Raw genomic sequence first — 115,343 nt, forward strand, 5'->3', positions numbered from 1 at the left:
GACGGGCGGCGATCTCCCCGGCCTGCTTCATCAGCCCGCAGGCGGCGGCCACGTTTTCCAGCCGGTCTCCCGGCAGCGCCGCGCTCGCCGCCACCACCGCCGACAGCGCGCAGCCGGTGCCCACCACCCGGGTCATCAGCGGATTACCCCCCGCCACGCTGAGCACCCGCTCGCCGTCAGTGACGTAGTCCACCTCGCCAGTGACCGCCACCACGGTAGCCAGCCGACGAGCCAGCGCCTGGGCTGCCGGCAGCGCCGCGGCGGCCGTATCGGTGGTATCCACCCCGCGCCCGCCGGCGCTCATCCCGGCCAGCGCCAGAATTTCAGAGGCATTGCCGCGAATGGCCGCCGGCTGCAGGGCCAGCAGCTCATGACAAAAGTCCGTGCGCACGGTCAGTGCGCCGACCGCCACCGGATCCAGCGTCCAGGGCTTCCCGGCCTGATGGGCGTGCTCTACCGCGGCGCGCATGGCCACGGCGCGATCTTCGGTCAGGGTACCGACGTTAATTAACAGCGCATCGGCGATGGCGGCAAACTGCGCCGCTTCGCGGGGATCGATCACCATCGCCGGCGAGGCGCCGACGGCCAGCAGAACATTGGCGGTAAAGGTCTGCACCACGTCATTGGTCATGCAGTGGACTAGGGGGGAATGGGCGCGCAGCAGGTGGCGCAGGTGCGCGACAGGCGCGGGATTCAGCAGCTCAGGCATGGTTTGCTCCCGCCAGACGAGGGAGAAGCAATGACCCTGCGGTCTCTGACTTCCCTACGCTGGCATTATCCAGATCAGGTGGTACGGGTATTTCTCAGCCTTCAACGAAGAAGGGCACCCCGAGTCATAAAAGCGGTACAACATTTCCAGTCAGCAGGGTACGAAATGTGGCGGTGTAACACAAGCCAACCTGATTTCTTTTCCCGTTTATGTAAGTACTACAAAAGGAGTAAAACACGCATTTTTTGTAAGCAAAACTGGATGAATGTTAATGCATGGTTATATTTAGAAAATCTGTAACAAACAGTCACCTGCATTAGATCGGTAAAACCGAACGAACCATGCAATTAATGAGGATTCCAATGAAATTGACCCCGATAGTGAAAGGGTTAGCGTTAGCGGGTTTATTAAATAGTCTCGCTTTCGCCGCCTGGGCGGATACGTCAGCCAAAGAGGCGACCGAAGCGACCAAAAAAGCGAACGATGCCCTCTACAATCAACTTCCCTTCTCCGATAACACCGATTTCACCAATGCGCATAAAGGCTTTATTGCCGCCCTGCCGCCGGAAGTCATTAAAGGCGAACAAGGCAATGTTATCTGGGATCCGGGCCAGTATGCCTTCATCAAAGAAGGGGAAAAAGCGCCGGAGACAGTGAACCCGAGCCTGTGGCGCCAGTCGCAGTTGATTAACATCAGCGGCCTGTTTGAAGTGACGGACGGGGTCTACCAGATCCGCAACCTCGATCTCTCAAATATGACGATTATTGAGGGTAAAGAGGGGATCACCGTCGTTGACCCGCTGGTCTCGGCAGAAACCGCCAAAGTGGGCATGGACCTGTACTACAAAAACCGCGGTAAAAAACCGGTCGTCGCGGTGATCTACACCCACAGCCACGTTGACCACTACGGCGGCGTGCGCGGGGTGGTTGATGAAGCGGATGTGAAATCCGGCAAAGTGAAAATCTACGCGCCAGCCGGCTTTATGGAAGCCGCAGTGGCGGAAAACATCATGGCCGGGAACGTCATGAGCCGCCGCGCCAGCTATATGTACGGCAACCTGCTGAAACCAGACGCCAAAGGCCAGGTGGGCGCCGGTCTGGGTACCACCACCTCTGCGGGTACCGTCACCCTGATTGCGCCAACCAACATTATTGACAAGGACGGTCAGAAAGAAGTTATCGACGGCCTGACCTACGACTTTATGCTGGCGCCGGGCTCCGAAGCGCCGTCAGAAATGCTGTGGTATATCGAAGAGAAGAAACTGATCGAATCCGCAGAAGACGTCACCCATACCCTGCATAACACCTACTCGCTGCGCGGGGCGAAGATCCGTGAACCGCTACCGTGGTCGAAATATATCAACCAGGCGATCGTCCGCTGGGGCGATAAGGCTGAGATCATTATGGCTCAGCACCACTGGCCGACCTGGGGCAACGAGAACGTGGTTAACCTGCTGAAGAGCCAGCGTGATCTGTATCGTTACATCAACGACCAGACCCTGCGGATGGCTAACGAAGGCCTGACCCGCGATGAAATCGCCGCTAACTTTAAGCTGCCGGACAGTCTGGCCAACACCTGGGCTAACCGCGGCTACTACGGCTCGGTCAGCCACGATGTGAAAGCGACCTACGTGCTGTATCTCGGCTGGTACGACGGCAACCCGGCCACCCTCGACGAACTGCCGCCGGAAGAAGCGGCGAAGAAATTCGTCGATTATATGGGCGGCGCGGATGCGATCCTGAAGAAAGCGAAAGAAGATTACGACCAAGGTAACTACCGCTGGGTCGCCCAGGTGGTCAGCAAAATTGTCTTCGCCGACCCCAACAACCAGCAGGCGCGTAATCTGGAAGCCGATGCCCTGGAGCAGTTAGGCTATCAGGCGGAGTCCGGCCCGTGGCGTAACTTCTACCTCACCGGCGCCCAGGAGCTGCGTAACGGCGTGGTGAAAGGCCCGACCCCGAACACCGCCAGCCCGGACACCGTCCGCGCCATGACCCCGGAAATGTTCTTTGATTACCTGGCGGTCCATATCAATGGCGAAAAAGCGGGCAATGCGAAGTCGGTGTTCAATATCGATCTGGGCAATGACGGCGGCAAATATAAGCTGGAACTGGAAAACGGCGTGCTGAACCACACCGCGAATGCGGAAGCGAAAGAGGCGGATGCCACCCTGACGCTGGATCGCGCCACCCTGAATAAAATCATTCTCAAAGAAGAGACCCTGAAGCAGGCGGAAGAGAAAGGGGAAGTTAAAATCAGCGGTAACGGGGCTAAACTCGATGAAATGCTGGGCTATATGGATAAGTTTGACTTCTGGTTTAACATCGTGACGCCGTAATGATCTGCTGACGGCCATCCTGAGTAACAAGGCGGCGATCCCGCCTTGTTACCCTTCTCAGCGTCGTTCAATAGTCCACGGGCAGCGGGCGATCGATAGAGATAAGCTTGCCCCGTTTCATGGTGATGTATCCCCCCGCCTTTAAGTCCGCCAGCACGCGAAACACATGGGTGCGCGAAAGATTGGTACGTCTGATGATAAATAACGCCAGTCCCTCATTTTCACCCTCATGGGTGTGCTGTCGATAAAGATAGCGATATAGCATCGGGCGAATCGTCTGATAGCTGGTCACCTGACGGCGTTCATTGTGCAGGTCGATGGTAAAGATACTCATGAACACCAGCACTTTCGCCAGCGCCTCAACGCGCTGCGGATGATTTTCAATAAACAGACGATCGAAGGCCGCGTAAGTGATTTTTCGCAGCGTCACCGGGCCACTGCCTGTATATTCAAATTTCGCCAGCGGGCAATACCGCTCCATCAGGCCAATCGGCATATACTCAATGGAATTACCGATACTCAAGCCATCATCCGGCATTAATATTGATAACGAACCCTCGGTACAAAAATAAATATAACCCGACTCCGGGCGCCATTTTTTATTAGCCGGGAGAATAATCTCTTCACCTTCCGTAACGATATCGGCAAAAAAGTCGGCTATGGCTAACGTTTTATAATAACTATGTATTTCCTGGAAATTCATCCTCTGCCCTCGCCTGCGCCGTTAGCAACAGTATAGCAGCCCTCGTCCGGCGAAGACGAGCGGATCCTTAAGCAACACCCTGTCAGTCCCATATGGGACTATTCAGCACAATATTTGTCTTTAGAATAAACCGCATGCCATTCATTTTTAAAAACGGAAAATATTTTTTTATTTCCGCGGAATAAATTACCTGAGAGGTAGTCATGAAATTAAATCAGATAGCCAAAAATCTGGCGCTGGCCGGTCTGTTATCCTCTGTATCGGTCACCGCCTTCGCCGCCGCGCCACAACAGGATGCCACACCGGCCACGCGTGAGGCGAATCAGGCGCTATACAACAAACTGCCGTTTGCGGATAAAACCGACTTTAACAACGCCCATCAGGGCTTTATCGCCCCCCTGCCGCCAGCGATGCTCAAAGGCGCACAGGGAAATATTATCTGGGATCCCGCCAAATATGATTTCGTCAAAGAAGGCGAAAAGGCGCCGGACACTGTTAATCCCAGCCTGTGGCGACAGTCACAATTACTCAATATCGGCGGCTTGTTCAAAGTTACCGATGGCGTTTACCAGATCCGTAATCTCGATCTTTCCAATATGACCATTATCGAAGGCAAAACCGGGATTACAGTCATCGACCCCTTGCTGAGTGCCGAACCGGCCAAAGAGGCTCTGGCGCTCTATTTTGCCCACCGGCCGAAGAAACCGGTGGTGGCGGTGCTGTTTACCCACAGCCATGTGGACCACTACGGCGGTATCCGTGGCGTAGTCGATGAAGCTGACGTGAAAGCCGGTAAAGTGAAGATTTACGCCCCTGCCGGCTTTATGGAGGAAGCGGTTTCCGAGAACATCATGGCCGGTACTGCGATGAGCCGCCGCGCCAGCTATATGTATGGCAACCTGCTGAAGCCGGACGCTAAGGGACAGGTCGGCGCTGGCCTCGGCACCACCACCTCCGCGGGTACCGTCACGCTGATCCCGCCGACCCATTACATTACCCATACCGGTCAGCAGGAGGTGATCGACGGCCTGACCTATGACTTTATGATGGCGCCGGGCTCGGAAGCGCCGTCTGAAATGCTGTGGTATGTCAAAGAGAAGAAAATGATCGAGGCGGCAGAGGATGTGACCCATACCCTGCACAATACTTATTCGCTGCGCGGCGCCAAAATCCGCGATCCGCTGGCGTGGTCGAAATACATCAACGCCGCCATCGACCGCTGGGGCAACGAAGCGGAAGTGATTATCGCTCAGCACCACTGGCCGACCTGGGGGAACGACAATATCGTTAAACTGATGAAAGGTCAGCGCGATATGTATCGCTATATCAACGATCAGACCCTGCGTATGGCGAACTTAGGCATGACCCGCGATGAGATCGCCGCCAACTTCAAGCTGCCGGATTCGCTGGAGAAACAGTGGTCCAGCCGCGGCTACTACGGTTCCGTCAGCCACGATGTAAAAGCGACCTACGTCTTCTACCTCGGCTGGTTCGATGGCAACCCGGCCACCCTCGACGAACTGCCGCCAGAGCAGGCGGCGAAGAAGTTCGTGGAATATATGGGCGGCGCCGATGCCATCATGCAGAAAGCCAAAGCCGACTACCAGCAGGGGAACTACCGCTGGGTGGCCCAGGTGACCAGCAAAATCGTCTTCGCCGATCCGCACAATCAGCAGGCGCGTGATCTGGAAGCCGATGCCCTGGAGCAGCTCGGATATCAGGCGGAAGCCGGGACCTGGCGCAACTTCTACCTCACCGGCGCTCAGGAGCTACGTAACGGCGTGCAGAAACTGCCGACGCCGAACACCGCCAGCCCGGATACCGTGCGGGCGATGACGCCAGAAATGTTCTTCGATTACCTTGGGGTGCATATCAACGGCGAAAAAGCCGGGGCGGCTAAAGCGGTCTTTAACATCGACCTGGGTAAAGACGGCGGCAAGTACAAACTGGAGCTGGAAAACGGTGTGCTTAACCATACCGCCAACGCGGTGGCGGACAACGCCGACGCCAGCATCACACTCAGTCGCGATACTCTGAACAAGATAATCCTCAAGCAGGAAACGCTGAAGCAGGCTGAAGCTCAGGGCGAGGTCAAGATTAGCGGCAATGGCGCTAAGCTCGACGAAATGCTGAGCTACATGGACACGTTTGCCTTCTGGTTCAATATCGTCACACCATAAGCGTTTAACGCGGACATCCCCCGTCGCCGGTCAGGCCGCGGGGGATTTTTTGATCCCCCCGCCACGACAATCAATGCGCGGAACAGGCATCAGCGCGACGCAATTCTCCCTGCAGCAGGGAAAAACAGGCTTCGATAAGCGGCGGCAGCGCCTGCGGGCCGCGCATCAGGGCCACCGTACGGGTCAACGCCGGCTGCTGCAGGTGGGCGATCTTGAGCGCCGGGTCCTGCAAATGGGTAGTGTACAGCGCCGGCAGAATGGCCACCGCTAAGCGCGAGCGCACCAGTCCATACAGGGTTTCGATATAGTCCACCTGATAGCGGGTGGTCAGCGTCAGGCGATGGCTCTCCACTAATGCCGCCACCAGCCGCTGAATATTACCTTTCGAGAACACGGCAATGTCCCGCCCCACCAGCTGTTTCCACGGCAAGTGCGCCTGCGCGGCCAGCGGATCGTCGCGGTGCAGCACCGCCACGAAGGGATCTTCGCGTAGCGCATAGACCAGCAGTTCACCAGGCACAGAACTGTCGATCGCCCCGATGCCGAAATCAATCTCGCCGCGCTGCAGCGCCTGGATAAGCGCATCGTTGGTCTGATCGTGAAATTCAATGCGCAGACGCGGAAAGGCCTGGGCCAGGGTCTGCGGCAGCAGCGGAAACAGCAGCGAACTGACCGACGGCACCAGACCGATGCGCACTGTCCCGTCGCCGCCCGCCTCGACGATCTGCTGCATATCGAAAAAGGCCGCCTGCGCCACGCTGAGGATCCGCTGGGCGTGGGGTAAAATCGCCGCCCCCAGTTCAGTCAGGGTGACCGCCGAAGCGGTACGGTTGACCAGCTTGCCGCCGAGCACCGTTTCAATCTGCCGCAGCGCGCTGCTCAACGCCGGCTGGCTAATCGCCAGCCGACTGGCGGTATCGGTAAAATGGCGCAGCTGGGCCAGAGTGACGAAATACTGAAGCTGTTTAAGAGAGAGCGCGGGCAGCCGCCGCCAGGGTTCGTTCATTATCGGGTTCGCTACGGTGGTCCTGCACAATAACCCGAGCTTATCGGGTGATAAATTTATTCATCTGGGCAAACGTTTGCTGTGCCCATAGAGTATCCGCATTATCCTTGTGCCGGAGTGGTTATGTCCAGCAATGCTCAAGTCCGTCGTCGCGCCGTGCAGGCCGCGCGCGGCGAATCCCCGTTTGATCTGCTGCTGGTCGATGCGCAGATCGTCGATATGGCCACGGGCGAAATTCGCCCCGCTGACGTCGGTATCGTCGGCGAAATGATCGCCAGCGTCCACCCGCGCGGCAGCCGCGCCGACGCCCATGAAGTGCGTTCCCTTGCCGGTGGCTACCTGTCCCCCGGCCTGATGGACACCCACGTACACCTCGAAAGCTCGCACCTGCCGCCGGAGCGCTACGCGGAAATCGTCCTCACCCAGGGCACCACCGCGGTGTTCTGGGATCCGCATGAGCTGGCCAACGTCCTCGGCGTCGATGGCGTGCGCTACGCGGTTGACGCCAGCCGCCATCTGCCGCTGCAGGTGATGGTCGCCGCGCCGTCCAGCGTCCCCTCCACGCCAGGCCTCGAAATGTCCGGCGCCGATTTCGCCGGCGCGGAGATGGAGACCATGCTCGGCTGGCCGGAAGTGCGCGGTGTTGCGGAAGTGATGGATATGCACGGCGTGCTGCACGGTAGCGAACGGATGCAGGAGATTGTCCAGGCCGGTCTCAACAGCGGCAAACTGATTGAAGGCCACGCCCGCGGCCTGAGCGGCGCTGACCTGCAGGCCTACCTCGCCGCCGGCGTCACCTCCGATCATGAACTGACCTCAGCGGACGACGCGCTGGAAAAACTGCGCGCCGGTCTGACGATCGAGATCCGCGGTTCGCACCCCTATCTGCTGCCGGATATCGTCGCGGCGTTAACAACGCTGCCGCACCTCTCCTCGCAAATCACCGTCTGCACCGATGACGTACCGCCGGATATGCTGCTGGAGAAAGGCGGGATCATCGCCCTGCTTAACCTGCTGATCGAGCACGGTTTACCGGCGGTCGATGCGCTGCGATTCGCCACCCTCAACGCCGCTATTCGCCTGCAGCGCCACGATCTCGGGCTGATTGCCGCCGGGCGGCGCGCGGATCTGGTGGTGTTTGATTCCCTGGAGAAACTGGTGGCCCGTGAAGTCTACGTAGGGGGGGAACGGCTGGCCCATGCTGGCCGCCTGCTGAAGCCGATCGCCCCCGCGCCGGGCGTGACGCCGCCGCGCGATACTTTGCAGATCGCCCCCCTCCGCGCCGATGACTTTATTCTGCGCGTCCAGGACATTCGTCACGGCGTCGCCCGCCTGCGTCATATCCGCGGCGCGCGCTTCACCCAGTGGGGCGAAGTGGAGGTGCAGGTTCGTGACGGGAAAGTCCAGCTGCCCGCCGGCTTCAGTCTGATCTGGGTTAAGCACCGCCACGGTCGCCACCAGGCGACACCGCAAATCGCCCTGCTCGAAGGCTGGGGTGAGCTGCGCGGCGCCATCGCCACCAGCTACTCCCACGACTCGCACAATCTGGTGGTGCTCGGGCGCGACGCTGATGATATGGCGCTGGCGGCCAACCAGCTTATCGCCTCCGGCGGCGGGATGGCGCTGGCGCAACAGGGCGAGATCCTTGCCCATGTGGCGATGCCGATTGCCGGCATGCTGTCGGATCTCCCGGCCGCCGAGCTGGCGCGTCAGTTCCGCGAGCTGCGCGATCTGAGCAGCCAAGTCGCCGACTGGGAACCGCCGTACCGGGTGTTCAAGGCCATTGAAGGAACCTGCCTTGCCTGTAACACCGGGCCGCATTTAACCGATTTGGGTCTGACCGACGGCGGCAGCCGTCAGATAGTCGACCCGTTGATAGCCTGCCGGGAGACCCCGGAGCCAACCGATCACAACAATAATCCTCAGGGAGCCTGAGCATGGCCGATAACACACTTCACTCATCCGACCGCGCTAACTGGCTGGAGCGCCGCTTTGCGCTGCGCTCGCGCGGCGGTACGCTACGCACCGAATGCCTGGCCGGGATCACCGGTTTTCTCGCCGCCGCCTATTTACTGGTGGTCATCCCGGGGCTGCTGGCGATCGGCGGGATGGACAAAGGCGCCGCCACCACCGGCACCATTCTGGTCTTCGTCGTCGGCTCTCTGCTGATGGCGTTTTATGCCAACCTGCCGTTTATCGTCGGCCCGGGGATTGGCGGCTCGGTGCTGGTGGGAGTGACGCTGGCCGGTAGCGAAGGGATTGGCTGGCAGACTGGCCTCGGGATTGCCTGCTGGTCGGGGATCCTCTTCTTTCTGCTGACCCGCTTTGGCCTGCGCGAAGTGGTCACCCGCTCGGTGCCGCAGTCGATCAAGCTGGGGCTCACCGCCTCCATCGGCCTGTTTGTCGCCGTGCTCGGCTTTCGCAATGCCGGGCTGTTGCTGGCCAATGCTAAAACCAACGCGCTGATGCTCGGCGACTTTCTCGCCCCCGGCGCGCTGGTGGCGCTGTGCGGCCTGTTCCTGGCGATAGCCCTGCAGGCGCGTAAGGTTCCGGGCGCGATTTTGTGGGCCATTCTGTGCGCCACGCTGGTGGGCATCCCCTTCGGCGTCACCCATCTGCCGACAAGTTTTATCGACGTTCCCCATTCGCTAACCCCGGTGCTGGGGCAGGTTGACCTGCTGGGGGCGTTAAACATCGCCTTCCTGCCGTTCCTGTTCGTCTTTTTCGCCTCTGAGTTTTTCTCCACCATGGGGACGACGCTGGCGGTGGGCGGCGAGGCGGGTCTGCTGGATGAAGAAGGCAACATGCCGCAGATTAATCGCCCGTTTATGGTCGATTCGATTGCCGCCGCGCTCGGCCCGTGGGTGGGCATTCCGGCGGCGACGGCGCTGATTGAGTCTTCGGCGGCAGCGGAAGCCGGCGGCAAAACCGGCCTCACCGCGCTGTCGGCGGCGGTAATGTTCCTGCTGATGCTGCTGTTCACGCCGGTGGCGTTGATGATCCCGAAAGAAGCCACCGCCCCGGCGCTGATCCTGATTGGCCTGAACATGTTCAGCGGCCTGCGCAAAGTGGATCTTGGCAACTTCACCGACGGGCTGCCGGTGCTGATGATGGTGATGATTACGCTTATCGCCAACAGCTTTGGCACCGGGATTGCCGGCGGGCTGCTGTTTTACATTGTGATCAAGGCCATCGCCGGTAAGTGGCGGGAAATCCCGATTGGCCTGTGGGTGCTGGCTGTCCCGCTGGTGTATTACTTCGCGACCTTAGTCAGGCATTAAGCCCTTCACAATGTGATTTCACCTCTTCATATAACAAACGCACCGCGGCAGAGAGCTGTTTGCGGTGCGGACAAATCAGATTCAACGGCACCACATCCCCCTGATAACGCGGCAGCAGGCGCCGCAGGCGCCCCGCCCGCAGATCGTCGCTGACGTCGAGCATCGATTTATAGGCAATGCCCTCCCCGGCCACCGCCAGCCGACGGATCACCTCGGCGTCATCGCTCATCACCGTGCCGGAGACCTTCTGCTGCTGAACCACGCCGTCGAGGCTCAGCGACCAGCGGTCGAACGGACGGCCGCGCAAAATGTAGATCAACGCATTGTGCTGGCTGAGCTCCTCGAGGGTCTGCGGCTCGCCGTGGCGGGCGATCCACTCAGGCGAGGCCACCAGCACCCGACGATTTTCCGGCGCCACCGGCAGCGAGATAAACGAGGCATCGTCGTTATTACCATAGCGAAACGCGACGTCCACCGGATCTTTAAACACGTCGGTTAGCTGGTCGGAAAAGAGCAACCGCAGACGCAGCGCCAGGTGGCGTTGGCGGAAATCACGGAACAGGGTCAGGAGCAGGTTACGCCCGAGGTCCGACGGCACGGCAATCTGCAACATGCCGCGAACTTCATCGTCCGGGGTCTGGATCTTCTGCAGACCGGCCTCGAGGGTATCGAGCATCTGGGTGGCGTAGGGCAGCCAGGTCTCCCCCTCCGGCGTCAGGCGCAGGCTGCGGGTCGAACGGGCAAACAGGCGAATATTGAGGATCGTCTCCAGACGCTTAATCGCCGCGCTGACCTGCGCCGGCTGCTGTCCGGCCTCGCGCGCCGCGTCGCTAAAACTGCCCAGTGCCGCGGCGCGGACAAATAAGGTCAGATCTTCCAGCCTGAACATGCCGATTCTCCCCTGCTTCAGATTGCTCCCAAAATACGCATCACCGTCGCTGCAACGCAAGCGGCGCAAGACTTGTGCCGTGTTTTGCTTACACTTTTTAAAAATCCAGTGCTTGCCATTTCAGCAACGCATCAGGAATGATACGAGGCTGCTAATTTGAGTCCAGGTAATATTGAGGAAATTATGCGTAAAACAAAAATGATGCTTCTGGGCGTACTTCTTGCCACCGCTGGCGCCAGCTGGACGGCTACTGCCGCGGGGATCGATCAGTATGCGCTGAAAGAGTTCACTGCCGATTTCACCCAGTTTCACATCGGCGACACCGTTCCGGCGATGTACCTCACCCCGGAATACAACATCAAACAGTGGCAGCAGCGTAACCTGCCTGCACCGGACGCCGGCAGCCACTGGACCTACATGGGCGGTAACTACGTGCTGATCACCGATACCGAAGGCAAAATTCTCAAAGTGTACGATGGCGAGATCTTCTATCATCGCTGATCCGCGCAACCTCCACGTCCGCCCCGGCGAGCCAGCGGACTCTCCGGCGCTGCGCAAGATCTTCCTGCGGGCGCGCAGTTTATCGTGGACCTGGCTTCCCGCCGCGGCGTGGCGGCTGGAGGATTTCGATGCCGCCACCGCGGATGAACAACTGTGGGTCGCGGAATGCGACGGCCAGCCGGTGGGCTTTGCCGCCGTATGGACCGCCGATAATTTCCTTCACCATCTGTTTGTCGACCCCGACTGGCAGGGCAAACATATCGGCAGCGCGCTGCTGGCGCAGGTCGAACGGAGCTTTACCGTCAGCGGAACGCTGAAATGCCTGATGGAAAATAAAAACGCCCTGCGCTTCTACCAGCGTCATGGCTGGACCATCGAAGCACAGGGCGCGTCGCCCGAGGGCAGATACTGGCTGATGCGCTCGCCGCGGCCTTAAACGGCGCGGAAGGCAATCTCACCCGGGATCACTTCTCCCTGCCAGTACATCTGGGCCGCCACCCGGCCCGCCAGCTGGCGGTAGATGTCGGTAAATTCGCTGTCCGGACGCGCCACCACCGTCGGCGTGCCGTTATCCAGATCTTCCCGCAGCGTAATATGCAGCGGCAGCTGACCCAGCAGCTGGGTGTGGTATTTCTCGGCCAGTTTTTGCGCGCCGCCGGTGCCGAAGATAGGCTCGTGGTGCCCGCAGTTGCTGCAGATATGCATGCTCATGTTTTCCACGATCCCCAGCACCGGCACTTCCACTTTCTCGAACATCACGATGCCTTTTTTGGCGTCGATCAGCGCGATGTCCTGCGGCGTGGTGACCACCACCGCACCGGTCACCGGAATGTTCTGCGCCAGGGTCAGCTGGATGTCGCCGGTGCCCGGCGGCATATCCAGCACCAGGTAGTCGAGATCCGGCCACAGGGTCTCCTGCAGCATCTGCATCAGCGCCTTGCTGGCCATCGGACCACGCCAGACCATGGCGTTGTCGTCGGTCACCAGGTAGCCGATAGAGTTGGTGGCCAGGCCATACTTGATGATCGGCGCCATATGGGTGCCGTCCGGCGAGGTCGGGCGACTGTCTTCGGCGCCCAGCATGGTCGGAATCGACGGACCGTAGATATCGGCATCCAGAATGCCCACCTTCGCCCCTTCCGCCGCCAGGGCCAGCGCCAGGTTTACGGCAGTAGAAGATTTACCGACGCCGCCTTTGCCGGAGCTGATGGCGATAATGTTCTTCACGCCGTTGACTCCGGGCTGGTTTTTCACGCGCTTGAGGGTCGCGATGCTGTGGGTCAGCTTCCAGTCGATGGCCTTCGCGCCGGTGATGCGCAGCAGCTCGGCGCTGCACTGCTCTTTCAGCACTTCGAAGGCGCTGCTCCAGACGAACGGCATCTGCAGCTCAATATGAACGGTATCGTCCAGCCAGGCGACATGGTGCAGCGCCTTGAGGGCGGTGAGATTATGCTTCAGGGTTGGGTGCTGGAAATTGGCCAGCGTCCCGGCGACCATCGCACGTAGGCGCTCAGGGGATTTGGCCTGGGATTGCGAATTCATCCCGACTCCTTTGTTGTTTTGAGATGCTTTCAGTAATCACAGAGTTTATCACAGCTAACGATTATCCATATATGGGCAGCCATTTATGGCGCACCCACAGCCCTTTTGGTAATATCGGAAGCCCTTTTTACAACAGAAGATGTAATGCTCACTATGACTCAAGTCGCGAAGAAAATTCTGGTAACGTGCGCCCTGCCGTACGCCAACGGCTCCATCCACCTCGGCCACATGCTGGAGCACATCCAGGCTGATGTCTGGGTCCGTTACCAGCGAATGCGCGGCCACGAGGTCAACTTCATCTGCGCCGACGACGCCCACGGCACGCCGATCATGCTCAAAGCGCAGCAGCTCGGTATCACTCCGGAGCAGATGATTGGCGAAATGAGTCAGGAGCATCAGACCGATTTCGCCGGCTTCGACATCAGCTATGATAACTATCACTCGACGCACAGCGACGAGAACCGCGAGCTGTCGGAGCTTATCTACACCCGTCTGAAAGAGAACGGTTTTATTAAAAACCGCACCATCTCTCAGCTCTACGATCCGGAAAAAGGCATGTTCCTGCCGGACCGTTTTGTGAAAGGCACCTGTCCGAAGTGCAAATCTCCGGACCAGTATGGCGATAACTGCGAAGTGTGCGGCGCGACCTACAGCCCCACCGAACTTATCGACCCGAAATCGGTGGTCTCCGGCGCTACGCCGGTGATGCGTGACTCCGAGCACTTCTTCTTCGACCTGCCGTCGTTCAGCGAAATGCTGCAGGCGTGGACCCGCAGCGGCGCGCTGCAGGAGCAGGTAGCGAACAAAATGCAGGAGTGGTTCGAATCCGGCCTGCAGCAGTGGGACATCTCCCGCGATGCGCCGTACTTCGGCTTCGAAATTCCCAACGCGCCGGGCAAATATTTCTACGTCTGGCTGGACGCGCCGATCGGCTACATGGGCTCCTTCAAGAACCTGTGCGACAAGCGTGGCGACACCACCAGCTTCGACGAATACTGGAAGAAAGACTCCACGGCCGAGCTGTATCACTTTATCGGCAAGGACATTGTCTACTTCCACAGCCTGTTCTGGCCGGCGATGCTGGAAGGCAGCAACTTCCGTAAACCGACCAACCTGTTCGTGCACGGCTACGTGACGGTTAACGGCGCGAAGATGTCCAAGTCGCGCGGGACCTTTATTAAGGCCAGCACCTGGCTGAACCATTTCGATGCCGACAGCCTGCGCTACTACTACACCGCCAAGCTCTCTTCGCGCATCGATGACATCGACCTGAACCTGGAAGACTTTATCCAGCGCGTTAACGCCGACATCGTCAACAAGGTGGTTAACCTCGCCTCGCGCAACGCCGGCTTTATCAGCAAGCGTTTCGACGGCGTGCTGGCCGCTGAGCTGGCCGACCCGGCGCTGTACAAAACCTTCACCGACGCGGCAGAAAGCATCGGCGAAGCATGGGACAGCCGCGAGTTCGGTAAGGCCATCCGCGAAATCATGGCCCTCGCCGACGTGGCTAACCGCTACGTCGACGAGCAGGCGCCGTGGGTGGTGGCGAAACAGGAAGGCCGCGACGCCGACCTGCAGGCCATCTGCACCATGGGCCTGAACATGTTCCGCGTGCTGATGACCTGGCTGAAGCCGGTGCTGCCGCAGCTGGCCGCACGTGCGGAGGCATTCCTCAACAGCGAACTGAGCTGGGATGCCATTCAGCAGCCGCTGCTGGCGCATAAGGTGAATCCGTTCAAGGCGCTGTACAACCGCATCGAGATGAAACAGGTGGAAGCCCTGGTGGAAGCCTCTAAAGAAGAGGTGAAAGCCACTGCGGCGCCGGTCAGCGGCCCGCTGGCGGACGATCCGATTCAGGAGACCATCAGCTTTGACGATTTCGCCAAAGTCGATCTGCGCGTGGCGCTGATTGAAAACGCGGAATTCGTCGAGGGCTCCGACAAGCTGCTGCGCCTGACGCTGGATCTCGGCGGCGAGAAACGTAACGTCTTCTCCGGCATCCGTTCCGCTTACCCGGATCCGCAGCCGCTGATTGGTCGCCTGACGGTGATGGTCGCCAACCTGGCGCCGCGCAAAATGCGCTTCGGCATCTCCGAGGGCATGGTGATGGCCGCCGGCCCTGGCGGGAAGGATATCTTCCTGTTAAGCCCTGACGACGGCGCGAAGCCGGGTCAGCAGGTGAAATAACAAAAAAGCCGGAGAGTATCTCCGGCTTTTTTTTGCCCGGCGGCGCTACGTTTGCACGGGCCTACGGGTTTTGTAGGCCGGGTAAGACGAAGCCACCACCCGGCTAAATATCACGCCTTCGGGTGATGCACCCGGTGGGTCAACCCGCGCAGGAAGTTGCGCATAAACTGATCCCCGCACTCGCGGTAGTTTTTATGCTCCGGGGCGCGCATCATGGCGGTGATTTCCGGCACCGACACGCGATATTTCTGCTCGCTCATGATCGCCTGGATATCGTCCGTTTTCAGCGAGAAGGCGATCCGCAGCTTTTTCAGCACCGTGTTGTTATTCACCCGACGCTCCAGCGCCAGCTCCGGCGCCGAATCATCTTTGCCGCGCTTGTCATAGATAAGGCCGTTGAGGAAACCCGACAGGATAATATCCGGGCAGCGGACAAAGCCCTCTTCATCCTCTTTCGTCATCCAGGTATCGAAGTTGGCGGCGGTGGATTCCATATCGCAAAGCGCAAGAATACGCACCATATCGTTATTATTGGCTTTCAGGGTGTAGCGCAGGCTACGAAGAATATCATTACTGAGCATGAGTGCCTTTTACTGTCGATGTTGCAATGGGGCGCAGTGTAGCAGTTTTACAGGCCAATCGCTTCTTTCAGGCTTTTTAAATAGCGCCGGCTCACCGGCACCGTTTGCCCGGCGCGCATCAGCAGCTCCGCCTGGCCGTTCTCTTCCAGGCGAATCTCCTTCAGGTGCGCCATATTCACCAGATACTGGCGATGGCAGCGCAGCAGCGGCGTGCGGCTCTCGAGGGTGCGCAAGGTCAGCTCGGTAAAGCCCTCTTTTCCTTCGCGATCGGTCACGTAGATGCCGCTCATCCGGCTGCTGACGAAGGCCACATCCTCCATCTGCAGCAGCCAGATACGGCTGTGGCCGGTACAGGGAATGTATTTCAGCGTCTGCCGGGCATCATCCAGCAGCGACACGTCCTGCAGGCTGCGCTCCTGACGCAGGCGAGCCAGGGTTTTCTCCAGCCGCGCGGCCTCAATCGGCTTGAGCAGATAGTCAAAAGCGTGCTCCTCAAAGGCTTTCACCGCGTATTCATCAAAGGCGGTGAGAAACACGATATAGGGACGATGCTCGGGGTCGAGCATCCCGACCATCTCCAGGCCGCTGATGCGCGGCATCTGGATGTCGAGAAACAGCACGTCAGGGCGCAGCTTATGAACTGCGCCAATCGCCTCCACCGCGTTGCCGCACTCGCCGACGATCTCGATATCGCGCTGAGTCTCCAGCAAAATGCGCAGATTTTCCCGCGCCAGCGGCTCATCATCGACGATCAATACTCTCAGCATGCATTCTCCTCCAGGGGCAAACGTAGGGTGACACGGGTAAAGCGTTCCGGTTCACAGGTGACGCTGATGCCGCAGTCGGCACCAAAACGCGCCCGCAGACGCCTGTCCACCAGATTCATCCCCAGCCCGCTGGCCTGGGGGTTGGCCCGGTACAGTCCGGCGTTATCTTCGATATCCAGCTGCAGCCAGCGATCGTCCTGGCTGGCGCGAATGGTAATTTCGCCGACGCCAAGATGTTGCGATGTGCCATGCTTAATGGCGTTCTCCACGATCGGCTGCAGGGTGAAAGCGGGCAGCTGGTGATGCGCCAGCCCCTCGGGCACCGCCATCTGGATCTGCAGGTTAGCCTGGAAGCGAGCCTTCTCAATCTGCAGATAGGCGTTAACATGCTCGATCTCATCGGCAAGCGTGACAATTTCCGTCGGCCGTTTCAGGTTCTTGCGAAAGAAGGTCGACAGATACTGCACCAGCTGGCCGGCCTGATCGCTGTCGCGGCGGATCACCGCCTTCAGCGTGTTAAGCGCGTTAAACAGGAAGTGCGGGTTGACCTGAGCGTGCAGGAGCTTGATTTCAGATTGCGTCAGCAGCGCCTTCTGCCGCTCGTACTGCCCGGCGAGGATCTGCGCCGACAGCAGCTGGGCAATCCCCTCCCCGAGGGTGCGGTTGATCGAACTGAACAGGCGATTTTTCGCCTCATACAGTTTAATGGTGCCTATCACCCGCTGGTTCTCACCGCGCAGGGGGATCACCAGCGTCGACCCCAGCTTACAGTGCGGATGAATCGAGCAGCGGTAAGGCACCTCGTTGCCGTCGGCGTAGACCACCTCCCCGGTCTCAATCGCCCGTTGCGTATACGAGGAGGAGATAGGCTTGCCCGGCAGATGGTGATCGTCGCCGATGCCGGTAAACGCCAGCAGCTTGTCGCGATCGGTGATCGCCACCGCGCCGATATCCAGCTCCTGGATCAGCACCTGGGCCACCTTCATACTGTTCTCTTCGTTGAATCCCTGACGCAGTATCCCCTCGGTCGACGCCGCCACCTTCAGCGCCGTGGCGGAAAAGGCGGAGGTGTATTTCTCGAACATCGCCCGTTTATCCAGCAGAATGCGCATAAACAGCGCCGCACCGACGGTATTGGTGACCATCATCGGCGCGGCAATGCTCTGCACCAGATGCAGGGCGTCCTGGAACGGGCGGGCAATCAGCAGAATGATCATCATCTGCACCAGCTCGGCCACGAAGGTGATCGCCCCGGCGGTCAGCGGACTAAAGACTTTGTCCGGCCGGCCGCGTTTGACCAGCACGCTGTGCACCAGACCGCCCAGCAGCCCCTCGACGATGGTGGAGACCATGCAGCTTAAGGCGGTCATTCCCCCCAGCGAGTAGCGGTGCAGGCCGCCGGTCAGCCCCACCAGCCCGCCGACCACCGGGCCGCCGAGCAGACCGCCCATCACGGCGCCGATGGCGCGGGTGTTGGCGATGGAGTCTTCGATATGCAGACCGAAATAGGTCCCCATAATGCAGAAAATGGAGAAGGTGACGTAGCACAGCAGCTTGTGCGGCAGGCGAACGGTGACTTGCATCAGAGGGATAAACAGTCGGGTTTTGCTCATCAACCACGCGATGACCAAAAATACGCACATCTGCTGAAGCAGCAGCAACACCAGATCAAACTCGTACATACCCGCAAACCACACATTCCTGAAAGCGCGTACCATACCCTGACTGGCGAAAACTTTCTTTGAAGCCCTGCATAAAAATGAAAAATGACGGACAGGATCACACTTTTTTCCGGCGCGTTGCTCTGTAAACGCGGCAAAAACCCCGGCGCGGCGCGCTAAACCGCAATTAATGTTTCATTAACACCTGTGCTTCACCGTATAATCCCCCTGTTAACATCAGGAGCCTATTATGAAGCCAGCGAAAATCGCGGTCGTCACCCTCTTCTTACTTATGGCCATCGGCGGGATCAGCGGCGTGATGCTGGCCGGCTATTCCTTTATTGTGCGTGGCGGTGTCGGCTGATCCAGCGGGTCAGACGCTCAAACGCGCGGTCGACGATAATCGCCGCCAGCGCCACCAGCAGCGCCCCCTGCACAATATAGGCGGTATTAAAGCCGCTCAGACCGATGATGATCGGCGTCCCGAGCGTACTGGCCCCCACCGTCGAGGCAATGGTCGCGGTACCAATATTGACGATGACCGAGGTGCGGATCCCCGCCAGTATCACCGGGGCCGCCAGCGGTAGCTCCACCTTATACAGACGCTGCCAGCCGGTCATTCCCATCCCTTCGGCCACCCCTGACACCCCCGACGGTATCGACCCCAGCCCGGCCAGCGTTCCCTGCAGCACCGGCAGTATGCCATACAGCGCGAGGGCGATGAGCGCGGGCAGCCAGCCAAATCCCAGCACCGGCACCGCCATCGCCAGCACCGCCACCGGCGGAAAGGTCTGCCCGATAGCGGCGATCGTCTCCACCAGCGGGCGAAACGCGCTGCCGGCGGGACGGGTGACCGCCACCCCGGCCCCCAGCCCCACTGCGGTTGCCGCGAGACTGGACGCCACCACCAGCCAGCCGTGATCGAGGGTTAGCGCCCAGAAGCTCTCCTGCAGATAGACCGGCCGCGGCAGTTCCGGGAACAGCCGACTGAACAGCGGCGCGCTGTAGGGCAGCCCTACCAGCAGGCCGATAAACAGCGCGATAAGCCACCACAGCGGCTCACGAAGCGCCTTCATGGCTCATCTCCTGGCGCAGCAGATCGGCAAAATGCAGCGTTCCGCAGGGCCTGCCGTCGGCATCGACCACCGGCAGCGCCTCGCAGCGCCGGGCGACAAACTGCGACAGCGCTTCCCGCAGGGTCATGGTGACGGTCAGCCCCTCACCCGCCAGCCGTTCGCCGGGACGCAAATAGTCCCCCACCTCGCGCAGCGACAGCAGGCGAACGCCCAGCTCGCTGCGGCCAAAAAAGGTCTGCACAAAACTATTTTTTGGCCGCAGGAGCATCTCCAGCGGCGCCCCCTGCTGGACCACCTCGCCCCCGTCCATCAGCACCAGGTGGTCCGCCAGACGCAGCGCTTCGTCAATATCATGGGTCACCAGCACAATCGTCCGGCCCAGCAGGCGGTGGATGCGCAGCATCTCCTGCTGCAGCGCCTCGCGGGTCACCGGGTCGAGGGCGCCGAAGGGCTCATCCATCAACAGCACCTCCGGATCCGCCGCCAGCGCCCGCGCCACCCCCACCCGCTGCTGCTGGCCGCCGGAAAGCTGATGCGGGTAACGGTCGCGCAGCGTCGCCTCCAGCCCTAACAACGCCATCAGCTCGTCGACCCGGTCGGCGATCCTCGCTCGCGGCCATTTTTGCAGCTGCGGCACAGTGGCGATATTCTGCGCCACCGTCCAGTGCGGAAACAGGCCGATGGACTGGATGGCATAGCCCATCCGCCGCCGCAGAGTCAGGACCGGCTGCTGGCGGATGTCCTCGCCGGCAAAACGAATAGTGCCCCGGTCCGGCTCCAGCAGGCGGTTGATCATTTTCAGCGTCGTCGACTTGCCCGAGCCGGAGGTCCCCACCAGCACCGAGAAAGCGCCTTCGCGCAGCTGCAGGGTCAGATCCTTCACCGCCGGATGGCCGGCAAACACTTTACTGACCCCTTCAAACTCAATCATTGGCCTCTCCTTTTAGCCAGGCGCCCCACAGGGCGAACAGGGCATCCACCACCACCGCCAGGGCAATGGTCGGCACCACACCCAGCAACACCAGATCCAGCGCACTGCTTAGCAGCCCCTGAAACACCAGCGCGCCAAAGCCGCCGGCGCCGATCAGCGCGGCCACCACCGCCATGCCGACGGTTTGCACGCTGACCACCCGCAGACTGCGCAACAGTACCGGCATCGCCAGGGGAAGCTGCACCTGACGAAAGCGCTGCCCGGCGCTCATGCCCATCGCCGTCGCGCTCTCCAGAGCATCCTCCGGCACCTGCTGCAGGCCGGTCACCACCCCGCGCACCAGCGGCAGCAGCGCGTACAGCGTCAGGGCGATCAGGGCTGGCGCCACGCCGGTCCCGGAGACGCCCAGCTCGCCCAGCGCCGGGAAATAGCGCGCCAGGCCGGCAAGTGGCGCAATCAGCAGGCCGAAAAGCGCCACCGACGGGATAGTCTGGATCACATTGAGCACAGTGAAGGCCGGCGCCTGCCAGCGCGGACGTCGCCACAGCCATACCCCCAGCGGCAGGCCAATGAGCAGGCCCGGCAGCAGGGTGCCGAACAGCAGAAGCAGATGCTGGCGCAGGGCGTCGTCAAACACTTCCTGGCGGTTGGCATATTCCTTCAGCAAAGAGAGCTGATCGAGACCCCCGACGGCGAGCAGGATGATGGGCAACAGCCAGACCTGCGCATTGAGCAGCCAGCGCCACAGCGGCCGGACGGTAAGATGACGGATGGCCTCGCTGGCCAGCAGCAGACAAAGCGCCAGCGACAGCCACAGACCGCTGCCGGGCGAGGTGCGCGCCAGCGGCGAGCCATGTCGGGAGAGTTCAAGTGCCGCCTGTCCGCTGCCCCAGATAAGCAGCGGGAAGAGCAGTTCGGCCAGCAGCAGGTGAATAAGCGGCACGACCCTGCCTGGCAGCCAGCAAAGCAGCATCCCGGCAAGGGCTGCCGCCAGCTGAACGCCGGCGAGCCAGGGCATCACCAGCCACAGCCCACGCCCTTCGCCGGAGAGTAAGCGATTCGGCGCGTAAGTGATAAACGGCAGCGCCAGCGTAACCAGCAACAGACCTGTCAGCAGCAGGCCGACGCGGTGAGTACAGCGAATGGTCACCGGTGGCTTACTTCAGCAGGCCTTTCTGCTGCAGATAATCTGCCGCCACGCGCTTCGCATCCTGGCCTTCCACCGCAATACGGGCGTTCAGCTGCTGCAAGGTTTTTTCATCGAGGCTGGCAAAGACCGGCTTCAGCCAGTCGGCGATCTGCGGGTAGGCCTTGAGCACGGCCTCGCGCACCACCGGCGTCGGGGCATAAATCGGCTGCACGCCCTGCGGGTCGCTCAGCGTCTGCAACCCCAGCGCCGCGACCGGGCCGTCAGTGCCGTAGGCCATCGCCGCGTTAACGCCCGAGGTCTGCTGCGCTGCCGCTTTGATGGTCACCGCCGTATCCCCCCCGGCCAGCGACAACAGCTGGTTCTGGTTGAGGTTGAAGCCATACGCTTTTTCAAACGCCGGCAGCGCGTCCGGGCGCTCAATAAACTCCGCCGAGGCCGCCAGCTTAAATTCGCCGCCCTGCTGCAGATAGCGGCTGAGGTCGGCCAGCGAGGTCAGGTGATTTTTCTCCGCCAGGTCCTGGCGCACCGCGATGGTCCAGGTGTTGTTCGCTGGCGCCGGGGTGAGCCATACCAGCTGATGTTTCTCCTGGTCAAGACGCTTCACCTTCTCATAGCCCTGTTGGGCATTCTTCCACGCCGGGTCGTTTTCATCTTTAAAGAAGAAAGCGCCATTGCCGGTATATTCCGGGTAGATATCCAGCTCGCCGGCGACAATCGCCCCGCGCACCACCGGCGTGGTGCCGAGCTGGATTTTATTAATCGTTTTTACGCCGTGGCTTTCCAGCACCTGCTGGATCATATTGCCCAGCAGCGCCCCTTCGGTATCAATTTTCGAGCCGACCTTCACCGGCTCCGCCGCCTGCAGCGGCACACTTATCAGGGCGGCCAGCGCCAGCGCGCCGGACCATTTCATTGCCATCTTCATCCCGCTTCCCTCAGTTCTTTTGCGCTTCGCTTACAGAAGCTTAAGAGAAAAGCGTAGTCCATTTGCTGGCGATACGAAAAAGAAAAGGCCGATTAATCGGCCTTTAACGTGTCACGTTGAGCTTAAGGGCTATTCCTTACAACAGTTCAAACTCGCTCTGCTTCACGCGGGCGGAGTCCACGCCGATAAAGACATTGAATTTGCCCGGCTCAGCAACGTATTTCATCTGCTGGTTCCAGAACTTCAGCGCGTCGACGTCAATCGGGAAGCTGACGGTTTGCGTTTCGCCCGGCTTGAGGTTGACCTTTTTAAAGCCGCGCAGCATTTTCACCGGCCGGCTCATGGAGGCAGTGACGTCCTGCAGATACAGCTGAATGACCGTTGCCCCTTCGCGTTTGCCGGTGTTGGTCACCTGCACGCTGGCGGTCACGCTGCCGTCGTGCGGCAGGGTGGCTGACGACATGGTGACATCGGAGACGCTAAAGGTGGTGTAGCTGAGGCCGTAACCAAACGGATACAGCGGGCCGTTGGCTTCATCGAAGTAACGCGAGGTGTACTTGTTCGGCTTCTCCGGATTATACGGCCGGCCGGTATTCAGGTGGCTGTAGTAGGTTGGGATCTGCCCCACCGAGCGCGGGAAAGACATCGGCAGTTTGCCCGACGGATTGTAATCGCCAAACAGCACATCGGCGATGGCGTGGCCGCCTTCGGTGCCGGCAAACCAGGTCTCCAGCAGCGCATCGGCTTGCTGATTCTCTTTCACCAGCGCCAGCGGACGCCCGTTCATCAGCACCAGCACCAGCGGTTTGCCGGTGGCTTTGAGGGCGGCAATCAGATTGCGCTGGCTCTGCGGCAGAGTGATGTCGGTGCGGCTGGAGGCCTCATGCGCCATGCCCTGCGCTTCGCCCACCACGGCAACCACCACGTCGGATTGCTTCGCCGCCGCGACGGCTTCGTCGATCATTTCCTGCGGCGAGCGCGGGTCAACCTGCACCGCTTTCTCATACAGGTTAAGGAAATCGACAATGCCTTTATCGTCAGTGACGTTCGCCCCTTTGGCGTAAATCACTTTACCGTTATCACCCAGCGCTTCTTTGATGCCGGTCAGGACGGTCACCGACTGGTCGGCCACCCCGGCCGCGGACCAGCTGCCCATCATGTCGCGTTTGCTGTCCGCCAGCGTGCCAATCACCGCGATGGTGCCGGATTTTTTCAGCGGCAGCGTATCGAGACGGTTTTTCAGCAGTACCAGGCTTTCACGGGCCACTTCCCGCGCCTCTTTGCGATGCAGGCGGCTTTCCGCGTTGGTGTCCTGCGGGTCAGAATCTTTTGGTCCCAGGTGGCTGTACGGATCGTTGAACAGCCCCATGTCATATTTCACGTTGAGCACATGACGGGTGGCGTCATCCAGCTCGGCCATGGTCACCTTGCCTGACTTCACCAGCTCCGGCAGGTACTTGCTGTAATACTCGTCACTCATGCTCATGTTGATGCCGGACTTGAGCGCCACGCGCACCGCGTCTTCCGGGTCGGAGGCCACGCCGTGCTTAATCAACTCTTTGATGGCGCCGTGGTCGGAAACCGTGATGCCTTTAAAGCCCCACTGGTCGCGCAGGACGTCTTTCAGCAGCCAGGAATCGGCAGTCGCCGGGGTGCCGTTCAGCGAGTTCAGGGCCACCATCACCGCGCCGCTGCCGGCATCAAGCCCAGCTTTATACGGCGGCATATAGTCGTTGAACAGGCGCTGCGGACTCATGTCGACCGTGTTGTACTCTTTCCCGCCCTCCACCGCGCCGTAGGCGGCGAAGTGCTTGACGCTGGTCATCACTGAATAGCGGTCCGCCGGACTCTTGCCCTGCATCGACTCCACCATCGCCTGGCCCATCATCGTGGTCAGATACGTGTCTTCCCCGAACCCTTCGGAAGCGCGTCCCCAGCGCGGGTCGCGGGAGACGTCGACCATCGGCGCCCAGGTCATGTTCAGGCCGTCATCGGCGGCTTCATAAGCTGACACGCGGCCCACGGTCTTCACCGCGTCAAGGTTAAACGATGAGGCCAGGCCGAGGCTTATCGGGAACACGGTGCGCTGGCCGTGCAGCACATCGTAGGCAAAGAACAATGGGATCTTCAGGCGGCTAAGCTGCATCACCTGATCCTGCATCGTGCGGATATCCGGACGGGTGACGGTGTTAAAAATCGCCCCCACCTGACCGTCTTTGATCATTTCACGGATCGCTTCTTTCGGGTTATCCGGGCCGACGCTTATCAGACGCAGCTGGCCGATTTTCTCGTCCACCGTCATTTTTTTCAGCAGGTCGGTGACAAAGGCATCCCGCGCCTGCGGGGTCAGAGGGTGGTTACCAAACAGTTCATCCGCCAGCGCGGGTTGCAGCGCCAGACTCACGGCGACGCCTACAGTGCAGAGCCATTTCATTGTTATCTCGCTTTTTCTCAGACGGGGACTCGGTAAAACATAATAAAAACCGCAGTTTGCCATATATATAAACAACGCGCCCGCAGAATGCTAAGGTTCTTCTCTGATTTTTGCGAAACATTCATGCATCAAATTGTCATACAAAGCGCTATGCTTATCCTCGATATTTCGCGCACCACCACAAGGAGTGGAACATGTCATCTGCACCCACTAATACCCATAAAACGTTTCTGGCGGATCTGGCGCGCCTGGTTGGCCCTTCGCATCTGCTGACCGACCCGGCAAAAACCCAACGCTACCGCAAAGGCTTCCGCTCCGGTCAGGGCGAGGCGCTGGCGGTTGTCTTTCCCGGCACCCTGCTGGAACTCTGGCGCGTGCTCAACGCCTGCGTAGACGCCGATAAAATTATTCTGATGCAGGCGGCCAACACCGGCCTGACCGAAGGTTCGACCCCCAACGGCAATGATTACGATCGCGAGATCGTGATTATCAGCACTCTGCGCCTGGATAAACTGCATCTGCTGGACAAAGGCGAGCAGGTGCTGGCCTGGCCCGGCACTACCCTCTATTCGCTGGAAAAAGCGCTCAAACCGCTGGGTCGCGAGCCGCACTCCGTGATCGGTTCGTCGTGCATCGGCGCATCGGTGATCGGCGGGATCTGCAACAACTCCGGCGGTTCGCTGGTGCAGCGCGGGCCCGCCTATACCGAGATGTCGCTGTTCGCGCAGATTGACGCCGACGGCAAGCTGAAGCTGGTCAACCATCTGGGCATTGATCTCGGCAGCACGCCGGAGCAGATCCTCAGCCGCCTCGACGACGAGCGCATCAGCGATAGCGATGTGCTGCACGACGGCCGCCACGCCCACGATCACGACTATGTGACCCGCGTGCGCGATGTCGATGCCGACACCCCGGCGCGCTACAACGCCGACCCGGACCGCCTGTTCGAATCCTCCGGCTGCGCCGGCAAGCTGGCGGTTTTCGCCGCGCGTCTGGATACCTTCCCGGCGGAAAAACGCCAGCAGGTGTTTTACATTGGCACCAACCAGCCGCAGGTATTGACCGAGATCCGCCGCCATATCCTCGCCGAGTTCCAGCATCTGCCGGTGGCGGGGGAATATATGCACCGCGATATTTACGATATCGCCGAGAAGTATGGCAAGGACACCTTCCTGATGATCGACAAGCTCGGCACCGACAAAATGCCGTTCTTCTTCACCATGAAGGGGCGCACCGACGCGATGCTGGACAAAGTCTCGCTGTTTAAGCCGCACTTTACCGACCGCTTTATGCAGAAGCTCGGCCACGTCTTCCCGGCACATTTACCGGAGCGGATGAAAACCTGGCGTGATAAATATGAACACCATCTGCTGCTGAAGATGGCCGGGGATGGCATCGAAGAAGCGCAGCGCTGGCTGACGGAATACTTCCAGCAGGCCGAGGGAGATTTCTTCGCCTGTACGCCAGAAGAAGGCAGCAAGGCATTCCTGCACCGCTTTGCCGCCGCGGGAGCGGCCATCCGCTATCAGGCGGTGCATGCTGATGAAGTCGAAGATATTCTGGCGCTGGATATCGCCCTGCGCCGCAACGATACCGAGTGGTTCGAACATCTGCCGCCGGAGATCGACAGCCAGCTGGTGCATAAGCTCTACTATGGCCACTTTATGTGCCATGTGTTCCATCAGGATTACATCGTCAAGAAAGGAGTCGACGCCCACGCTCTGAAAGAGCAGATGCTGGAGTTACTGAAAGCGCGCGGCGCCCAGTACCCGGCGGAGCATAACGTGGGCCATCTGTATGAGGCCCCGGAGAGCCTGCAGCAGTTCTATCGCCAGAACGATCCGACCAACAGCATGAACCCAGGGATTGGTAAAACCAGTAAGCAGAAATACTGGGGTGAAGCGGCACCAACGCCGGTCTCCCCGGCGGATCCGCAATAATCAGCGGCAGGACTATTCAGCCTGGCGCTTCTGTATTACGCTGCACGCCGGAGAATGTCTCTCCGGCAGATTCAGGAGCGCCGCCATGCCCGCAGAGGCCCCGTTACTCGACAGTGATTTAGAAATTCGTGAAGCGCTGCCCGACGATGCGCACGCCATCGCCGCGCTGTATGTCTGGCACGTGCTCAATGGCCGCGCTTCCTTTGAAGAGATCCCCCCTACCGTTGACGAAATGCGTAAACGGATCAAAACCGTCCGCGATAACGGGCTGCCCTGGCTGGTGGCGCTGTGGCGCGGCGCCATCGTCGGCTACTGCTACGCCACCTTCTATCGGCCTCGTCCGGCCTATCGCTACACGCTTGAGGAATCGATCTACGTGGAATCGGGAATGGGCGGGCGCGGTATCGGCAGCGCGCTGCTGTCGCGGCTGATCGCCGAATGTGAGAAAGGCCCGTGGCGGCAGATGCTGGCGATCATCGGTGATGGCCATAACAATGCCGGTTCGCTGGCGATCCATAAAAAGTTTGGTTTTACCGTGGCGGGTCAACTGCGCAGCGTGGGCTACAAGATGGGCGACTGGCGGGATACGTTGATTATGCAGCGCGCGCTGGGTGACGGAGACTGGACGCTGCCGGAGTGATATCCGGCGTCAAATCCCCGGCTCGCGGCGTAACCGCCTTAGCCGGGCTACCGTTCAGCGCGGTTCCGTAGAGGCGTCAACCGCCATCCGGCACAAACGCGGCACGGTGCCGGGTATATTGCCCGGCGGCGCTGCGCTTGCCGGGCCTACGAAGGGGGCGAACCCGGTGCCAAATAATGTAGGCCGGATAAGGCGCGAGCCGCCATCCGGCACAAACGCGGCACGGTGTCGGGTATATTGTCCGGCGGCGCTGCGCTTGCCGGGCCTACGAAGAGGGCGAACCGGGTGCCAAATCACGTAGCCCGGATAAGGCGCAATGCGCCGCCATCCGGGGGACATGCAGATTAATCGTTCTGCGCGGTCTGCGCGCCGCCTTTCAGCATCGCCTCTGCCATCTGCGCTTCGCGCTGCTTTTTATAGCTCAGCGCCGAGGCGGGTACCGGCATCACCTTCCCGGTCTCGATCCAGGTCCGCAAGCGGCTGGCGTCGGCGAAGTGGGTGTATTTCCCGAAGGCATCCATCACCACCAGCGCCACCGGGCGTTGGTTAATCACCGTACGCATAATCAGGCAGTGGCCGGCAGCATTGGTGAAGCCGGTTTTGGTCAGCTGAATGTTCCAGTTATCGCGATACACCAGATGGTTGGTGTTGCGGAACGGCAGGCTGTAGGCCGGATGGGCGAAGGTGGCAGTCTCTTCTTTGGTGGTGCTCAGTTGGCCGATCAGCGGATACTGCTCGCTGGCGATCAGCAGTTTGGACAGATCTCGGGCGGTAGAGACGTTATGTACCGACAGGCCTGTCGGCTCCACGTAGCGGGTATGGGTCATGCCCAGCGCCTGCGCTTTGGCGTTCATGGCGCGAATAAAGGCGTCGTAGCCGCCCGGGTAATGATGCGCCAGGCTGGCGGCCGCGCGGTTCTCGGAAGACATCAGCGCCAGCAGCAGCATTGTGCGGCGGCTGATTTGACTGTTGAGCCGCACGCGGGAGTAAATCCCCTTCATTTCCGGCGTCTGGCTGATATCCACCGTCAGCATCTCATCCATCGGCAGATGGGCATCGAGCACCACCATGGCGGTCATCACTTTGGTGATCGACGCCATCGGGCGCACCAGATCCGGCTGGCTGGCATAGATGATTTTTTTGCTCGCCAGATCGACGATCATGGCGCTGCCGGAGGCGATATCCGGCTGCGAAGCGGCAACCGCCGCGGAGGTGTTTGCTAACGCCTGGGGCGCAAAAGGCACAGCCAGCAGCAAGGTCAGGCTGAGCAAAGAGACTCGAAATTTCGGCATCATGGGCATTCTGAAAAGTATTTTTGCACGTTATGGAACGTACGCCGCGAGGTTAAGTGGGCAACATCGCTGGCAAACGCCATCATACCGCGCCGTAAGGCCCTGCGCCTAATAAGAATCGTGAAGAAATGCTGCATTGCCGACACAAAATACATATTTGCCGGCAATGCATAATAACCCGAGACGTCCGATCAGAAGAGTCGGTAGCCATACCCCCACAGTACCACGGTGATCGCCAGCAACACTTCCAGCACCAGTACCCCGATGGCCAGCGTCGAACTGGCGAAGCTTAACCCCTCTTCCCGGTTAATACTCAGGAAGGTAGGGATGCCCAGGTAGAGCAGATAGCCGGTGTAAAACAGCGCGATGGTACCGATAAGCGCACACAGCCAGACCAGCGGATAGAGCGCCACAATCCCGCTCAGGAACAGCGGCGTGGCCACATAGCCGGCAAACACCATGCAGCGTTTCAGCGAGGGTTGCTGCGGATATTGCCTGGCCATCCACCAGATAACCCGCCCCATGATCGCCACCCCGGCCAGCATCACGGCGTAAAACAGTACCGCCAGCGCCAGACCGGTCAACATCGACAGTTTAATAACGGTGCCGTCGCCGAAATTCCAGCCCAGCTGCGTAGTGCCGATAAAGGCGCACACCACCGGAACCGCCGCCATCAGCAGCACATGGTGCGTATAGTGATGAGAAATGGTTTCATTCTCGCTCTTTATCACGCTCATCTCCCGGTTGGGATGAGCGAAGAGCCCCCAGACATGGTTCATAGCGTCCCCCTTGTCACGGCTTCGTACTGCACTGATCCAAGTATAATTCACCCTACAGATTATTTTGTGTACAGCACAAAAAATCTGCGTCACCGCGTTTTGGTCAGCAGGGTGTATGATTAACAGGTGATGAGGTAAGGAGATAAGCTGTTTATGGATATTAATCACCTGATTTCCCAGTATGGCTACGCGGCGCTGATCGTCGGCAGCATAGCGGAAGGTGAGACCATTACCCTGTTGGGCGGCGTCGCAGCGCATCAGGGGTTACTGAAGTTTCCCCTGGTGGTGATCGCCGTCGCCCTCGGCGGGATGATTGGCGATCAACTGCTCTATCTGCTCGGCCGCCGCTTCGGCGGGCGCATTCTGCGCCGTTTCGCCAGCCAGAAGGCGCGAATACGTAAAGCGCAGCGCATGATCCAGCACCGGCCGTGGCTGTTTGTCATCGGCACCCGCTTTATGTACGGCTTCCGGGTTATCGGCCCCCTGCTGATCGGCGCCAGCCGCCTGTCGCCACGGGTTTTCCTGCCGCTCAATGTCCTCGGGGCGCTGGTATGGGCGCTGCTGTTTACCACCATTGGCTATCTCGGCGGCGAAGTGATCGGCCCGTGGCTGCATCATCTGGACGCGCATCTGAAACACTGGATCTGGCTGATCCTCGCGGTGGGACTGGTGGTCGCCGCCCACTGGTGGCTCAGGCGGCGAGAAAGAAAGAAGAAAGACTAAGCGGCGCACCCGCAGGCGCGCCGTTGCGCCGCTTATTTCACGCTCTGGTGATAGCCGCCGCCGAGAGCAGAGGTCAGCTGAATGCTGGCGTCAATCCACTGGCCGTGCAGGCGCAATGCGGTAATGCGCTCCTGCAGCGCCGGGAGCTTCGCCATACTGACTCTGGAGCCGGGTAAGATCCCCGCCGCCATTCGGGCCTGCGCCAGGTTCACCACCCGCTGGGCGTCTTTTTCAACCTGCTGCTGCTGCTGGCTTTTGGCCATCAGCGTCTCGACCTGGCTGGCGGTTTTCGCCACCTGGTTGACGGCATCCACTACCGCTTTGTTGTACTGCGCTATCGACAGGCTGTTCTGCGCGCTGGCGATATCCAGATTGGCACTGAGGCGGCCGCTGTCAAAGATCGGCAGCGTCAGTCCGGCGGTGACGCCCATCTGCTGCGCCGAGTGACGGAAAAGATCGCTTAAGTGCAGGGCATCCTGCTGCAGGAACGCCATCAGATTGATGTCGGGATAAAACGCCGCTTTCGCCGCGTCCACTTCGCTCAGCGATGCCTCAATGTACCAGTGAGCAACCTGCAGATCCGGGCGGCGCGCCAGCAGCTCATAGCCGAGGGTATCAGGCAGCTGCGCGCTGACCGTCGGCAGGCTGACCGGTTTGAGATTCAGCGACTGGCTCTGGCTGTTGGTCAGGGCCATCAGGCGCGCTTCAATCTCTTTCATCGTGCCCGCCACGTCCGCCAGCTGCTGGTCGGTTTTGCTGACGTTAATATCGTTCTCCGCCCCTTCGGCGGAGTTGGTGATCCCGCGCTGCAACAGGGCCTTGTCGACCGTCACGATATTATTTTGCTCACCCTTCACCTGCTGCAGCACCGCTTTAATCGCCGCTTCCGTCTGCCACTGCCAGTACAGGCGCGCCACGCTGCCAGAAAGCAATTCGCGGGTCTGGGCCTGCTCCGCCACCTGGGCTTTCAGCTCGCCGATGCGCGCTTTCACCAGCGCGCGGTTTTTACCCCACAGGTCCAGATCCCAGCCAGCGGTCAGGCCGAAGGTGCCGTTGGTGTACCACGGGCCGGTATTGCCGTCGGTGTCGGTGGCGAACGGCCCCATCAGGCCTTCGGCCGACATGCGCTGGCGTTCAACATCGGCGGAGAAATCCATCTCCGGGCCAAGATTCGCCTGCGACATTCGCGCCTGCGCTTCGGCAAGCCTGATGCGCTGTTCGGCAATTTGCATATCCGGCGCATTGGCGAGTGCGCGCAGAATCAGATTATCCAGTTGGGCATCGTGGTAGTCTTTCCACCAGTCGGTCTGCGGCCAGCCATTTTTGACGGCGGCAGGGAGATCCATGGAAACATGGGAGGCTGGAATTTGCTGCTGCGGCGGATTAGCAACCTCATGAGATGGCGCGCAGCCAGCCAGCGCGATGGCCAGGGGCAATGCCGCCAGCACGCTTTTATTTAATATCAATTTCATTAGACAGGTCAGATAACTTAATCAGGTTGGTTATCATAAGTTAATTGAATTAAACGCGTTTAGTAAAGCGTGTGACTAAATTATTAGTTAGCTAAAAATAAACAACCTTATCAATTCAAGGGATGAATATGAGTCAGAATATTTATGACGACCCGCAGTTTTTTGCCGGCTATGCGACCCTCGATCGCTCGGTGAAGGGACTGGATGGCGCACCGGAGTGGCCTTCCCTGCAGGCAATGTTGCCGCCGATAACCGGTTTGCGGGTGGTGGATCTCGGCTGCGGCTACGGCTGGTTTTGCCGCTGGGCACAGCAGCAGGGAGCCAGCCAGATAACCGGTTTTGATATCTCCCAGCGCATGCTGGCGCAGGCGCGGGAGATGACCCGCGGGGATGAGATTGTCTACCGCTGCGCCGATCTGCAAACCCTGACGCTGCCCGCCAACAGCTGCGATCTGGTCTACAGCTCGCTGGCGCTGCATTATTTACCGGACATTGCCCCGCTCTTCGCCACCCTGCAGCAGGCGCTGGTTCCCGGCGGCACCCTGGTCTTTTCCGCCGAACATCCCATCTATACCGCCCCCTTGCAGCAGGGCTGGCGGGTGGATGACCAGGGACAGAAAAGCTGGCCGGTCAGTCACTATCAGCAGGAGGGCGAGCGGGTCAGCAACTGGTTTGCGGAGGGCGTCATTAAACAGCACCGCAAACTCTCAAGCTGGATAAACGCGCTTATCGCCGCTGGTTTTGTGCTGGAGCAGCTGGATGAGTGGGGTCCGAGCGCCGAACAGATTGCCCAACAGCCCGCCCTGGATGAAGAGAAAGAGCGTCCGATGATCTTTTTACTGCGCGCGCGTAAACCGGGCTAATCCCCCGCCCGGCGATGGCCGGGCGGGCATCCTTTACGCTTTCAGGCTGGCGCCGCGGCTGGCAATCACCTCTTTATACCAGTCAAAGCTCTTCTTCTTACTGCGCGCCAGGGTGCCGGTGCCGTCATCATGACGGTCGACATAGATAAAGCCGTAGCGCTTCGACAGCTCCGCCTTCGAGGCGCTCACCAGGTCAATCGGCCCCCAGCTGGTAAAGCCCATCAGCTCAACGCCATCGTCAATGGCTTCCCGCGCCTGCACCAGATGGTCATTCAGGTAACTGATGCGGTAGTCATCGTTAATGCTGCCATCGGCCTCCACCTTATCTTTGGCGCCCAGACCGTTTTCCACGATAAACAGCGGCTTCTGATAGCGATCCCACAGCACGTTCAGCAGCGTACGCAGGCCCAGCGGGTCTATCTGCCAGCCCCACTCCGAGCTCGCCAGGTGCGGGTTCGGCACCATGCTGAGAATATTGCCGCGCGCCTGCTGGTTCAGCGCCTCGTCGGCGGTGACGCAGCCGGTCATGTAGTAGCTAAAGGAGATAAAGTCGACAGTGGTTTTCAGCGCCTCGCGATCGGCATCGGTGATGGTGAGCGTGATGCCATTGTCGCGGAAAAAGCGCAGCATATAGCCCGGGTACGCGCCGCGCGCCTGCACGTCGCCGAAGAACTGCCAGCTGCGGTTCTCCTGCAGCGTCTCAAACACATCTTCCGGTTTGCAGCTCAGGGGATACATCAGCCCGCCGAGCAGCATATTGCCGATTTTGCCCTCGGGCACCAGCTCGTGACAGGCTTTAACCGCCAGGGCGCTGGCCACCAGCTGGTGGTGAATCGCCTGATACACCTCGCCTTTGCTGCTGCCGGCCGGCAGGCCGACGCCGGTCATCGGGGCATGCAGCGACATATTGATTTCGTTAAAGGTCAGCCACAGTTTGACCTTATTTTTATAGCGGCTGAACACCGTGCGGGCGTAGCGCTCAAAGAAGCCAATCACCTCCCGGCTGCCCCAGCCGCCGTAGTTTTTCACCAGCGCCCACGGCATTTCATAATGCGACAGCGTCACCAGCGGGGTGATGTTGTGCTTCGCCATCTCGTCGAACAGCTTGTCGTAGAACGCGAGACCGGCTTCGTTGGGCTCGGCGTCATCGCCGTTGGGGTAGATGCGGGTCCAGGCGATGGACACCCGCAGGCAGTTAAAGCCCATCTCGGCGAACAGGGCAATATCCTCAGGATAACGATGGTAAAAATCGATCGCCACATCCTTAATACCGCTGTCGCCGGGTACGCGCTCGACCACCTCACCGAACACACCGTGCGGCTGCACATCGGAGGTGGATAAGCCTTTGCCCTCTTCCAGATAAGCCCCTTCCACCTGATTCGCCGCGGTCGCGCCGCCCCATAAGAAATCCGCCGGGAATGTTTTCATCTCTCTCTCCTGTGATTAATGGCTGACTGACAACAGCGGCTGACCGGCTTCGACGGCGCTGGACGCCACCGTATCAATCTCCCGGTAGTCGTCGCTGTTGCTGATAATAATCGGGGTCGCCAGGTCGTAACCGGCATCCAGAATCGCCTGACGATCGAACTCAATCAGCAGATCGCCGGCCTGCACCCTGTCGCCCTCTTTGACATGCGCGGTAAACGGCACGCCGTCGAGTTTGACCGTGTCGATGCCGACGTGGATCAGCAGCTCAATGCCGCTGTCGCTCTGCAGGCCAATGGCATGTTTAGTCTGAAACAAGGAGGCCACTTCGCCCGAGAATGGCGCAATCACTTTGCCCACCGCCGGGATAATGGCAACCCCTTTACCGAGTAAGCCGCTGGCGAAGGTGCTGTCCGGCACTTGATCGAGGGCGATAACGCTGCCGCTCATCGGCGCCAGAATGTCGTTTGCCGAGGCCGGGGCTACCGCTACGGCGCCCTGTGCGGCGCTGGCGCGCGGTAGGCCAGCGAAGAAGGTCAGCAAGCAGGCGAGCACGAAAGCCACGCCGGTGCCGATAAGCCCCCCCCAGACGCTGGCGTCAATGCCGCCAGGCGGGATCATCTGCGCCGGGAAAAAGATATTCGGCACACCGAACGAGTAAGCATGGCTATTACTGAAGGCGGTGATCGCCCCGCCGATGGCGCCGGCGATACAGCCGAAGATAAACGGACGACGCAGCGGCAGGGTCAGGCCATAGATAGCCGGCTCGGTGATGCCAAACAGCCCGGCAGAGAAGGCCGACCCCGCCAGCACCCGCTGGCGCGCATCGCGGGTGGCCAGCAAAATCCCCAGAACCGCCCCCACCTGGGCAATCACCGCCGGAAGGATAATCGGCAGCATGGAGTCATGGCCGAGCACCGTCATGTTATTGATCATCAACGGCACCAGCCCCCAGTGCAGGCCGAAAATGACGCACACCTGCCACATGGCGCCCAGTACCGCGCCCGCCAGCCATGGCGCAAACGCGTAGATAAACTGGTAGCCGTTGGCCAGCAGGTGGCTCAGCCAGGTGGCGACCGGGCCAATCACCAGAAAGGTAAGCGGGACCACCACCGCCAGGCAGATCGCCGGGGTGAAGAAGTTTTTCATCGATGACGGCAGCAGCGCGTTGCTCTTACGCTCCAGCCAGCAGCAGACCCACGAGGCGAGAATAATCGGGATCACTGACGAGCTGTAGTTGATAAAGGTCACCGGAATGCCGAGAAAGTGTTCCACCGCTGCGCCCGGCGCCTGGCTGGCCTCAAAGGCCTGGATCATCAGCGGGTGGGTTAACGCCCCGCCAATCACCATCGAGATAAACGGGTTACCGCCAAACTTCTTCCCGGCGGTATAGCCAAGAAACAGCGGGAAGAAAAAGAACAGCGCATCGCTGGCGGCAAACCAGATTTTATAGGTCCCCTGCTCCCGCGTAAGCCAGCCGCAGGTCACCGCCAGCGCCAGCAGGCCTTTCAGCAGACCGGTCGCCGCCATCACGCCGATAAACGGCGTAAAGATGCCGGAGATGATGTCGATAAGCTCGCTTAACACCGAGCCTTTTGCCGTTTTCTCCCCGGCAACCGGCTCGCTGTCATCGCTCAACCCCGCCTCCTGGCGCACCGTCTGCCAGACATCGTGGACATGATTGCCAATCACCACCTGGAACTGGCCGCCGCTCTCCACCACCATAATGACGCCCGGATTGGCCTTCAGCCCTTCGGCATCGGCTTTGCCGTTATCTTTCAATTTAAAACGCAGACGTGTCGCACAGTGAACCAGACTCACAATGTTCTCTTTGCCGCCGACGCGGTTGAGAATATCCTGCGCGAGTGCTTTATATTCCATGCTCTTTTCCTTACTGCCGCTGCCCGCAGACAATCGGCGACTGAGTAGTAAAAAATAAAAAAACCCGAGAACCACGCCGGTGGGCGTCGCGCTCAGGTTTTGCCTGCATCATGCAGTAACAATCCAGTTTTGTTGGGGGTATTAACGCCCCTCTTTTCTTACCCGTTCGATATGAATGGCAAGAAACATAATCTCTTCGGTGGTCAGCGACCGCTGATACTGCTTTTGCAGATGCGTCGCCACCGTTTCCGCACACTTCCACGCTTTGGCGTAGTTATCTTTCACCGCGCTGTGCAGCGAGACGTCGTCATCTTCCACCACCGTGCGCGTCAGCATCCGCTGGGCGAAAAATTTCAAATGGGTAACGAAACGCTGATAGCTCAGCGACTCTTCATCATAGTTAAGCTGCAGCTGATACTTCACCAGTTGCAGGATCTCCTGCATCACCCGGGTCACGTGCATGACCTCCGGCATTTCGCTGTTGAGCTGCGCCGTCACCAGATGCAGGGCGATAAATCCGGCTTCATCCTCCGCCAGCTCCACGCCAAGCCTTTTGGCAATAATGGCCCTTGCCTCCTGGCCCAGCGCGAACTCCTTCGGATACAGCCGCTTAATCTCCCACAGCAGCACGTTACGCAGTGCGATGCCCTTTTTCTGCCGCTCGATAGCAAAATGACAGTGATCCGTTAACGTGATGTACAAACTTTCCTGTAGCTTGCCCAGCCGCCCGCGTGCCAGTTCGATAATGCGATCGCAGGTGGTCATCACTTCTAACGGTATCTGACTGAGTAACTCACCTAAGCGGCCTACCAGTTCATCGCTTTGTAAGGCGAAGACTTTTTCAATTTTACTGTCGTCCAGCACGTCGCCCGGGCGTTTCTGAAAGGCCAGCCCTCGCCCCATCACCACCTGTTCGCGCCGGTGCTCGTCGAGAACCACCACCACATTGTTATTGAGTACTTTGGCGATTTGCATATAGACCCCAGAAACAAAAAAACCTGACCCCCGACGAAACGCCAGGTGATCAGGTTTTGCCTGCCGCAGCAGTTGCAATCCAACACCCGCACTGTAACAACTTCTGCTGCGCGCTCAACCTGACAAGTGAAAAAACGTGATTAAGATCGCGACTATCAGAAAGTCACCACCGTTTTCCACTCCACCACCCATGCGTCCTGGGTCTTCGCGACGCCGCCCGGACGATGCCAGTACTGCAGGCCCGGCTGCAGCTCCAGCCAGGAGACCGGTCGGAAGCGATAATAGAGCTCGCCGTTCAGCGAATGACCGGCCACCGGCTGGTAAGCCGGAACGTTATAGTCGGTGGCGCCGCTTAGTTGATTCATATAGCGCTGGTTGCGTGCGTAGTGGCTGCTCATGTCGATCCACGTCAGACCAAAGCCAATCCAGTCCTCCGGGCGGGCGTCAAACAGCCCGCGGTAGCGCATTGAGGCGGCGACGGCGGAGTGGATATAGTTGCTGCGCTGGTCGCTGAGGCTGCCGCTCAGCGAGACGCTCATCCCCCGCAGCGGGTCGTCGGCGTGGCGAGTGATCTGCTGGTTCAGGCCGGCGTACATAAACCAGGTGCTGTCGTGCTCAGCGTAGCCTTGCGGATCGGTCGCCCCGGCGCCGCCGGATTTGCCGCTGTAGAGGTCGGTTTGCGGTGCATTAGTCCAGACCACACCCAGGTTATAGGCTCCAGGCAGGCCATTCATCAGCGGACGGGTTTCGATCTCCATCGGCAGTAAAATGCCTTTGCTGCCCTTCGTCGACCAACTCCAGGCGTGACTGCGCGCGGTAGCCTGCGGGTTTTGCTCCATCACCCCGCCTTTCAGGGTGACCGTCGGCGTCAGTTTGTACTCCAGGGTGGTGCCCCAGGTGTGGATGTTCCAGTTATTCCAGGTCAGCGAGTTGGCCGATTTACCACCGCACTGGGTCAGCAGCTGAAAATCGCAGGGTATGATCTGGTCGAAGGTTTGCACCTTGTTCATCATGCCGATGCGCCAGGTCAGGCGACGGTCGTCAAAGCTGCGGGCAAAGGTCAGCCAGCCGAGGCGGGTGATCGACCCGCCTCCCCAGCTCTCCTGCGACAGATCGTTGAAACTCACCCGCGGATCCTGCAGCCGTTTCGTGGTGAGGTTATCATCGTGGTTACGGTTGACGATGTTGCCTTCGAGACGCGCATCCGGTATGCCGGTCCAGCGCTCCAGATCCTGGGTAAAGGTCAGCGCTACCTGGTCAATATAGGCCAGGTGTTTATCATGGTCATAACCGCCTCCGGCGTTGTATGCCATCTCGTTAAGATACCCGAGATTATAATGAAAGCCGTTCTCTTCGAGGATCGGACGAATGCCCAGCATATCGCCCAGCAGCCCCTGCTGCCCGGCTTCGAACCCCAGCACGCTGCCGTTCCACGCCGGAGTTTCCGCGGTGCTCACGGCAGGCACCATTGCCGCCAGCGCCGCGCCGATCAAAATCTGATTTATTTTTTTGTTATGCATTGTGATATCCACCGTGACTGAATAAAAACAAAGGGGATCCCCAGGCTATTTATTTACCTGTTTTCTTTTTTAAAAAATGAATGGCAAGGGGCGTCCGCCGGTAATAAAACCGCGACGATGCCAGAGAAAGCGTTAATTACAATTCATTGTTTTACATCATCATTTTTCACCATTAAATTTTAGCCAAAAAAAAACCTAAGCACTTTCCGCCACGAATGACGAAAGTACTTAGGTTTTGCCTGGGTTCAGTAGCAATCCTGAATTGATTGACCGCACATTATCACTTTATTCAACTCATGCCTACCAGCAATAGGCAGGCAAGTAATAATATGTGAACCAAATAACAGTATGGCGTTTAATAACGGGCAATGGCCGCTGCTATTTCAGCAGATGTTTGCAGGGCACGAATTTCATTAAACAGGGTCAGCGCCTCGCTATATTCCTTGCGTAAATAGCCTAACCACTGCTTAATTCTCGCCACATGATACAGACCGGTGTCGCCCTGCTTTTCCAGGCGGGTATATTTTTGCAACAGCTGGACCACCTGCGGCCACGGCATCCGCGGTTCATTGTATTTGATCACCCGGCTGAGGTTCGGTACGTTGAGCGCCCCGCGGCCAATCATCACCGAATCGCAGCCGGTGACGGCCATACAATCCTGGGCGCTTTGCCAGTCCCAGATCTCGCCGTTGGCGACCACCGGAATGGTCAGACGCTGGCGGATCTCACCGATCGCCTGCCAGTTAATGCGTTCGGCTTTGTAGCCATCTTCTTTGGTGCGGCCGTGAACCACCAGCTCGCTGGCCCCGGCCTGCTGTACGGCATCGGCGATTTCGAAGCGCCGTTCGCCGCTGTCCCAGCCGAGTCGCACCTTGACGGTCACCGGCAGATGATCGGGAACCGCTTCGCGCATGGCTTTCGCGCCGCGATAGATCAGCTCCGGATCTTTCAGCAACGTCGCCCCGCCGCCGCTGCCGTTCACCAGCTTAGACGGACAGCCGCAGTTTAAATCCACACCCCACGAACCCAGCTCTACCGCGCGGGCGGCGTTTTCCGCCAGCCACTCGGGATATTGTCCCAGCAGCTGGACGCGCACGCGGGTTCCGGACGGCGTGCGACTCTGGTGATGCAGTTCCGGGCACAGCCTGTAGAACGATTTTACCGGCAGCAGTTGATCCACCACGCGCAGAAATTCGGTGATGCACAGATCGTAATCGTTAACCTCGGTCAGCAGCTCGCGCACCAGCGAATCGAGCACGCCTTCCATCGGCGCCAGTAGAACACGCATATCGTTACCCGGAAAAAAAAGAGGCGCTATGGTAGCGCCTCCGGGCATTGGTTGAAAGCGCTCAATGCGTCTGGCCCGCCGTACGCCGTTCCCCGTTCGGCGAATGCGGCAAAGCGAGGAGATAATCTCTATGCTTTACAGGAGTCTGCGGCGTCTCATGCCGCCTTTATTTGCCGCGCCTCGTTCAAAAAGGTAGCGTGGGACCCGATATACCCTAAGCTGCGAGCTGTCGGGTCCTGCCAGGAGAGGCTATTGTTCCCGTACGCTATCAGCGCTATGCGTAGAATTCATGATGTGATCGGTAGCACATTTTAGGGATTAATTGTATGATGAATGCACTTCATCAAGGGTTATTACCATGAGTAAATCGCTGACTATTATCTGGCAGTACCTGCGGGCCTTCGTCCTGATTTACGCCTGCTTATACGCCGGAATTTTTATCTCCGGGCTGCTGCCCATCACTATCCCCGGCAGCATCATCGGCATGCTGATCCTCTTCGTGCTGCTGGCGCTGCAAATTATGCCGCCGCAGTGGGTCAATCCTGGCTGCAATATCCTGATCCGCTATATGGCGCTATTGTTCGTGCCCATCGGTGTCGGCGTGATGCAGTACTGGGATCTGCTGCGCGCCCAGCTGGGGCCTGTGGTTATCTCCTGCGCCATCAGCACCCTGGTGGTATTCGTGGTGGTGAGCTGGAGCTCTCACCTGGTGCATGGCGAACGTAAAGTGATTGGGCAAAAGGAAAAGAAAAATGATGCATGAAATCTGGTGGTCGCTGCCGCTAACCCTGATCGTCTTTTTTCTCGCCCGCAGGCTGGCGGCCCGCTTTAAGTTCCCGCTGCTCAACCCGCTACTGGTGGCGATGGTAGTCATAATTCCGTTTCTGCTGCTGACCGGGATCTCCTATGAGCGTTATTTTGCCGGCAGCAAAGTCCTGAACGATCTGCTGCAGCCGGCGGTGGTCGCGCTGGCCTTTCCACTGTATGAGCAACTGCACCAGATACGCGCGCGCTGGAAATCAATCATCACCATCTGCTTTATCGGCAGCTGCGTGGCGATGATCACCGGTACTACCGTCGCCCTGCTGATGGGCGCCACGCCGCAAATCGCCGCCTCTATTCTGCCTAAGTCAGTCACTACGCCGATTGCCATGGCGGTCAGCGGCAGCATCGGCGGCATTCCGGCCATCAGCGCCGTGTGCGTGATTTTTGTCGGCATCCTCGGCGCGGTATTCGGCCATACGCTGCTTAACCTGATGCGCATTCGCACCAAAGCGTCACGCGGCCTGTCAATGGGTACCGCCTCGCACGCCCTCGGCACCGCCCGCTGTGCCGAACTGGACTATCAGGAAGGGGCGTTTAGCTCGCTGGCGCTGGTGCTGTGCGGGATCATCACCTCGTTGATGGCGCCGTTCTTATTTCCGCTGATCCTCGCGGTGGTGGGGTAAAACGTGATTTAAGTCACATTTTTTAATGCAACAAATCAAAGTTGCACAAACAGTGAGACATTCATCACATATGAGACCGCTGGACGCCCGTACACTGGCTTCCCATTACATTGTTATGAGGCAACGCTATGCACTCACGTTTTCAAGCTGCTTTGACGACTCTGGCAGCAGACCTGCAGGCGGCCATCGCCCCGATGCTCGCCGACCCGCACTTCCCGGCGCTGCTCGAAGCCGATCAGGTGGCGACGCTGCAGCAGGCGACAGGTCTGGACGAAGACGCGCTGGCCTTTGCGCTACTGCCGCTTGCTGCCGCCTGCGCGCGCGCCGACCTTTCTCATTTTAACGTCGGGGCTATCGCCCGCGGCGTCAGCGGCCGCTGGTACTTTGGCGGCAATATGGAATTTCTCGGCGCGACCATGCAGCAGACCGTTCACGCGGAACAGAGCGCCATCAGCCACGCCTGGCTGCGCGGCGAGACCTCCCTGCGCGCTATTACGGTGAACTACACGCCGTGCGGCCACTGCCGTCAGTTTATGAACGAACTGAACAGCGGACTGGCGCTGCGCATTCATCTGCCGGGTCGCGAAGCGCATGCCCTCCAGCACTATCTGCCGGACGCCTTTGGTCCGAAAGACCTGGAGATCAAAACCCTGCTGATGGATGAACAGAATCATGGCTTCCCGGTGAGCGGCGATGCCCTGACCCAGGCAGCCATTCAGGCCGCCAACCGCTGCCATGCGCCCTACAGCCACTCGCCTTCCGGCGTGGCGCTGGAGCTGAAAGACGGCACCATTTTTAGCGGCAGCTATGCGGAAAACGCGGCGTTCAATCCGACGCTGCCGCCGCTGCAAGGGGCGCTGAATCTCCTGAGCCTCAATGGCTATGATTATCCCGATATCCAGCGGGCAATCCTGGCGGAGAAAGCCGACGCGGCGCTGATCCAGTGGGATGCGACCGTCGCCACCCTGAAGGCGCTGGGCTGCCAGAATATCGAGCGCGTGCTGTTAGGTTGATCAGCCTGAGCAGATTGCCGGATGACGGTTTCGCCTTATCCGGCCGACCTGATATACCGTGATGTTGTCGGGTGGCGCTACGCTTACCCGACCTACCGTCCGTTCCATTGCGAGCTGAAGATCTCTATGTCGGGTGTCGGCTCACGCCTTCCCCGACCTGCGTTTGGCGATCTGTCCATATTGCTGAAAATCCCCGCAATCAAACGCGGGTTTCTTGCGCTTGCCCGGCGGGTAAAGTAGCCTGAAGACTCCGTTGTCTATTATTGAGCCAAGTTCATGTTAAAGCGTGTGTTCTACAGCCTGTTAGTCCTGCTCGGCCTGCTGCTGTTGACCGTGCTGGGCCTTGACCGCTGGATGAGCTGGAAAACCGCGCCCTATATCTATGATGAGCTGCAGGACCTGCCCTACCGTCAGGTCGGCGTGGTGCTGGGCACCGCCAAATATTACCGCACCGGCGTCATCAATCAGTATTACCGCTACCGCATCCAGGGCGCGCTGAACGCCTACAACAGCGGCAAGGTCAACTATCTGCTGCTGAGCGGCGATAATGCCCTGCAAAGCTACAATGAACCGATGACCATGCGTCGGGACCTGATTAAAGGCGGCGTCGATCCCGCCGATATCGTGCTGGACTATGCCGGCTTCCGTACGCTCGACTCGATTGTCCGCACCCGCAAAGTGTTCGACACCAACGACTTCATTATCATCACCCAGCGCTTCCACTGCGAACGGGCGCTGTTTATCGCCCTGCATATGGGGATCCAGGCCCAGTGCTACGCGGTGCCATCGCCGAAGGATATGTGGAGCGTGCGGCTGCGCGAGTTCGGCGCCCGCTTTGGCGCGCTGGCGGACCTCTATATCTTCAAACGGGAACCGCGCTTTCTCGGCCCTCTCATCCCGATTCCGGCTCAACAGCATGACGTACCGGATGACGCCCAGTCCTACCCGGCAGTCACTCCGGAGCAGCTGCTGGAGCTGCAGAAAGAAAAGTAGCCTCCATCAACGCATTCGTTTCAGGTATAAAAAAACCCGCGCCAGGCGCGGGTTTTTGATGCGTTCAATCTTATTTCTTACGGGCGTATTTCAGGGAGTCCAGCGCCACGGCGAAGATAATAATCGCCCCCTTAATGATGTACTGCCAGTAAGGGTTGACGCCGATATAGGTCAGGCCGTAGTTGATGACGGTAAAGATAATCACCCCGGTCACCACGCCAAACACTGTCCCTACCCCACCGCTGAACGATACGCCGCCTACCACGCAGGCGGCAATGGCGTCCAGTTCATACATAAAGCCGAGGTTATTGGTCGCCGAGCCGATACGCCCGGCTTCCAGCAGGCCGCCGAAGGCGTAGAACACGCCGGAGAGGGCATAGATCATCAGCAGGTTCAACGCTACGTTAACCCCGGAGACTTTCGCCGCTTCCGGGTTACCGCCGATAGCGAAGATGTTTTTACCAAAACGCGTCTTGTTCCACAGGATCCAGACAAAGAAGACGGCAATCAGCGCGTAGAAGGTAATGTAGGACAGGCGGAACGAGCCCAGCGCCACAAACCCCTGGGCAAAATGGGAGAAGTGGCTGTCAAAACCGGAGATCGGCGACGCGCCCACGAAGTCGTAGTACAGCGAGTTAATGCCGTACACGATGATCATGGTGCCGAGGGTGGTAATAAACGGCGTCACGTTCAGGTAGGCGATGACGATCCCGTTAATCAGGCCGATGACCGCCCCGATGGCGCACACCAGCAGGATCACCAACGGGATCGGCATGGTCGCCATATCCGGGAACACCTTGTTGGCATTATCCACCGCCTGCAGCATGGTGGCGGCAATGACCGCCGCCAGTCCCACCTGACGTCCGGCGGAGAGGTCGGTCCCCTGCGTGACGATTAGCCCGGCCACGCCCAGGGCAATAATAATACGCACCGAGGACTGGGTCAGAATATTACTCAGGTTGAGCAGACTTAAAAATGTCGGATCCTGGGAAATAATAATGGCCAACAGGACCAGAAGGACGACATATATCCCACCCTCTTTCAGGTAAGTGAGAAAACTCTTTTTATTTAACGCACTCATGTGAAGCCCCTGATCTTAAAGGTGCAATGACGCAAGACGCAGTATCTCGTTTTGCGTGGTGGTTTTAGTCTCAACAATGCCCGCGACAAGGCCATTGCTCATCACCAGAATGCGGTCGGTAATCCCCAGCAGTTCCGGCATTTCGGAAGAAATAATAATGATTCCTTTGTCTCTTTTAGCCAGCTCGGCAATCAGCTGGTAGATCTCGAATTTGGCGCCGACGTCGATACCGCGCGTTGGCTCATCCAGCATCAGGATCTCCGGCTGGGTCAGCAGCCAGCGGCCTATAATGACCTTTTGCTGGTTACCACCGGAAAGCGAACCGATCTGCGTATGCTGGCCGGGGGTTTTAACGCGCATCGAGTCAATAACCCACTGGGTGTCGCTCTTCATTCGCGAGTTATCCAGCAAGCCGAGGCTGTTTTTATATTTCTTAATATTGGAGATCAGCGAGTTAAAACCGATATCCAGATAGGCGTAAATCCCGGTGGACCGCCGCTCCTCAGTCACCAGCGCAAAACCGTGGTTAATCGCCTCGTTGGCGCTGTGGTTGTTGATCTTCTTACCGTGCAGGGTGATGGTGCCGCTGGCCTTCTCACGGATCCCGAACAGCGTCTCCACGATATCGGTGCGTTTAGCGCCCACCAGGCCGGCGATACCGAGAATTTCGCCTTTATGCAGGTCGAAGGAAATATCACGAATGGACGGCTGGCGCAGCGACGTCAGATTGCGCACCTCGAGGATCACTTCGCCTGGGGTGTTTTCGCGATCCGGAAAACGCTGATTGAGCGAGCGCCCGACCATCATGGCGATGATCTTGTCCATATCCAACCCTTCCAGCGGCTGGGTGGCAATCCACTGGCCGTCGCGCAGGATGGTAATTTCATCGCACAGCTGGAAAATTTCTTCCATCTTGTGCGAGATATAGACGATACCGCAGCCGCGATCTTTCAGCTTGCGGATGATCTTAAACAGATGGTTGACCTCTTTTTCCGTCAGCGATGACGTGGGCTCATCCATGATGACGATTTTAGCGTCATAGGAAAACGCCTTGGCGATCTCAATCATCTGCATCTGGGATACCGATAAGGTGCCGACGCGGGCGCGCGGGTCGATATCAATATCCAGTTCATCAAAAATCGCCTTGGTATCCCGGTACATTCTCTCCTGATCGACGAACATGCCTTTAGTTGGATAGCGCCCAAGCCACATGTTATCCATGACCGAACGCTGTAATACCAGGTTTAATTCCTGATGCACCATCGATATACCGTTTTCCAGGGCTTCTTTCGCCGAATGGAAATCGATCTCTTTTCCCTGAAAAAGAATGCTACCGGAATCTTTTTGATAGATCCCAAAAAGGCATTTTAATAATGTCGATTTGCCGGCGCCGTTCTCACCCATTAACGCATGAATGGAGTGCGGACGAACCTTCAGGTTGACATTATCAAGAGCCTTGACGCCAGGAAACGATTTGTTGATGTTGGTCATCTCCAACAAATACTCGCCTGACCGTTCGCTATTATTGCTGACCATAGTTATACCTGGCTGCGTTCATGCACGCCCCGTCCGGCGCAATAACGCCAGCAGGAGTCTGGTTCTGTATCAGGAATAATCGGGCGTGGATGAACCACGCCCGCAACTCACATCACGATTATTTGCCGGTAAACTGGCTCAGGTTGTCTTTATCGACGCCCACGTAAGGTACGCGAACAATCTTGTTCTCAATTTTCCAGTTGGTGCCCGCCGCGGCTTCTTTACCTGCTGCAAGGTTTTTCGCCAGATCGAAGGTTGCTTTCGCCTGGTTGTTGGCATCGTTCAGCACGGTACCGGCCATCGCACCGGATTTCACCAGCGCCAGTGCTTCTGGCAGGGCATCGACGCCGAATACCGGAATGCTGCTCTTGTTGTGCGCTTTCAGCGCTTCAACCGCACCCATCGCCATGGCATCGTTGTTGGCGATCACCACTTCAATCTTGTTCGCATTCGGGCCGGAGAGCCAGGCGTCCATTTTGTCTTTCGCCTGAGCGGTATCCCACATGGCGGTATCCAGCTGCAGCTGTTGGGTCTTCAGACCTTTATCATTCAGCTCTTTGATAACGTAAGTGGTACGCGCTTCCGCATCCGGATGGCCCGGCTCGCCTTTCAGCAGGACGAACTGAATCTGGCCATCTTTGTTCAGATCCCAGTTCGGGTTGGCTTTCCAGTGCTTGGCGATCAGATCGCCCTGAATAATCCCGGACTCTTTCGAATCGGTACCGACGTAATAAGCTTTGTCGTAACTATCCAGTGCTTTGCGGGAAGGCTCTTTGTTGAAGAACACCACCGGAATATTCTGCCCGCGCGCTTTTTCGATCACCGTTCCCGCTGCCGCCGGGTCAACCAGGTTAATCGCCAGCGCCTTCACGCCTTTCGCCAACAGCACGTCAATCTGATCATTTTGTTTCGACTGGTCGTTCTGCGAGTCATTCATCAGCAACTGGACGTCAGGCGCGGATTTGCCATCTTTTTCAATCGCCTTACGCACCACCGACATAAAGTTGTCGTCATATTTATAAATCGTCACGCCGATACGGGTATCTGCTGCGTGTGCTGCGGCGCCAAATAACAGACCAGCCATTACAGCAGACAGGGTAAACACCTTCTTATTCATGGAATCTCCGGTTTTATTATGCAGGGTCATTATTGTGAAAAAGTGCGGGCGGGATTTGTTGCATTAGTGTTACCGCACAACGCATTTCACGACGAAAATTCGGTCTTCCGTGTCGGGTAACGCTCCAGAAAAATACGACTCTAAAACTCGTTTAACGCCTTGTTCCTACTTAAAAAAGTGAGGATAACCCATCACCTCGTGGTTCAGACTGGTAAACGCTGCCATCATAATCAGGCGAATGTTAATATACTGTGAATTTACTCACAAATTGAAAGCGGTTACATCCCATCACCGCTTCAGTTAGTGATCGGCCCCACAGTTTGCCGCTGGGCAACGGAATGGCGGCGCACCAGCGTCGGCATAAAGCAGTGCGTTGCCTCGCGATCCAGCTTGCCGGCCGCCCCCAGCAGCGCCAGCTCGGTGGCCAGTTTCGCCATCGACATCACCGGATAGCGCACGGTGGTGAGCTGAGGATCGGTGTAACGGGAAATAGGAATATCATCAAAGCCAATCAGCGACAGATGCTGCGGCACGACAATGCCGTTGTCTTTCAGGGTCGTCAGCGCGCCGGCCGCCATGCTGTCGTTATAGGCAAACACTGCGGTGAGACCGAGATTACGCCCCAGCAGTTCGACCATCGCCGCTTCGCCGCCCTGCATATCCGGGGAGCCAGAACCGACCCAGCTATCCGGGGCGATGATGCCCTGCTCCTGCAGCGCTTTGCTCCACCCTTCCCGGCGCATATCGTCATCTTCAATGCCGTGATTAGAGGAGAGGTAGCCGATGCGCTGGTGGCCGTTATTGAGCAACATGCGGGTGGCCATCAGCGCGCCGCTGACGTTGTCGAGCCCGACGCAGCGATGGGCAAAGCCTGGCACAATGCGGTTGATCAGCACCATTCCCGGGATATGTTGCATAAAGTCGCTCAGTTCATCATCGCTGAGCGCTTTCGAATGGACAATCAGCGCCGAGCAGCGCTGGCGGATCAGCACCTCGATGGCGTGGCGCTCTTTTTCCGCCTCGTGATAGCTGTTGCCGATCAGCACATACTTCTGATGCTGCTGGGCGACGGTATCCACCGCTTTCACCAGCGCGCCGAAGAAGGCGTCGGAGACGTCCATCACCACCACGCCGATGGTATCGCTCACCTGGGTGGCCAGCGCCTGGGCGTTGGCGTTGGGTCGGTAGCCCAGTTGGGTCACCGCTTTCATCACGGCGTCGCGCGTATCCGGACTCACCAGCGCGCTGTTGTTCAGCACCCGCGACACGGTGGCCACGGATACACCCGCCTGGCGGGCGACATCACGAATGGTGATCATACTCAGCGACCTTAAGAGAATTACAGCACGTCACATTCACCTCCTGTGCTCAGCAAGGAGGCTATTCTGGCAGCGACCCGCGGTCCGCTACGTGAGTGAGGTCACACGGCTGGAAACGTTTACATCCGTTTTGTTAATGATTGTGATCGAGATCGTTATCTGGATGTGTCTTTCAATGATGTGCCTGACGCACGCAGGGTTAACTGACGCCACAGCCATTCCACCGGCCCCTGGCGGAAGCGGCGCAGCCACAGCGATGAGACAAGGAGGTTAACGGCCCAGATGGGGGGAACAAAGGCCAGCAGCTGCAGACGATCGAAGCGCATAAACAGCCCGAGATGATAAAACAGGGTGGTGCAGATCAGGGTCTGCAACAGGTAGTTGGTCAGCGCCATGCGTCCGACGCAGGCGATAGCGCCCACCAGGCGGAAACGGCACAGCTGCGGCCAGTAGCCCCAGGCCAGCGAGGCATAGCCGATCGCCTGTAAGGGGGCGCTCAGTTCGCGCGGCGCCTGCAGCAAAAACGCGCACCAGCGATAGTCCCAGGCCAGATACCACTGGGCGAATATTGCCGGCAGATTTACCGCCATGCCGGCAACCACCAGCAGGGCACCCGTGCGCCGGTAGTGACGCAGACTGAACTGCCCTTTGAGCCAGCCGCTGCGCATTAGCGCCGCGCCCATCAGCATCATCCCCGCCAGCTGCCAGCCATACTGGGCGCCCAGCGCCAGCAGATTGTCCGATAGCATATCCGCCCGGTTGCTGACCGCCTCCATGCCGCCGTGCAGCTTCCAGTACTGCTCATACTGCAGGTTCGCCGCATCCGGCACCCAGGAGCGATTCGCCGCCGTCCCGGAAATGACTCCCAGCAGGACCAGCACCGCAATGCCGATGAGGTAGAGCACCACCCCGGTATTGAACAGCGATTTGACATGGTGCGCCTCACGCACCATGCGCCAGCTCACCAGCCCCACCAGGGCGTAGGCCAGCAGAATGTCGCCATCCCAGAAAAAAAGACCGTGAATGAAACCGAGCAGCGCCAGCAGCGTCAGCCGCGACTGGATCCAGCGCTTCCCTCGCGGGAGCAATAGCTGCAGACCGGCGCCAAACAGCAACGCGAACAGGGTGAGAAACTTCACCTGCGCCAGCAGGTCGAGGAGTGCCCACGTCCAGGCATCGCTGAGGGTCGCGCTTCCTGACCAGGCGGGATTGAGGTAAGCGGCCTTCGGCAAGCCGAAGGCGCTGATATTGAGAAGCAGGATACCGAGGATGGCGACGCCGCGGACAAAGTCCAGCGTGACATTTCTCTCCATGTACCCTGCTCCGTTTTAGTTGTGGTGACGTACTGCGCGCAGGAATTCCTGGCGGGTATTCTGGCTGGATTTGAACAGGCCACCGAGGGAGGTGGTGGTGGTTGCGCTGGTCGCGTCGCGGATGCCGCGCGCTTTCACGCAGTAATGCACCGCGTCAATGGATACCGCCACGTTGCTGGTGCCGAGCAACGTCTGCAGCGCCAGCAGGATCTGCTGGGTCAGGCGCTCCTGGACCTGCGGGCGCTGGGCGAAGAACTGCACGATGCGGTTGATTTTCGACAGGCCGATCACCGAATCTTTCGGGATATAGGCCACCGTCGCTTTACCATCGATGGTGACAAAATGGTGTTCGCAGGTGCTGGTCAGAGTGATATCGCGCACGGTGACCATTTCATCGACCTTCATTTTGTTTTCAATGACGGTGATTTTCGGGAAGCGGGTGTAATCCAGCCCGGAGAAGATCTCATCGACATACATTTTGGCGATGCGATGCGGCGTCTCCATCAGACTGTCATCACTCAGATCCAGATTCAGCAGTTGCATAATCTCGGTCATATGACCGGCAATCAAACGCTTGCGTGTTTCGTTATCAATTTCTTGTACTGGCGCACGCAGCGGCGTCTCCAGCCCACGAGCGACCAGCGCTTCATGAACGAGGACGGCTTCTTTACTCAGTGATGACATTTGGGTTTCTCCTGCAGGTGTGGCGCTCTTTGCTTTTTCTGGGGGCAAAGTTTGTATTCATTGTGCGTGAGGTGGCGCACAGAATCCAGTAGCCGTAACGATAATTATTGAAATTGGCGCTGCCTTTTATTAGGGCCTGGAGCCGCGCCTCAGGCGCAGCGCCAAATCCTTATCGCCGAATCCGGAATGATCTAACCGCTGTACGCATCCATAAGCGCCATCGCTACACCGGCATGTTGGCTATAAGTTGCATTAATGATGCAGTAAGTTCTCAAAAGGAGAAAGTGAAAGTTACTCACCGGCTAATGAAATATCTGTATTATGAACGTTTACGCGCACCCCCCTTTCGAGGAGCCTTGCATGGAACTGCTTGAAGAGCATCGCTGTTTTGACGGTCGGCAACAACGCTGGAGTCATCACTCCCCTGTCCTGAACTGCGCCATGACGTTCAGCATTTTTTTACCGCCTGAGCGCGAAACGCCGCCGCCGGTACTGTACTGGCTGTCCGGGCTGACCTGTAACGACGAAAACTTTACCACCAAGGCGGGCGCCCAGCGCATTGCCGCTGAGCTGGGCATCGCGCTGGTGATGCCGGATACCAGCCCGCGCGGTGATGAGGTCGCCAACGATGATGGATACGATCTGGGGCAAGGCGCCGGCTTCTACCTGAATGCCACCGAGGCGCCGTGGGCGGCGCACTATCGAATGTATGATTATCTGCGCGATGAACTGCCCGCGCTGATCCGTAGCGAGTTTAGCGTCGGCGAACGCTGCGCCATCAGCGGCCACTCGATGGGCGGTCACGGCGCGCTGGTGATGGCGCTCAAAAATCCGGGCCGCTACGCCAGCGTCTCCGCCTTCGCGCCGATCGTCAATCCCGGCCAGGTGCCGTGGGGCAAGAAAGCGTTTACCGCCTATCTGGGCGCGGATGAATCGACATGGCAGTCGTGGGACAGCTGCGCGCTGATGCAGGCCAGCCAGCCGGCTGACGCCGTGCCGACGCTGATCGACCAGGGCGATAACGATCCGTTCCTCGCCGGGCAATTACAGCCGGCCGTACTGGCGGAAACCGCCCGCCAGAAGGCCTGGCCGTTAACGCTGCGTATCCAGCCTGGCTACGACCACAGCTATTACTTCATTGCCTCGTTTATTGAAGACCATCTGCGCTTCCATGCGCAGCATCTCTTTGCCTAAACGCCAATGCGCCGCGAAGCAGCTTCGCGGCGCATACTCAGGCCCGCAGGCCACGTTTTAGTGCCGACGATCAGAAGCGATAATCCACCGCCATAAAGTAGCGACGGCCCTCTTCGGTATAGCTGTAGTCGTCCCGGCTCAGATCTTTATCACCCACGTTCTGCACCCCGGAGCGCAGTTTCACGTTTTTGGTCACCTGCCATGCCGCGCCAACGTCAAACAGGGTGTAGCCGCCCGGCGTTTTGCCGGTGGCGCTCACCGAGCGCTGCTGGCCGGTATAGTTGGCCGTCACGTAGAAGGACCAGTCGTCCAGCGGTTTCCAGTCAAGCGTGCCGTTGGCGGTATGGAACGGCAGCGTCTGCAGCGGTTTGTCGCCGCCATTGCTCAGATCGCGGCCATCGTTGTAGGTGTAGTTCATCGTCAGCTTCCACTCATCGCCAAACGGGATCTTCACCTCCGTCTCCACCCCTTTGATGCGGGCTTTGTTGACGTTGAAATAGCGGAAGATCGGCACGCGCTTGCCGTTGACGGTTTTCCAGCCGACAAAGTTCGGGTAGCCCGGCGCTTCGCTGGCGCTGGAGGTGCGCAGAACATCGATCATATCGTCGACATTATTCTGGAAGGTGGTGATGCTGCCTTCGACATCTTCCAGCCAGCCCTCTTCCCCACGGTAGTAGAGACCGAGCTCGAAGCTTTCACTGGTTTCCGGTTTCAGGTCCGGGTTACCGATGATGCTACACGACCCGCGGCAGGAGTTGGTGGTCCAGTCGGGGTTAAGCTGCAGCAGCGACGGGGCTTTAAACGCCGTCGCCCAGCCGCCTTTGACGGTGACGGTATCGGTGGCGTTATACACCAGATAGGCACGCGGGCTCCAGTGATCGCCATAGGTCTGGTGGTCGTCCATACGAATGCCGGTGGTCAGCGCCAGCGGCTCGATGATGCGCCATTCGTCTTCGATAAACAGGGCATACTGGCTGGCGGAGGTCGACTGGCTGCCGCTGCTCAGGTTGACCGGATCTTTCAGTTTATCGTGGCGCCATTCGCCGCCGAAGGTTACCAGCTGGTTAATCATGTCCAGCGGCAGGACATACTTGCCGTCGATGGCATTGCTTTCCGAGGTGATGGTCCCGTTCTGTCCCGGATTTTTGTTATCCACCTTTTCGCCGTAGAACTTGAGCTCGCTGTTGCCCATATCCCAGCGGCCGTTATGGCTCAGGGAGTAGTTCTCACGCTCAAGGCGGTTGCGGTCAAGGGAATCGGAATCACGATCCTGACGGTCAAAGCCATAGCCCGCCGTAAAATCATGGTTTTCGCCCGGCGTCCAGGCGAATTCAACATTGCCATCGCGGCTGGTGAAGCCCTCAATGCGCGGCGTCTCGCCAGTGGCGCTGCTGGAAGACTGCGGATCGTCCTTGGCGCGTTTTGCCAGGCTGCCGTAGGCCTTCATCCCGAGCACGCCGTCGATCAGCGGACCGCTGGTGAAGAACTGGCCGTTATAGGTATCGCCGCGGTCGCGGTGCTCCTGAATGGTGGTATCGGCACTCAGCGTCCCGGTCCATTTCTGGCCGATTTTTTTGGTAATGATGTTGACCACGCCACCGAGCGCATCGGAGCCGTAAAGGGAGGACATCGGGCCGCGCACCACCTCGATACGTTCGATGGCATCCACCGGGATCCAGTTCAGGTCGAAGTCATTATGGCGGAAGACGGCGTTCCGGGAGTTGACGCGTTTCCCGTCGACAAGGATCAGGGTATAGCTGCTGCTCAGACCGCGAATGCTGACGCCCTTGCGGTTATCCCCTTCGTTAGTGAGCTGGACCCCAGGGACATCGCGCAGTACGTCTTTCAGGTTCTGGACGGGCTTACGTTGTAAATCCTGCTGGGTGATGACGCTGATGCTCGCCGGCGCGTCTTTGACGCTCTGTTCAGTGGCCGAGGCGGTCACCACCAGCGTTTCTTCATTTACATCGGCGAGGGCCGGAAACGCCAAGGATACGACGGACGCAGACAATCCCGCCCGGATAAAAGGGTTTAACCTGAACATTCCAAATCTCCATGAGGTGTACAACCAAACAAACAAAAAGGTGCTGCTCACACGCGCTGGCGGCCTGTCGCTCTGTCGGCGGCATGCTCGCGCTGTTTTCTCATCGATGTGGCTGGTCGCCCAATGTCAGTCTGACCAAATGGCAGAGACGGGGAGTGGCTTCATCCGTAATGGGCGAAAATGATAAAGATAATGATTACGATTATCAATATAATTATGAAGAATTGTGTCAAGCTGTAACCGTGCGGACATAAAAAAAGCCCTCTTTTCAGAGGGCTTTTGCCGTATAACCGTGAGGATTAACGCTTAAAGCGGTCCGGGAAGGTCATTTCGCTGTAGCGAACAAAGCGGGTGCCTTTCGCCAGCTTGTAACCAAACCAGATGACGAGGAACAGCGGAATACCGATGTAGGTCGCCGCCACGCCGCCCCAGTCAATAGTGTCCTTGAGGAACGCTTCGTAGTTCTGTCCAAGGGTGATGATCAGGCACAGCACGAAGGCGAAGATCGGCCCCAGCGGGAAGAACCCGGAACGATACGGCAGATTATTAATATCGTTACCCTGCATGACGTAGCCGCGACGGAAACGATAGTGGCTGATCGCAATACCCAGCCAGGCGATAAAGCCGGTCATCCCGGAGGTGTTCAGCAGCCACAGGTACACCGTCTGGTTGCCGAACATGGACGTCAGGAAGCACAGCGCCGCGATAACAGTGGTCGCGTACAGCGCGTTGCGCGGCACGCCGCCACGCGACAGCTTCGAGAAAATACGCGGCGCTTTGCCGTCGCAGGCCAGGGTGTACAGCATACGCGTGGAAGCGTACATCCCGGAGTTACCGGCCGACAGAACGGCGGTCAGGATAACCGCGTTCATGATCGCCGCCGCCGACAGCAGACCGGCGTGCTGGAAGACCAGCGTGAACGGGCTGACGGAGATATCCTTCACGTCGTTGCGCAGCAGGCTCGGGTCGGTGTACGGAATGATCAGGCTGATAATCAAAATGGCGAAAACGTAGAACAGCAGGATACGCCAGAAGACCTGGCGCACCGCGCGCGGGATGTTCTTCTCCGGATCCTCAGACTCACCGGCCGCGATGCCGATAAGCTCGGTGCCCTGGAAGGAGAAGCCGACAATCATTGCCACGCCGATCATCGCCGAGAAGCCGCCGGCGAACGGCGCATCCGCGATCCCCCAGTTGCTCCAGCCGGTAGGCTGCGACCCTTTGAAGATGCCGACAATCATCATCACGCCGACAATAATAAAGATAATGACGGTGGCGACTTTGATCAGCGAGAACCAGTATTCCGCCTCGCCAAAGCCGCGAACCGAGATCCAGTTCAGCAGGAACATAATGCCAAGGAACAAGGCGCTCCAGATCCAGCCCGGAGAGTCAGGGAACCAGTAGCTCATCACCAGCTGCGAGGCCACGAGGTCAACGGCGATCGTCACTGCCCAGTTGTACCAATAGTTCCAGCCCAGCGCGAAGCCAAAGCCTTCTTCAACATAATTCTGGCCGTAGGTGGCAAAGGAACCGGACACCGGCATAAACGCCGCCAGTTCACCCAGGCTGGTCATCAGGAAATAGACCATTAAACCGATCAGAATATAAGACAGCAGCGCCCCGCCGGGACCTGCTTGCGAAATGGTTGCGCCAGAGGCAACAAAAAGACCCGTACCGATGGAACCGCCGATGGCGATCATGGTCAAGTGGCGCGCCTTGAGTTCACGACGTAGCGTGGGCGCTTCTGTGGTTTTAGTTTCCGAAACCATGTGATAATGCTATCCATCCAAAAAATGAGGCGCGATTGTAGCAGACGATCGGGGTTCCATCCGGTACAAATGCAAAGTTATAAGAGAGCTTCATGATCGCCCGCAAATTATTAGTAAAGCACTAACCTGCGGAATTGCCAGCGAATTCAGCCCGTTATGAGGCGGAAAAACCGGGTGCTACACCTGGCAATAATGCAGAAAACGTTGTAATGCTTTGGAAATATGCTTCTGCCGATGATGGATCCGCCACAGCGTGCGCGTCAGCCGAGGCAATGGCACTTTCAGCTCCGCCAGCGTGCCCGAGGCCAGTTGTTCGGCAATGACCCGCCGCGATAAACAGCTGATGCCCAGCCCATGCCGGACGGCGTGCTTGATCGCCTCCGAGTTGCCCAGCTCCATGCCCATATGAAACGCCGGCAGATGCGACAGCAGAACATAATCGACAATCTCCCGGGTACCGGACCCATGCTCGCGCAGGATCCACGGCGCCTCGGCCAGCTGCTGCAAAGTCACTTCCCCCGCCAGCAGCGGCGAATCAGGCGCGGCAAACACCACCAGCTCATCTTCCAGCCACGGCTCGGCAATAATATCAGCGGCATGGCACGGCCCCTCAATCAGACCGAAATCCACCCGCAGGTCGGCGACGGCGTTGATCACATCCAGACTGTTACCCACGCTCAGCTCAACCGGCAGCTCCGGGAAGTCATGGCGATAGCGGGCAATGATCTCCGGCATAATATAGTTACCGATGGTGCTGCTGGCGTAGACCCGGATTGCCCCATTATCGCCGCGAAACAGCTGTTCGATCTCCAGCGCCCGCTCCAGCAGGGCCAGCGCACGCGGGTACAGCAGCCGTCCGTGCTCATTCACCACCAGTCGTTTACCGACGCGGTCAAACAACTGAACGCCGAGCTGCCCTTCCAGATCGGTCAGCGCGGCGCTGACCGCAGATTGCGAAAGCGCCAACATCTGTGACGCCTGAGTGGTTGACCCACTCTTGTGGACTTCGGCGAACACTTCCAGCTGCCGCAGCGTAATATGCATAACCCACCCGTTTAGTAATCCAACCTGAATAACCTTCCTTACTATGGTGACACAAATCGAGGCGGCTGAAGGAAGGAAAATCCGCTTATGTCACAAAATCATCGTCTTGCCGGGGGGAACCGCCCCGCTTCCGCCGCCTCATGCCCCTGCCCCGTTGTCAGCGACGATGCGGTCATTAACCACTTATTACGATTGATTATAAACATATAATCAATTTTATATTTAACCGCGCGCGGCGTAACCTTTAGGCAGACAAAGGAGAAGGTTATGACAGCACTCACTTTACCCACCAAACATCGTTCCCTGTGGCATTTTGTCCCAGGCCTGGCGTTGACCGCCGCGCTGACCGGCGCCGCCCTGTGGGCCGGTAGTTTCCCGGCCATCGCCGGCGCAGGCTTTAGCGCCCTGACCCTCGCTATCCTGTTCGGGATGGTCGTCGGCAACACGGTCTACCCGAAAATCTGGCAGCCCTGCGACGGCGGGGTGATCTTCGCCAAGCAGCATCTGCTGCGCCTGGGGATCATCCTCTACGGCTTCCGCCTGACGTTCGCCCAGATTGCCGACGTCGGCGTGAGCGGTATTTTGATTGACGTACTGACGCTCTCCAGTACCTTTTTCATCGCCTGCTTCCTTGGCCAGAAAGTGTTTGGTCTCGACAAACACACCAGCTGGCTGATCGGCGCCGGCAGCAGCATCTGCGGCGCGGCGGCCGTGCTCGCCACCGAGCCTGTGGTCAAAGCCGAAGCCAGTAAAGTGACCGTCGCCGTCGCTACAGTGGTTATCTTCGGTACCATCGCTATCTTCCTCTACCCGGCGATGTACCCGCTGCTGGCGCATTGGTTTACCCCGGAGACCTACGGGATCTATATGGGTTCCACCATGCATGAAGTGGCGCAGGTGGTTGCCGCCGGCCATGCGGTCAGCCCGGACGCGGAGAACGCGGCGGTTATCGCTAAAATGCTGCGCGTCATGATGCTGGCTCCGTTCCTGCTGTTCCTGGCGGCGCGTGTTAAACAGCTGACCCCGGCAGGCAACGGCGAGAAAAGCAAAATCACCATTCCGTGGTTTGCGATTATGTTCATCCTGGTGGCGGTGTTTAACTCCTTCCATCTGCTGCCGAAAGCCGTGGTGGATATGCTGGTGACGCTGGATACCGTTCTGCTGGCGATGGCAATGGCCGCCCTCGGGGTCACCACTCACGTCAGCGCGCTGAAAAAAGCCGGGGCGAAACCGCTGCTGATGGCGCTGATGCTGTTCGTCTGGTTGATTGTCGGCGGCGGGGCTATTAACGTCGCTATCCACAGCCTGATGGCATAAAGCACTACATCTTTCTCCAGTTAAGCCGCTATCATTACCCACCCCCCAGCGGCTTTAACTGGAGTTTTTTTATGAAATACGTAGGAGCGCACGTGAGCGCCTCAGGTGGACTGGCCAATGCCGCCATTCGCGCCGCCGAAATCGAAGCAACCGCCTTCGCCCTCTTCACCAAGAACCAGCGCCAGTGGCGCGCCGCGCCGCTCAGCGACGAAACCATCGCCGAATTCAAAGCCGCCTGCGAAAAGTATCACTTTGGCCCGGGGCAGATCCTGCCGCACGACAGCTACCTGATTAACCTCGGCCACCCGGTGGAAGAAGCGCTGGAAAAATCCCGTGATGCCTTCATCGATGAGATGACCCGCTGCCAGCAGCTGGGGCTGACGCTGCTCAACTTCCACCCCGGCAGCCATCTGCAGCAGATCCCGGAGGAGGCGTGCCTGGCGCGCATCGCCGAATCGATCAATATCGCGCTGGCGAAGACCGAAGGCGTTACTGCGGTTATCGAAAATACCGCCGGCCAGGGCAGCAACCTCGGCTTTAAGTTCGAGCACCTCGCGGCGATTATCGACGGCGTGGAGGATAAATCCCGCGTCGGCGTCTGCATCGATACCTGCCACGCGTTCGCCGCCGGCTATGACCTGCGCAGCGCGGAAGCGTGTGAAAAGACTTTCGCCGAGTTTGCGCGCATCGTCGGTTTCCAGTATCTGCGCGGCATGCACCTGAATGATGCCAAGAGTACTTTTGGCAGCCGCGTTGACCGTCACCATAGCCTTGGCGAAGGCAACATCGGCCACGACTGCTTCAGCTGGATCATGCAGGACAGCCGCTTCGACGGCATTCCACTGATTCTGGAAACCATCAACCCGGATATCTGGGCGGAAGAGATTGCCTGGCTGCGGGCACAGCAGACCGCCGAAGTGGCGTAAAACAGAGATCAAAAAAGGGCCGAACAATCGGCCCTTTTTTATTACGGTAAGATTATGCCGCTTTTTCGACTTCCACTGCCTGCGCTTCCGGGCGTTTCAGCACCGCGTAGGAGAGGCCCGCCACCAGCGTCCCGGCAATAATCGCCAGCAGGTAGCCCAGCACCGGCGTAATCGCTCCCGGGATCAGCAGGACAAACAGACCGCCGTGCGGCGCCATCAGTTTCGCGCCAATCGCCATCGAGATAGCGCCGGTTACCGCGCCGCCGACGATGCAGCAAGGCAGCACGCGCATCGGGTCACGGGCGGCAAAAGGAATCGCCCCTTCAGAGATAAAGCACAGGCCGAGAACCAGCGCGGCTTTCCCCCCTTCACGCTGCCCTTTGTCGAACTTATTGCGGGCAACCAGCGTCGCGATACCCATCGCCAGCGGAGGCACCATACCGGCCGCCATGATCGCCGCCATCGGCGCGTAGGTCTGGGTACTCAGCAGGCCCACGCCAAAGGCATAAGCCGCTTTATTCACTGGCCCGCCCATGTCGGTACACATCATCGCGCCGAGGATTGCGCCCAGCAGAACCGCGTTCGCGGTGCCCATGGTTTGCAGCCAGTGGGTCAGCCAGGCGAGAATACCGGCTACCGGTTTACCGATCAGGTAGATCATCGCCAGACCCACGATCAGGCTGGAGACCAGCGGAATGATCAGGATTGGCTTCAACGCTTCCATACTCTGCGGCAGTTTCAGCTTCGTGCTGATGGCTTTCGCCACGTAACCGGCAAGGAAACCAGCAATGATCCCGCCGATAAAGCCGGAGCCGCCGCTGACCGCCAGCATACCGCCGATAAGACCCGGGGTCAGGCCCGGACGGTCGGCAATGGAGAAGGCGATAAAGCCTGCCAGCACCGGTACCATCAGCGCGAAGGCCGAGCCGCCGCCGATCTGCATCAGCGCCGCCGCCAGGGTGTCTTTCACTTCAAACGCTTTGATCCCGAAGGCAAAGGAGAGCGCAATACACAGGCCCCCGGCCACCACCATCGGCAGCATGTAGGAGACGCCGGTCAACAGGTGGCGGTAGGCGCCCGCCGACTCTTTTTTCCCTTCGCCAGCAGCCTGAGGTTTACCGGACGGCTGGTACGGTTTGGCTTCGGCCACCGCTTTATCCAGCTCCTGGGCGGTTTTCTTCAGCGCCAGACCGGTGGTGGTGCGATACATTGGCTTACCGGCGAATTTCGCCAGGTCCACCTCGATATCGGCAGCGACGATCACCAGATCCGCCTCGGCCACCTCTTCCGGGGTGATGGCATTGCCAGCCCCGACGGAGCCGCGGGTTTCCACCTTCACCCACCAGCCGCGTTTTTTGGCTTCGGTTTCGATGGCTTCTGCCGCCATAAAGGTATGAGCAACGCCGGTCGGGCAGGCCGTGACCGCGACAATACGTTTCGGTCCGCCGGTAGCCGCCGGGACTGCCGCAGCGGCAGGGGCCGCGTACGGCGTTGCGTGACCTTTGGCTTCGCTGAGGAACAGCTCCGGGTGCGCCACGGCGCGATTAATATCGCCGAGGTAGACCTGTTTGCCGTTCAGCGCGCTGTCGGTGGGCAGCGCCGCGCCCAGCACAATCACCAGTTCGGCGTCGTTCGGGTTATCAATCAGTTCAAGGTGCGCTTTAGGCGCTGCCGCTCCCAGCAGGGTTTTCGCCATATAGGCGCGCGCCTGTCCGAGTCCGGCATCAATAATCAGCAGCGTTTTCATTATGCCTCTCCTGCTGTCAATTAAAGGGTTGTAAGTCGACGCGCGCCATCATCGCGGCCAACTGGGTACGGTCGGTAATACCCACGTTGCTCTGGCTGACGGCCAGGGCAGCGACGGCAGTCGCCAGGCGCAGGGTATGCTCGCTGGATTCACGCATCAGCAGGCCGTAAATCAGGCCGCCAACCATCGAATCGCCGGCGCCGACGGTGCTGACCACTTCCACTGAAGGCGGTTTGGCAATCCACTCACCGGAGGCGTTCACCCACAGCGCGCCCTCTTCACCCAGGGAAATCACCACGTGGGCGATACCCTGCTCGCGCAGCGCATGGGCGGCTTCGATAACATCTTTCATCTCCGGCAGCTTACGCCCGGCCCAGATTTCCAGCTCGCGACGGTTCGGTTTCACCAGCCATGGCGCCGCTTTCAGTCCGGCAACCAGCGCTTCGCGGCTGCTGTCGAAAATAATGCATGGGCACTGGCTGCGCAGACGGGTCATCCAGTCGGTGAAGGCCTCCGGGCTGACGCCGGACGGCAGGCTGCCGCTGACGCAGACCATATCGAACTGCCCGAGCCAGCTCAGGGAGTCGTTGACGAAGCGTTCCCAGTCGCCCGGGGTGACTTCAAAGCCGGAGAAGTTGAAATCCGTCACTTCGCCATCTTTTTCCGTCAGCTTAACGTTGATGCGGGTCCGGCCCTGCACCACCTGGAAACGGTTGGCGATCCCCAGCTCACTGAACAACTGCTGAAAGCCATCCTGGTTGTCTTTGCCCAGGAAGCCGCCGACGGTGACGTCAATACCGAGATCTTTCAGCACTTTCGCCACGTTGATGCCTTTCCCGGCGGCATGCAGACCGGTGGTGCGCACCAGGTTCACTTCACCGCGTTCAATCTCCGGGGTGAACCCCACCAGATCGTACGCCGGGTTTAACGTAATCGTTGCTACACGTCTGCTCATTTATGCGCCCTCCCCAAGGCCTGCGGCGATCGCTTCGCCAATCGCATCCAGCGCTTGTTGCGCATCCTCACCCTGCGCGGTGAAACGCAGACGGTGACCTTTTTTCACACCCAGCGCCACGACCTTCATCAGGCTGCGACCGTTGGCCGGCTTGCCGGAACCGTCGAGGTTGGTGACGGTGATGTCGCTGGAGAATTGTTTAATCGTATTGACCAGCATGGTGCCCGGTCGGGCATGCAGGCCATGCTCATTGCGCACCACGAATTCGGCGCTCAGCACATCTTCCGCAATGGCATCGTCGCTGGTCAGCAGCGCCAGCACGGTGGCGGCGTCGGCTTTCAGCAAACGGTCAGCTTTCTTATCCAGCAGCAGCTTGCTCAGGCGGTTCAGCACCGCAGTCGGCTGCTCATCGGCCATCGCCACCGTGACCAGCAGGGAAACCGGCTGGTCGTCGCGGGTAAAGGCATTAGCCGCGCGGCTGACTGCCACGGCGCTGCGCAGATTGCCTTCCGCACTGTCGTTCAGCCAGACGCCCTGACCGAGGTTCAGCGGCGTATCGTTGATAGCGTGGCTTACGAATGCCGTGTCAGCGGCACCCACTTCTTTCAGTCGCGCCGCGTTCAGCGCCTGCAGGGTCAGCAGATCGCTGGCCGCCACGTCGAGGCTGAGGGTCTCGTTGTCCAGCTTCAGCGCTTCGCTCTGTTTTTCCCCCATCAGCAGCGCACGCAGCTCTTCCGCGGTGGTGGCGGACTGCAGCTGCGCGGCTACCGCGTCATCGCTTAGCACATGGGTCAGCTGACGCAGCAGGCCAAGGTGTTCATCTGAGCTGGCGGCAATCCCGATCGCCACATAGGCGGTCTGCCCTTCGCCCCAGGTGACGCCCTGCGGGAACTGAAATACCTGGACGCCGGTCTTCAGCACCTGGTCACGGGTGTCCGTCGTGCCGTGCGGGATCGCAATCCCGTTGCCGAGGAAGGTCGAGGTCTGCTGCTCGCGAGCCAGCATACCGTTCACGTAGCCATCAGCCACGTTGCCGGCGCTGACCAGCGCGGCGGCGACCTGCCGGATGGCCTCTTCTTTATTACCGGCCTGCTGGCCGGGATGAATATCCTGCACAGATAACTGGAACATGGTTCTCCTCTCCTGCTGAATTGAATCGTTTCAGCTAACTTGAGAAAAAAGGCGCCATCTGACGGGGAACGGATTGTCGAATGACGCTGAAACGTTTCAAGAATTTTGTACCTTTCTTGCTCAACGCGCAAGGTACGTCAGCGACTTGATTGCAGAACTTAGAGGTACTGCACACTTTTGCTGAAGCCTTTGCTATCGACCACCGCAAATGTCAGCTTTTTGCTGAACCTTATATTTTGAAACGCCTTTTTAATTATTCGTGCCATACTACTGTTTATTTTCAGCCAGCAGGCGTAAACTCCGCGCCGTCTCCTGAAACTACAGAAAACCGAACATGCAAAACCGTAGCGCCGCTCTTCCCCGACGCGGGTTCGATGTAACCTCTTCCGCATTCTTGATCGTCGCCTTTCTGACAGGCATTGCCGGGGCGTTGCAAACCCCAACACTGAGCCTCTTTTTGACCAACGAAGTGCACGTCCGCCCGGCGATGGTCGGCTTCTTTTTTACCGGTAGCGCCGTCATTGGCATTCTGGTCAGCCAGTTTCTCGCCGGCCGCTCCGACCGGCGGGGCGATCGCAAACAGCTGATTGTCGTCTGCTGCCTGCTGGGGGTGCTGGCCTGCCTGCTGTTTGCCTGGAACCGGAACTACTTCATTTTGCTGTTTATCGGCGTCTTCCTCAGTAGCTTTGGCTCGACCGCCAACCCGCAGATGTTCGCCCTCGCGCGCGAGCACGCCGACAAGACCGGTCGCGAAGCGGTGATGTTCAGCTCCATTTTGCGCGCCCAGGTCTCCCTGGCATGGGTGATTGGTCCCCCGCTGGCCTACGCCCTGGCGATGGGGTTTGGTTTTACCGCAATGTATCTCAGCGCTGCGGCGGCGTTTATCGTCTGCGGGATCATGGTCTGGCTGTTCTTACCCAGCATGCATAAAGCGGCGGCGGTGGCGACGGGCCGGCTGGAAGCCCCGCGCACGCACCGCCGCGATGCGCTGCTGCTGTTTAGCATCTGCACGCTGATGTGGGGCACCAACAGCCTGTACATCATTAATATGCCGCTGTTTATCATTAATGAGCTGCATCTGCCGGAGAAGCTGGCCGGGCTGATGATGGGCACCGCGGCCGGACTGGAAATTCCTACCATGCTGATTGCCGGTTATTATGCCCGGCGCTTTGGTAAACGCTTTCTGATGCGCCTTTCGGCAGTGGCCGGTGTGTTGTTTTACGTGGGCATGTTGACGGTGCATACGCCGGCGCTGCTGCTGGCGATGCAGGTGCTGAACGCCGTCTATATCGGGATCCTCGCCGGGATCGGCATGCTCTATTTCCAGGATCTGATGCCGGGGCAAGCGGGCGCGGCCACTACCCTCTACACCAATACCACCCGCGTCGGCTGGATCATCGCCGGTTCACTGGCGGGGGTAGTAGCGGAGATCTGGAGCTATCACGCGGTGTTCTGGATAGCGCTGGTCATGGGTATCACCGCTCAGGTCTGCCTGTGGCGGATCAGGGACGTGTAGGCAAGACGGCCCGGCCTCGACCGGGCCATCCTGATTAATGATCCAGATAGAGGTAATGCAGCCAGCTGGTCATTCGTAGCAGGACTTTGCGCATAATCGACACATGGGCAAAATAATCGGTATAAACCGCCGCCTGCGCACTGACCCCGTCCGGTAAATGTTCCACTTCCGGGTGGGGATCGAGGTCGATCAGCACATAGATGCCCTCTTTTCCGGCTCCGGCGCTCAGCCCCTGCAGCGCACCGCTGGCCTGATAGCTGCCATCCGGGATCGCCGGCAGCACCCGCGATACCTTACCGCTATAGACGCTGCCCGGCAGACCATTAAACACCACCTCCGCGCTATCCCCGGCCGTCAGACGCAGAACCGAGTTCTGGCGGAATACCGCCACCACCTGGCGCTTTTGCTGGGGAATAAACACCAGCACCGGCTTGAAGGGCAGACGTACCGCGGTCATCCCCGGCCGCGCCAATAGCTGGGTAACGTAGCCATCGCTCGGCGCACGAACCACAGTTTGCGCCAGATTATACTCCGCCTCGAGGATCTGCGATTTCAGACTGGCAATGTTGGCATCAAGCCCGTTATAGCGGCCAGACACCTGCTCTCTGGCGTTTTGTAATTGCGCTTTCGCCGCCTGCAATACCGCCGTCTGGATCTGCACCTGCTGCCTGGCGTGAGTCACATCCTGTTCGGAGAAAGGATTGACCGGCATGGCCGCCCCCTGTGCATAACGCTGGTAGTCACGGGTAACGCGATCGTACTCGGCCTGCGCCTGCTGCACTCTGGCGCTGGCATCGTCAATGGTCGCCTGCTTCGCCCGCAGCGTCGCCTCCTCGGCCGCCAGATCGGCCTGCAGTTTGTTCAACCGCGCGCGGTAGCGGGTGTCATCGATGCGGAACAGCAGTTCGCCCTTCTTCATTAACACGTTGGTTTTACTGGTGACCTCAACCACCTCGCCTGAGACCTGAGGCACCATCGGAATAGAGACGACAATTTTTTGCGCCCGCAGCGTATAGGGATGGTTATAGTTCATCGTTAATATTAACGTGCCTACGACCACTATTCCGCCTAATATGGCAGTGGGGATCGTCCATTTATTTACTGGAATGCGAAATATCTTAAAAACGCCCCAGGCGATGGCGACATAGCAAAGGATAATTAACAGATCCATATTATTTCTCGTTATTCCCCGCTGATTCTTGCTGACTATTTTTTAACGCTGCTTCGAGTAACGCAATGCGTTTCTCCAGTTCCTCGCGTTGCAGACTATCCTCGGTCTGCGAAGCCATCCCCCACCCGCGGTCAGGGCGGTACAAGGTGGCCCAGATCCACAGAAAAGGCCAGATAGCATGCAGGGTAAACAGGCTTATCCAGCCCGCCACATGAATCGCGTCCTGATGGGGGTGCTGCCGTTTTTGCGCGATATGATAGGGAATATCGTGGATAATAATCACTCCATAAAATAATATGAGAAAAACCAGTATTAATACAAACAAAGCAAAATAATTAAGCAGCATGGTGCATATACACTCAGTAAGCCAGCGGGAAGATCGTTATTTTTAATGACGTCGAGGACCACAAAAGAAGCGATAAAACGCACAATTTTCCTTAAATAACGGACTGTTCAACGCAAAGGCCATCATACGTTTAGCGGATCAATAAATCACATGGCAATTCCGCCAAACTGGTATATCATTTTTGATATATTACAGATATCAGGCAGCGATAAGATGTTGAAAGACTTTAAAATGGATGAGCTCAGAGTTATCAGCGCCATCGCCGAAACCGCCAGCGTGAGCCGGGCGGCCCAGCGCCTGAATATGCCCCAGTCTAACGTCTCGCGGACGCTGACCAGCGTGGAGCGGAAAGTCGGTTTGGCCATTTTCCTGCGCACCGCCCGAGAACTGGTGCGCACCGAGTTCGGCGAGCAGTTTATCCATGCCAGTCGCGCGGTTCTCGAACAACATGAGCAGCTTATCAACCTTGCCGACCGTTATAAGAACACGCTGCAGGGCGTGGTCACGCTCGGGGCCCCCATCGGTATCCATCAGTTTCTCGGGCGGTACATTCTGCCGGCGCTGAGAAAAACCCTGCCGGAGCTGCAGATCAATCTGGTCACCCGCAACGCCAGCGAGCGGGAACAGAAATACGGCGCCATTTTTAATAGCGACTGCGATCTGCTGATAAGCCCCTTTAAGCCGCAGAATGAAAATCTCATCGCCCGCCCCTTTACCCGCTTTCGCACCGGCGTCTTCGCCTCTCCGGACTATCTGGCGCAACATCCTATCGCCGAGCCGGAGGCGCTGGTGGATCATGAATGCATTACCCTGCGCATGCTGGGCGGCAGCGACAATATCTGGACCTTCAAAAGCAAAAACGGCAAACCGCTTAATCTCACGGTAAAAGGGGGATTCGTTTGCGATAACACGCTACCGGCGGTGGAGCTGGCGAAGCTGGGGATGGGGATCGTCTATGCGCCCTACTATTCACTCGCCACCGAGCTGGCGGCGGGACAGCTGGTTCCCTGTCTGAAAAAGGAGCGCTGTATCGACCTGCAGGCCTGGCTTATCTTCCAGCGGCGGGACATTCTTCCCCTGCGCGTACAGGCGCTACTCGACGGCCTCAGCGCCCATATCAAAAACCTGTCTCATCTGCTGCTTTAAGCTCAGGGTGCGGTGGCCAGTTCAAGATCCAGCAGCCAGGTGATGGCGTCATCACGGTTGGTGAAGCACATCTCGGGCGAGGGCTGCAGGCTGGCGCACACCTTCGGGCGCAGAGGCGAGCCGAAAATCAGGCATAAATTGTGCTCGGAAAGCTGAATACAGCGGGTATTGGCGGGCTTGCCCTGCGGCATGCCGGGTATTGGCGATGATATAGAGGGAGCGATGCAACATGCGCCACAATCGGTACGACATTCCACAACCCAGCTCCCAAACGCTCATTTTGTGCCACAGCCTAAACGTTTTGCCAGAAGATAGCAAAACTCGCGAATTCCGCTTGCCTGAAGGCGCGGGCGCGAGTAGTTTTACGCGATATTTTTGACTCGTTAAGTGACAGGATTACTGCAATGCCAAGAGCGAATGAAATTAAAAAAGGTATGGTGCTGAATTACAACGGCAAGCTGCTGATTGTGAAAAATATCGATATTCAGTCACCCAGCGCCCGTGGTGCTGCGACACTGTATAAAATGCGCTTCTCCGATGTGCGTACCGGCCTGAAAGTGGAAGAGCGCTTCAAAGGTGACGATATCGTCGATACCGTCACCCTGACCCGCCGTTTCGTTGACTTCTCCTATGTCGATGGCAACGAATACGTGTTCATGGATAAAGAAGACTATACCCCTTACACCTTTACCAAAGAGCAGATCGAAGAAGAGCTGCAGTTTATTCCGGAAGGCGGTATGCCGGATATGCAGGTGCTGACCTGGGACGGCCAGCTGCTGGCCCTGGAGCTGCCGCAGACCGTTGACCTGGAAATTATCGAAACCGCGCCGGGTATTAAAGGGGCATCCGCCAGCTCCCGCACCAAGCCAGCCACCATGAGCACCGGCCTGGTCATTCAGGTGCCGGAATACCTGACAACCGGTGAGAAAATCCGCATTCATATCGAAGAGTGCCGCTATATGGGCCGCGCGGATTAATCCTCTGTGACGCACCGACAGTAAAAAAGGACAGCCGCTGGCTGTCCTTTTTATTTGGCGACGGTATGCCCCGGTGCCGGATAATATTCATTCAACACGGTTCCCGTATTTGTGCCGGATGGCGGCTGACGCCTTATCCGGCCTACGATGCGGGCACCCTGTCGTTAATTTATTCACTATTCTTGCTGAAACTGCCGGTGCTGGCGGCCTCAAAATCGCTGAGACGTTCCCGGAAGGCCGGGGCAGCCCGCATGGATGCGGGCTGAGGGCCGTGTTTTGCACGGACGCTGCCTCGGCCCGACCCGAAGCCTGCAGGGATAAGTCGAAGGCACCACGAAGTGGCGATTTTGCTGGCCGGAGCCCGGGGGTACAGGGGGCGGCGGCGACTGGCCGCCCCCTGTGCGCTCCCTGCACCATGAGTGACATAACGCAGAAGAAATATCGGGAGCGCAATCTGCCCGGAAATAACAGAGAACACAGGTTTTTCCAGGGTCGACACTGTTGCAAACCGATCACAGTATCTACCCCATTGCGCCGTTATTTTGTCGGGTGGCGCTTCACTTACCCGACCAGGCTGACGCCCCGACAGTAAAAAGGGACAGCCGCCGGCTGTCCCTTTTATTATCCCTATTACCGCAATTACAGCAGTTCAGGGTATTTGGTCATTTTCAGCGCCAGCTCGACGCCACGCACTTCCGCCATCCCCTTGAGACGGCCAATCGCCGAATAGCCTGGGTTGGTTTTCTTGCGCAGATCGTCGAGCATCTGATGACCATGATCCGGGCGGAATGGGATCGGACGCAGATCGCCAGCCTGTTTACGCCGCTGCTCTTCACGCAGGATAGCATCCACCACCGCCACCATATTGACGTCGCCGCTAAGGTGCGCCGCCTCGTGGAAGGTTTTCGGGTTCGCTTCACGGCAGGTGGAGCGCAGATGGGTGAAATGGATGCGATCGCCAAAGGTTTCCACCATCTTCACCAGATCGTTATCGGCGCGGACGCCATACGACCCGGTACACATGGTGAAGCCATTATTGATGCTGTCCACCGTCTCTTTCAGCCACTGCATATCTTCGATGGTCGACACGATACGCGGCAGGCCGAGGATCGGCCGCGGCGGATCGTCCGGATGCACTGCCAGACGGATCCCCACCTCTTCGCACACCGGCACGATGGCGCGCAGGAAATAGGCCATATTGTCGCGCAGCTGCGCTTTATCGATGTGGTCATATTCCGCCAGACGCGCGCGGAACTGATCGAGGGTGTAACCCTCTTCCGCCCCCGGCAGGCCGGCGATGATATTGCGGGTCAGTTTCTCAATATCCGCTTCGCTCATCGCCTTGAACCAGGCTTCGGCCTGGCGCTGCTCTTCTTCGCTGTAATCCGCTTCCGCGCCCGGGCGTTTAAGGATATGTAGTTCAAAGGCGGCGAAGGCTATTTGATCGAAACGCAGCGCCCGGGAGCCGTCCGGCAGCTCATATTCCAGATCGGTGCGCGTCCAGTCGAGGATCGGCATAAAGTTGTAGCACACGGTATCGATGCCGCAGGCCGCGAGGTTGCGGATGCTCTGCTGATAGTTGGCAATCCAGGTCGCATACTGCCCGCTATGAGTTTTAATATCCTCGTGGACCGGAATGCTTTCGACGACCGACCAGGTCAGCCCTTTTGCCGCTAACAGCGCCTGACGCGCTTTAATCTCGTCTACCGGCCAGACCTGACCGTTTGCAATATGGTGCAGCGCAGTCACGACGCCGGTCGCCCCTGCCTGCCGTACATCATCAAGCGATACCGGATCGTTCGGCCCATACCACCGCCAGGTTTGTTCCATCGCTATGCCCTCACAAAAGTTGTTATACCAATAATGGCGACACTCATGACGACTACCATACATGTTTCTGCTCAGGCTGCAAACAGTGCCGGCGCATTGATTGATCCAGCTCACAGTCAGCGGATAATTTCGGCTTACCAATTTAATTTCCTGTCATATAACTTTAGACTGACATTGTTAATAAGCAGTTAAACAGGTGTGTGAAGAATGACAACAATTGCAACCGCTACGCTACCGGAAAGCGTGCAACGTCCTCAGTACGATCGCAGCCAGCTCCGCTCGCGTATTGTCCATTTCGGCTTTGGCGCGTTTCATCGCGCGCACCAGGCGCTGCTGACCGATCGCGTGCTGAATAACGTCGGTGGCGACTGGGGGATCTGTGAAATCAGTCTGTTCAGTGGCGATACGCTGATGAGCCAGCTTCGCGAACAGGACCACCTGTTTACCGTGCTGGAAAAAGGCGCCGACGGTAATCAGCCCATTATTATCGGCGCGGTGCACGAATGTCTGAATGCCAGGCTCGATTCACTGGCGGCAATTATCGAAAAATTTTGCGAGCCGCAGGTGGCGATTGTCTCGCTGACCATCACGGAAAAAGGCTATTGCATCGACCCGGCGACCGGCAAACTGGATCCGACGCATCCGCGCATCGTTCACGATCTGGAGAATCCGACGCTGCCGCAGTCGGCTCCCGGTATTTTAGTGGAAGCGCTGGCCCGCCGCCGGGAACGGGGCCTGCCGCCCTTTACCGTGCTCTCCTGCGATAACATTCCCGACAACGGCCACGTGGTGAAAAATGCCGTCCTCGGCATGGCGGAAAAACGCAGCCCGGCGCTGGCGAACTGGATCGCCGATAACGTCAGCTTCCCGGGCACCATGGTGGATCGGATCGTTCCCGCTGCCACCGCCGAGTCGCTGGCGGAAATCGCCGCCGTGCTGGGGGTCGACGATCCCTGCGCCATCAGCTGCGAACCCTTCATTCAGTGGGTGGTCGAAGACCACTTCGTCGCCGGACGACCCGCCTGGGAGACGGCAGGCGTGCAGATGACCGACGACGTGCTGCCCTGGGAACAAATGAAGCTACGGATGCTCAACGGCAGTCACTCTTTCCTCGCCTGGCTTGGCTATCTGTCAGGATATGCGCACGTCAGCGACTGCATGCAGGATGACGTCTTCCGCCGGGCGGCTCGCCAGCTGATGCTTGACGAACAGGCCCCGACGCTGACCATTACCGGCGTCGATCTGGAGGCTTATGCCGACAGCCTGATCGCCCGTTTCAGCAATCCGGCGCTCAAACACCGCACCTGGCAGATCGCCATGGACGGCAGCCAGAAGCTGCCCCAGCGTATGCTCGATGGCATCCGCGTGCATCTTGAGCGCGGTAGCCGCTGGCCGCTGCTGGCCCTCGGCGTTGCCGGCTGGATGCGCTACGTCAGCGGTACTGACGATGCGGGTCAGACGATCGACGTGCGCGATCCACTGGTCGACAAGATCCAGCAGCGGGTGGCGCAGAGCGATGAGCAGCAGCGCGTCGATGCGCTGCTCGGGCTGGAGGAAATATTTGGCCGCGACCTGCCGCACAACGCGCAGTTTGTCGCCGGGATCCGCACCGGCTGGCAGCAGCTGACGACGCACGGTGCCCGCGAGGCCGTGGCCTGCGCGCTGAATTCTTAACAATATTTGCGCTTATGCGGACAGAATCCGCTTCTGTCCGCCTCAGGTCTTCTCTTTTCTCCCTTTTTTCGTCAGGATAGGCGTAACTGTTACAACATTACATTTATCCTGGAGAAAAGAGTGACCAGAACCAATTTGATCACCGGCTTTCTCGGTAGCGGTAAGACGACCTCTATTCTTCATCTGCTGGCACAGAAACCTGCGGATGAAAAATGGGCCGTACTGGTGAATGAGTTTGGTGAAGTCGGGATAGACGGCGCGCTGCTGGCCGACAGCGGCGCCCTGCTCAAAGAGATCCCCGGCGGCTGCATGTGCTGCGTCAACGGCCTGCCGATGCAGGTTGGACTGAATACCCTGCTGCGCCAGGGTAAACCCGATCGTCTGTTGATCGAACCCACCGGCCTTGGCCACCCGAAGCAGATCCTCGATATCCTCACCGCAGCAGTGTATGAACCCTGGATCGATCTGCGCGCCACAGTGTGCATCCTCGATCCCCGCCAGTTGCTGGATGAGAAAGTCGTCAACAATGACAATTTCCGCGATCAGCTGGCGGCGGCGGACATCATTGTGGCCAACAAAAACGATCGGGAAACGCCCGAAAGCGCCCAGGCGTTGGCCGACTGGTGGCTGCGCTGGGGCGGCGATCGCCGTCAGGTGTCGGCGACCCAGGGCAATATCGACCTCGCCCTGCTCGATGAGCCGCGCCGCAACACCGCCCCATTGCCGGCGAGTGCGGAGCATGTTCACCACTCTCGCCCGACCAGCGGTCTCGCCGCACTCAGCCTGCCCGAGCACCAGCGCTGGCGCCGCCATCTCAACAGCGGCCAGGGCTATCAGGCCTGCGGCTGGATTTTCGACGCGGAAACGGTCTTCGAGACCATCGGCCTGCTCGAATGGGCACGGCTGGCACCTGTGGCACGCGTCAAAGGTGTGATGCGCATTGCCGAAGGGGCTGTGAGGATCAACCGCCAGGGCGAAGATCTGCATATCGAGACCCTGAGCGTCGCCCCACCTGATAGCCGGATCGAGCTTATCTCGGCGAACGAAGCCGACTGGAACGCGCTCCAGACCTCACTGTTGAGGCTTCGTTTAAGTTACGACGGCTAAGGTTGCCGCCGACTGTTACAGAATCGCAATGGCTATGATGAAAAACCGAATTCCTTTAATCCTGCTGCTTAACATCGCGGGTGTGGCACTATTTTGTTCCTGGTATTTACCAGCCAACCACGGCGCGTGGTCGCCGCTCGACTCTGCGATCTTCCATTTCTTTAACCATGGCGTCAGCGTCAGCCACGCCTATGCCTGGCTGCTGGCGATTATCAACAATCGCGCCTTCGACGCCTGTTCACTGCTGGCGATGGGTTGCCTGATGCTCAGTTACTGGCTTAAAGCGTCGGCGGCGGGCCGTCGTCAGATTGCCATCATGGGCGTGGTGATGCTGCTGGCGGCGGTGATCATTAACCAGCTGGCGCAGCACCTGATGCCGGTTCAGCGCGCCAGTCCATCGCTGTTTTTTGACGATATCACCCGCGTCAGCGATGTCGTCAATTTTCCCACCAAGGATGCCTCAAAGGACAGCTTCCCTGGCGATCATGGGATGATGCTGCTGATCTTCGCGAGCTTTATGTGGCGCTATTTCGGCCGTCGTGCGCTGGCCGTGGCGCTGGTGATATTTGTGGTCTTTGCTTTCCCGCGCGTCATGATTGGCGCTCACTGGTTCAGCGATATTGCCGTGGGCTCCCTGACCGCCGTCCTGATTGGCGCGCCGTGGGTATTGATGACACCGCTGAGCGATAAATTGATCGCCCTTTTCGATCGCTCCCTGCCCGGCGGAATATCGGCCAAATAATGCCGTGCTCGCCGTCTGGCGTCATTATCTATAAGGGGACCTTTTGGGTCCCCTTTTTCAATTGTGCTTTTTTTCAACATGATGTTCATCTTCTTGTCACATTAATCCCGTGACAAATGAAGGAATTGTCTGTTTTTTACCCGATGCTGGCGCTATTTTGTCCTTTCCCGATGATTCACTTTTTGTCACCAAAATACTTATAAGAAATCGCGCAAAACCGCTCGCCATGCGGCGTTTGATAGGGTAATCTCGTTCTCGTTTTGCCTTTTCCGCAACATTAATTCAGAGCATGAATAAATTTGTGCGTGACTGCACAAATTTAAGCTTAAGGAATTGTCTCATTGCGGATGGGTATTTAGGCTCTAACACGTTTGGCATTTTTTATAACGACATTGTCGTTAAGGACAACAAGGGAAAATAAACAGCATGGTCAAATCTCAGCCGATTTTGAGATACATCTTGCGGGTAGCCCCCGCGATTGCAGTAGCGGTTCTGCTTTCCGCGTGTAGTTCAACAAGTACCGCCAGAAATATGCATTCTGAGACGCATGCTGTGGGTAGTGGCGATTTATCATCACTGCAAGCCTCTCAGGATGAATTTGAAACGATGGTCCGTAACCTGGACGTGAAGTCCCGTTTGATGGATCAGTATGCCAGCTGGAAAGGCGTGCGTTACCGCCTCGGTGGCAGCACTCGCAAAGGTATCGACTGCTCGGCGTTCGTGCAGCGCACCTTCCGCGAACAATTTGGTCTGGAACTGCCGCGTTCAACCTCTGAACAGCAGGAAACCGGAAAATCGATTTCCCGTACCCAGCTGCGTACTGGCGATCTGGTTCTGTTCCGCGCCGGCTCTACTGGCCGCCACGTCGGGATCTATCTCGGCAACAACCAGTTCGTTCACGCCTCCACCAGCAGCGGGGTGACCATCTCCAGCATGGATGAACCGTACTGGAAAAAGCGCTACAACGAAGCGCGTCGAGTTCTGAGCCGCTCGTAAACTGTCCTCTACCGCCGCCGGTTATCCCTTGGCTGGAGGCGGGATAAAAAAACACTGCCCCGGCAGTGTTTTTTTTTGCCACCTGATTCTGAACGACGCAAAATAAGCTATGTCTTTTAAGTGGGAATGAGAAAAACGACGACTGACAACCCGTTGATGCGATTCAATAACACGGAAAGACTATAGCTATGCTTACTCGCTACTTTTCGCCCCAGCGTAAAATCTGGTTAACCAGCCTCTGCGTGGGGGTTATCGTCGCGCTGCTGGCCGGCTGCATTCAGTTCATGGTGATTTACCATAACCGGGCAGAGCGATTCGACGCCATTATCAACAACGTTAACACTTACCTGAAAAGCTATTTTTACGATCTACGTCAGACCATTGACGGCCTGCAGCCGCTGGTGGATCAGCCCTGCGAAAATATCGACTCGGGGCTCACCTCCCATGCCGCCTTCAGCCCTAACGTTCGCGCATTTCTGCTGGTCAAAAACGGCGTCGTCTTTTGCTCCTCGGCGACAGGGGCCATGAATACGCCCCTCAGTCAGCTTATCCCGACGATCGATATTCACAAACCCCTTGATATGGCGATTTTGCCGGGCACGCCGATGATGCCGAAAAGCGCAGCGCTGGCGTTATGGGTTAGCAAACCCGATGATGCAAACAGCGGCATTTTCGTATCGATTAACGCCAACCTCACGCCCTATATCCTCTATTCCGCACGACAAAATGATTTCAGCGGTATTGCGCTGGCCATCGGCCATACCGCCATCTCCACCTTCAGTAACCGGCTGGTGGATCCGCAAACGCTGGACAACGCACCGATCCGCCAGGTACAGATCGACGGTTTACCGCTGAAGGTCTACCTGTATGCCAACAGCTGGCTGGCGGAAAATACACAGTTTGCCCTGTTGCTCGGGGTAGTGTGCGGTCTGCTGGCGGGGTTGCTCTGTTATTACGTGCTGACGATCAAATCCGATCCGCGAAAATCGATACTGCTGGGGATCAAAAATAACCAGTTCTACGTCGTCTATCAGCCGGTCGTGAATGCCCAGACCCTGCGCATCAGCGGCGTGGAAGTGCTCATGCGCTGGCGCCATCCGGTGGTGGGTGAAATCCCACCCGACGTCTTTATTAACCTGGCGGAAACCCAGCAGATGATCGTGCCGCTGACCCATCACCTGCTGGCGCTGATCGCCAGCGACGGTCAAGTGCTTAAACGGATCCTGCCCCGCGGCGTCAAGCTGGGGCTCAATATTTCCCCTGCCCATCTGCAGGCTGACAGCTTCCGCGACGATATGCTGCGCTTTGCCGACGCGCTGCCCGCCGACCATTTTCACGTGGTGCTGGAGGTGACCGAGCGGGCCATGATTGATAAAGAAAAATCGATCGCTAACTTCGCCTGGCTCCACCAGCAGGGTTTTGAAATCGCGATTGATGACTTTGGTACCGGGCATAGCGCGCTGATTTATCTCGAACGCTATAACTTCGATTATCTGAAGATCGATCGCGGCTTTGTGCAGGCGATTGGCACCGAAACTGTGACCTCGCCGGTGCTGGATGCGGTACTGACCCTCAGCCGCCGGCTGAAATTAATGACCGTCGCTGAAGGAGTGGAGACCCAGGAACAGGCGGAATGGCTTCGTGCCCAGGGCGTCAATTTCCTGCAGGGGTACTGGATAAGCCGTCCGCTATCGCTGGAGGCACTGGTCGCCGCGCATGATGAACCTGCGAATTATTTCACAACGCGCTAAGTCTCACATATGATGCGGGAACAGAGGTCGGCTATGGGGGCCGACCATGACAAGGTATTCTGCCGTCTATGTATGCGCGCCTCTTTTTAATTCTGCTTGCTCTGTTTAGCCTTAGCGCTAAGGCGCAAACTATAAAAGAAAGCGTCGCCTTTGCGATTATCGGTGAACCCAAATACGCCGCCAGCTTCAGCCATTTTGATTATGCCAATCCAAAGGCGCCGAAAGGCGGCACCCTCACCCTGGCGGCTATCGGCACCTTTGACAACTTCAACCGCTACGCACTGCGCGGCAATCCCGCCGTGCGTACTGAGGCGCTCTACGATACCCTGTTCACCACCTCGGATGATGAGCCCGGCAGCTACTACCCGCTGATTGCCGAACGGGCGCGCTATGCTGAGGATTATTCATGGATGGAGATCGCTCTCAACCCGCGCGCCCGCTTCCATGACGGCACGCCAATCACCGCCCAGGACGTCGCGTTTACCTTCAACAAGTTTATGACCGAAGGGGTGCCGCAGTTCCGCCTGTTTTATAAAGGCACCACCGTTAAGGCCATCGCCCCGTTGACCGTACGAATCGACCTCGACCAGCCCGGCAAAGAGAACATGCTGAGCCTGCTGAGCCTGCCGGTGATGCCTGAGGCATTCTGGCGCCAGCACAAACTCAGCGACCCGCTGTCAAAGCCGCCGCTGGCCAGCGGGCCATACCGCATCAGCGCCTGGCGAATGGGGCAATACATCACCTATTCACGGGTCGCCGACTACTGGGCAGCCGATCTGCCGGTCAACCGGGGTCGCTGGAATTTCGATACGCTGCGCTATGACTATTATCTCGACGACAATGTCGCTTTCGAAGCCTTTAAAGCGGGAGCCGTCGATCGCCGGGAAGAGACGGTCGCCAAAAACTGGGCCACCCGCTACGTCGGTCGCAACTTCAGCCGCGGCTACATTATTAAAGATGAGCATACAAATACCTCGGCGCAGGATACCCAGTGGCTGGCGTTCAATATTCAGCGCCCGGTTTTTGCCGATCGCCGGGTGCGGGAGGCCATTACCCTGGCGTTCGATTTTGAATGGATGAACAAGGCGCTGTTTTACAGCGCCTATCAGCGCGCCAACAGCTATTTCCAGAACACCGAATATGCCGCCCGCAGCCTGCCCGACGCGGCCGAGCTGGCCCTGCTGACGCCGATGAAAAACGAACTGCCCCCGGAGGTCTTCAGCCAGGTTTACCAGCCGCCGGTCTCCCGCGGCGATGGCTTCGACCGCGACAACTTACTCAAAGCCGACGCCCTGCTCAATGCGGCGGGTTGGACGGTAAAAAACCAGCGCCGGATCAACGCCGCCACTGGCAAGCCGCTGCGCTTTGAGCTGCTGATGCCAGCCGGAGGCAATGACCGCTGGGTGCTGCCGTTTCAGCACAACCTGCAGCGCCTGGGGATCGTCATGGATATTCGTCAGGTTGATAACTCGCAGTACAGCAACCGCCGCCGCAGCCGCGATTACGACATGATGCCGAGCCTGTGGCGTGCCATGCCCTGGCCCGGCACCGACCTGCAAATCTCCTGGGCCTCAGACTATATTCACTCCAGCTATAACGCGCCGGGGGTGCAAAGCCCGGTGGTGAATAAGCTGATTGCGCAGATCCTGCAGTGGCAGGGCAATAAGCAGAAACTGATCCCCCTCGGTCGGGCGCTGGACCGCGTGCTCACCTGGAATAACTACATGCTGCCGATGTGGTATATGGCGCAGGACCGCACCGCGTGGTGGAATAAATTCTCATTCCCCGAGACCCGCCCCATTTATTCGTCAGGCCTCGATACCTGGTGGTACGACGTGAATAAAGCGGCCACCCTCCCCGCGGACAGACGTTAAGGACATCCCATGGGCAGCTACCTGATCCGCCGTTTGCTGTTAGTGATCCCCACCCTGTGGGCCATCATCACCATTAACTTTTTTATAGTGCAAATCGCGCCCGGCGGCCCGGTCGACCAGGCCATCGCCGCCGTAGAGTTTGGTCAGCACGGCGGGATGCCGGGTGCCGGCGACGGCGGGATGGGCGCCAGCCATGCCCGCACCGGCGCAGGGAACATCAGCGAGGGGCACTATCGCGGGGGGCGGGGCCTTGATCCGGAAGTCATCGCCGAGATCACCCACCGCTACGGCTTCGATAAGCCGCTGCACGAGCGTTACCTGAAGATGCTGGGCGATTATCTGCGCTTTGATTTTGGCGACAGCCTGTTTCGCAGCGCCTCAGTACTGCAGCTGATTAAAGACAGCCTGCCGGTCTCGGTGAGCCTCGGGCTGTGGAGTACGCTGATTATCTACCTGGTTTCCATTCCGCTGGGTATCCGCAAAGCGGTCAGCAATGGCAGCCGCTTTGACATCTGGAGCAGTACGCTGATTATTATTGGCTATGCGATCCCCGCCTTTCTGTTCGCCATCCTGCTGATCGTGATTTTTGCCGGCGGCAGCTATTTCGACCTCTTCCCGCTGCGCGGTCTGGTCTCACCGAACTTCGACACCCTTCCCTGGTATCAGAAGATCCTCGACTACCTGTGGCACATCACCCTGCCGGTGCTGGCGACGGTGATTGGCGGCTTTGCCGCCCTGACCATGCTGACCAAAAACAGCTTCCTCGACGAGATCCGCAAACAGTATGTGGTCACTGCCCGCGCCAAAGGTGTCGGTGAGAAACAGATCCTCTGGGGACATGTATTCCGCAACGCCATGCTGCTGGTGATCGCCGGCTTTCCGGCCACCTTTATTAGTATGTTCTTTACCGGTTCGCTGCTGATCGAAGTGATGTTTTCGCTAAACGGCCTGGGTCTGCTGGGCTATGAAGCGACGGTCTCCCGCGACTATCCGGTGATGTTCGGCACACTCTATATTTTCACACTGATTGGCCTGCTGCTGAATATCATCAGCGATATCAGCTATACGCTGGTCGACCCGCGCATTGATTTTGAGGGCCGCTAATGTCTTTCTTCAGTCCCGTTAATCAGGCCCGCTGGGCGCGCTTTCGTCACAACCGTCGCGGCTACTGCTCGCTGTGGCTGTTTTTAATTCTCTTCCTCTGCAGCCTGGGCGCCGAGCTGCTGGCCAACGATCGCCCGCTGCTGGTGCAGTACCGGGGCCAGCTGTACGTTCCGGTGTTAAAAAACTACACCGAGCAAACCTTTGGCGGCGCATTTGCCACCGCCGCCGACTATCAGGATCCCTGGCTACAGCACCAGCTGGCCACCCACGGCTGGGCGCTTTGGCCGCCGGTGCGCTTCGGCGCAACGACGATTAATTTTGCCAGCACGGTTCCTTTTCCGTCGCCGCCCTCGACCAGCAACTGGCTCGGCACTGACGCCAACGGCGGCGATGTGCTGGCGCGGATCCTCTATGGGACACGCATCTCGGTGCTCTTCGGTCTGCTGCTAACGCTGTTCTCCAGCGTGCTGGGGGTGCTGGCCGGGGCGATACAGGGTTACTACGGCGGTAAAATCGACCTCTGGGGCCAGCGCTTTATCGAGGTCTGGTCAGGGATGCCGACGCTGTTTTTGATTATCCTGCTCTCCAGCGTCGTGCAGCCTGGCTTCTGGTGGCTGCTGGCAATCACCGTCCTTTTTGGCTGGATGACGCTGGTGGGCGTGGTGCGCGCTGAATTTCTTCGCACCCGCAACTACGACTACATCCGGGCGGCGCAGGCGCTAGGGGTCAGCGACCGGCAGATCATCCTGCGGCATATGTTGCCTAACGCAATGGTGGCGACCCTCACCTTCCTGCCTTTTATCCTGTGCAGCTCCATTACCACCCTGACGTCGCTGGATTTTCTCGGCTTCGGTCTGCCGCTCGGCTCCCCCTCTCTCGGGGAGCTGCTGCTGCAGGGAAAAAACAACCTGCAGGCGCCCTGGCTGGGCATTGCCGCGTTTCTCTCCGTCGCCGTACTGCTGACGCTGCTGATTTTTATTGGTGAAGCGGTTCGCGACGCCTTTGACCCAAGTAAGGCGGTGTAATATGACCCACCCGCTGTTAGCTATCGACAATCTCTCTATTGCCTTTCGCCAGCAGGGCGAGACGCAGACCGTGGTACATAATCTGTCGCTCGAGGTGGCGGTCGGTGAGACGCTGGCGCTGGTGGGAGAATCCGGCTCCGGAAAAAGCATCTCCGCGCTGTCAGTGCTGCGGCTGCTCCCCACCCCGCCGGCCAGCTACCCCAGCGGCGATATCCGCTTTCATGGCCAGTCGCTACTGCATGCGAATGAGGCCACGCTGCGCGGTGTGCGCGGCAACCGAATCGCGATGATCTTTCAGGAGCCGATGGTGTCGCTCAACCCTCTGCATACCCTGGAAAAACAGCTCTACGAGGTGCTGTCGTTACACCGGGGAATGCGCAAACAGGCGGCGCGCGGGGAGATCCTCGACTGCCTGGAGCGCGTTGGGATCCGTCAGGCACCGCGGCGACTGGCGGACTATCCGCATCAGCTCTCCGGCGGCGAGCGCCAGCGGGTGATGATCGCCATGGCGCTGCTGACGCGCCCGGAGTTGCTGATCGCCGATGAACCGACCACCGCCCTCGACGTGTCAGTGCAGGCACAAATCCTGCAGCTGCTGCGCGAGCTGAAGCGGGAGCTGAACATGGGGTTGCTGTTTATCACCCATAACCTGAGCATTGTCCGTCAGTTGGCTGACCGGGTGGCGGTGATGCAGAACGGCCGCTGTGTGGAACAAAATCACTGTCGGGCGCTGTTCAGCGCACCAGCGCATCCGTACACCCAACGCCTGTTGGATAGCGAGCCGGACGGCGAGCCGGTACCGCTGGCCGTCGATGCCCCGGTGCTGCTGCTGGCGGACGATTTAAACGTGGCGTTTCCTGTTCGCAAAGGGATCCTGCGCCGGGTGGTCGATCACCATCGGGTGGTCAACAGCCTCAGTTTTCAGCTGCGCGCCGGCGAGACGCTGGGGCTGGTGGGCGAATCGGGATCGGGAAAAAGCACCACCGGTCTGGCGCTGCTGCGCCTGATCTCATCCGAGGGCAGGATAACCTTTGCCGGCCAGCCGATTCAGGGGCGTAACCGTCGACAGCTGCTGCCGTTGCGCCGACAAATGCAGGTGGTTTTTCAGGATCCGAACTCGTCGCTCAATCCGCGTCTGACGGCGCAGCAGATTATTGAAGAAGGATTGCGCGTTCACCAGCCGACGATGACGGCAGTCGAACGCGAACAGGCGGTGATCCTCGCCATGCAGGAGGTCGGCCTCGATCCGGCCAGCCGCCAGCGCTACCCGGCGGCGTTCTCCGGTGGCCAGCGGCAGCGTATCGCCATCGCCAGAGCGTTGATCGTCAAGCCGCAGCTGATCGTCCTCGACGAGCCGACCTCATCGCTGGACAAAACCGTTCAGGCGCAGATCCTGAATCTGCTGAAAGCATTACAGCAAAAACATCAGCTGGCCTATATTTTTATCAGTCATGATTTACGCGTGGTGCGGGCGCTGTGTCATCAGGTGATGGTGCTGCGTCAGGGAGAGGTGGTTGAACAGGGCGAGTGCCAGTCCGTCTTCAGCGCACCCCGACACGAGTATACCCGCCAGCTGCTGGCGCTGAGCTGACGGTCAGAAGGGGTTGTTGCCGGAGAAGGGCTCGGCGATGGCCACGCCAAAATTTTTCAGACGACAGGTGGCGGCGAACTCATCCTGCAGGTTAACGAACAGGCAGGGTTCGCCTTCGCACTCAAGGACGGAACAGTCGACTTCGATGTCGCTTAACGCCTGGCTGAGCTTATGCATAACCGGCCAGGCTTTCTCACCGTCCGGACTCAGCAACTTCAGGGCAACGAGACTGTTCTCGTTCTGCGCGCCGTTTTGCGGAATCGGTTCAACTCTGGAACCCGCAAAACCGGCCAGCCAGCGATAGCTCTGCGGCAGACGGTGTACGATAGAGAGTTGTTGTGTATTCACGTGGTTTCCCCGGAAGCAAAAAGCTTCACAATAAATTTACATCAATATTAACACACTGTTGACAAATAGTCCTGCCTTGACGCAGAAAACGTTTACAGCCACGGCGGGCCAGGGTTAAGCACTTATAATCCAGCGCTTTATTTTTTTACCCGGCGAGCCGATTGGCGCTATATGTACCCGTTTCTGTGATCCAAAACAACTTTTTTATCGCAACAATGCGACTTTTTACACTAATTGATTTTACATAAAGGAAACAAATCGCAGAACCCTGAAGCTCATTCTGGTTGACATGTATCAAGAAAGGGGCGATTTCGCCCCTGAAAATGTGACCTAGTGTGCGATTTTTCGCCGACGGGAAGCGTAAAGCGAGAAGAAAATAGAACAGGTTGCGCAGAAGGCAATAGAGATCAGCATCGGCCAGGCGGTGGTAAACGTTGCCATAGACAGCAATGCGCCGATGATAGCCCCAATACCAAAACGAAACGTTCCGGCCAGCGACGAAGCGGTGCCCGCCATATGCGGAAACTCATCGAGGATCACCGCCATGGCGTTAGACGACACCATCGATACGCAACCGACAAAGGCCGCCACGCCGAGCACCAGTGACCAGAAGCCAACATCGAGTAGCGCGCAAACCACCATCCATACCGCCATGGCAAACTGGATCCACAGCCCGGCGCGGAACATGCGCAACGCCCCCACCCGCCGCACAAAGCGGCTGTTGAACATGGTCATCAGGAACAGGAAAACAATGTTCAGCGCAAAATAGTAGCCAAAGTGCTGAGGCGCGACGTGGTTAATATTGATATAGACGAAAGGCCCGGCACTGAGGAAAGAGAACATGCCGGCGAAGCTAAAGCCGCTCGCCAGCATATAGCTCAGCACCCGCTTGTGACGGAACAGGGTGGCAAAATTACCCAGCGTAGTACGCAGATGGAACGGCTGACGCCTGTCAGCTGGTAGCGTCTCGCGGATAAACAGGCCGATCATCAGCGAGGCCAGCAGGGCCACCAGCGCAAGGATCCAGAAGATGGCATGCCAGCTAAACCAGACCAGCACCGCCCCGCCAACCATCGGCGCCACCAGCGGCGCAATGGTCGTCACCAGCATGACAAACGACATCATCCGTGAAAACTCATCTTTCGGATAGATATCGCGCATCAGGGCGTTGATCACCACGCTGGCCGCCGCGGCCGCCAGACCGTGGAAGAAACGCATGACAATGAGCATATCGATGGTCTGCGACAGGGCGCAGGCCACCGCCGCCGCGGCGAATACCAGCGTCCCGCCGAGGATCACCGGTTTGCGACCAAGGCTGTCTGCCATCGGCCCGTACAGCAGCTGACCCAGCGCAAACCCCAGGATATAGGTGCTGAGCGTCATCTGCGCGCTGCCGTCCGGGACGTTGTACTGGGCGGCGATCACCGGCAGCGCCGGAAGATACATATCGATCGACAGCGGCATCAACATGGCCAGCAGGCCGAGAATAAACACAATTCCCACAGAAGAATTCTGCTTCACCGTCACGTTTTACTCCGTGCCTGCGGGGCGCCCACGCTGGCGATTTCCGCTTCCGTCAGCGGACGATATTCACCCGGCGCCAGCGCGTCATCCAGCAGAATGTCGCCGATGCGCTCCCGATGCAGGCCAACCACATGGTTGCCCACGGCGGCGAACATACGTTTCACCTGATGGTAGCGCCCTTCGCTAATGGTCAGACGCACTTCGGTCGGGGTGATGACTTCAAGCACCGCGGGTTTAGTGAGATCTTTTTCGTTATGTAACTGGACGCCTTTGGCAAACAGCTCTGCGGTCCCTTCCGCCAGCGGGCTTTCCAGCTCCACCAGATAGGTTTTTTCACAGTGGTGGCGTGGCGAGGTAATGCGGTGCGACCACTGGCCGTCATCGGTCATCAGCACCAGCCCGGTGGTGTCGATATCCAGACGCCCGGCGGCGTGCAGCTTGTGCGCCACCGGCTCATCGAGGAAATAAAGGATCGTCGGATGATCGGGATCGTCGGTGGAACAGACGTAACCCTGCGGCTTGTTGAGCATAAAGTAACGTGGGCCGTGCTGCTGGGTCAGCGTGTTACCGTCATACTCCACCTCGTGCTCCGGCTGGAGCTTAAAAGAGGTATCTTTCACAATGTCGCCGTCCACGGTAACGCGGCTACCGCGGATTTCACGCCCGGCAATAGCCCGGCTGACGCCAAGCTGCTGAGCGATAAACTTATCAAGTCGCATGAGTTTTTTTTAGCCTGTAATAATGCTGGAGCGGGCAACTCGCCCGAAAAAGAAGAATTTCACTGGCTAGTATAACGGGCTCTTAACACCACTCAAGGGAAAAGATTCGTGGCATACTATTCGCGAGTTAATTAGCCCCGTGAATTCATGACTTTTACATTACGCTCCTATCAACAAGAAGCTGTCGACGCCACCCTCGCCTGGTTTCGTCGCCATACCGAGCCGGCGGCGATAGTCCTGCCCACCGGCGCGGGCAAAAGCCTGGTGATCGCCGAGCTCGCCCGGCTGGCCCGCGGCCGCGTGCTGGTGCTGGCCCACGTCAAAGAGCTGGTGGCGCAGAACCATGCGAAATACTGCGCCCTTGGCCTCGAGGCGGATATCTTTGCCGCCGGTCTGCAGCGAAAAGAGAGCCATGGCAAAGTGGTGTTCGGCAGCGTGCAGTCGGTGGCGCGTAATCTCGACCAGTTTCACAGTGAATTCTCGCTGCTCATCGTCGATGAATGCCACCGCATCAGCGATGACGACGACAGCCAGTATCAGCAAATCATTAGTCACCTGCGGCAGGTGAATCCTCAGCTCCGGCTGCTCGGCCTGACGGCCACCCCGTTCCGCCTCGGCAAGGGCTGGATCTATCAGTTTCACTATCACGGCATGGTTCGCGGCGACGAGAAAGCGCTGTTTCGCGACTGCATCTACGAGCTGCCGCTGCGCTATATGATTAAGCACGGCTACCTGACGCCGCCGGAACGCCTTGATATGCCGGTGGTGCAGTACGATTTCAGCCGTCTGCAGGCGCAGAGTAACGGCCTGTTCAGTGAAGCCGATCTTAACCACGAGCTGAAAAAACAGCAGCGCATTACGCCGCATATCGTCAGCCAGATCGTGGAGTTCGCCGAAAGTCGTAAAGGGGTGATGATCTTCGCCGCCACCGTGGAACACGCCCGGGAAGTGACTGGCCTGCTGCCGGCGGCGCACGCCGCACTGATCACCGGGGAAACGCCTGGACCAGAGCGGGATCGCATCATCGAGGCGTTTAAAGCGCAGGAGTATCGCTATCTGGTGAACGTCGCGGTGCTGACCACCGGCTTCGACGCCCCGCACGTTGACCTGATCGCCATCCTCCGCCCCACCGAGTCGGTGAGTCTTTACCAACAGATCGTTGGCCGCGGCCTGCGCCTGGCGCCGGGCAAAACCGACTGCCTGATCCTCGACTACGCCGGCAACCCGCATGACCTGTACGCCCCGGAAGTGGGGACGCCGAAGGGGAAAAGCGACAACGTGCCGGTGCAGGTCTTCTGCCCGGCCTGCGGTTTCGCCAACACCTTCTGGGGCAAAACCACCGCCGACGGCACCTTGATTGAACACTTTGGCCGCCGCTGCCAGGGCTGGTTTGAAGATGATGACGGCCACCGCGAACAGTGCGACTTCCGCTTTCGCTTCAAAAACTGCCCGCAGTGCAACGCGGAAAACGATATCGCTGCCCGCCGCTGCCGCGAGTGCGACACGATTTTGGTCGACCCGGACGATATGCTGAAGGCGGCGCTAAAGCTAAAGGACGCGCTGGTGCTGCGCTGCAGCGGCATGGCCCTGCAGCACGGTAGCGACGAGAAAGGCCCGTGGCTGAAAATCACCTACTATGATGAGGACGGCGCCGACGTGAGTGAGCGCTTCCGTCTGCAAACGCCCGCCCAGCGTACCGCCTTTGAGCAGTTGTTTATCCGCCCGCATACCCGTACGCCGGGAGTGCCGTTACGCTGGATAACCCCGGCGGATATCATTGCCCAGCAGGCGCTGCTGCGCCATCCTGATTTTGTCGTCGCCCGTATGAAGGGACAATACTGGCAGGTGCGGGAAAAAGTGTTCGATTATCAGGGCCGTTTCCGTCGCGCCAATGAGCTGCGTTAATCCGCCAAAAACTGAGGTTTTGATTGCCGCTGTGCCGATTGGCGGCTATAATGCCGCCCGCTTTTGCATTCGCAAAGCAGATAATCTGCCTGCAGCTGGGTCGCCTGTTGCAGGCTTTATATATAGAGAGACATCAATGTTTACTATCAACGCAGAAGTACGTAAAGAGCAGGGTAAGGGTGCGAGCCGCCGCCTGCGCGCAGCTAACAAGTTCCCGGCAATCATCTACGGTGGCGAAGCTGCTCCGGTTGCTATCGAACTGGATCACGACAAACTGTGGAACATGCAGGATAAAGCTGAATTTTACGGCGAAGTTGTGACCCTCGTTATCGATGGCAAAGAAGAGAAAGTTAAAGTTCAGGCTGTTCAGCGTCACCCGTTCAAGCCGAAACTGTCTCACATCGACTTCGTTCGCGCGTAATCGCCGATAGCAAGTTGTATGGCATAACGCCCCGGGGTCTTCGGATCCGGGGCGTTTTGTTATTTGCGCCGCCCACGGCCTTAGCCGGCGAGGAGCGTGTCAGCATTTAGTGCCAGATGCTGCAACAGCATTATCGTTTTAGCATCCATGATCTCGCCATCGCGAATAGCCTGCAGCGCCCGCGCCAGCGGCCACTCCAGCACTTCAATATCCTCACCTTCTGCCGCCAGCCCGCCGCCGTCGCCCCGACGATCATCAGCCTGATATTCCGCGATAAAAAAGTAGAGCTTCTCAGTAACAGAGCCTGGGCTCATAAAGACAGTGAAGACGGGTTCGATACGCGTCACGCGAAAGCCGGTCTCCTCTTCCGCTTCGGCAACGATCCGCGCTTCCGGCGAGGCGTTATCCAGCAGCCCGGCGGCAGCCTCAATCAGATACCCATCGTGGCCGTGGGTAAACACCGGAAAACGGAACTGACGGGTCAGGACCACCGTCCGCTTCTCACGGTTATAGAGTAAAATGACCGCGCCGTTGCCGCGGTCATAGGCTTCCCGGCTCTGCTCCTGCCAGCGGCCGTCCCGGCGCAACAGTTCAAAAGTATATTTTTTTAAGGTGTACCAGTTGTCAGAGAGCAGCGTCTCGCGAACGTGGCGGACGTGCGGTGCGTGAGTTTGCATGTTATTTCCCCTTTGAGGTGACAGACGGCACCATAACATGCATAATCGTGCATAAACAAGATCAGCCGTGAAGGAAAATCGATGCTCGCCAGTCAGAGAAAACAACAGATCCTCCAGATCCTCACTGAGGAAAAACAGGTCATGTCCGGGGAACTGAGTCAGCGATTTAACGTCTCCGAGGACTCCATTCGCCGCGATCTGCGCGAGCTGGCGGCGGACGGGAAACTACAGCGGGTCCATGGCGGCGCACTGCCGGTTTCTGCCGCCATTGCGCCTATTGAAACGCGCAAAAGCGTGCAGATCGCCTCCAAGCAGGCGGTAGCGCGCGCCGCTGCCGCGCTGATCCAGCCAGGACAGGTGGTGATTGTCGATGGCGGCACCACCACCGCGGCGATGATCGGCTTTTTACCTGCGGAACTGAGCTGTACGGTGGTCACCCACAGCCCCGGTATTGCCGTGGCGCTAGTCGACCACCCGCGAATCGAGGTGATCCTGCTCGGGGGCAAAGTGTTTAAACATTCGGTCGTCGCTGTGGGCGCCGAGACGCTGGCGGGTATGGCGCGGATCAATGCCGATCTGTTCTTTATGGGAGTGACCGGCATCCACCCGCGGGCAGGTTTCACTACCGGTGATTATGAAGAAGCGGGCATCAAACGCGCACTGGCGGCCAGAGCGGCGGAAACCGTGGTGATGGCGTCCCGGGAGAAGCTCAACGCCGCGTCGGCCTTTGCCATCGGCGAACTGAGCCTCGCCAGCACGCTTATCGTCGATGGTGAACCCGACGCCGCGCTGCGCCAGCAGCTGGTGCAGTGCGGCGTGGAGATCATCCCCGTTCAGCGATAGCGCGTGGGACTTAATTACCGCCGGACGTCCGGCGCTGCAGCTGGTCGCGCAGATTCGGCGGGGTACCCTTAATGGTCAGGGTATCGGTGGCGGGATCCCAGAACACGCGCTCGCCTAACAGCATGGCGTCGAAGTTAATGGTCAATCCGCCGCCGCTGCCGGCAAACTTGGTCAGCTGACGTAAGGTGCTGCGATCCGCCGGGAAGCTCTCTTCCAGCTCATAGCCCTGCTCGGCAGTGAACTCCTGGAAGCTCCTCTCACTGACGCCGGCGAGCTCTTTGGACAGCGACTCCAGCTCAATCTCTTCCCCGGCCTGCAGCTGTTCATTGCAGTAAGCGTAGACCTGCTGACGCACATTCTGTCGCTCGGATTTATCAAGCTGGGCATCGGCGGCAAAGTCGTCCACCGCCTGCAGCAGGCCGCGGTTCTGCGCTTTGGCGTTAAGCCCTTCGCTGGCGCCGAGGAAATCCATAAAGAAGTCGGCCACTTTGCGCCCTACCCGCCCTTTCAGGAAGGTCAGATAGCGGGTCGATTCCGGGTTGGTTTCCCACTCGGTCAAATCGATGCGCGCGACGATATCAGCATGGTTAATATCCAGATAATGGGTCGAGCGGATATCCAGCTCTTCGTTGACGCGCATACTGCTCAGGTTATTGAGCACCGCCACCAGCAGATACTCGACCGCCAGGTAACGATACTGGCAGAACAGGACAATGCCCCCTTCAGCGAACGGGTATTTCGCCAGTTCATCGCGCAGACGACCAGTCGCCGCGCGGCTGAACGCCAGAAACTCTTCTTCCCCCTGACGCTGCAGACGCAGCGCCTGCGCCAGTTCACTCTCTTCATTGAACAGGCCATAGGCTTTGCTTTTGGCGCTATAGACCCGGTGCAGTTCAGCCATCATCTCGACGACCGTCGCGTTCGGCTCCAGCAGTGACTCGCGCAGCACCAGCTCCAGATTTTGTTCATCACGTTTGATTAACTGATGCAGGGCAATCTGGTCGATATCCAGACTCATGTTAAACTCTCCTTTTAGACCGGGCGGTATTCAACCACCGCCGGGTTGCCGACGCAACTGGCGCCACACATTTCGACGTTGTTACCGACGATCGGTGCGCTTTTGCGCCGCGGCGAAAAAATGCGGAAAAAAAGCTGCTGCTACGGTAATATGTTGCCCTTTCACGAACAAACAGATTTTGAGTTTATGCCGCAAATTTCCCGCTATAGCGATCAACAGGTCGAACAGTTGCTCAGTGAGCTGACGAACGTCCTGGAATCACACAAAGCCCCGGTTGACCTTTCACTGATGGTGTTAGGCAATATGGTGACCAACCTGATCAACAGTAGCGTCGCGCCGGCGCAGCGTCAGGCCATCGCCCGTTCTTTCGCGCAGGCTTTGCAGTCTTCCATTAACGACGATCCGGCGCATTAAGGATAACAGCAACAGTATATGGTGACTCTACGTCAGCCCTACCGAGAAAAAGTCTCCCAGATGGTTAGCTGGGGGCACTGGTTCGCCCTGTTCAACATGTTGTTGGCCATGGTGCTCGGCAGCCGCTATCTTTTTGTCGCCGACTGGCCGACGACGCTTGCCGGACGACTTTTTTCGTACGTCAGTCTCGTCGGACACTTCAGCTTCCTGGTGTTTACCAGCTATGTGCTGATCCTATTCCCGTTGACCTTTATCGTGGTCTCGCAGCGCCTGATGCGCTTCCTGTCGGTGATCCTTGCCACCGCCGGGATGACGCTGCTGCTGATAGATAGCGAGGTCTTCACCCGCTTCCATCTTCACTTAAACCCGGTCGTCTGGGAGCTGGTCATTAACCCTGACCAGAATGAGATGGCGCGCGACTGGCAGCTGATGTTTATCAGCGTCCCGGTCATCTTTTTGATTGAAATGCTCTTCGCCACCTGGAGCTGGCAGAAACTGCGCAGCCTGACACGTCGCCGCCATTACGCTCGCCCGGTCGCCTGGTTCTTCTTTCTGTCGTTCGTCAGCAGCCACCTGGTCTATATCTGGGCGGATGCCAATTTCTATCGCCCGATCACGATGCAGCGGGCGAATCTGCCGCTCTCCTATCCGATGACCGCCCGCCGTTTCCTCGAGAAACATGGCCTGCTCGACGCCCAGGATTATCAGCGTCGCCTGGTGGAACAAGGGGCGCCGGAGGCGGTATCGGTCCAGTATCCGCTCAGCAATCTGCGTTACCGTGACCTCGGCGCGGGTTACAACGTGCTGCTGATCACCGTCGACAATCTGAACTATTCGCGGTTTGAAAAGACCATGCCGGCGCTGGCGGCGTTCGCCAAAGAGAACGTCAATTTTACCCAGCATATGAGCTCGGGTAATACCGCCGACAGCGGCCTGTTTGGCCTGTTCTACGGTATTTCACCAGGCTATATGGACGGTGTCCTCTCGGCGCGTATTCCCGCCGCGTTGATCACCGCCCTCAACCAGCAGGGCTACCAGCTGGGCCTGTTCTCCTCCGATGGGTTTAGCAGCCCGCTCTATCGCCAGGCGCTGCTCTCCGACTTCTCGCTACCGAGCGCGAAGACCCAGAGCGACGAGCAGACGGCCAATCAATGGATCGGCTGGCTGGACCGTTACGCGCAGGATGAGAATCGCTGGTTCTCGTGGATCTCGCTCAACGGCACCACCCTCGACGACACGCAGCAACAGGGCTTTGTCCGCCGTTACAGCAAGGCGGCAGGTGACGTCGACGCCCAGATTGATCGGGTGCTGACCGCGCTACGTGCAGCCGGTAAGCTCGACAATACGGTGGTGATTATCACCGCTGGCCACGGCAAGCCGCTTAACGTCAAACACGACCCGTTCGACTGGTCGCGCGAGCAGCTGCAGGTACCGCTGGTTATTCACTGGCCGGGCACGCCGGCCCAGGAAATTGCCACGCTGACCGATAACAAAGATGTGATGACCACGCTGATGCAGCGTCTGCTCCACGTTTCGACGCCAGCCAATGAATACTCGCAGGGTGAAGATCTGTTCAGCGCCGTACGGCGTCGTAACTGGGTCACCGCGGCCAACGGCGATACGCTGGCCATTACCACCCCGACTATCACCGTGGTCCTCAACCATAACGGCACCTACACCACCTGGAGCCGCGACGGCGAGAAAATTAAAGATCAGAAACCGCAGCTCAGCCTGTTGCTGCAGGTCCTGACTGACGAAAAACGCTTTATCGCTAACTGATTGATTAATTATGAATCAATCGCGCGTGACCCGCTTGCATTCGCTCGGGGAACGGGTAATATTGTTCCCCACGCGTCGGCACGTAGCGCAGCCTGGTAGCGCACCGTCATGGGGTGTCGGGGGTCGGAGGTTCAAATCCTCTCGTGCCGACCAAAAATCCCAGAGAAACCAGCCTCTTAAGGCTGGTTTTTTTACGTCTTTTTTTCGTACGGGGAGTTAATGGGGTGAAATGGGGGTGAAACCCTTATTATCGACACTAGGGAAATCTCTTTTTATCATACAAAATCGATGCATTCATGAGTTATGATTAACCACGAATTTTCCATGTGAATTAATATCATACGATTTTTTATGCTACTTGCAGTTTCCCTACACGTGAATAACATCTTTACTTTTCAAAAGCCTTCTATACTCAAGTGTACTAATCGTTAAAAAAGCATTAAACCGATAAGTTTAATCGATTTGATATCACGTGCTTTTACTGTAAAGTTTCTGAACTCAGACGGGTAACAGGCGTCTATAATGACAACAACAGTTTATGACCGCATAAACAAACTAATTGCGAGTGATTCTCGGTGGTCATGTGATTTGACTACTCGTGGCTATCCAGGACACGTCTTATACATTGATGATACTGGATTTGGCAAAATTGCTGACCGCAATGATTTTGTAATGACACTCGCCGGCGATGGACTGCTCATTGAGCAGTGGAAAAGATGGTGGGCAGGTGATTTATCAGATCAAGAGCCACCTGTCGTTTTGCCAACCGGACAATCAGTAGTTTTACACATTGTTAAGAAATCTACTAACGAAGTGATTTTTGACAAAGGCAACATGCTTGCAGCTGCATGCTCTCAAACTAAAGAATTGCAGGCAGTGTTTTCTGGTTCTGGCGGCGGACATGCAGCTCAAGACTGGATGACAAACCACTGTGCCCGAACAGCAATTGATGCAGCCAAGCATGTCGATCCATTTACTGGAGGTTCAGTACGATTCGTAGACTTCGCGAGTGGTATGGCGGATCTCGAAGCTTCAGTACACACAATTTTAGAAGTTAACCAGGCTCTATTGATGAGGGGGCTTATTATGGATACTAAAAATCCGCACGTTCAGCACGTTTCAATTAGTGCACAGGAAGTTGCAGATGTACGGCAGATGCTGATTAATGGCAACATTACCCCTTGTGCACCTGTTGGTAAGAAAACCCAAGATTGGGATGACGCTTCCAAGAAACGCCTATCCGCTGCTATCAAGCGTATTCGTGAAGAAGAAGCTATTTAAACCATGAGAATTTTCACAACCCGGTCCATGTGGCCGGGTTTTTTCTTTCCTCTTATCTACTAAGAATTATCCATTGCCCGCAAACCATGCTTTTTCAAAGATGGTAAGCGGATATCAGTAGTTACGACCGTAAGCGTCTCTTTCGAAACAACGATGATCGGGCCAAGAGCAGAACTAATTGTTCCTATCACCTGACGACTGGTAGATCTGAAAACCGGGTTGTATAACGTGGTGATAGCATTTCCCTCTTCATCTGCCAGGCAGTCTGGATCCCCTGCCCTGCAAAATACAGAGTTCCCCGTCCGTCTTTCGCATTGAGATGATCGAGAACTTCCATCAATTTCTCGCTGTTCTGCCGGGGAGCGTTATCATCGAACAGGTTTAGCTGGGCCACTCCCTGGCTGTAGAAATCGCCCAGCATCACCCCTGCTTTCTGGTAACGATGCCCATCTCGCCAGATTGCATCAAGACATTTCGTCGCAGCGGTGATTATGTCCCGGCTGTCCTGGGTCGGCGTTAGCAGCTTTACCGTTGCGCTGTTCCCATAGTACGGCTCGTTCAGCGCAAAGGGGCTGGTTTTGACAAATGCGGAGATAAATCTGCAATACTGGTGCTCACCACGGAGTTTCTCCGCTGCACGTGATGCGTAGCTGCATATCGCCTGCCTCATCTCATAGTATTCAGTGATACGGCCGCCGAACGAACGGCTGCACACGATTTCCTGCTTTACCGGCGCGAATTCCTCAAGACCAAGGCATGGCTCGCCGCGCAGCTCCCGCACCGTTCTTTCCAGCACAACATTAAAGTGCTTCCTGATGAAACGGATATCCGTGTCGGCAAGTTTTAACACTGTGTCTATCCCCATAGACTCCAGTTTTTTACTGATACGGCGCCCAACGCCCCATACTTCATCAACCGGCAACAGCGCCATTAACTTCCTCTGCCGTTCCATATTCGACAAATCAACTACGCCTCCGGTCTGCCGCTGCCACTGTTTCGCTGCGTGATTTGCCAGCTTAGCCAGGGTTTTAGTCTGTGCTATGCCGACGCCGACCGTGAGGTGCGTCCGGCGCAGAACCGTCTCGCGAATTTCCCGACCAAAATCGGTAAGATCTCGACAGTTACGAACACCAGTCAGATCGCAAAATGCCTCATCAATACTGTAAATTTCGCAGCGTGGAGATAGTTCCTCCAGCGTTGTCATCACTCTGTTGGACATATCGGCATAAAGCTCATAGTTGCTGCTAAACGCGATAATACCGTGCCGGCGAAACATGTCCTTTTGCTTGAAATAAGGCTCACCCATTTTGACGAAGGGCTTCGCCTCTTGCGAACGAGCGATCACGCAGCCGTCGTTGTTTGACAGGACGACCACCGGCCGCCCCTTCAGGTCAGGACGAAATACGGTCTCGCACGATGCGTAAAATGAGTTCACATCGCAAAGCGCAAACATTTCAGCCAGCCGATTTGATGATGTAAGTTACGACCCCGAACACATCGAGAGTATCCTCGCTACCGACGACTATCGGCGAATATGCAGGGTTCATTGGGTTAAGCTGAACCCGCGGATGCAGCTGCAGCTTCTTAACGGTGAATTCCCCATCCACTGCAGCGATAACGATATCGCCATGAACTGCTGTTCTTGAGCTATCCACGACCAGAAGATCACCCTCCCCTATGCCAGCGTCTTTCATACTGTCGCCCGCGGCTTTGACAAAATACGTCGCACTGGGGTGGTTAACGAGCAACTCGTTCAGATCGATACGTTGCTCAACGTAATCCTGTGCAGGGCTTGGAAAACCACATTGCACAAGGTCACTGTACAACGGGATCAGCATGATCTCACGTAACTCAACGGGCGTGTAAAACTGCATAATTGACTCGCTCAGATTAATACTGTTTTTATATACAGTAGTTTTAACAGAGCGACAGATCAATATAGGTTCTGACTATCAATTTATGTCATTGCCGTAACACATTGATGTAACGAGTAAGGTAAGTCTTAAAGTGTTTTCAGGCCTTAGCTGTTTGATGGTTTTGCGAACAATGCGAGGTTAAAATTTTTCAGCTATGGCAATGCCTTCATAGCAAATTGCTCACCTGCGATCTCTTGCATACGGTTCGCAGGTGAGCAAACTTAACCGGCTGGAAAATATTTATAAATCGTCTTCACCCCCTCCTATCACATCGGCCGCCGATCCAATGTTTTAACTGCTCAGACCAGAAATATCTGGAAGCTTTAGGCATCTTCTTGGAAGATAGATGAGCGCAAAGACGCACACAGCAATGATGTTATGTAGTATTTCCCCTTGAGTGTGCCTGCTCAAGGGGATTTTTTATCGCCGTATTGTACTGGCAAATATTTGTAAATCGTCTTCACTCCCACGCCTGTCACATCGGCCACACGCTACTGGACAGGCGCTTAGTCCGGTATGTTTCTCGCGCTACTACTGCTTACGTTAACATCTGGTAATGATCTAGCGGCGCGACGTAAAGCGGCGTTGAAAGCAATTATAGTGACCGGCCGGCGTTGGTACTTCACACGGTTAGAATGGCTCTGAAATAAAAAAACATCTTCTGGATAGCGTTCTCTTCTACGAGCAATGATTCCCTCTACTGGAGGGGTTGATTCAACACGTAGCTCCTTCAGGTGACCCTGTTTTCGTATCAGTATCAAGCCATCATCAATATCATCATATCGAATACTCAGCAGCCTTCCAGCGCTTAAACCTGTGTGAAAAATTAACGCCCACAAGTCTGCCCATGTATCTGAGATGGAAACAAGATTGCTGTTAATAGTTAAAAATTGTTCAAAACTTATTGTTTTCTTACCGTTCACGAACAAACCAAACTGTTTTCAAAACTGAAAGTACTTATTATCTCAAATGTTACATATCACGGGAAGGGCAGGAATCCTTGATCGCGGACGGCAGCAGGAAAGTATTTGTAGATCGTCTTCACCCCCACCCCTATCACATCTGCGATCTGTTGCCGGGTAGCGCCGTTCTCCAGCATTCTGCGGCACCGCTCCACCACTTCTTCAGTCATTACCCGGCGGCGACCGCCAACTCTCCCCTGTTCCCTCGCAACTGCTAACCCGGCTCGGGTACGCTCGACGATCAGCTCGCGCTCCATCTCAGCCAGCGCGCTCATGACGTGGAAGAAAAATCGGCCTGCTGGCGTACTGGTATCAATGCTGTCGGTCAGACTACGAAAGTGAATACCTCTATCCTGCAGCTCTGAGACCAGAGTTATGAGGTCACGAACACTACGCCCAAGGCGATCCAGCTTCCAGACCACAAGAGAATCACCTGGCTTTAAACGACGAATAGCACGCCTCAGCCCTGGGCGTCTGGCATTTTTCCCGCTCGCTGTGTCTTCGAAAATCTGCTCACATTCCTGTTCGGGAATGGTACGGGACTGATTTTCAAAGGTAAAAACGCCACCATTCACGGCGGAACAACCTATGACTGCGGACCGGTATTAGTCGATGCTGAAAAAGATGTCTCGGTATACCTGGTAAAATGGCGCGCCATTAAAAAAACGGCCGTCGGGGATGGAACCGACGATGCGATTATTCTGAGAGGGGCCAACTGCAAAGTTGTTTCGTGCGACTTTACCGGTCAGCCAGTTGACAGCGCCAGTCTGGCTATTCCGAATGGAGCTTTCATCAACACCACTGCGACAGCCGACTCTGTGGTGGTCGATAATACCGTCGGGGGATACAGGCAATATGGTATTCGTGCGGCGCTAAACCAGAAGGTTCGCGACAATAAAATCAATACCGATAATAACCACATAACCAGCCTGACAAACCAGACACGTACCAACAGCACCCTGGTGAATAAAAACACCACCGGGTTTGGTCTCGGTTCAGCTGACGGCGAGGCGACCGGCCTGACCATAGCGGCTGGCGCAACACTGTCGTACGAAAAGGTTATGGGCGCATCGTTGTTCTGGCTGAGATTCATCGTAAATGGTACGGCTGCAGCCGGCTTGATCTTTGCTGACTCATCACTGCCCGGAATAGGTGTCGTGGATAACAGAAATCCTGCGCTCCTTTCTTTTGCAGCAGGAGTTGCAGGAGATGGACTTATACACGTTACCAAGCCGTTGTCAGGAGGGGCGATAACCATCACGAATTACACGGCGTATCCGGTAACATTTATCCCGATGATTATCAGCGGTCATGGATAATAAGGATTAAATGATGAAAATTTACTTTGACTATAAAGGTTCTCGTTTTATGAAGATGGTATTGCTATCTGCTTTCACAATTTACGTAGAACGTAACTTTCACGGTTATGCTGCTTTAATGATGCTATTCGCAGCGTCAATTCTCCTTAGCTTTACCATCAGAATTGACAGGTAACAGGGAATCCCGCCAGTTATGAGCTGGCGGGATGCACATTTAATCAACGAAAGTCAAAACCGTTCTGAAAGTATCAACGCCTGCTTTAAATAGTTCAGCCTGCCCGGTTAAAACAACGTCCAGAATATCCTCGCAGTCAAACTCTGCAAATAACTGAACATCCCGTTCCTTACTGGTTATTTCCAGTAAAACAGCCTCACCCTCGGCGATTTTGGACGTCGACGGATAAATGAAGTAGTGCATGTATCACCTCTTACGGTAAGTACCAGTACGGACGGGTAACGTAAATTCGCCCGGTAAAACCTGTGAATTTTAAACCCGCCTGAATGAAGTCATTCCCCTGCCAGTAATTGCTGGCCGCCTGAGGAAGCATGGCCTGATAATCGGCACTGGTAATCGGCATCCCCTGCCGTTGAGTTGTCATGTTTATTTTGGCACTTTCAGAAAAGGTTCGACGTATAGGGGTGCTGGTTGCTGTAAACACCTTCGTATCCGCGTCCTGAGTTACCCTTACGCTGTTGCGCAGATAACACGCCATCACCGAAGAAACCATAACATCCCCCACGGCATCAGCAATGCGGATAGATGCAGTACCCCAAATCAACTCAAGACTGGTACCTGCTTTCGCTTCATTCGTACAGAACAGCTGTACCACCTCCGATGGGTCTGTAAGTTCTATGATAAATGGCATATAGCCGTCAGGGTCAGCATCTGCCATCGTTCCATAGCGGCATTTCGCATTGCCGGTTTTTAGAGCAGCCCATGCGTAATCGGTAGAGAGCAGGTCGTTACCAACATCGCCCGTACTTAACTCAGTAAACCCAAGAACGCGGTTTATCCTGTTTGAGCAGGCATCGCTGTAGCTGTTGGGAAATGGCGTCCTTAGATCGATTCCCCGTGGAGTTTTTAGATATACGCCAGTGTTACCCGGCGGCCCCGCCAGAGTGGGGTAAGGCGTGTTGGGTTTGATCCCCGCCCGGCCAGACGTATGCGATTCGTCGGTGACTTTCAGAGACTGACCGTAAATCGAACTCGGACACTCGTATTCCTGATAGATGCCATAGTACTCAGCGCTCAGGCCAGCAAGCGTTCTCCTTACGTCCCTCTTCACAGCTTTGCCAATGAGAACAGTTGATTGCGAATAGCTTTGCGGGGCATCTTTGAAGACAGTCCGCCCCTGAATGCCTTCTATGTGCCCTGAAACATACTTAAATTCAACCGGGGAAAGCGGTCCGATATGCAGCATATGCCGACCAACAAAATCTGTTTTAACTCCCTCCAGGGTGAACTCCCCTCCACCCTTAATCCAGAAGGCATCATTCGCAATGTTGCCGAAGGTGCAGTTTTCATAGCGCATATCTTCGCCGAAATTGTAGAATGCTTCTGGCACCTCCATGCCGTTCCAGCAGCGTGAGAAATAACAATCCCTGAAGCCGCACATGAAGGTGTAATAAGTTCCCCAGCGATGGTTGGTATGAAAACCTGTGATTTTCATATCGCAAATCATTAGGTTCCGCACATCAAGCTCACACGGAACATCATTACCAAAGATGACCCCCACAGTTTCAATCGTCGGATTACCGCCGGAATCCAGTGCGTAACCAGGTCCACGCAGTGTCATCCTCTGCCCGTCCATCGCAAAAAATGGCTTATTACCAACCGCCTGATTCCAGTATTTGCTTGTAGCACCCCTCCAGCTTGTTTCTACCTGATACATAGCCTTTGTCAGTTGAGGAAAATCCTGATTCGAAATCCTGAAGCTATAATCATCAAGAAAATCGCCAGCCTCAAAATATGGGCCGCCGATGGTTCCGCAACTGATAAAAGGGGGCAGGTCTACTTTCTCTGTTATTTTAAATTCACAGATAAAGTTAGTCGGCACTATTTTAATGATGCTGGCTACGTTGTTAACCCTTCCATTGGCAACGACCTTATTAATGATTGCGTCCCTGGCCTTTTTTAATACAGGACTAAAGTTTGAACCATCAACGAGAAGACCAGCCAGTCTCAGATCGTACCCCTGACTGATATCAGCTTTCCATCGGGCGCCACCTGGCGTTACAAAAATTGAAATGCCATCGTCCGGTGACGTTGAGTCTGTCGGATCATGCGTAAGAATGGCATTGACGGTGGCCGCCCCTGCGACCGCCCGCTCCAGAATGATGGACTGCCCGTTATAGGAAGGTTCGATGGCTCTGAGGGTGGAAATGTTGGGGCATTTTCCAACCAAACTGAACCCTTCGCTTGAACCCAGGTTTGAGCGAAGAGCCGCGTCACCGATGTTCGACCATTTCCCCGTGGGGTTAGCAGCCGACCACACACCGCCATCGTTCTCAGGAGAATCTCCGGCAATGACGTGCTCAAGCTCACCAAGGTATTTGTACCAGGAGCCATTGTAGTAGACGATTTGCTGGCGATTATCTACAGCCAGACCAACAGCCCAGTTGCCAAGCTCCTGCCAGCCGATAGCTGCAACTGCCTGCTCGCCGCGACCAGTGATGTAGTCTATAAAGCGGCTGAAGATCATCTCCATGCCGTGCCAGGTTTTGCGCAGTACGCCAAAGCGATCAGGTAATGATTCCGATTCCCGGCCATTGACTAACTTATCGAGGTTAGTTGCATTCTTAAGCAATACCTCTGGTGATGACGAGCCAAGTTTTTCGATGTTGGCCATACATTGTGCTCCAAAAATGAAAAAACCCGCCGAAGCGGGTGAATTGATTTTTTTTGAAATTGCTAAGCTACGTCGCCAGGGTATGTAGTGTCGTCGTATGCGTAAAAAATTTCTTTATATTCCGGGGCTGTGACCTGGCAAGTGCAGTCATCAGACGGGACAATTTCCTGAACGATACCGTGCCGCGCCCCCTTCTCGCTGTCACAAAACAACAAGCGCGGTAATTCAACATCCGGATCATCCATTGTCCAGTCTTCCGGGTGAAGATCTTCGTTATACGGTACTGTGAGGGTATAGTCGTCGATCCTCGACGGTGTGAGTAACCGCGAGGCACCGGAATCCTGAAACTGTATCCAGCACCGCGGATTCGTATAGCTCCAGTCCAGAGGCTCGGTAACATGCAGCGTGATTTCCTGCGAGTCATACATCATCGCGTCAATTAAACAGCTGCGAGTTTTCCCGGTCGGGATATCGTCAGAAAGTATGATGTGATCACCAAACTGATAACACCAGCCAAGAAGCTCAGTTTTACATTCAAAGGTCCTGCGCTGATGCAAATACTTCATGAGCCTGCGCATCCCTATCCGGTAAGCACGATCTGCAGTCATTACAATACCCAGTGAGTACGACTCTACTTTGCGTGGTACAGGATTATCAGTCGTTCGGCACTGGACGATTTCTTCCGCCCAGGTAACCGGATTAATATATGTGACGTCAACACCATTATAATCATCATCAGAAGGGGCCCTGAATGATGTCTGCATTTCCTCTACCGTATCCTGTGGAGTGATGATCCCGGTCCAGGTTTTGATACCTTCGCGCCCGGCAGATAAGAGCCCATCTGATAGCAAAAAATAGCTCATGCCTGCTTCGGTGATTTTGTCGAAAATATCTTTCGCAGAAGAACTGTCGCTGCTTGCCTCATAGTCAAAATATTCTCCCCTTGGTGTCCACCAGGCAGTTTCAAGAGCATTTATTGCAGAAGTGTCAATCTGATTAGCATTAAATCCAAGGCTATTTGCCACATGACGGAATGCACCGCTTATGGTTCTGTTACCTCCACCGTCATATTCACGGGTAGCGACCACGCTGACGCGCCTGTCAGACTGTGCCGCCAGCTTCCCCCCGGTTTCAACGGTAATTGCCCAGGTTGTTATGCCTGAGTAGGATACCGGTCTAGCAAGAAGCCTCCCTCTCAAAGCCTGCCAGTACATATTGTCGCGCGCGTTATTACTGCCCTGCTCATTGCGCCGACGGCAGCGAACCTCTACCAGTCCCGGTGAACTGAGAGTAATCCGCTCAGTGAAACCTAACCCGTTGATATTTCTCAGCGCGTACTCGCCCTGGTGACTCACCCACCCCGAGCCGGAACCGTAGACGCGATACTGAATTTCCCACTCAACATGGCGTATTCGCTTTTTCCCTTTGCTGTCAAAGCCACAGATACCGTTCGGGAAAGAGAAATTCACTTCAAACGCATCCACCACTTCATTTTCAGGGCAGGCCAGGAACGGCCCGAGCCAGCTCAGCGTGTCATTGAGGCCGGTGGCCTCATAGTCGATCATCGTCCTTGCGATGAATCCCGGCCATGACTCATCAACGGCACCGGAAACCAGGCGCGCCACTGTCGCCGTTGTGCCGTCGGACGAGACGATCTGGTATTCGTTGCCGCGGTGAGCAAGTGAAAGCCGTTGCACCCCTTCAGGCATGCCGGAGAAAGCCGTTCCCGTAGTGCTGTTATACGCAAGCGTCACGTTTGCTGTTACCGCCGGGCTGCCGCCGGTTGATGCCGTGCCGGAGGTGTAAACCGGGGCATCACCGAACACGGCTGCTGGCAGCGAGGAGGATGTGATTTCCCCACCCACGTAAGGACTGGCCGCCTCGGCTATCAGTATGGTACCGCCGTTGTCTCGCGCGACCAGACCGGAGCCAGTGAGCCCCTCGGTGATGGCTGCCAGCAATCCCGACATCGAGATGTAGTTCGCTACCAGCGACACCGTATAGGTGGTGCCCTGCCATGTGATCATGAACGTACTGGAGCTGATCGAAAAATCGTAGGTGACGGGAGCCGCACTGGCCTGAATTTTTGCCGCGCTGCCACCCTCGCCAGGCACCGCGTCCTGACCCGGGGTATAGGATGCAATGACGAGGTCATAATCGACACTGTTGAAACTCAGCGTCACCGGAATACCCGCTACCGGAGCAAGTTCTGTAAGCAACGAGCTGGCAAAGACACTGTAACCAGAAGAGGTGGAGATCAGATAATTTGTCGGTGCCTTAATTTCGACAATGGCCCCCGTAACCCAGCTGTCCGGGAGAGAATTATCATCCTCGTCGTCATTGTCACCATCATCCGTATCAAGACCTGTAAAGGTTACGGATGCACCAGAAACCGTCATGCTGTCAGCGATAATATCGTCGGAATCAGGTGAGGTCTGAGCCATGTCCAGCCCTGTTCCGCTTGATGTTCCACCGACTTCTGTCGAGTTGAACCAGTTCTCGCTTCGCGGATCAGAAGATACGTCCTCTCCTGGCTGGTACACCTTATCGCTGAAACCATCACCGAGCGAGGCTGCGGGAGTTTCTCCTATCCGTTTATCTCCTCCCGTAAACGAAAACCTCCCCTGCCCGACACAGAGAAACATTTCTACCGTCATTCGCGTTGGATCATTCTGGTCAAAACGTGTAACTGGCTGCACCAGGTAATCAGGATAGATGCGGCATCGACCAAACACCTCACGTATCGGGTCTCCAAGTTTCGCGGTGTTAGCTTTTGCCGGGTTTAGCTCCAGCGAACGACCGCTACCCGATGAATAACCACCGAGATCGACTTTCGGCCCGAAGAACAACGAGTAGGCTGCGCTGGCAGCTGAAATCGCAACAGATACCCAGACGGCAATTTCCAGCCCCGTTCCATAAGGAACAGGGTAAATTCTGATATCACTGTCTGGGCTCAACTGGCAAAGCGGCCACTCACCGGAAGGTAGTGGGCGACCATTTAATTCAACGGCAACTGGGTGCGATCTGTCCTGGCTGTACCCAGGAACATTTCTGACCATCCATTGATGCAGCGTAATATTTCCGTGTTCATGAGTTTCAAGCGGTTCTCCGGGGAGTCGGGATGGGTAAATTCTTATCGTCATTGCCAGAACTCCACACGGTTAAACCGACGGACAAATCGCGGAAGAGGTAGAAAGGTGACGTTGGTTCCCGGATTACATTCGGCAACCTGCAACTGGCCATCCAGCAAAACTACGATACCAACATGCGTCACGGTTGATCCGGAGTAACAAGCTACCCCGGCCCCGACGCAAGGCTCGCAGCGTGTGAGGAATTTCATAAACTTCCTGGCCTCACGATCGAGCCCTCCCTCATCTTTCGTCACGCCGGAAAAATCCGGCCATAACGGGAGAAAGAGATCACCTCTGATTTCATTGATAATACCGAAACAGTCGAGCTCCGGATAAATTCGCCCGCCCTTCAGCCATTTGACCGAAAGGTATTTATCAGAATTGAACATATGAATACCTCAGGAGGACATATAACGAAGACCGGGATGTTCAGCCAGGTTATAACGATTACGCGGCCAGGCCGTTTTAAGGATGTTCATATATCCGGCAGTAACCTGTACCGCTGTTGCCGTCCACGATCCGGATTTCACATCAAGGGTGTAAGGCGATGCCGCCGGTGCAGATAAATCAGAGGAGATGTACCGTCGAAAAGTCAGAGTTGCCGATTTCATTTCGTCCAGAATTCTGTCAATCGCATCGGATACGACACCGTCGATATTACTGATGGAAAATTTGAGATCTTGCGTTCCGTCGGCATTCCTGGCAGGCAATGCTATATCGATAGCACACCCTTCAAACGTTGCCTGCTGACCGTCTTCTAACGAGACAGTAATATTGTCCCACCCACGGGTAAGCCAGTAGTTCTGATCACCTGCCGTGATCTGCAGCGTGTCGTGAATGACTTCAGAGCCGCTGCTTGCATAAAGTTGCTCAAGAATTGTCATGCTCAGGCCACTCTTTATTTAGCGCAATATCCAGTAACGACTGCCCAGCAAGCCATTCCGGGTAATTCCCCCATCCTGCAGGCGGTAACGGACGCTCCCATAACTCCAGCGTTGCGCTGTACTGCCAGTATTTTGGCGCAACCAGAGTCGGCCCTTCGTAAATATCCACGAACCTGGCTTTATAAGGCTTTACCCCGATTGGGGTCTGGAGTTTCAGATAGAACCAGGACTGGCCATCTTTCAGCACATCCCTGAAAAAAGCCTCAAATACCTGCGCCAGCCCATCAGTTTTAAAAATCCATTTAACCGATGCCTGGGTAGGTGTTGAGGTGTATCGCCGCCTTTGCCTTGCTCGACCGGACGTCATCTCCGTTCGCAGTAAAGGTGATATGGGCTTAAACCCGTACCCGTCCATAAGCGGCATGGGCAGGTATTCATCCGGGTAGAAAATATCTGCCATGAATATTCCCTCCGGGCAGGTTATCGTGGTTTTTTGGGCTGAAGGTTGGAGTAAAGTGCTCTACCGAAGGCATTTTGAGGATTGTTTACGTCGCTCGTCAGTTCAGATTTTATCTGTTTAGCCAGGCGGCGGCCGTGGACATCCAATGTCTGCATCATCACATCATCCGGTTTACCAGTGAGGTGGTAATTGACGTTGATGTCACCAGTTGAAAGAAGTTGTCTTTCCTGCTGCTGCCTCGCAGCGTTCTGTACCGCCGGCGATTCCCGCCCTACAGCTTTAACCCCCAGCGAACCATCAGCGCCACGGGTCAGCGGCATAATTGCTTCCGGACCGGCCTCGCCGAACACACCCGCCCCTTTCGCAAAGGCAAAATACTGCGGAGTGCTGTAAACGCCGCCGCTGTATGCAGAAAGTGACGGAGAATCGTAGACGCCACCGAGGGCATTAAAGGCAAAAGACGATCCGAAGCTTTGCAGCGCAGTTCCACTACTTGCAGCTCCACTTGCTCCACCAAAAAGACTACCGAACAACCCACCCGCTCCGCCGCCGAATGACGCCATAATCGCTTTGGTGATTAATGCCTGTGTTGCCATCTGGATCAGCGTCTTAATCACCGTTTCGCCCAGGGAGGAGAAAATATTCGACATCCCATCTTTAAAAGAAGCAGCGCCTGTCAGGACGTTTGTCAGGTTGTTGGAGATAGAGTTAGTGGTGGCATCCAGAATTTCGCTGGTTGCAGTGGCAGCCATTGAACTCAGATCAGAAGCCTGATCGGCATAGTTCATCAGGGAATCGCTGATCCCTGCCAGCCAGTCTGACTGCTGTTCATCGGTTTTTTTGTAATACTCCTCCTGAATATCCAGGCGTTCGGCAAGCGCTGTTTTAAGCGCTTCTGTTTGCTTTTTATACAGGTCTTCGGAAATCTGCCCACGACTGAAATCACGCTGTAAGTCACGCTGCTGCCTGAGAAAATCAGCGCGAATATCCGCCATTTCCTTCATTCGGTCACGGGCTTTATCCCCCTGTCCTGCGCCGAGGAAATCGATATTACCCCTTTCCCGGGCGGCAGCATTACTGTCGGCCAGACCTTCGCGGAATGTTTTTAACTGTTCAGCGATATTTTTCTGATCAATAAGCGCCGCATTGTGCAGCAACGTTTCCTTTTTGGATTTTTCAAGCGAAGATAATTCCCCCTGAGTAACCTGATATTTCATCTTTGCCAGTTCAGTGTTTTGGCTGGAAAGAGCAATTTGCTCCCGTTGCTGTTTAATCAGCCGGGTATAGGTATCTTCGGTTTTCTCCGCCTCGGTTTTCCCATGCCTTCCTTTTGGCTTGGGTTTATTTTCCTGGTTGTTTCTCCATTCATTCAGGCCGTTATTAATCAACTCCTGCCGTCCGGTCTGAAACTGTGGCTCGTTAGTTAACCCCAGGTCATCCGCAGCATAACCCAGTCGTGCGCGCTCTTTGTCCTCACCTTTGAGTTTTGAAAGCGCCAGATCACGACGGCTTTTTTCAAGTGCAGCCGTTTGCTGGGTTGTCAGGTCTACCTGTGGTAAGCGTACTGGTGCGTTTACCAGCCCCTGCCGGGCCATGAGGAGATTATTTCCGAGACCCAGAAGACGGTTAAATTCCGTATGCTCACCGTTCATCATTATTAACGATTGATAAGCTGAATTCTGTTCTGCAGCCTGCTGCCGGATTAATGCTATTCGCCTGTTCTCTATCCCCTCCAGTACCGACTGGATCGACTCAGACTTAGCCTGCATCTGAGCTAACCTCTCCTGTTCAACGGCCAGAGCGGAAGTCGCATCTTCCAGACCACGGGTGACCGCTTCGACCGAGGTCAGGTGGTTTATCATGAAACCGCCACTGGTTGTTGGTCCGGGGTTAGACAGGACATACTGATAGCCCGCGATCTCTTCCTTCAGGCTTTTTACTTTTGATGCCTGTGCATCAACAAGACGGTTTTGCTCCTCCAGCGCCTGACGGGTTTTGGTCTCATTATCAGAAACTTCGGGCAGGGACATTGATTTTGTCTTTTCACGGACTGCATCAATGGTATTTGCATATTCCTGAGCGGATAATCTGGCCTGCTCCTGATTCTGGTACATCGTGTACCAGGCACCGGCACCAAGCAAAACCAGCCCTGGAATACCACCAACGAGGCCTAATGCCCCACCCATGAGCCGGGAACTTACAGCAGTAACCGAGTTCAGTGCAGTCTGAGCGGATACTCTGGCCTGAATATTACGGTTAAGTGACTCCTGCGCCAGTGAGAGCCGTTTTTCTGCGGCGGCCTGCGCATCTGTACCCCGCGCCGCTGCCAGAGCCTGCTGGGCACGATAAACTGCAGCACGCGCGCGAGCTGTCGAAACCTGCGTCCCTCTGACCTGGGCTTCAGCTAAAGCTACTTCACTTTTTGCGGCATTAATAATCCCAGCCGTCGCAGAGCTGGCACCAAGAGCCAGATTACCCAAATAGCGGGCTGCGCCAACGGCAACAAGCGCTCCGGCAGCAGTGGCGACTTGATCAATATTGTTGGCTACGCCATCAAGTAATCCGGTCAGGGTATTTGTGGCGCCACTCGCTTCATTAGCTCCACCGACCCATTGCATAAAAGCGTTTTCAACTTTAGTTGCCGACGATGAAACGGTCTGCGGCAACTCACCATATTCATTCCGGAGCTTACCAAGCTGGCTGATGAGGGCTGGCACTACTTTATCAATGGTTAACTGCCCCTGATCCGCCATAGATTTTAGGTCTTTTCGCGCAACTCCCATACCTGCAGCAAGCGCCCGTATAACCCTGTCGCCGCTCTCGTTGACGGCGTTGAATTCTTCGCCCCTCAGCACGCCCTGCGCCAGAGCCTGGCTAAATTGAGTGATGACCGAACTGGACTCCTGAGCATTCGCGCCAGAAAGTTTTAAACCAGTAGAAATAGCCTCAGTAATATCCAGCACCTGGCTGGAGCTGTAACCATATTCCCGCATTGAGGCTGCTGAACGGGAAAATAAATTAGCGTTGTCAGAAAAAGACGTGCCCGTTTTCTGACTGATATCCATCAGCTGTTTTTGAGAGCTGGTAAAATCATCAGTTGATTGAGATGCCTGTTTTAGGCGGGCGTTTACTGAATTCCATTCATCAGCCAGAGATATTAAATGCCCCGTAGCAAAAGCACCAGCAAATGCCCCGGTTAATCCCAGTGCGGTAGCCTTTGCTGACTCCATCTGGTCAGTTAGCTCAGCAACAGAACGGCGAGTTTCCCGAACTGAAGCCGTAGCCTGCCTGCCGCCATTCTGCATTGTCTTATAATAATCAGCCCCCATACGTGACGCGCGGGCTATCTCGGTCTGGAATGACTGAGAGTTAGCAGAAACTTTAATGATAAGTTCACGCAGGGTTGCCATTTCATTTCCTCAGAAACAAAAAAACCCACATTGTGGGGCTTTTTTATGATTTCAATATTATTAAATTAAACCAGCTTTTTTCCTTGCTTCTTCCAGATAATCTTTTTCTGGTTCCTCTTTTCTATGAGCAAGTGTAATCAGAAGATCAATTTGAGCACTTTGCTTTTCAGAGATTTCTTTAAGCATAGCGAGCTGATCATTAGCTCTTACGCTTCCTCTGTTCAGGAAATACCAGATAACAAGATCAATAAGGCGAGCAAAAACAAATAATAATATCCAGCCAGTAGTAGTCATTTAAAGCACTCCGTGTGTCAAAAAAAACAACATAACACCTGTTATGAGTGGCATCCACGCGAATTATTACTGTCTATGCTGACGCAGCCAACAGAGCAGCCTCCAGCCCTGCAAAGGGATCGCCGCCGTCGCTTGCCTCGCCCTCTTCTGCGCTCCACTGAATCTGAGCATCTTCAATCGTGACTTTGCCGCCCTGCGCCCCGTACATCGCTGAAACCAGCTGCGCATTAAGGATATCGCCGCGAATATCGCCGATTGGGCTGATACGGTCGTATTCAGCCCACATCCTGAATTCGCCAACCGTCATGGTTTGTCGCAGTTCGCCCAGCGTGCGGCCCATCCGGAGCGCCAGCGCCATCAGGAACTGCATGCCAGGCATTTTTACTTTGCTTTAGCATCATCCGCGTCACGAATGAGATCAAGTGCCTGCTTCAACAGCCGGGAATGCACAGGGCCATAGATCGCTTCAACCTGTTCGGTGTCATCGACAGTAAAGACGGGCTGCAGGTCGGTATCCAGCAAAATATCGATGAAAAGCGTGACGTCGGCCCGCATCGTGCGGAAGGCCCGTTCTGAAGGGGTCAGCTCTGGTGCCTCCTGGGGCTCCTGCCCTTCCGGTGGCTTGGGTGGTTCCGGGCTGGCAATGCCCTGCCAGCGGATCCAGGCTTCCGCTGATGGCTCACGAATGATGACTTTGGCGTTATCCCACTCCGGAACGGTGACTTCTTTTTTACGAAATCCCGCCATCGGGGCCAGCGCCAGCGCTTTAAGATTTGGTTTTGACATTAAGTTTATCGCCGGTTACCCGGCGCTCCATTAACTGATGGTGACAGTGTGGTCAGCAGAGGTGATAACGGTGCCATCGGCATCGGTAACCACGCATGAATAAACCCCGGCATCACCGGATACAGCGCTGGCTTTTGTAAACGTTGCGCTGGTCTGGCCGCTGACCGTCGAGGTGCCCTTTTTCCAGACGTAGGCATAAGGTGCTGTACCGCCCTGCACGACCACGCCCATAGTCAGGGCGCTTCCTGCCGCGACGGTTTGGGACGCCGGAAGGTCTGTAGCAAAAGACAGGGCACCCGGGGCATCAATATTGCCTGGCTTGCCTTTCAGGCGCAGGGAGAACGTTGCAGCAACAACACCGTTGGTTTGAGAATCCCAGGTGTGCTGACGAACCTCAGCGCGCCACATGAACCCATTACCAGACGGGAAAATGACCTTAAATCCATAAATGCCGTCGTTATCGTACGCTTTACGAAGCGCATCCTGCGCCAGGTTGCGGTAGAAGTTACCTGAGAGGGACACCTCTGATGGTGCCGGGAGCCCGTTGATATTTTCCGTTTCATCAGAGCAAAGCGTAGTGACGTCAATATCGTTTTTTTGACCAGCGGTAAAGCTGGCCTGTTTGATGGTGCAACTCAGGCTTAACCAGGTTGCGGTATCCAGCTCTGCCGCGGTGACCGGCACAGAGGTAATCATTACTACCGTTTTTTGGGCACGTTCAAATAGTGCTGACATCGCAGCCTCCATAAATGAAAAAACCGCCAGCGGCGGTCGGGTTGGATTGGTTTTTGTCAGGCAATAACCGTTATTTCGAGGGTTGCCCGATGAAGATGGGTTGTCGTGTCGTAGCCAGGAATTTTTGTCACCTCGACAGGTGAAAGCACCTGCAGGCGAGCCAGGGCATCCAGGCGTAACGCTCTGGCTTCGTCATTCGTTTCAGCCCATACATCAACCTGGATGCGCAGCGTCGACTCTGCCTGGCCGCAGAAAACATCCCCGGCAACATCAGTCGGTATCGAGAAAATGATGTAAGGCGCGGGAACATCGGGAAGGCCGTCGCTGCCCAGCGATACCACATACGGATAAACCCGCCCGTCTGCCAGCGGCGACAGCAGGTCATAGAGATCATCTTCTGTCATTTAGCCAGCACCTCATCAATAGCCTGATTCATCCGCTGCATCGCCACCTGCGCAGCCTCTTCCATGCGGGTATCAAAGGCAGGACGAACAAACGGATGTGCTGGCGCCGTAGATGTTCCCAGCTCCACGAAGCGCCAGTAGAAAGCATTCCGAGTGTTGCTTGCCTTCATGGTGTTGTCGCTGTTCCCCGTTCGCGCGTTAACGCCACGAATATGCACCCCGGATGCGATTTCCCCACGGCGGCGGCTTTTCTGGGTGACGACAACGACGTTTTTCTTCAGCTTACCGGTCTGTTCGGGAGCACGATCAATCACTTCCTGCCGGAGAACTTCAGCCCCGGCGCGGGTCGAATCCCGGAGGACTTTATTGTTTTCGGCTTTGCTGAGGGTTTGCAGGTCTCGGGCGATATCCTGCAAACCGGAAAAATCCAGATTCACATCAATCATTTTTCGGTCCCCTGTTTGCAGAGAATTTCCAGCCGGGTACCTTTGCTATCTGGCACCGGAGGCCCGGTGACATTCAATGTCACCCCCTTGTAGGGGCCGTTCAGGACAAGAAGCCGCGATGATGCCGAAATATCTTTGCGGCATCGGACCCAGACACGAACGGTAGCATCCGCCCTTTCTGCTCCTGCAGTCAGGTTCTCTCGTCCACTGATTCCCTTAACCTCTGCCCAGATAGTGGCACCGTCAGACCACTCTTCTGTTGGCTGGCCGGACGGTGTGCGCGTAGTGATAAAATTACGGATAGTGATCCGATGCCGCATCGGTCCAATTTTCATCATTCCCCCGACTAAACACCCATATCTATGCGATAGGGATTCAGCAACCAGCGTGCGGGTCCTGGAATATCAGGACTCAGATCATCCCCGCGGTTTTCATACAACCAGCCCACGATAAGAAGAACCGCGCTCTGAATGGAGGGCGTGATGATAAGAGGACGATCGCCAGCGCTTTCATTCTCAACAGCACTTTCCAGAGCAGCCTGGTCAGCGAAAAAGCGTCGGTTGAGAAACTGCATGGCAGCATCCTCCGCAGCGGCAAGATACCCCTCCACCATCGTTTTATCGATTTCATCATCCAGCCTGAGATGTTCCATGGCTGTTTCAGTGTTGATTACCGTCATAACCATTACCCTTTGGTTTCGGGAGCGCGGTTCATTTTGTTATCAGGGACTTCACCAACTATGGTCACCAGCCCGTTACCTTTGAGCTCAGCAGCACGTAAGCGAGAAACGTTAAAAGGATCATCGGCTGGCGTCCTGAAAATGTCGCCATCCATAAAACGCCGGACAGGCTGAACCTGAATAGTCCCGGACTCAGTGGGTTCTGGCGCCGCATTTATGCCGTCGGATACAGACGGTTCAGCCACATTTTTTCTGGCCATCACTATCTCCTCAGAAAGAGAGGGCCGCTAAGCGGCCCTGAATTGTCAGCCGCCAGAAGCGGTTACATTACCGGTGACAAATGCTTCCGGACGATAAACTGCTAATGCCATACGCTCTTCCGCACGAATGGTGACCATATTTTTAATAAAGTCATCTTCGTTCTCAGTGGAGAGCAGCACTTCGATATCCATGCGATCGAAGATTTGCGCAGCCATGTTGAAGGCTCCAGTCAGGAAGTTGTTCTGCGCCATAGCCTGAGTTTCCACAACAGGAAGACCCCAGATACGTGGAACACCACCATTGACCGGCTGCGCGATGATATAGCGACCTTCGTTATCTTTGGTCAGCTCGATGCCTGCCCAGTCAATCGGGTTCAGGACAAAACCAGACGCCGGATATTCCGCAAGAACGGCCTGCAGAACAGCCAGGCGAAGACGGTCGATCGGCGTGGCATTGGACAGGGTTAGGGCTGGAGCGAATTCTGTTGCCTGCGGCAGAATACCGAGGATATTCGCGCCGGTGCCATCGCCGCTCAGCAACTGCTGCTCCTCTTTAAAGCGAAGACCATACTGAGCACGGCCATCGATATAACTGGCCAGACCGGGCGCATCGTCCAGGATCTGACGGGACGCTTTAAAATAATGCGCAATGGTACGTACCGGCGCACTTTTCAGCTCAAACTTAATGTCTGATTTGGGCTTCAGAGCACCTTCCGCCACAGCTGCAGCATTATTGGTAAACCCCGTTTCCTGAACGAATTCAATACCGTTAGATGCGGTATTGCCGGGGATCAGCAGGTTACGGATGGTCAGAGTGCGTTCCGGCGGGGCGATAATGCCCTGAACACGATCGGATACAACCAGACTGTTTGTTGCGCTCACGCCAGTGCCCGTAGTCGCCGGCACGTTCATAATATCTTTCTGTTCCAGCTTGACGCGGATGCTCTTACGGGCCGAACTGTCCATGCCTTTGAACTCTTCACTTTCGACCACCAGCTCACCGAGCGATTTTCGCTGTGCAGGTGCATCGTTCGGGCGGCGTGCACCTTTTTGCTCCAGCTCAGTGAGGCGTTCTTTCAGCTCGTTCATCTGATTAAGGCTTTCGTCCGTTCTTTGTTTCAGTTCCAGCGAAACGGTTTCTCCTGCCTCCATTTTTCTCTTCACGTCTTCGCCGAAGTTTTTGACCTGATCAATCACCATGGTGAGCTGGGAGGAGATTTCGCCAATACTTTGTGGCTGATCGTCAGCCGATTTTTTCTGGTACATATAAATCCCTTAGAGAATTTTTGGGAGAGAAAACTGGCTCAGTTGCTGGCGCATCGCCGCAATAGCCGCTTTGGTTTCGCCGTCTTCGCCCCCGGACTCACTCCGGTCAAGCAGATAGGACAGTCCGCGGGAGGCGACCGCGGCGGACTGACTTTTCGAGAAACCTGCCTCTCGCAGGAACTTCTCAAATTCAGGTAAGGAAGGAAGATCACCGTGTGACAGCTTCGACTTAATGACGTCAATACGCGCATCATCATTGGCCGGCACGGTAACAATGGAGATTTCAACCAGGTCGAGCTTCGTTAAGGTGCGGATCCGGGTTTTCTCATCGTAATTTGACTCACGGACGTAATAGCCAATGGAAAGGCCGGTAATGGCACGGGTTTTCATGCCCCGCCAGGCGGTTTTCGCGTAGGCCGCGTCTTCAAGCCACAGAGCCCCTTCACCAAAAAGCCCATGTTTATCTTCTTTCAGGGTCGAGATGTCCCAGTTCCCGATGGGTTCGCCGGTGCGATGCTGCCAGAGAACCGGGAACGTTCTCCCCTTCGCCCGTGTTTCCTCGATGCTTTCGAGGAAAGCACCCGGCGCCACGACTTCGTTGTAGCTATCCACCACATCGAAGACAGAACCGTATCCAGAAAAAAGGCCGTCATCGTTGACGGCCTTAATGTCGAAGTCGAATGCCTTTACTTTCATGGCTGCGTTTTTCCGGTACATTCCGGCGTCTCCTCTGATTTAATGCCAAGCCATTCCCGCAATGCGTTTTTGGCCGATTCACTGTCGCCGGACTTGCCAAGCTGATCTATCGGCAGCAGGTTGGATTGAACGGTTAGTTGGTCAGCGCCAGGTTTTGGCTGAAGGTTTTCTTTTTGCCGTGCTTCATTGCGGGTCATCAGACCGTTCTGGGTCATCGTTGAGTAAAAAGCTGCACGGGCGGCGCTGTCAGCACGTAAGAGACCTTCGATGGAAAACTCTGCGAAGTACTTATTTCTTTCTCCCGGAGCCAGGAGACTTTTACGAATCGCCTGCTCAATACGGGTCAGCCATGGACGAAGTGAAAACGTTAAAAAGCCAATCAGCATCTGTTCGACGCCACTTCCCCACATCGTCTGCCCCTGGGCGGTATGTCCAATCAACCCCGGCCATACTCTGAACCACCGACAAATCTCTTCGATATTGAAGGCTCTGGACTGCAGCATCTGGGCGTCTTCCGGGTTGAGGTCAACAGGCTGAAACTTCATTCCCGCTTCAAGAACCATCATTTTCCCGGTATTCATGGATCCAGAAAATTGTTCAACCATGCTTTCACGTACTTCATTGCGCTGCTCTTTTTTCAGGATCTGATCCATTGAGAGAACGCCGCTGGGCCGCATACCGTTTTTAAAAACTTTGGCGCTGGCTTCATCTGTTGCCATTGCCAGACCAAGTGTCTGTCGGGCATAACTGACAGGTGACAGGCCCATGACACCATTGGTGCTGAACGCACGAATGTGCATGATGTCCCGTTCATCAATGTTTCGGGATGTACCTGAAGGCCAGTCACGGTAGGTATAAATTGGATCTCCGCTCTTGCTTAAATCAACCTTCATCCTTTCTGGCCTGAGAGGCACCAGCGAGGTAATACGCTTTCCGGTTCGATCGATTTCTGCATAAGCATTCCCCCACAAAAGCAGGCTGGCCATGATCATTTCCCAGAACTCCACTGCAGTCATATCAGCATTGGGTTGATTATGGAGGAGCTCATAAAGCGGGTGATCATTTGCATTCTGGCGACCGTCAGCCGTTTTTTCGTAAAAACCAACAGGCAACGTCGCGATGGTTTCGGATAACAGCCTTACACATGACCACACTGCCGATAACTGCAGGGCTTTATCAACCGTAACGGATTTCCCTGCTGCGGACTGCCCACCAGCATAAGCAGCCCAGAATTCACCGTCGGTAAGGGAGATGGGTACGCCGAGCCACCGGCGAACGGCGCTTTTTATCCGGCCTGGCTTCTTCTCTTTATTCATGGTGACTCACACAATGATGGGATTACTGAAAAAGTCGTCGATATCGCCAGAATCATCCTCATAGCCTTCGGAGGCACCGATTGCCATAGCGCCCGCTACAATGCCGTCGATACGCCCGGTACTTTTTTTCTTGGCAAAAATTCGGTTTTCTTTCTGATCAGCCTCCGTCACTGCTGAAGCCGCATTCCAGCGAAGACAAGGGTTCGTTCTGATGATAATGACGCTGTCATCAAGCAACTCTTCAAACAATTCGATGGAGTGAGGCATCCACAGCCCGGAATCTTTCGCTTTGTAATACCCTTGCCCATGAGGGATTAAGGGAACAGAAACAGATGCTTCCTCAAGCTCCGGCTCAAGATATTTAATGCGATACTGGTCGAAGGCGATGGCCTTGATATCGAACTTCTCCGTCAGATCGGCAATACGCTGGGCAACAAAGCCGTATTTCACCGCTTTGCCTGGCGTAGTGTGGATGTGACCATCGCGCTCCCAGGCGTCATAAGGCACCCGGTCCGTTTTAGCCCGTTCGAGCAAGGTATCTTTGGGTGTCCAGAACTCCACCAGCAACTTGCGTTGTTTTGGAAAAAACAGCGCCAGGGCAGTCAAATCACGGGATCCGGACAAGTCCAGGCCACCGTAGCATTCCTCACCCTCCAGCTCATCTGGATCAAAGTTTTCCTCACATCCCATCCAGACATCACTGCTCATCCACGGGTTAGCCGCGTCAACCCACTGACAGAAGTTGAGACGCCTGACAATACTCTCTTTCGAAGGCATCCCCCGGGCCTGAGTCACCTGCTCACGAAGATAGCTTTCTTCAAAGGTGTGACCCAACGAGGGGTTAGCCTTTTTCCAGCAGGACTCATCCTTGAAAGGATCGTCACCTTCATCCAGTGAACAAATAAAGGCGAAAAAACTATCATCTTCTATCGAACCAGCAGATACCTTCCTACCGTATTCGTGATAGTCATAGCAGACGCTGGTTTTATCGTGTCCACTGTTGGTGATCATAAAAATGAGTGCCTGCCGGCGACCTTTAGTGCCGGCGCGCATCATTTCAACAACCTGATTGCTTTTATGCTCGTGAACTTCATCAATAAGAGCACAATGTGGTCGTGGACCCGACTGTCCGTCATCTGAACTAATTGGGCGAAAGAATGAACCAGCCTGAAGAAAAGCCAGGTTCCACTCTTTTCCGGCGCCGCCAGATTTCTGTATGCGTGCGGAAAGAGCCGGAGACTGATCGACCATCGCCACCGCATCACGAAAGAGGACCATTGCCTGGTCTTTTTTCGTGGCAGCAGCATAAACTTCAGCACGAGGTTCTTTATCTGCAGTGAGACAGTAAAGACCTATCCCGGCAGAAAGGGGGGATTTTCCAGATCCTTTTCCTGATTCCACGTAAACCATTCGGAACCGGCGATAACCTCTGGCATTTTTCCAGCCAAAAATCGAACCGA

At 56.9% G+C, this 115,343-nt stretch carries 103 protein-coding genes, 1 tRNA gene, 1 pseudogene and 1 riboswitch (2 of these 106 cut by a window edge); of the genes and pseudogenes, 39 read left to right on the plus strand and 66 right to left on the minus strand.

Annotation, left to right across the window (positions count from 1 at the left end; translation table 11 throughout):
• Positions 1-709, minus strand: the 5' portion of a protein-coding gene (thiM, locus tag CWM58_RS21690) for a hydroxyethylthiazole kinase (RefSeq protein ID WP_100681759.1). The gene continues 65 nt to the left of window position 1, outside the view; only the first 709 of its 774 coding nucleotides appear in the window; its start codon is at positions 707-709; the stop codon falls past the left edge of the window.
• A gap of 34 nt (positions 710-743) precedes the next feature.
• A riboswitch (TPP riboswitch) is annotated at positions 744-841 on the minus strand.
• 230 nt (positions 842-1,071) lie between these two features.
• Between thiM and CWM58_RS21695 the strand changes: the two genes are divergently transcribed.
• Positions 1,072-3,048: an alkyl/aryl-sulfatase gene (locus tag CWM58_RS21695; RefSeq protein WP_100681760.1), complete on the plus strand. Its 1,977-nt coding sequence runs from the start codon at positions 1,072-1,074 to the stop codon at positions 3,046-3,048.
• 67 nt (positions 3,049-3,115) lie between these two features.
• Here CWM58_RS21695 and CWM58_RS21700 read toward each other — a convergent pair whose 3' ends face one another.
• A complete protein-coding gene (locus CWM58_RS21700) occupies positions 3,116-3,751 on the minus strand; it encodes a helix-turn-helix domain-containing protein (RefSeq protein WP_100681761.1) in 636 nt (211 codons plus the stop codon).
• Between the two features lie 203 nt (positions 3,752-3,954).
• On the opposite strand from CWM58_RS21700, the gene CWM58_RS21705 reads away from it, so the two are divergent.
• Entirely contained in the window at positions 3,955-5,931 is a 1,977-nt protein-coding gene (locus CWM58_RS21705) for an alkyl/aryl-sulfatase (protein WP_100681762.1), read from the plus strand.
• A gap of 70 nt (positions 5,932-6,001) precedes the next feature.
• Here the strand turns inward: CWM58_RS21705 and CWM58_RS21710 are convergent, their stop codons facing one another.
• The gene (locus CWM58_RS21710; protein ID WP_165785838.1) at positions 6,002-6,940 is read right to left on the minus strand and encodes a LysR family transcriptional regulator; all 939 of its coding nucleotides are present in this window, start codon (positions 6,938-6,940) and stop codon (positions 6,002-6,004) included.
• Between the two features lie 120 nt (positions 6,941-7,060).
• Between CWM58_RS21710 and CWM58_RS21715 the strand changes: the two genes are divergently transcribed.
• Entirely contained in the window at positions 7,061-8,872 is a 1,812-nt protein-coding gene (locus CWM58_RS21715) for an adenine deaminase (protein ID WP_100681764.1), read from the plus strand.
• A gap of 2 nt (positions 8,873-8,874) precedes the next feature.
• Positions 8,875-10,218 carry an NCS2 family permease gene (locus CWM58_RS21720; RefSeq protein WP_100681765.1) on the plus strand — a complete coding sequence of 448 codons (1,344 nt, stop codon included), beginning with the start codon at positions 8,875-8,877 and terminating at the stop codon, positions 10,216-10,218.
• On the opposite strand, the gene CWM58_RS21725 is transcribed toward CWM58_RS21720, so the two are convergent.
• On the minus strand, positions 10,208-11,107 hold the full coding sequence (locus tag CWM58_RS21725) for a LysR family transcriptional regulator (RefSeq protein WP_100681766.1): 900 nt from the start codon (positions 11,105-11,107) through the stop codon (positions 10,208-10,210). The two genes, CWM58_RS21720 and CWM58_RS21725, sit on opposite strands and share 11 nt — an antisense overlap.
• 183 nt (positions 11,108-11,290) lie before the next feature.
• Between CWM58_RS21725 and CWM58_RS21730 the strand changes: the two genes are divergently transcribed.
• Both CWM58_RS21730 and CWM58_RS21735 read left to right on the plus strand, forming a co-directional pair.
• On the plus strand, positions 11,291-11,608 hold the full coding sequence (locus CWM58_RS21730) for an RcnB family protein (protein WP_002912749.1): 318 nt from the start codon (positions 11,291-11,293) through the stop codon (positions 11,606-11,608).
• Positions 11,583-12,044, plus strand: coding sequence for a GNAT family N-acetyltransferase (locus tag CWM58_RS21735; protein WP_100681767.1), 462 nt, complete (start codon positions 11,583-11,585; stop codon positions 12,042-12,044). Before CWM58_RS21730 ends, CWM58_RS21735 begins: the two co-directional genes overlap by 26 nt.
• Here the strand turns inward: CWM58_RS21735 and apbC are convergent.
• Positions 12,041-13,150 (minus strand): iron-sulfur cluster carrier protein ApbC, encoded by a 1,110-nt coding sequence (gene apbC / locus CWM58_RS21740; RefSeq protein WP_008804054.1) that lies wholly within the window; start codon positions 13,148-13,150, stop codon positions 12,041-12,043. The two genes, CWM58_RS21735 and apbC, sit on opposite strands and share 4 nt — an antisense overlap.
• Positions 13,151-13,303: 153 nt before the next feature.
• On the opposite strand from apbC, the gene metG reads away from it, so the two are divergent.
• Positions 13,304-15,337 (plus strand): methionine--tRNA ligase, encoded by a 2,034-nt coding sequence (metG, locus tag CWM58_RS21745; protein WP_100681812.1) that lies wholly within the window; start codon positions 13,304-13,306, stop codon positions 15,335-15,337.
• 110 nt (positions 15,338-15,447) lie between these two features.
• On the opposite strand, the gene CWM58_RS21750 is transcribed toward metG, so the two are convergent.
• Genes CWM58_RS21750 through CWM58_RS21760 form a run of 3 tightly spaced genes read right to left on the minus strand, consistent with a single transcriptional unit; the run spans position 15,448 to position 18,367 of the window.
• Positions 15,448-15,918: a DUF1456 family protein gene (locus tag CWM58_RS21750; protein ID WP_100681768.1), complete on the minus strand. Its 471-nt coding sequence runs from the start codon at positions 15,916-15,918 to the stop codon at positions 15,448-15,450.
• 47 nt (positions 15,919-15,965) lie between these two features.
• Positions 15,966-16,685 (minus strand): two-component system response regulator BtsR, encoded by a 720-nt coding sequence (gene btsR / locus CWM58_RS21755; RefSeq protein WP_061153886.1) that lies wholly within the window; start codon positions 16,683-16,685, stop codon positions 15,966-15,968.
• On the minus strand, positions 16,679-18,367 hold the full coding sequence (locus CWM58_RS21760; RefSeq protein ID WP_002912760.1) for a sensor histidine kinase: 1,689 nt from the start codon (positions 18,365-18,367) through the stop codon (positions 16,679-16,681). The genes btsR and CWM58_RS21760 overlap by 7 nt, the downstream gene beginning before the upstream one ends.
• Before the next feature lie 229 nt (positions 18,368-18,596).
• Here CWM58_RS21760 and CWM58_RS21765 point away from each other — a divergent pair, with 229 nt between their 5' ends.
• The gene (locus CWM58_RS21765; RefSeq protein ID WP_002912762.1) at positions 18,597-18,710 is read left to right on the plus strand and encodes a protein YohO; all 114 of its coding nucleotides are present in this window, start codon (positions 18,597-18,599) and stop codon (positions 18,708-18,710) included.
• Here the strand turns inward: CWM58_RS21765 and CWM58_RS21770 are convergent.
• From CWM58_RS21770 to bglX, 5 genes are all read right to left on the minus strand, one after another.
• Entirely contained in the window at positions 18,685-19,422 is a 738-nt protein-coding gene (locus tag CWM58_RS21770) for an ABC transporter permease (protein ID WP_061153884.1), read from the minus strand. The two genes, CWM58_RS21765 and CWM58_RS21770, sit on opposite strands and share 26 nt — an antisense overlap.
• On the minus strand, positions 19,406-20,353 hold the full coding sequence (locus CWM58_RS21775) for an ABC transporter ATP-binding protein (protein WP_100681769.1): 948 nt from the start codon (positions 20,351-20,353) through the stop codon (positions 19,406-19,408). The genes CWM58_RS21770 and CWM58_RS21775 overlap by 17 nt, the downstream gene beginning before the upstream one ends.
• Complete coding sequence (locus CWM58_RS21780) at positions 20,346-21,503, minus strand: ABC transporter permease (protein ID WP_100681770.1); 1,158 nt, start codon at positions 21,501-21,503, stop codon at positions 20,346-20,348. Before CWM58_RS21780 ends, CWM58_RS21775 begins: the two co-directional genes overlap by 8 nt.
• Positions 21,504-21,510: 7 nt before the next feature.
• Complete coding sequence (locus CWM58_RS21785) at positions 21,511-22,428, minus strand: ABC transporter substrate-binding protein (RefSeq protein ID WP_100681771.1); 918 nt, start codon at positions 22,426-22,428, stop codon at positions 21,511-21,513.
• Positions 22,429-22,564: 136 nt separating this feature from the next.
• Positions 22,565-24,862, minus strand: coding sequence for a beta-glucosidase BglX (bglX, locus tag CWM58_RS21790; RefSeq protein WP_100681772.1), 2,298 nt, complete (start codon positions 24,860-24,862; stop codon positions 22,565-22,567).
• Positions 24,863-25,056: 194 nt separating this feature from the next.
• Here bglX and dld point away from each other — a divergent pair, with 194 nt between their 5' ends.
• Together dld and CWM58_RS21800 are read left to right on the plus strand one after the other, a co-directional pair.
• Positions 25,057-26,802, plus strand: coding sequence for a D-lactate dehydrogenase (gene dld / locus CWM58_RS21795; protein WP_074388053.1), 1,746 nt, complete (start codon positions 25,057-25,059; stop codon positions 26,800-26,802).
• 85 nt (positions 26,803-26,887) lie between these two features.
• Positions 26,888-27,442 carry a GNAT family N-acetyltransferase gene (locus tag CWM58_RS21800; RefSeq protein WP_008804045.1) on the plus strand — a complete coding sequence of 185 codons (555 nt, stop codon included), beginning with the start codon at positions 26,888-26,890 and terminating at the stop codon, positions 27,440-27,442.
• Between the two features lie 344 nt (positions 27,443-27,786).
• Here the strand turns inward: CWM58_RS21800 and pbpG are convergent, their stop codons facing one another.
• Both pbpG and CWM58_RS21810 read right to left on the minus strand, forming a co-directional pair.
• A complete protein-coding gene (gene pbpG, locus CWM58_RS21805) occupies positions 27,787-28,737 on the minus strand; it encodes a D-alanyl-D-alanine endopeptidase (RefSeq protein WP_162677216.1) in 951 nt (316 codons plus the stop codon).
• 188 nt (positions 28,738-28,925) lie between these two features.
• Entirely contained in the window at positions 28,926-29,513 is a 588-nt protein-coding gene (locus CWM58_RS21810; RefSeq protein WP_008804043.1) for a Yip1 family protein, read from the minus strand.
• A 153-nt stretch (positions 29,514-29,666) separates the two neighbouring features.
• Between CWM58_RS21810 and CWM58_RS21815 the strand changes: the two genes are divergently transcribed.
• Entirely contained in the window at positions 29,667-30,236 is a 570-nt protein-coding gene (locus CWM58_RS21815; protein WP_061153879.1) for a DedA family protein, read from the plus strand.
• A 32-nt stretch (positions 30,237-30,268) separates the two neighbouring features.
• Here CWM58_RS21815 and mdtQ read toward each other — a convergent pair whose 3' ends face one another.
• On the minus strand, positions 30,269-31,708 hold the full coding sequence (gene mdtQ, locus CWM58_RS21820; protein ID WP_100681774.1) for a multidrug resistance outer membrane protein MdtQ: 1,440 nt from the start codon (positions 31,706-31,708) through the stop codon (positions 30,269-30,271).
• A gap of 128 nt (positions 31,709-31,836) precedes the next feature.
• Here mdtQ and CWM58_RS21825 point away from each other — a divergent pair, with 128 nt between their 5' ends.
• Positions 31,837-32,571, plus strand: coding sequence for a class I SAM-dependent methyltransferase (locus CWM58_RS21825; protein ID WP_100681775.1), 735 nt, complete (start codon positions 31,837-31,839; stop codon positions 32,569-32,571).
• A gap of 33 nt (positions 32,572-32,604) precedes the next feature.
• Here CWM58_RS21825 and CWM58_RS21830 read toward each other — a convergent pair whose 3' ends face one another.
• The 5 genes and pseudogenes from CWM58_RS21830 to dusC form a co-directional block, all read right to left on the minus strand.
• Positions 32,605-33,999, minus strand: a complete 1,395-nt coding sequence (locus tag CWM58_RS21830) for a glycoside hydrolase family 1 protein (protein ID WP_008804039.1) — start codon at positions 33,997-33,999, stop codon at positions 32,605-32,607.
• 15 nt (positions 34,000-34,014) lie between these two features.
• Positions 34,015-35,989 (minus strand): annotated as a pseudogene (bglF, locus tag CWM58_RS21835) (PTS beta-glucoside transporter subunit IIABC).
• Positions 35,990-36,018: 29 nt separating this feature from the next.
• Positions 36,019-36,852, minus strand: coding sequence for a transcriptional antiterminator BglG (gene bglG, locus CWM58_RS21840; protein ID WP_074388047.1), 834 nt, complete (start codon positions 36,850-36,852; stop codon positions 36,019-36,021).
• Positions 36,853-37,007: 155 nt separating this feature from the next.
• Positions 37,008-38,372, minus strand: coding sequence for a carbohydrate porin (locus CWM58_RS21845; protein WP_100681777.1), 1,365 nt, complete (start codon positions 38,370-38,372; stop codon positions 37,008-37,010).
• Positions 38,373-38,727: 355 nt separating this feature from the next.
• Positions 38,728-39,660, minus strand: a complete 933-nt coding sequence (dusC, locus tag CWM58_RS21850; RefSeq protein WP_012541036.1) for a tRNA dihydrouridine(16) synthase DusC — start codon at positions 39,658-39,660, stop codon at positions 38,728-38,730.
• Between the two features lie 358 nt (positions 39,661-40,018).
• Here dusC and CWM58_RS21855 point away from each other — a divergent pair, with 358 nt between their 5' ends.
• From CWM58_RS21855 to sanA, 4 genes are all read left to right on the plus strand, one after another.
• Entirely contained in the window at positions 40,019-40,423 is a 405-nt protein-coding gene (locus CWM58_RS21855) for a CidA/LrgA family protein (protein WP_100681778.1), read from the plus strand.
• Entirely contained in the window at positions 40,413-41,108 is a 696-nt protein-coding gene (locus CWM58_RS21860; protein WP_008804035.1) for a CidB/LrgB family autolysis modulator, read from the plus strand. The genes CWM58_RS21855 and CWM58_RS21860 overlap by 11 nt, the downstream gene beginning before the upstream one ends.
• A gap of 128 nt (positions 41,109-41,236) precedes the next feature.
• Positions 41,237-42,121, plus strand: coding sequence for a cytidine deaminase (gene cdd / locus CWM58_RS21865; protein ID WP_061153872.1), 885 nt, complete (start codon positions 41,237-41,239; stop codon positions 42,119-42,121).
• A 276-nt stretch (positions 42,122-42,397) separates the two neighbouring features.
• Positions 42,398-43,114 (plus strand): outer membrane permeability protein SanA, encoded by a 717-nt coding sequence (sanA, locus tag CWM58_RS21875; RefSeq protein WP_004201624.1) that lies wholly within the window; start codon positions 42,398-42,400, stop codon positions 43,112-43,114.
• Positions 43,115-43,184: 70 nt separating this feature from the next.
• On the opposite strand, the gene mglC is transcribed toward sanA, so the two are convergent.
• The 6 genes from mglC to folE form a co-directional block, all read right to left on the minus strand.
• A complete protein-coding gene (mglC, locus tag CWM58_RS21880) occupies positions 43,185-44,195 on the minus strand; it encodes a galactose/methyl galactoside ABC transporter permease MglC (protein WP_100681780.1) in 1,011 nt (336 codons plus the stop codon).
• A gap of 15 nt (positions 44,196-44,210) precedes the next feature.
• The gene (gene mglA, locus CWM58_RS21885) at positions 44,211-45,731 is read right to left on the minus strand and encodes a galactose/methyl galactoside ABC transporter ATP-binding protein MglA (RefSeq protein ID WP_074388042.1); all 1,521 of its coding nucleotides are present in this window, start codon (positions 45,729-45,731) and stop codon (positions 44,211-44,213) included.
• A gap of 118 nt (positions 45,732-45,849) precedes the next feature.
• Complete coding sequence (mglB, locus tag CWM58_RS21890; RefSeq protein ID WP_061153870.1) at positions 45,850-46,848, minus strand: galactose/glucose ABC transporter substrate-binding protein MglB; 999 nt, start codon at positions 46,846-46,848, stop codon at positions 45,850-45,852.
• Between the two features lie 296 nt (positions 46,849-47,144).
• Positions 47,145-48,167 (minus strand): HTH-type transcriptional regulator GalS, encoded by a 1,023-nt coding sequence (galS, locus tag CWM58_RS21895; RefSeq protein WP_100681781.1) that lies wholly within the window; start codon positions 48,165-48,167, stop codon positions 47,145-47,147.
• A gap of 155 nt (positions 48,168-48,322) precedes the next feature.
• Positions 48,323-49,480: a DUF418 domain-containing protein YeiB gene (yeiB, locus tag CWM58_RS21900; protein ID WP_008804026.1), complete on the minus strand. Its 1,158-nt coding sequence runs from the start codon at positions 49,478-49,480 to the stop codon at positions 48,323-48,325.
• Positions 49,481-49,495: 15 nt separating this feature from the next.
• On the minus strand, positions 49,496-50,164 hold the full coding sequence (gene folE, locus CWM58_RS21905; RefSeq protein ID WP_061153868.1) for a GTP cyclohydrolase I FolE: 669 nt from the start codon (positions 50,162-50,164) through the stop codon (positions 49,496-49,498).
• A 360-nt stretch (positions 50,165-50,524) separates the two neighbouring features.
• Here folE and fghA point away from each other — a divergent pair, with 360 nt between their 5' ends.
• The gene (fghA, locus tag CWM58_RS21910) at positions 50,525-51,358 is read left to right on the plus strand and encodes an S-formylglutathione hydrolase (protein ID WP_100681782.1); all 834 of its coding nucleotides are present in this window, start codon (positions 50,525-50,527) and stop codon (positions 51,356-51,358) included.
• 70 nt (positions 51,359-51,428) lie between these two features.
• Here fghA and cirA read toward each other — a convergent pair whose 3' ends face one another.
• The 3 genes from cirA to yieE all read right to left on the minus strand — a co-directional run bounded on the left by cirA (position 51,429) and on the right by yieE (position 56,215).
• Entirely contained in the window at positions 51,429-53,402 is a 1,974-nt protein-coding gene (cirA, locus tag CWM58_RS21915; RefSeq protein ID WP_100681783.1) for a catecholate siderophore receptor CirA, read from the minus strand.
• 299 nt (positions 53,403-53,701) lie between these two features.
• Positions 53,702-55,171 carry an amino acid permease gene (locus tag CWM58_RS21920; RefSeq protein ID WP_061153865.1) on the minus strand — a complete coding sequence of 490 codons (1,470 nt, stop codon included), beginning with the start codon at positions 55,169-55,171 and terminating at the stop codon, positions 53,702-53,704.
• Between the two features lie 177 nt (positions 55,172-55,348).
• Complete coding sequence (gene yieE, locus CWM58_RS21925) at positions 55,349-56,215, minus strand: DNA-binding transcriptional regulator YeiE (protein WP_061153864.1); 867 nt, start codon at positions 56,213-56,215, stop codon at positions 55,349-55,351.
• A gap of 267 nt (positions 56,216-56,482) precedes the next feature.
• Here yieE and CWM58_RS21935 point away from each other — a divergent pair, with 267 nt between their 5' ends.
• Positions 56,483-57,532, plus strand: coding sequence for a YeiH family protein (locus CWM58_RS21935; protein WP_012967550.1), 1,050 nt, complete (start codon positions 56,483-56,485; stop codon positions 57,530-57,532).
• A 71-nt stretch (positions 57,533-57,603) separates the two neighbouring features.
• Positions 57,604-58,458, plus strand: a complete 855-nt coding sequence (gene nfo, locus CWM58_RS21940; RefSeq protein ID WP_061153862.1) for a deoxyribonuclease IV — start codon at positions 57,604-57,606, stop codon at positions 58,456-58,458.
• 52 nt (positions 58,459-58,510) lie between these two features.
• On the opposite strand, the gene fruA is transcribed toward nfo, so the two are convergent.
• Genes fruA through fruB form a run of 3 tightly spaced genes read right to left on the minus strand, consistent with a single transcriptional unit; the run spans position 58,511 to position 62,291 of the window.
• Complete coding sequence (fruA, locus tag CWM58_RS21945; protein ID WP_100681785.1) at positions 58,511-60,205, minus strand: PTS fructose transporter subunit IIBC; 1,695 nt, start codon at positions 60,203-60,205, stop codon at positions 58,511-58,513.
• 16 nt (positions 60,206-60,221) lie between these two features.
• The gene (gene fruK / locus CWM58_RS21950; protein WP_004103928.1) at positions 60,222-61,160 is read right to left on the minus strand and encodes a 1-phosphofructokinase; all 939 of its coding nucleotides are present in this window, start codon (positions 61,158-61,160) and stop codon (positions 60,222-60,224) included.
• Complete coding sequence (gene fruB, locus CWM58_RS21955; protein WP_008804018.1) at positions 61,161-62,291, minus strand: fused PTS fructose transporter subunit IIA/HPr protein; 1,131 nt, start codon at positions 62,289-62,291, stop codon at positions 61,161-61,163.
• Positions 62,292-62,625: 334 nt separating this feature from the next.
• Here fruB and setB point away from each other — a divergent pair, with 334 nt between their 5' ends.
• Positions 62,626-63,807, plus strand: a complete 1,182-nt coding sequence (setB, locus tag CWM58_RS21960) for a sugar efflux transporter SetB (RefSeq protein WP_008804017.1) — start codon at positions 62,626-62,628, stop codon at positions 63,805-63,807.
• 34 nt (positions 63,808-63,841) lie between these two features.
• Here the strand turns inward: setB and CWM58_RS21965 are convergent, their stop codons facing one another.
• The gene (locus CWM58_RS21965) at positions 63,842-64,978 is read right to left on the minus strand and encodes an HlyD family secretion protein (RefSeq protein ID WP_061153856.1); all 1,137 of its coding nucleotides are present in this window, start codon (positions 64,976-64,978) and stop codon (positions 63,842-63,844) included.
• 1 nt (position 64,979) lies between these two features.
• Positions 64,980-65,324: a DUF3302 domain-containing protein gene (locus CWM58_RS21970; RefSeq protein WP_100681786.1), complete on the minus strand. Its 345-nt coding sequence runs from the start codon at positions 65,322-65,324 to the stop codon at positions 64,980-64,982.
• 213 nt (positions 65,325-65,537) lie between these two features.
• On the opposite strand from CWM58_RS21970, the gene CWM58_RS21975 reads away from it, so the two are divergent.
• Complete coding sequence (locus CWM58_RS21975) at positions 65,538-66,470, plus strand: LysR family transcriptional regulator (protein WP_061156333.1); 933 nt, start codon at positions 65,538-65,540, stop codon at positions 66,468-66,470.
• A gap of 2 nt (positions 66,471-66,472) precedes the next feature.
• On the opposite strand, the gene CWM58_RS21980 is transcribed toward CWM58_RS21975, so the two are convergent.
• The gene (locus CWM58_RS21980) at positions 66,473-66,727 is read right to left on the minus strand and encodes a YkgJ family cysteine cluster protein (RefSeq protein ID WP_061153854.1); all 255 of its coding nucleotides are present in this window, start codon (positions 66,725-66,727) and stop codon (positions 66,473-66,475) included.
• A 147-nt stretch (positions 66,728-66,874) separates the two neighbouring features.
• Between CWM58_RS21980 and yeiP the strand changes: the two genes are divergently transcribed.
• A complete protein-coding gene (gene yeiP / locus CWM58_RS21985; RefSeq protein ID WP_002912951.1) occupies positions 66,875-67,447 on the plus strand; it encodes an elongation factor P-like protein YeiP in 573 nt (190 codons plus the stop codon).
• 639 nt (positions 67,448-68,086) lie between these two features.
• Here yeiP and uxuA read toward each other — a convergent pair.
• Positions 68,087-69,277, minus strand: a complete 1,191-nt coding sequence (uxuA, locus tag CWM58_RS21995) for a mannonate dehydratase (RefSeq protein WP_061153852.1) — start codon at positions 69,275-69,277, stop codon at positions 68,087-68,089.
• Positions 69,278-69,484: 207 nt separating this feature from the next.
• Here uxuA and CWM58_RS22000 point away from each other — a divergent pair, with 207 nt between their 5' ends.
• The 9 genes from CWM58_RS22000 (at position 69,485) to yejF (ending at position 81,141) form a co-directional block, all read left to right on the plus strand.
• Positions 69,485-70,951: a mannitol dehydrogenase family protein gene (locus tag CWM58_RS22000; RefSeq protein WP_100681787.1), complete on the plus strand. Its 1,467-nt coding sequence runs from the start codon at positions 69,485-69,487 to the stop codon at positions 70,949-70,951.
• A gap of 120 nt (positions 70,952-71,071) precedes the next feature.
• Positions 71,072-72,058 (plus strand): CobW family GTP-binding protein, encoded by a 987-nt coding sequence (locus CWM58_RS22005; protein ID WP_061153850.1) that lies wholly within the window; start codon positions 71,072-71,074, stop codon positions 72,056-72,058.
• A gap of 28 nt (positions 72,059-72,086) precedes the next feature.
• Complete coding sequence (locus tag CWM58_RS22010; RefSeq protein WP_165785836.1) at positions 72,087-72,800, plus strand: phosphatase PAP2 family protein; 714 nt, start codon at positions 72,087-72,089, stop codon at positions 72,798-72,800.
• Positions 72,801-73,226: 426 nt separating this feature from the next.
• On the plus strand, positions 73,227-73,796 hold the full coding sequence (gene mepS / locus CWM58_RS22015) for a bifunctional murein DD-endopeptidase/murein LD-carboxypeptidase (RefSeq protein ID WP_004201653.1): 570 nt from the start codon (positions 73,227-73,229) through the stop codon (positions 73,794-73,796).
• 188 nt (positions 73,797-73,984) lie between these two features.
• Complete coding sequence (locus tag CWM58_RS22020) at positions 73,985-75,547, plus strand: cyclic di-GMP phosphodiesterase (protein WP_100681788.1); 1,563 nt, start codon at positions 73,985-73,987, stop codon at positions 75,545-75,547.
• A 68-nt stretch (positions 75,548-75,615) separates the two neighbouring features.
• Entirely contained in the window at positions 75,616-77,421 is a 1,806-nt protein-coding gene (locus CWM58_RS22025; RefSeq protein WP_100681789.1) for an extracellular solute-binding protein, read from the plus strand.
• Positions 77,422-77,430: 9 nt separating this feature from the next.
• On the plus strand, positions 77,431-78,525 hold the full coding sequence (locus tag CWM58_RS22030) for a microcin C ABC transporter permease YejB (protein ID WP_100631141.1): 1,095 nt from the start codon (positions 77,431-77,433) through the stop codon (positions 78,523-78,525).
• Positions 78,525-79,550, plus strand: coding sequence for a microcin C ABC transporter permease (locus CWM58_RS22035; protein WP_100681790.1), 1,026 nt, complete (start codon positions 78,525-78,527; stop codon positions 79,548-79,550). The genes CWM58_RS22030 and CWM58_RS22035 overlap by 1 nt, the downstream gene beginning before the upstream one ends.
• Position 79,551: 1 nt before the next feature.
• Positions 79,552-81,141, plus strand: coding sequence for a microcin C ABC transporter ATP-binding protein YejF (gene yejF, locus CWM58_RS22040; RefSeq protein WP_100681791.1), 1,590 nt, complete (start codon positions 79,552-79,554; stop codon positions 81,139-81,141).
• A 3-nt stretch (positions 81,142-81,144) separates the two neighbouring features.
• On the opposite strand, the gene CWM58_RS22045 is transcribed toward yejF, so the two are convergent.
• The 3 genes from CWM58_RS22045 to rsuA form a co-directional block, all read right to left on the minus strand.
• Positions 81,145-81,489 (minus strand): YejG family protein, encoded by a 345-nt coding sequence (locus CWM58_RS22045; RefSeq protein ID WP_002912974.1) that lies wholly within the window; start codon positions 81,487-81,489, stop codon positions 81,145-81,147.
• 330 nt (positions 81,490-81,819) lie between these two features.
• Positions 81,820-83,016: a Bcr/CflA family multidrug efflux MFS transporter gene (locus CWM58_RS22050; RefSeq protein ID WP_100681792.1), complete on the minus strand. Its 1,197-nt coding sequence runs from the start codon at positions 83,014-83,016 to the stop codon at positions 81,820-81,822.
• On the minus strand, positions 83,013-83,732 hold the full coding sequence (gene rsuA, locus CWM58_RS22055; RefSeq protein ID WP_061153842.1) for a 16S rRNA pseudouridine(516) synthase RsuA: 720 nt from the start codon (positions 83,730-83,732) through the stop codon (positions 83,013-83,015). The genes CWM58_RS22050 and rsuA overlap by 4 nt, the downstream gene beginning before the upstream one ends.
• Before the next feature lie 147 nt (positions 83,733-83,879).
• Between rsuA and CWM58_RS22060 the strand changes: the two genes are divergently transcribed.
• Positions 83,880-85,637, plus strand: a complete 1,758-nt coding sequence (locus tag CWM58_RS22060) for a DEAD/DEAH box helicase (RefSeq protein ID WP_100681793.1) — start codon at positions 83,880-83,882, stop codon at positions 85,635-85,637.
• Between the two features lie 136 nt (positions 85,638-85,773).
• Positions 85,774-86,058, plus strand: coding sequence for a 50S ribosomal protein L25 (gene rplY, locus CWM58_RS22065; RefSeq protein ID WP_061153840.1), 285 nt, complete (start codon positions 85,774-85,776; stop codon positions 86,056-86,058).
• Positions 86,059-86,138: 80 nt separating this feature from the next.
• On the opposite strand, the gene CWM58_RS22070 is transcribed toward rplY, so the two are convergent.
• Positions 86,139-86,735, minus strand: coding sequence for an NUDIX domain-containing protein (locus tag CWM58_RS22070; protein ID WP_061153839.1), 597 nt, complete (start codon positions 86,733-86,735; stop codon positions 86,139-86,141).
• Between the two features lie 81 nt (positions 86,736-86,816).
• Here CWM58_RS22070 and CWM58_RS22075 point away from each other — a divergent pair, with 81 nt between their 5' ends.
• Positions 86,817-87,578 (plus strand): DeoR/GlpR family DNA-binding transcription regulator, encoded by a 762-nt coding sequence (locus tag CWM58_RS22075; RefSeq protein WP_061153838.1) that lies wholly within the window; start codon positions 86,817-86,819, stop codon positions 87,576-87,578.
• Positions 87,579-87,588: 10 nt separating this feature from the next.
• Here CWM58_RS22075 and yejK read toward each other — a convergent pair whose 3' ends face one another.
• A complete protein-coding gene (gene yejK, locus CWM58_RS22080) occupies positions 87,589-88,596 on the minus strand; it encodes a nucleoid-associated protein YejK (RefSeq protein WP_074388020.1) in 1,008 nt (335 codons plus the stop codon).
• 186 nt (positions 88,597-88,782) lie between these two features.
• Here yejK and CWM58_RS22090 point away from each other — a divergent pair, with 186 nt between their 5' ends.
• The 4 genes from CWM58_RS22090 (at position 88,783) to CWM58_RS22105 (ending at position 92,070) form a co-directional block, all read left to right on the plus strand.
• Entirely contained in the window at positions 88,783-89,010 is a 228-nt protein-coding gene (locus tag CWM58_RS22090) for a YejL family protein (RefSeq protein ID WP_004195346.1), read from the plus strand.
• 18 nt (positions 89,011-89,028) lie between these two features.
• Positions 89,029-90,789 carry an LPS biosynthesis-modulating metalloenzyme YejM gene (gene yejM / locus CWM58_RS22095; protein WP_061153836.1) on the plus strand — a complete coding sequence of 587 codons (1,761 nt, stop codon included), beginning with the start codon at positions 89,029-89,031 and terminating at the stop codon, positions 90,787-90,789.
• Positions 90,790-90,865: 76 nt separating this feature from the next.
• Positions 90,866-90,942 (plus strand) — tRNA-Pro (locus CWM58_RS22100).
• 369 nt (positions 90,943-91,311) lie between these two features.
• The gene (locus tag CWM58_RS22105; RefSeq protein WP_094318513.1) at positions 91,312-92,070 is read left to right on the plus strand and encodes a hypothetical protein; all 759 of its coding nucleotides are present in this window, start codon (positions 91,312-91,314) and stop codon (positions 92,068-92,070) included.
• Between the two features lie 187 nt (positions 92,071-92,257).
• Here the strand turns inward: CWM58_RS22105 and CWM58_RS22110 are convergent, their stop codons facing one another.
• The 4 genes from CWM58_RS22110 to CWM58_RS22130 form a co-directional block, all read right to left on the minus strand.
• A complete protein-coding gene (locus tag CWM58_RS22110; RefSeq protein WP_080916537.1) occupies positions 92,258-93,523 on the minus strand; it encodes a Y-family DNA polymerase in 1,266 nt (421 codons plus the stop codon).
• Position 93,524: 1 nt separating this feature from the next.
• Complete coding sequence (locus CWM58_RS22115) at positions 93,525-93,944, minus strand: translesion error-prone DNA polymerase V autoproteolytic subunit (RefSeq protein ID WP_002901812.1); 420 nt, start codon at positions 93,942-93,944, stop codon at positions 93,525-93,527.
• Positions 93,945-94,492: 548 nt separating this feature from the next.
• Positions 94,493-94,915, minus strand: coding sequence for a hypothetical protein (locus CWM58_RS22125; protein ID WP_004892499.1), 423 nt, complete (start codon positions 94,913-94,915; stop codon positions 94,493-94,495).
• Positions 94,916-94,965: 50 nt separating this feature from the next.
• Complete coding sequence (locus tag CWM58_RS22130) at positions 94,966-95,523, minus strand: recombinase family protein (RefSeq protein WP_264755273.1); 558 nt, start codon at positions 95,521-95,523, stop codon at positions 94,966-94,968.
• A 246-nt stretch (positions 95,524-95,769) separates the two neighbouring features.
• Between CWM58_RS22130 and CWM58_RS22135 the strand changes: the two genes are divergently transcribed.
• Positions 95,770-96,267 carry a hypothetical protein gene (locus tag CWM58_RS22135; protein ID WP_133122434.1) on the plus strand — a complete coding sequence of 166 codons (498 nt, stop codon included), beginning with the start codon at positions 95,770-95,772 and terminating at the stop codon, positions 96,265-96,267.
• 214 nt (positions 96,268-96,481) lie between these two features.
• Here CWM58_RS22135 and CWM58_RS22140 read toward each other — a convergent pair whose 3' ends face one another.
• The 20 genes from CWM58_RS22140 to CWM58_RS22235 form a co-directional block, all read right to left on the minus strand.
• Entirely contained in the window at positions 96,482-96,685 is a 204-nt protein-coding gene (locus CWM58_RS22140) for a hypothetical protein (protein WP_100681795.1), read from the minus strand.
• Positions 96,686-96,695: 10 nt separating this feature from the next.
• Positions 96,696-99,116 carry a hypothetical protein gene (locus CWM58_RS29070; protein ID WP_180977785.1) on the minus strand — a complete coding sequence of 807 codons (2,421 nt, stop codon included), beginning with the start codon at positions 99,114-99,116 and terminating at the stop codon, positions 96,696-96,698.
• Positions 99,117-99,178: 62 nt separating this feature from the next.
• Positions 99,179-102,259, minus strand: a complete 3,081-nt coding sequence (locus CWM58_RS22150; protein ID WP_100681796.1) for a host specificity factor TipJ family phage tail protein — start codon at positions 102,257-102,259, stop codon at positions 99,179-99,181.
• Positions 102,256-102,636, minus strand: coding sequence for a nitrite transporter (locus CWM58_RS22155; RefSeq protein WP_071010321.1), 381 nt, complete (start codon positions 102,634-102,636; stop codon positions 102,256-102,258). Before CWM58_RS22155 ends, CWM58_RS22150 begins: the two co-directional genes overlap by 4 nt.
• A 9-nt stretch (positions 102,637-102,645) precedes the next feature.
• Complete coding sequence (locus tag CWM58_RS22160) at positions 102,646-103,131, minus strand: DUF1833 family protein (RefSeq protein WP_071010322.1); 486 nt, start codon at positions 103,129-103,131, stop codon at positions 102,646-102,648.
• The gene (locus tag CWM58_RS22165) at positions 103,118-103,591 is read right to left on the minus strand and encodes a hypothetical protein (RefSeq protein WP_100681797.1); all 474 of its coding nucleotides are present in this window, start codon (positions 103,589-103,591) and stop codon (positions 103,118-103,120) included. The genes CWM58_RS22160 and CWM58_RS22165 overlap by 14 nt, the downstream gene beginning before the upstream one ends.
• 20 nt (positions 103,592-103,611) lie before the next feature.
• The gene (locus CWM58_RS22170) at positions 103,612-107,001 is read right to left on the minus strand and encodes a phage tail tape measure protein (RefSeq protein ID WP_100681798.1); all 3,390 of its coding nucleotides are present in this window, start codon (positions 106,999-107,001) and stop codon (positions 103,612-103,614) included.
• 60 nt (positions 107,002-107,061) lie between these two features.
• Positions 107,062-107,295 (minus strand): YebO family protein, encoded by a 234-nt coding sequence (locus CWM58_RS22175; protein WP_100681799.1) that lies wholly within the window; start codon positions 107,293-107,295, stop codon positions 107,062-107,064.
• Positions 107,296-107,368: 73 nt separating this feature from the next.
• Positions 107,369-107,674: a DUF4035 domain-containing protein gene (locus tag CWM58_RS22180; protein WP_040213871.1), complete on the minus strand. Its 306-nt coding sequence runs from the start codon at positions 107,672-107,674 to the stop codon at positions 107,369-107,371.
• A 2-nt stretch (positions 107,675-107,676) separates the two neighbouring features.
• Positions 107,677-108,081, minus strand: coding sequence for a phage tail assembly chaperone (locus CWM58_RS22185; RefSeq protein ID WP_100681800.1), 405 nt, complete (start codon positions 108,079-108,081; stop codon positions 107,677-107,679).
• 30 nt (positions 108,082-108,111) lie between these two features.
• Positions 108,112-108,816: an immunoglobulin domain-containing protein gene (locus CWM58_RS22190; protein WP_100681801.1), complete on the minus strand. Its 705-nt coding sequence runs from the start codon at positions 108,814-108,816 to the stop codon at positions 108,112-108,114.
• Positions 108,817-108,872: 56 nt separating this feature from the next.
• Positions 108,873-109,220, minus strand: coding sequence for a DUF3168 domain-containing protein (locus CWM58_RS22195; protein WP_042947699.1), 348 nt, complete (start codon positions 109,218-109,220; stop codon positions 108,873-108,875).
• Positions 109,217-109,666 (minus strand): HK97-gp10 family putative phage morphogenesis protein, encoded by a 450-nt coding sequence (locus CWM58_RS22200; protein ID WP_100681802.1) that lies wholly within the window; start codon positions 109,664-109,666, stop codon positions 109,217-109,219. Before CWM58_RS22200 ends, CWM58_RS22195 begins: the two co-directional genes overlap by 4 nt.
• Positions 109,663-110,001 (minus strand): phage head closure protein, encoded by a 339-nt coding sequence (locus CWM58_RS22205; RefSeq protein WP_100681815.1) that lies wholly within the window; start codon positions 109,999-110,001, stop codon positions 109,663-109,665. The genes CWM58_RS22200 and CWM58_RS22205 overlap by 4 nt, the downstream gene beginning before the upstream one ends.
• 11 nt (positions 110,002-110,012) lie before the next feature.
• Positions 110,013-110,345 (minus strand): head-tail connector protein, encoded by a 333-nt coding sequence (locus CWM58_RS22210; RefSeq protein ID WP_100681816.1) that lies wholly within the window; start codon positions 110,343-110,345, stop codon positions 110,013-110,015.
• 5 nt (positions 110,346-110,350) lie between these two features.
• Positions 110,351-110,605 (minus strand): hypothetical protein, encoded by a 255-nt coding sequence (locus CWM58_RS22215; RefSeq protein ID WP_064279096.1) that lies wholly within the window; start codon positions 110,603-110,605, stop codon positions 110,351-110,353.
• A gap of 45 nt (positions 110,606-110,650) precedes the next feature.
• The gene (locus CWM58_RS22220; protein WP_100681803.1) at positions 110,651-111,871 is read right to left on the minus strand and encodes a phage major capsid protein; all 1,221 of its coding nucleotides are present in this window, start codon (positions 111,869-111,871) and stop codon (positions 110,651-110,653) included.
• A gap of 9 nt (positions 111,872-111,880) precedes the next feature.
• Positions 111,881-112,588 (minus strand): HK97 family phage prohead protease, encoded by a 708-nt coding sequence (locus CWM58_RS22225; protein WP_014838140.1) that lies wholly within the window; start codon positions 112,586-112,588, stop codon positions 111,881-111,883.
• Positions 112,564-113,883 carry a phage portal protein gene (locus tag CWM58_RS22230; RefSeq protein WP_032423087.1) on the minus strand — a complete coding sequence of 440 codons (1,320 nt, stop codon included), beginning with the start codon at positions 113,881-113,883 and terminating at the stop codon, positions 112,564-112,566. Before CWM58_RS22230 ends, CWM58_RS22225 begins: the two co-directional genes overlap by 25 nt.
• 6 nt (positions 113,884-113,889) lie before the next feature.
• A protein-coding gene (locus tag CWM58_RS22235) for a terminase large subunit (RefSeq protein WP_100681804.1) crosses the window boundary here: on the minus strand, positions 113,890-115,343 show its 3' portion. It continues 283 nt past the right edge of the window; only the last 1,454 of its 1,737 coding nucleotides appear in the window; the start codon falls outside the window, past its right edge — the gene reads right to left on this strand; the stop codon is at positions 113,890-113,892.

The organism is Klebsiella sp. H-Nf2, assembly GCF_002806645.1.
Classification (GTDB): domain Bacteria; phylum Pseudomonadota; class Gammaproteobacteria; order Enterobacterales; family Enterobacteriaceae; genus Klebsiella; species Klebsiella variicola.

What these genes read in the sequence shown, in the direction of transcription:
- CWM58_RS22165 (WP_100681797.1), bottom strand. Translation starts at nt 103,591, where the DNA reads ATGGCAGATATTTTCTACCCGGATGAATACCTGCCCATGCCGCTTATG.
- fruB (WP_008804018.1), bottom strand. Translation starts at nt 62,291, where the DNA reads ATGTTCCAGTTATCTGTGCAGGATATTCATCCCGGCCAGCAGGCCGGT.
- apbC (WP_008804054.1), bottom strand. Translation starts at nt 13,150, where the DNA reads ATGAATTCGCAATCCCAGGCCAAATCCCCTGAGCGCCTACGTGCGATG.
- CWM58_RS21815 (WP_061153879.1), top strand. Translation starts at nt 29,667, where the DNA reads ATGGATATTAATCACCTGATTTCCCAGTATGGCTACGCGGCGCTGATC.
- CWM58_RS21975 (WP_061156333.1), top strand. Translation starts at nt 65,538, where the DNA reads ATGTTGAAAGACTTTAAAATGGATGAGCTCAGAGTTATCAGCGCCATC.
- CWM58_RS21700 (WP_100681761.1), bottom strand. Translation starts at nt 3,751, where the DNA reads ATGAATTTCCAGGAAATACATAGTTATTATAAAACGTTAGCCATAGCC.
- CWM58_RS21730 (WP_002912749.1), top strand. Translation starts at nt 11,291, where the DNA reads ATGCGTAAAACAAAAATGATGCTTCTGGGCGTACTTCTTGCCACCGCT.
- CWM58_RS21845 (WP_100681777.1), bottom strand. Translation starts at nt 38,372, where the DNA reads ATGCATAACAAAAAAATAAATCAGATTTTGATCGGCGCGGCGCTGGCG.
- CWM58_RS22210 (WP_100681816.1), bottom strand. Translation starts at nt 110,345, where the DNA reads ATGACGGTAATCAACACTGAAACAGCCATGGAACATCTCAGGCTGGAT.
- CWM58_RS22150 (WP_100681796.1), bottom strand. Translation starts at nt 102,259, where the DNA reads ATGACGATAAGAATTTACCCATCCCGACTCCCCGGAGAACCGCTTGAA.
- CWM58_RS22025 (WP_100681789.1), top strand. Translation starts at nt 75,616, where the DNA reads ATGTATGCGCGCCTCTTTTTAATTCTGCTTGCTCTGTTTAGCCTTAGC.
- sanA (WP_004201624.1), top strand. Translation starts at nt 42,398, where the DNA reads ATGTTAAAGCGTGTGTTCTACAGCCTGTTAGTCCTGCTCGGCCTGCTG.
- mdtQ (WP_100681774.1), bottom strand. Translation starts at nt 31,708, where the DNA reads ATGAAATTGATATTAAATAAAAGCGTGCTGGCGGCATTGCCCCTGGCC.
- CWM58_RS22215 (WP_064279096.1), bottom strand. Translation starts at nt 110,605, where the DNA reads ATGGCCAGAAAAAATGTGGCTGAACCGTCTGTATCCGACGGCATAAAT.
- yeiP (WP_002912951.1), top strand. Translation starts at nt 66,875, where the DNA reads ATGCCAAGAGCGAATGAAATTAAAAAAGGTATGGTGCTGAATTACAAC.
- CWM58_RS22225 (WP_014838140.1), bottom strand. Translation starts at nt 112,588, where the DNA reads ATGTACCGGAAAAACGCAGCCATGAAAGTAAAGGCATTCGACTTCGAC.
- CWM58_RS21775 (WP_100681769.1), bottom strand. Translation starts at nt 20,353, where the DNA reads ATGATTGAGTTTGAAGGGGTCAGTAAAGTGTTTGCCGGCCATCCGGCG.
- CWM58_RS22160 (WP_071010322.1), bottom strand. Translation starts at nt 103,131, where the DNA reads ATGACAATTCTTGAGCAACTTTATGCAAGCAGCGGCTCTGAAGTCATT.
- CWM58_RS22035 (WP_100681790.1), top strand. Translation starts at nt 78,525, where the DNA reads ATGTCTTTCTTCAGTCCCGTTAATCAGGCCCGCTGGGCGCGCTTTCGT.
- CWM58_RS21735 (WP_100681767.1), top strand. Translation starts at nt 11,583, where the DNA reads ATGGCGAGATCTTCTATCATCGCTGATCCGCGCAACCTCCACGTCCGC.
- pbpG (WP_162677216.1), bottom strand. Translation starts at nt 28,737, where the DNA reads ATGATGCCGAAATTTCGAGTCTCTTTGCTCAGCCTGACCTTGCTGCTG.
- uxuA (WP_061153852.1), bottom strand. Translation starts at nt 69,277, where the DNA reads ATGGAACAAACCTGGCGGTGGTATGGGCCGAACGATCCGGTATCGCTT.
- CWM58_RS21920 (WP_061153865.1), bottom strand. Translation starts at nt 55,171, where the DNA reads ATGGTTTCGGAAACTAAAACCACAGAAGCGCCCACGCTACGTCGTGAA.
- CWM58_RS22115 (WP_002901812.1), bottom strand. Translation starts at nt 93,944, where the DNA reads ATGCAGTTTTACACGCCCGTTGAGTTACGTGAGATCATGCTGATCCCG.
- CWM58_RS21725 (WP_100681766.1), bottom strand. Translation starts at nt 11,107, where the DNA reads ATGTTCAGGCTGGAAGATCTGACCTTATTTGTCCGCGCCGCGGCACTG.
- CWM58_RS22155 (WP_071010321.1), bottom strand. Translation starts at nt 102,636, where the DNA reads ATGTTCAATTCTGATAAATACCTTTCGGTCAAATGGCTGAAGGGCGGG.
- yejM (WP_061153836.1), top strand. Translation starts at nt 89,029, where the DNA reads ATGGTGACTCTACGTCAGCCCTACCGAGAAAAAGTCTCCCAGATGGTT.
- CWM58_RS21765 (WP_002912762.1), top strand. Translation starts at nt 18,597, where the DNA reads ATGAAGCCAGCGAAAATCGCGGTCGTCACCCTCTTCTTACTTATGGCC.
- yeiB (WP_008804026.1), bottom strand. Translation starts at nt 49,480, where the DNA reads ATGGAGAGAAATGTCACGCTGGACTTTGTCCGCGGCGTCGCCATCCTC.
- mglC (WP_100681780.1), bottom strand. Translation starts at nt 44,195, where the DNA reads ATGAGTGCGTTAAATAAAAAGAGTTTTCTCACTTACCTGAAAGAGGGT.
- fruK (WP_004103928.1), bottom strand. Translation starts at nt 61,160, where the DNA reads ATGAGCAGACGTGTAGCAACGATTACGTTAAACCCGGCGTACGATCTG.
- CWM58_RS22000 (WP_100681787.1), top strand. Translation starts at nt 69,485, where the DNA reads ATGACAACAATTGCAACCGCTACGCTACCGGAAAGCGTGCAACGTCCT.
- CWM58_RS22105 (WP_094318513.1), top strand. Translation starts at nt 91,312, where the DNA reads ATGACAACAACAGTTTATGACCGCATAAACAAACTAATTGCGAGTGAT.
- CWM58_RS22220 (WP_100681803.1), bottom strand. Translation starts at nt 111,871, where the DNA reads ATGTACCAGAAAAAATCGGCTGACGATCAGCCACAAAGTATTGGCGAA.
- CWM58_RS21825 (WP_100681775.1), top strand. Translation starts at nt 31,837, where the DNA reads ATGAGTCAGAATATTTATGACGACCCGCAGTTTTTTGCCGGCTATGCG.
- mglA (WP_074388042.1), bottom strand. Translation starts at nt 45,731, where the DNA reads ATGGTCAGCAATAATAGCGAACGGTCAGGCGAGTATTTGTTGGAGATG.
- CWM58_RS22200 (WP_100681802.1), bottom strand. Translation starts at nt 109,666, where the DNA reads ATGATTGATGTGAATCTGGATTTTTCCGGTTTGCAGGATATCGCCCGA.
- CWM58_RS22070 (WP_061153839.1), bottom strand. Translation starts at nt 86,735, where the DNA reads ATGCAAACTCACGCACCGCACGTCCGCCACGTTCGCGAGACGCTGCTC.
- rsuA (WP_061153842.1), bottom strand. Translation starts at nt 83,732, where the DNA reads ATGCGACTTGATAAGTTTATCGCTCAGCAGCTTGGCGTCAGCCGGGCT.
- CWM58_RS22060 (WP_100681793.1), top strand. Translation starts at nt 83,880, where the DNA reads ATGACTTTTACATTACGCTCCTATCAACAAGAAGCTGTCGACGCCACC.
- mepS (WP_004201653.1), top strand. Translation starts at nt 73,227, where the DNA reads ATGGTCAAATCTCAGCCGATTTTGAGATACATCTTGCGGGTAGCCCCC.
- CWM58_RS21695 (WP_100681760.1), top strand. Translation starts at nt 1,072, where the DNA reads ATGAAATTGACCCCGATAGTGAAAGGGTTAGCGTTAGCGGGTTTATTA.
- CWM58_RS22010 (WP_165785836.1), top strand. Translation starts at nt 72,087, where the DNA reads ATGGCTATGATGAAAAACCGAATTCCTTTAATCCTGCTGCTTAACATC.
- CWM58_RS21715 (WP_100681764.1), top strand. Translation starts at nt 7,061, where the DNA reads ATGTCCAGCAATGCTCAAGTCCGTCGTCGCGCCGTGCAGGCCGCGCGC.
- CWM58_RS22140 (WP_100681795.1), bottom strand. Translation starts at nt 96,685, where the DNA reads ATGCACTACTTCATTTATCCGTCGACGTCCAAAATCGCCGAGGGTGAG.
- dld (WP_074388053.1), top strand. Translation starts at nt 25,057, where the DNA reads ATGTCATCTGCACCCACTAATACCCATAAAACGTTTCTGGCGGATCTG.
- CWM58_RS21830 (WP_008804039.1), bottom strand. Translation starts at nt 33,999, where the DNA reads ATGAAAACATTCCCGGCGGATTTCTTATGGGGCGGCGCGACCGCGGCG.
- bglG (WP_074388047.1), bottom strand. Translation starts at nt 36,852, where the DNA reads ATGCAAATCGCCAAAGTACTCAATAACAATGTGGTGGTGGTTCTCGAC.
- CWM58_RS21860 (WP_008804035.1), top strand. Translation starts at nt 40,413, where the DNA reads ATGATGCATGAAATCTGGTGGTCGCTGCCGCTAACCCTGATCGTCTTT.
- yieE (WP_061153864.1), bottom strand. Translation starts at nt 56,215, where the DNA reads ATGCATATTACGCTGCGGCAGCTGGAAGTGTTCGCCGAAGTCCACAAG.
- cdd (WP_061153872.1), top strand. Translation starts at nt 41,237, where the DNA reads ATGCACTCACGTTTTCAAGCTGCTTTGACGACTCTGGCAGCAGACCTG.
- CWM58_RS22195 (WP_042947699.1), bottom strand. Translation starts at nt 109,220, where the DNA reads ATGACAGAAGATGATCTCTATGACCTGCTGTCGCCGCTGGCAGACGGG.
- CWM58_RS21810 (WP_008804043.1), bottom strand. Translation starts at nt 29,513, where the DNA reads ATGAACCATGTCTGGGGGCTCTTCGCTCATCCCAACCGGGAGATGAGC.
- CWM58_RS22030 (WP_100631141.1), top strand. Translation starts at nt 77,431, where the DNA reads ATGGGCAGCTACCTGATCCGCCGTTTGCTGTTAGTGATCCCCACCCTG.
- CWM58_RS22205 (WP_100681815.1), bottom strand. Translation starts at nt 110,001, where the DNA reads ATGAAAATTGGACCGATGCGGCATCGGATCACTATCCGTAATTTTATC.
- CWM58_RS21970 (WP_100681786.1), bottom strand. Translation starts at nt 65,324, where the DNA reads ATGCTGCTTAATTATTTTGCTTTGTTTGTATTAATACTGGTTTTTCTC.
- CWM58_RS21750 (WP_100681768.1), bottom strand. Translation starts at nt 15,918, where the DNA reads ATGCTCAGTAATGATATTCTTCGTAGCCTGCGCTACACCCTGAAAGCC.
- dusC (WP_012541036.1), bottom strand. Translation starts at nt 39,660, where the DNA reads ATGCGTGTTCTACTGGCGCCGATGGAAGGCGTGCTCGATTCGCTGGTG.
- CWM58_RS22110 (WP_080916537.1), bottom strand. Translation starts at nt 93,523, where the DNA reads ATGTTTGCGCTTTGCGATGTGAACTCATTTTACGCATCGTGCGAGACC.
- nfo (WP_061153862.1), top strand. Translation starts at nt 57,604, where the DNA reads ATGAAATACGTAGGAGCGCACGTGAGCGCCTCAGGTGGACTGGCCAAT.
- CWM58_RS21770 (WP_061153884.1), bottom strand. Translation starts at nt 19,422, where the DNA reads ATGAAGGCGCTTCGTGAGCCGCTGTGGTGGCTTATCGCGCTGTTTATC.
- CWM58_RS21935 (WP_012967550.1), top strand. Translation starts at nt 56,483, where the DNA reads ATGACAGCACTCACTTTACCCACCAAACATCGTTCCCTGTGGCATTTT.
- galS (WP_100681781.1), bottom strand. Translation starts at nt 48,167, where the DNA reads ATGATCACCATTCGTGATGTCGCCCGCCAGGCGGGTGTATCCGTGGCC.
- cirA (WP_100681783.1), bottom strand. Translation starts at nt 53,402, where the DNA reads ATGTTCAGGTTAAACCCTTTTATCCGGGCGGGATTGTCTGCGTCCGTC.
- fruA (WP_100681785.1), bottom strand. Translation starts at nt 60,205, where the DNA reads ATGAAAACGCTGCTGATTATTGATGCCGGACTCGGACAGGCGCGCGCC.
- CWM58_RS22180 (WP_040213871.1), bottom strand. Translation starts at nt 107,674, where the DNA reads ATGCCTGGCATGCAGTTCCTGATGGCGCTGGCGCTCCGGATGGGCCGC.
- CWM58_RS22075 (WP_061153838.1), top strand. Translation starts at nt 86,817, where the DNA reads ATGCTCGCCAGTCAGAGAAAACAACAGATCCTCCAGATCCTCACTGAG.
- CWM58_RS22090 (WP_004195346.1), top strand. Translation starts at nt 88,783, where the DNA reads ATGCCGCAAATTTCCCGCTATAGCGATCAACAGGTCGAACAGTTGCTC.
- mglB (WP_061153870.1), bottom strand. Translation starts at nt 46,848, where the DNA reads ATGAATAAGAAGGTGTTTACCCTGTCTGCTGTAATGGCTGGTCTGTTA.
- btsR (WP_061153886.1), bottom strand. Translation starts at nt 16,685, where the DNA reads ATGCTGAGAGTATTGATCGTCGATGATGAGCCGCTGGCGCGGGAAAAT.
- CWM58_RS22190 (WP_100681801.1), bottom strand. Translation starts at nt 108,816, where the DNA reads ATGTCAGCACTATTTGAACGTGCCCAAAAAACGGTAGTAATGATTACC.
- yejF (WP_100681791.1), top strand. Translation starts at nt 79,552, where the DNA reads ATGACCCACCCGCTGTTAGCTATCGACAATCTCTCTATTGCCTTTCGC.
- CWM58_RS21760 (WP_002912760.1), bottom strand. Translation starts at nt 18,367, where the DNA reads ATGTACGAGTTTGATCTGGTGTTGCTGCTGCTTCAGCAGATGTGCGTA.
- CWM58_RS21705 (WP_100681762.1), top strand. Translation starts at nt 3,955, where the DNA reads ATGAAATTAAATCAGATAGCCAAAAATCTGGCGCTGGCCGGTCTGTTA.
- bglX (WP_100681772.1), bottom strand. Translation starts at nt 24,862, where the DNA reads ATGAAATGGCTCTGCACTGTAGGCGTCGCCGTGAGTCTGGCGCTGCAA.
- CWM58_RS21800 (WP_008804045.1), top strand. Translation starts at nt 26,888, where the DNA reads ATGCCCGCAGAGGCCCCGTTACTCGACAGTGATTTAGAAATTCGTGAA.
- CWM58_RS21855 (WP_100681778.1), top strand. Translation starts at nt 40,019, where the DNA reads ATGAGTAAATCGCTGACTATTATCTGGCAGTACCTGCGGGCCTTCGTC.
- yejK (WP_074388020.1), bottom strand. Translation starts at nt 88,596, where the DNA reads ATGAGTCTGGATATCGACCAGATTGCCCTGCATCAGTTAATCAAACGT.
- CWM58_RS22175 (WP_100681799.1), bottom strand. Translation starts at nt 107,295, where the DNA reads ATGACTACTACTGGCTGGATATTATTATTTGTTTTTGCTCGCCTTATT.
- CWM58_RS21965 (WP_061153856.1), bottom strand. Translation starts at nt 64,978, where the DNA reads ATGGATCTGTTAATTATCCTTTGCTATGTCGCCATCGCCTGGGGCGTT.
- CWM58_RS22170 (WP_100681798.1), bottom strand. Translation starts at nt 107,001, where the DNA reads ATGGCAACCCTGCGTGAACTTATCATTAAAGTTTCTGCTAACTCTCAG.
- CWM58_RS29070 (WP_180977785.1), bottom strand. Translation starts at nt 99,116, where the DNA reads ATGGCCAACATCGAAAAACTTGGCTCGTCATCACCAGAGGTATTGCTT.
- CWM58_RS21720 (WP_100681765.1), top strand. Translation starts at nt 8,875, where the DNA reads ATGGCCGATAACACACTTCACTCATCCGACCGCGCTAACTGGCTGGAG.
- fghA (WP_100681782.1), top strand. Translation starts at nt 50,525, where the DNA reads ATGGAACTGCTTGAAGAGCATCGCTGTTTTGACGGTCGGCAACAACGC.
- metG (WP_100681812.1), top strand. Translation starts at nt 13,304, where the DNA reads ATGACTCAAGTCGCGAAGAAAATTCTGGTAACGTGCGCCCTGCCGTAC.
- CWM58_RS22185 (WP_100681800.1), bottom strand. Translation starts at nt 108,081, where the DNA reads ATGTCAAAACCAAATCTTAAAGCGCTGGCGCTGGCCCCGATGGCGGGA.
- setB (WP_008804017.1), top strand. Translation starts at nt 62,626, where the DNA reads ATGCAAAACCGTAGCGCCGCTCTTCCCCGACGCGGGTTCGATGTAACC.
- folE (WP_061153868.1), bottom strand. Translation starts at nt 50,164, where the DNA reads ATGTCATCACTGAGTAAAGAAGCCGTCCTCGTTCATGAAGCGCTGGTC.
- rplY (WP_061153840.1), top strand. Translation starts at nt 85,774, where the DNA reads ATGTTTACTATCAACGCAGAAGTACGTAAAGAGCAGGGTAAGGGTGCG.
- CWM58_RS22020 (WP_100681788.1), top strand. Translation starts at nt 73,985, where the DNA reads ATGCTTACTCGCTACTTTTCGCCCCAGCGTAAAATCTGGTTAACCAGC.
- CWM58_RS22230 (WP_032423087.1), bottom strand. Translation starts at nt 113,883, where the DNA reads ATGAATAAAGAGAAGAAGCCAGGCCGGATAAAAAGCGCCGTTCGCCGG.
- CWM58_RS21785 (WP_100681771.1), bottom strand. Translation starts at nt 22,428, where the DNA reads ATGAAGATGGCAATGAAATGGTCCGGCGCGCTGGCGCTGGCCGCCCTG.